Genomic DNA, 112,086 nt, shown 5'->3' on the forward strand with positions numbered 1-112,086 from the left:
TACGGGCTCCGCTACGCAGCCCATTGCTTCAACCGCGCTGATGCGCAAAACAACCGCCCGGCTCTAATACCAGCTGGGGGAAAGCTGGGGGTCACGTCAGGGGCTCTGTTGCAAACATGGGGCACGGCCGCGCGGCGTCACCCAGTTGGGGGATTAGGCAGCATTGGCGAAATGCTTATTGAGCATAATCATGGTTTCGGTCAGGGCCGAGGGTCCAATTCCGAATGCTCTTTCAACCAGGCGCACCTCCCCCATGATACCTGGCTGCAGGCACCATGCCTGGGCCTGTCCTTTGCGTAGGGCGCGCATGACCTCGAAGCCCTTGATCGTGGCGTAGGCCGTTGGCATCGACTTGAAGCCACGTACCGGCTTGATCAGCATCTTCAGCTTGCCGTGGTCGGCCTCGAGCACGTTGTTCAGATATTTCACCTGCCGGTGCTCGGTTTCCGCCGCCAGTTTGCCTTCGCGTTTCAGCTCAGCGATTGCTGCGCCGTAGCTGGGTGCCTTGTCGGTATTGAGTTTGGCCGGCTTTTCCCAGTCCTTCAGGCCACGAAGAGCTTTGCCCAGAAAGCGCTTCGCCGCTTTGGCGCTGCGTGTCGATGACAGATAGAAATCAATCGTGTCGCCCCGTTTGTCGACCGCCCGGTACAGGTAGGTCCATTTGCCCCGCACCTTTACGTAGGTCTCATCCAGACGCCAGCTCGGATCAAAGCCGCGCCGCCAGAACCAGCGGAGACGCTTCTCCATCTCCGGCGCGTAGCGCTGCACCCAGCGATAGATCGTCGTATGATCGACATCGATCCCACGCTCGGACAGCATTTCCTCGAGATCACGGTAGCTGATGCCGTATCGACAATACCAGCGCACCGCCCATAGGATGACCTCGCCGGTAAAATGCCGTCCTTTGAAATCGTTCATCGCAACTGACCTTGACAGTACATGAGCCCAATCTTGGAAACCGTGTCAGAGTTTGCAACAGAGCCCTTCATAGGACCCCCTGCCCGAATCGAACGGCTGTACAGGTAGGTGTATCGTGTGAATCTTCTATGACAGCCGGAGAAACGCTCGTGGGTATCCTGTGCGGATGCGCCGTCGGCGAAGCGATATGCGCGATGCCGTCCTGCTCAGGGAGCAAACTTGGCAACGGTGTGGTGAGGCTCTATCTAGATTGGGAAAGCCAGCCGAATTCGGGCGGAGCTTAATTCGAACGGCTGTACAGAAGGGTGTCAGGTTTGAGTCGCTTGCGATATATGTCCGATGAAGCCTCGCCCCAGGCAGAGCGGATGAGTGAGGCCGCGTATGACCTTGCCGAAGAGAGCGGTCTGGCAGCGCTCAGCGCACGAAGTCTGGCGCGAAAGACAGGAATGAGCCCGTCGGCAATCAATTACCACATCGGCAATCGCGAGCGGCTCATCGCGCAGATCGCGTTCAAGGCTATCGCGGTATCTAGCCGCTGGCGGCAGTCGCAGGCCGCTTTACAGGAAGAGGGTGCCCCGAGGTGGGCCGAGCTTGATCACGTGTTCACGTCGCTGTTGCAGGATCGGTTGAGCACCGGCCGTATGGTGATGGCACTTTTGCAGGAACTGGAGAACGAGGCCGTCGCCAGCGGTCAGACCGCTATCGAAGAGGCGCTGCGCGAGGAAATGTTCGCTGAAACGGCGTTCTGGCGCGATCTGGCAATCCGCCATGGCGAAAGCGTGGATGCGTGTAGCGCGACATCGTCGGTGACTGGTCAGCGACATTGATGGTGATGTGTCAGCGGTGACGTTGGGGATAGTGTCACACGAGGTTGGCCTGGATCAAGAGGCGTTGTCGCGCAGCGATGTCGCTGGCATGGTTTCGATGTCGCTGGGCGATGTCGCTGGATCAGGAGCACTGTCGCGGAGCGATGTCGCTGAGGCCAGGGCGGATCGCCTGCGATAGCTCTCGACGTTCATTTCCAGGATAGTGGCGTGGTGAACGAGCCTGTCGATGGCAGCGACAGTCATTGCCTTATCCAAAAAAATGGAATCCCAACCGCTGAATGGTTGGTTGGCGGTGATCATGATGGAGCGCCTTTCGTATCTGGCAGAGATGAGTTCGAACAGGACGCTGGTCTCTGCCTGGTCCTTGCGGACGTAGGACAGGTCATCGAGGATGAGCAGGTCGAAGCGGTCGAGCCTGGCGATCTCCTGGGTCAAGGTCAGGGACTGACGTGCGGCCTGCAAACGCTGGACGAGATCGGTGGTTCGGGTGAAGAAGACCCGGTATCCGCGCGCGACGAGCTCGTTGCCGATGGCGGCTGCGGCGTGGCTCTTGCCGGCACCGGGCGGACCAAATGCCAGAAGATTGTGGCCCGCCTTGAGCCAGGCATCTCCTTGGGTCAGAGCCATGACCTGGGCCTTGCTCAAGGTGGGAACGAGGCTGAAGTCGAAGGCATCCAGGGTCTTGCCGGGAGGCAGCCGTGCTTCTGTAAGATGGCGCTGGATCCGGCGTTGTTCGCGTTCGGCGAGTTCCAGTTCGGCCAAGGCTGCCAGCAGGCGCGAAGCCGGCCACCCCTCCTTGTCCGCTCGTGAACAGAAGTCCGGCCAGAGACGGGCAATGGTGGGCAGACGCAGCGTGCCAAGCAACATGGGCAGCTGGGCGGTGTCGACAGTGATGCTCATGCGGCCATCTCCCTGGCGGTGAGCAGATCGTCGTATGTGTCAGGCTGGGGAATATCGACGACCACATCGGCCGGCTCTTTGCCGGGGCGTTGGAAGCGCTCCTGCAGATCCCTCAGATCGGGTAAACCCTGGCCATCGAGTATGCCGGTCAGGGTCGCGGCGAGCTCAGCCTCGCAGGCCTGGTCATGCGCAAGCCACAGCAGCCCCACCATGCTGCGGCATGCGGCGGCTTTGGGAAGCGCACCCTCCAGAGCATCCCAGCAGCGGCGATATCCGCAAGATAACCCGACAGGTCGCCAAGGCAGTAGGAGAGCCCGCTCGCGGCGAGGAATTGATCGCAAAAATGGACCGCCAACTGGCCGACCTTGCGCGCGATCCGGGCCCGCCGCTACGAGTGGCTGCGTGGGATGGTGCTGGCTTCAATGCAAGCACGGGGTCTCTCTATGACACTGTGCTCAAGACAGCCGGTGCGACCAATGTTGCCAACACACTGCAGAAGAGCAGCTACGGCAAACCGGATATCGAAATCCTGCTCCTTTCTGCTCCGTCCCTGCTGGTGAAAGGCGCCGGGGTAGGTCGCCGCCCGGGGCTTCGCGAAAACGTCGAGCGACACCCTCTAATCCGTCGCTACTGGGACGGTGAACGGCACGATTTCGTGCCCGATACGGACACCGCCTTTTCACCTATGCTTGAACGCTTTGGCCTTGATCAGGATCGTGCCGTGGACGCACATATCCGCACCGCTGTGGCTGAAGGCGCAAACCCTGAATTCTTTGATTGGCCCGACACACGGCGGGGCCGAACGAAAGCCCGCATCGTCCTGCGCCGTCTTGCCGCTGCCGGTCACGAGCACGTGGGTCCCTGGCGCGTCTGGTTCGACCGCGCTCCCGTTGAAACCGATGAAACGGAACAGTGAGGTTGCGCCTGCAATTTCAGCGCGAACTTTGATTGGCATGATCGAAGTTTGGGTCTAGAGATATTCAATGATGATGCGGGTTTGCCCGTGCCATCGATGATCGCGCCGGTGCCCCCAACGGGGCTTAATCGGGAATGCGGTGCGGGAGCGTAGCTCCCAAATCCGCGGCTGTCCCTGCAACTGTAAGCGGATAGCGCGATGCACATTTTTCCTGCGCGTGCAGGAAAAGCCACTGGACCGCGCATGAACGCGCATCTGGGAAGGCGTGCATCAAGCTGTGACCCGCGAGCCAGGAGACCTGCCGGCGCTCTGGTCGCTCTTGCCCGGGTCCAGGGGATGGCCAAGGCACGGTACTCTTCCGTCTGAGCGACGAAGCTGTGCGGCTGGGGCTGCACGGCCGCGTGGTTTCGGGCGTCTGTCGCGCCAGCCCGTTGTCGCGCGCCGACCGGACCTGTCCGGCAAGCCCTGCCCGGTGTCGCTCTGGCGCGCGGAGGAACTGCCATGTCGGACCTGTCAAAGGTACCCGTCACGATCATCACCGGCTTTCTGGGTGCCGGTAAGACCACGCTGATCAGCCACCTGATCCGCAACGCTGGCGGACGCCGATTGGCTGTGGTCGTCAATGAATTCGGTACTCTGGGGGTGGATGGGGACATCCTACAATCCTGCGCCATTCCCGATTGCCCGGCGGAAAACATCGTCGAACTGGCCAACGGCTGCATCTGCTGCACCGTGGCGGACGATTTCATTCCCACCGTAGAGCGCCTGCTCGCGCTTGATCCGCGCCCTGACCATATCCTGATCGAGACATCAGGGCTGGCCCTGCCCAAGCCCTTGCTCAAGGCCTTCGACTGGCCGGCAATCCGCAGTCGCATCACGGTGGATGGCGTCCTTGCGCTGGCCGATGCCGAAGCGGTTGCTGCCGGACGGTTTGCCCCCGATCTTGCAGCGCTGGAGGCCCAGCGCGCCGCAGACCCGGGGATCGACCACGAAACCCCGCTGTCCGAAGTCTTCGAGGACCAGCTTGCCTGCGCCGATCTCGTTTTGCTGACCAAGGTTGATCTGGCCGGACCTGACGGAGTCGCTGCCGCAAGGGCAGCCATTGCGGCCGAAGCACCCCGCCCCGTGCCTGTGATCGAGATAGCCGAAGGGATTGTCGACCCTCGCGTGATCCTTGGACTTGGAGCTGCCGCCGAAGACGATATCGCTGCCCGGCCCTCGCATCACGACAATGAGGATGATCACGAGCACGACGATTTCGACAGCACCGTCATCGCGCTCGGCGAGATTGCCGATCCCGCCGATTTGGTGGCGCGTATCGAAACGCTCGCCCGCGACCATCGCATCCTGCGGGTAAAAGGCTACGCTGCCGTGACTGGCAAGCCCTTGCGCCTCTTGGTGCAGGCCGTCGGGTCGAGGGTTCGTCACCAGTACGACCGCCCATGGCGCCCCGATGAGCGGCGCCAGACCACCCTGGTCGCCATCGCCGAGCATGACGATATCGACGAGCCTGCCATTCGCGCGGTGCTGGCAGGCTAAGCTAGGCCGTGCACGTCATCTTTCGCGAAACGCATGGGATGGAGGAAACGGCCATCCCACAGGATCTGGGGCAGGAGCCTGCGGATCTTGTCGTCCTGTCCTTCTCGGACAGCGATCTTGGTGCGTTCGCGGAAGGCTGGCGCCAGGCGCAAGCGGCGGATCCGGCATTTCCTTCGTTGCGGCTCGCCAATCTTGCCGCGCTGATCCACCCTTTGTCGGTCGACACCTATATCGAAAAGACATTGGCCGGGGCAAAGGCCGTGCTGATCCGGCTGATCGGCGGCACGCCCTATTGGAGCTACGGCCTTCAACAGGTCGAGACCCTCGCCCGATCGCGCGGGATTGCGCTTGCTGTCCTGCCTGCCGATGGTCGGCCGGATTGGCACCTCGACAGTGTCTCCACGCTTCCTGCCGCCACGCTGGCCAAGCTTTGCCAGTTGTGTGACGAGGGCGGCGCGGCAGCGGCGCGCGCGGCCCTGGCCGCTCTCGCGCACGCCGCAGGGCTTGGCGTCAGCACTGTGACGCAATGCACGGCTTTGCCGGCAACTGGCGGATGGCACCCCTCCTGCGGGATCATCGATCCTGCCAGCTTCAGGCCCAATGCGGATCGGCCGCTGATCCTGATCGTCTTCTACCGTGCGTACCTCGCCGCACACGACCTGCACCCGATCGCCGCGCTTCATTCCGCGCTTGAACAACGCGGCTTTGACGCGCTCTCGATCTTCGTCCCCTCGCTCAAGCCCCCTGAGGTCAGGGCACAGGTGGATCGCTGGGTGCGTTCGCTGGCGCCTGCAGCCATCGTCAATGCCACGGCTTTTTCAGCGCGGGGCGAGGATGGCGGAACGCCGCTCGACGGGGGGGGCGTTCCGGTCTTCCAGATCGCGCTTGCCACCGCACCGCGCGCAGGATGGGCGCGCACATCGCGTGGCCTCTCGCCGGCTGACCTTGCCATGCATGTCGTACTCCCCGAGATTGACGGGCGCATCTTTGCAGGCGTGTCGAGCTTCAAGGAAGCGGGCGAACGCGATCCGGCACTCGGCTTCGCTCCCTATTCGCACCGCGGCGATGACAACCGGATCGCAGCGGTCGCCGACCGCGTGGCGCGCTGGATCGGGCTGGCCCGCAAGCCGGCATGCGAACGCCGCGTCGCCCTGATCCTGTCGACCTACCCCGGCAAGGCCTACCAGATGGCGCACGCCGTGGGTCTTGACGCGCTGGCCTCAGTCGATGCGATTGTCGCCGATCTGGCAGAGGCCGGGTACAAGGTCAGCCGCCCCACCGATCTTGCCAGGCAGCTGGCGACCGAGCATCTGGTCTGGCCTTTGAATGCCTATCGCACTGCCATGTCCGCCCTGCCCGAGACGCTGCGGCAGGACCTTGCCTCGGCATGGGGAGAGCCGGAAGACGATCCGCTGGCTGTCGATGGGGCATTTCGCTTCCCGGCGCTCACGCTCGGCCAGGTGCTGGTGGCGCTTCAGCCCGAGCGGGGCGAGCCTATCAGTCGCGATGCAGACTATCACGACCTCTCGCGCTGCCCGCGGCACGCCTATGTCGCCTTCTACCTGTGGCTGGGCCAGCAGGGTACGGATGCGCTGGTCCATGTTGGCGCGCATGGTACGCTGGAATGGCTGCCGGGGAAGGCTGTAGCGCTGTCTGACGCTTGCTGGCCCGAAGCGCTGACACAAGCGATGCCGGTCATCTATCCCTTCATCGTCAACGATCCGGGCGAGGCAGCGCAGGCCAAGCGCCGCATCGGTGCTGTCACCATCGGCCATGTGCCGCCGCCGCTCGTCCCGACCGGAAGCGGCGCCGGGCTGGGCCGGATCGAGGCTTTGCTGGACGAATTCTCCAATGCCGACGGGCTGGACCCTGCCCGCCGGGACCGTCTGCAGAAATCCATCCGCGAGGAAGCTGCCGCGCTGGGGCTGGAGGCAGAGCTCGGCCTTGATACCGCCACCACTCTGGTCGAAGCGATCACCCGGATCGATCGCTTCGTCTGCGATGTGAAAGCCAGCCAGTTCGGTGACGGTCTCCACGTTTTCGGCCGCGGTGAACAGGGCGCGGCAGAGCGGAACGGGCTTCTGGCTGGGCTGGACGGCCGATGGATCGCTCCCGGACCATCTGGCTCGCCCCATCGCGGACGAACCGATGTGCTGCCGACGGGACGCAACCTCTACACGATCGATCCGCGCGCAGTACCTTCGCGCGCAGCGCATGCACAGGGCGTCGTGCTCGCCGAGGAGCTGCTCCGCCGCCATCTGCAGGATCACGGCGACTACCCGCGTGGCCTTGTGGTGGATCTGTGGGGTTCGGCCACCATGCGCACGGCTGGTGAAGAGTTTGCGATGGCGCTGCACCTTCTGGGGGCAAAGCCGATGTGGGACATGGCTTCAGAGCGCGTGACGGGGGTTGAGATTCTCCCACTCGCCATGCTCGACCGCCCTCGCCTCGATGTAACGCTGCGCGTTTCGGGCCTGTTTCGTGATGCCTTTCCCACCCTGCCCGCCTTGTTCGGTCAGGCCGTCCGGGCGCTGTGCACCAGGGACGAACCCGCCGACTGGAACCCTTTCGTTGCCTTGGCCCCAGCGCCGCGCGTCTATGGTCCGCGTCCGGGCCGGTATGGACTCGGGATCGGAGACGCGGCCGAAACCTATACCGATGATGCCCGGCGTGCGGCGGGCGAAGCATGGCTGGCAGCCTCCGACCACGCGCTGGATAGCGTTTCCGATTCCAGCACGGGAAGCGAGGCTGACCCCGATGGCATCCGTCTGCGAGTGGCCAGCGCGGACGCCTTCGTCCACCTGCAGGACCTGCCTGAAACCGACCTCTTGCTGGCCGCGGACTATGCCGGGCACGAGGCAGGCTTTGCCGCAGCCCAGGCGATTGTCGGAGGCAAGGCCGCACTCTATCATCTCGACAATCGGGACCCGAACAACCCGGCGGCCCGCACGCTGACCGAAGAAATTGCCCGCGTGGTCCGTGCCCGAGCCGCCAATCCAGGCTGGATCGCAGGAATGATGCGCCACGGCTTTCGTGGGGGCGCGGAACTGGCCGCGACGCTGGACCATCTTGGCGCTTTCGCACATCTTTCCGGCAGCGTGCCGCCGCAGCTGATCGACCTTTATCACGAGGCAACGCTCGGCCAGTCCGAAGTTCGCGCCTTCCTCGAACGCGAAAATCCCGATGCACTGGCGGCGATGGAAGCGCGCTTTGCCGCGCTGCATGCCGCGGGCCTCTGGCGCACCCGGCGAAATTCCATCCTGGCCAGCCTGCGGGAGGCACCATGACCGGATTTGCCGTCAAGGGCTGGTGCCCGGACGCATGGCACCCGATGATATCCGGCGACGGCCTACTGGTGCGGGTCAAACCCCGGCTCGGGCGGCTGACACGGGAGCAGGCGCTGGCCCTTTGCGATGCGGCCGCCACCTGCGGCAGCGGGCTGATCGACCTGACGCGGCGCGCCAATCTGCAGATTCGCGGCGTTGCCCAAGATCGCTGGCCCTTGCTGATCCAAAGGCTGATTGCGCTGGAATTAGTGCAGCCCGAGCCTGCACTCGAAGCGCGGCGCAACGTCCTTGTCGCGCCCGACTGGCAGGAGAACGACGACACCCACCGCATCGCCAACGCCCTGCTGGCCCGGATAGGCGAATGGCCCGATCTTCCCGGCAAGGTCGGGTTCGTCATCGATGCCGGCCCTGCCGCTGTGCTGACCGGCGCATCCGGCGATTTCCGTGTCGAACGCGGCACGGACGGCAGCCTCATCCTTCGCGCCGATGGTTGCCTCACCGGATCAAGCCTGTCTCCAGGCACGGAAGCGGACGCCCTGATCGCTCTCGCTCACTGGTTCGCCGCGAGCGGCGCCGCCGCAGCCGGGCGCATGGCCCGTTGGGATGCGGAACTTCCCGCATGGGCAAAAGGTGCGATCGCGCCTGCAATGGCTGAACCGGGCCATGTGCTTGGCACCGGACATCATCCATCGATCGCGCTGGCGTTCGGGCTGATAGAGGCTTCGGAGCTCGCCATCCTGCTCGAATCCGGTTCTGCTTCTGGACTGCGAACAACACCGTGGCGGCGGCTGTTGATCGAGGGGGCGGCGGCTGCCCGGACCCACCCGTCCACCGGCGCTAAACCTGATCCGCTGCCCCATGTGGAAGCCTGCCCGGGCGCACCATTGTGCGCACAGGCGACGGTTGAAACCCGTGCGCTTGCGCGCCGACTTGCGCCCTATGTCTCGGGACGGCTGCACGTTTCGGGTTGTGCCAAAGGCTGCGCCTGCTCGCAGGTGGCCGATGTCACGCTGACCGGACGCAACGGCAGGTTCGATCTGGTCCTTGCTGGCAAAGCCGGATCGCCTCCGTCCCGCTCCGGCTTGAGCGCCAGCGAAATCCTCGCGCATTTTGGAGCCGTCTGATGCCCCATGTCTATGAAACCGACGGGGCAGCGATCTATCGCCAGTCGTTTGCCACGATCCGCGCCGAAGCCGATCTCTCCCCTTTCGCGCCAGGCGAAGAGCAGGTGGCAGTGCGGATGATCCATGCGGCCGGGATGGTCGGACTTGCAGCGCATATCCGGTTCTCGTCGGGATTTGCCGATGCGGCACGCGCTGCGCTGGCCGGCGGCGCGCCGATACTGTGCGATGCGCGGATGGTGTCTGAAGGGATCACCCGCGCCCGGCTTCCCGGGAGCAACGCAATCATCTGCACGCTGCAAGATCCTGCGGTGCCTGACCTTGCACGCAAGATCGGCAACACCCGATCCGCTGCCGCGCTGGAACTGTGGCGGCCCATTCTGGCGGGTGCGGTCGTGGCGATCGGCAATGCACCAACCGCGCTGTTTCATCTGCTGAACATGCTGGAAGACCCCGCCTGCCCACGCCCTGCGGCGATCATCGGCTGTCCGGTGGGCTTCGTGGGAGCAGCTGAATCCAAGGCTGCCCTCTGGGCCGCTCCTCCTGCACCCTGCTGCGTCGTCGAGGGCCGCCTTGGCGGCAGTGCCATCACCGTGGCGGCCATCAACGCGCTGGCGAGTACGGCCGAATGAACGCCGGCACGAACATCGGCACCATTCACGGTGTCGGGCTTGGTCCGGGTGCGGCAGACCTGCTGAGCGTGCGCGCCGACCGGCTTGTACGCACGGCGCACCACGTCGCCTATTTCCGCAAGGCTGGGCGGCCCGGCCAGGCAAGGCGCATCGTGGAAGGGATGCTCCGCGCTGACGTGATCGAGTTTCCGATGGAATATCCGGTAACCACCGAAATCCCGGTATCCGATCCTCGCTACAATGCCTGCCTGTCGGCGTTCTACACGCACTGTTCGGAGCGGCTTGCAGCGATTTCGCAGCAGGGTGAGGACGTCGTCGTGCTGTGTGAGGGCGACCCGTTCTTCTACGGCTCCTTCATGCACCTCCATGCCCGCCTTTCAGGCCGCATACCGGTGGAAGTCGTCCCTGGCATCACGGGCATGTCTGGCGCCTGGACCGCGACGGACCTGCCGATCACCTGGGGCGATGATGTGATGACCGTGGTCATGGCCACGCTGCCGGAAGCCGAGCTTGCCCGCCGGATCCGCGAGACTGACGCGCTGGTGGTGATGAAGATCGGTCGGAACCTGCCCAAGCTTCGCCGCGCCGTGGCAGCCGCCGGGCGCATGGATGCGGCATGGCTGGTCGAACACGCAGCGATGCCCGGACAGCGCGTCACCATGCTGGCCGAGGCTGAGGCGGTGACCCCCTATTTCTCGATCCTGCTGATCCATGGTCAGGGGAGGCGACCATGACCGGGGAAAAGGACAAGGGTTGGCTAGCAATCGCCGGTCTGGGACCAGGAGACGAGGCACTCGTCACACCCGAAGTCACCGCCGCGCTGGCCGGGGCTACGGACGTGATCGGGTACATTCCCTATGTCGCCCGGATAGCTGCACGCGAAGGCCTGACGCTTCACCCCTCGGACAACCGGGTGGAGCTCGACCGCGCCGCTCTGGCGCTCGATCTTGCGGCGCAGGGCCGCAGGGTCGTTGTCGTATCGTCAGGTGATCCGGGGGTGTTCGCGATGGCCTCGGCGGTATTCGAAGCGCTTGAGGCAGGTCCTTCCCGCTGGCGGACGCTGGATATCAGGGTGCTGCCGGGCATCACCGCCATGCTGGCCGCCAGTGCACGGGCCGGGGCACCGCTGGGTCACGATTTTTGCGCGATCAATCTTTCCGACAACCTGAAACCCTGGGCCATGATCGAAAAGCGGCTGCGGCTGGCCGTGGAGGCGGACTTTGCCTTGGCGCTTTACAACCCCCGCTCGAAGGCACGTCCCGAAGGCTTCGCCCGTGCGCTGGCCTTATTGAAGGAGCTGTGCGGCGATGATCGCCCGATGCTGTTTGCCCGCGCCGTCACAACGCCGCAGGAAGATCTGCGCATCGTGCCGCTGGGCAAGGCGCACGATGAAATGGCCGACATGCGCACCACGGTGATCGTGGGATCAAGCCGGACGCGGATCATCGAACGTGCGGCAGGCCCTATCCTCTATACGCCCCGGTCCGTTGCGGAAGTGGCCTCATGACCAAGCCATTCCAGCACATCTTCTGCGCGACAGACCTCGATCCGGTCACCGATCACCGGGCGGTCGATCATCACGACCGGAAGCTTGAGCTGGCGCGCAGCGACAAGCTTTGCCTCGGCGCCCGTGCCACCGGCGTTCTTGCACACAACAAGGTCGATCATGTGAGACTGCATCAGCAGCCGATCACCTTCAGCCGTAAACGGCCCGCGATCGATGACAAGGTCGTGGGAGGGCAGGCCTGGGGGCGCAGCCGGAGGGTCAACAAAGCGCAGCAGGTAGTGATGCTGCGGCTGTGCGGCAAAGGCTTCCACATGCATTCGGCCCAGCGCGAGCAGGATGCGGCGCGGCGTGCCCGCAAGTTTGGCCACCGCAGCGGCAGTGTCTCTCACGCATGTCCAGCGATCGCCCGACCCGGCCTCCCATGCGGGTCTGGTCAAGGCGATATGGGCAATCCCGGCAATCCGCGCGGCCTTTATGGCATGTGCGCTCATAGTCGCGGCAAAGGGATGCGTCGCATCGACCAGATGCGTGATGCGATGGTCTTGGAGATAGGCCACAAGCCCCGCCACCCCACCAAAGCCGCCGACGCGGATCGGCACCGGCTGTGGCCGCGGGTTGTCGGTCCTGCCCGCGTAGCTGAGTGTCGTCGCAACCTGCGCTGCCGCAAGCAGGCGCGCCAGTGCGCTCGCTTCGGTTGTTCCGCCAAGCAGGAGAACATTCGGCATGGCTGACATGGACCCTCGCGCATGGTTGACGATCATCGGCATCGGTGAAGACGGCGTGGACGGCCTGTGCTCAGCGGGCCGGGCCGCGCTGGCCAGGGCCGAACTGGTCATGGGATCGGCGCGCCATCTAGCGCTGCTTCCCGCGCTTACCTGCGCGGTCTTCAAATGGCCAGTTCCCTTTGCCGACGGCATAGCCGAACTGCTGGCGCATCGCGGGCGGCGGGTGGTCATGCTGTCATCGGGCGATCCGTTCTGGTTCGGCGCAGGCGCAAGCCTTGCGCGCCATCTCGGTCCGGCGGAATGGGTTGCGCACCCCGCGCCATCGACCTTCAGCCTTGCTGCCGCCCGGCTGGGCTGGCCGATCGAGGAAACGGCCTGCCTCGGCCTGCACGCAGCGCCGCTGGACCGCTTGTGCCCCCATATCGCACCCGCCCAGCGCGCCATTGTCCTGCTGCGCGATGGCGATGCCGTTGCCACGGCGGCGCAATATCTGACCAGCAAGGGCTTCGGCCCATCGACGCTTCATGTGATGGAAGCGCTGGGCGGCCCCCATGAACGCCTCCGCGTGACGACCGCGCAAGCCCTGCCGTTCGCAGACATTGCCCATCCCGTTGCCGTGGGCATCGCGTTCGCCGGTTCAGGCAATGTCCTGCCCGTCACATCCGGCAGACCGGATGCGTGGTTCGATCACGACGGACAGATCACCAAGGCCCCGGTGCGCGCCCTGACCCTCTCGGCCCTCGCCCCGCGTGCCGGTGAATGGCTCTGGGATATCGGCACGGGTTCTGGGTCAATCGCGATCGAATGGCTGCTGGCTCATCCCGCCAACCGGGCGACCGCGTTCGAAGCCGATCCGCTACGGGCCGGCCGCGCCCGCGCAAACGCCAAGGCTCTGGGTGTAGACCGGTTGGATGTGATCAATGCCCGGATGCCCGAAGGCCTGCCGGAAGGCCCCCATCCGCATGCTGTGTTCATCGGTGGCGGCTTGTCCGACCCGCTGCTCGATGCCCTCTGGGCCCGGCTGCCTGATGGAACGCGGCTGGTGGCGAACGCCGTGAGCCTTGAATCTGAAGCCGCTCTTACCCGTTGGCATGGCGCAAAGGGCGGCAGTCTGCTGCGGATCGAACTGGCCGATGCCGTGCCCCTTGGCCAGCGGCATGGCTGGAAGGGGCGCTATCCCGTGGTACAGTGGAGCGTCACGCTATGATCGTGGCTGGCTTCGGCTTTCGGCGCGGCGCAGGCCTCGCTTCGCTGCGGGCGGCGCTGGAACTGGCGCAGGACGGGCTGCCCCCTATAACCCATTTGGCGACCGCCATCGACAAGACGTCTGCGTTGGTACCGCTTGCAGAGGCACTGGGACTGCCGATGACCGGCATCCCATCGGCGTCCCTGTCCACCACGCCTACGCCCACCAGCTCTGCCGCCAGCCTGAAGGCACGCGCGACCGGCAGTGTCGCAGAAGCCTGCGCGCTGGTCGCCGCTGGTCCGGGCGCCCGCCTTTTGCGCACGCGCCACATCTCGCCCGATCGCATGGCCAGCTGCGCCATTGCCGAAGGATCACAGCCATGACCGTCCACTTCATCGGCGCCGGCCCCGGCGCACCCGATCTTTTGACCCTGCGAGGGCGCGACCTGATCGCCGCCAGCCCGGTCTGCCTCTATGCCGGTTCGCTGGTTCCCGTGGCTGTACTCGATCACTGTCCGCCCGGTGCCCGCATCGTCAACACCGCGCCCATGACGCTGGACGAGATCATCGCCGAGATAGCGGAGGCTGACGCCGCAGGGTGCGATGTTGCCCGCCTCCATTCGGGCGACCTGTCCGTCTGGTCGGCAATGGGCGAACAATTGCGCCGCCTGCGCGCACTGGACATTCCGTTTACGGTCACGCCGGGTGTTCCCGCCTTCTCGGCGGCAGCGGCGGCTCTGGAAGCCGAACTGACCTTGCCCGAGCTCGGCCAGTCGCTGGTACTCACGCGCACGCCAGGGCGGGCCAGCGCGATGCCGCAGAGCGAGAGCCTCGCCAATTTCGCTGTGACGGGCGCGACTCTGGCTATCCATCTATCGATCCACAACCTCGCGCGGGTCGTGGCCGATCTTGCTCCCGCCTATGGCGCGGATTGCCCCGTTGCGGTCGTCTGGCGCGCCAGCTGGCCCGACCAGCGGATCGTCCGGGCCACCCTCGACACCGTCGAAACAGCCATCGCCGGCAGCATGGAACGAACCGCGCTGATCCTTGTCGGACGGGTGCTGGGGGCGGAGGACTTCGCACAAAGCAGCCTCTACGCCCACGGCTACGACCGGCGCTTCCGCCCACAGGATGCGAGCTCGCGCTTTGCAGGAGCCGGGGAATGAGCGTTTCAGGCCTGATGATCGCCGCTCCGGCATCGGGAACGGGCAAGACTACGGTCATGCTGGGCCTGCTGCGAGCGCTGGTTGAAGACGGCGCGGTGGTCCAGCCCTTCAAGAGCGGTCCCGACTATATCGATCCCGCCTTTCACCGCGCCGCCTGCGGCCGTGCGTCGTTCAACCTCGATACTTGGGCCATGAATGGCGAGCTGATCGCTGCAATCGCGGGAGAGGCTGTTGGCGCGGACATGGTGCTTGCCGAGGCTTCGATGGGCCTTTTCGATGGTGTCGCGAGCCGGGGTGCCGTTGGCAATGGCGCCAGTGCGGACATTGCACGGACAATGGGCTGGCCGGTTGTGCTGGTGCTGGACGTGTCCGGACAAGCCCAATCCGCCGCTGCAACGGCGCTCGGTTTCAAGCATCTGGATGACACGCTGCCGTTTGCAGGCGTGATCCTGAACCGGGTGGCCAGTCCCCGCCATGAACGGCTGGTGCGCCGGGGGATGGAAGCGATAGGCATGCCTGTGCTGGGTGCCCTGCCCCGGCGCGGCGATCTCACCCTGCCAGAACGCCATCTCGGTCTGGTCCAGGCTGTCGAGCATCCCGATCTCGAGCGGGCGATATCGGACTATGCCGCATTTCTGCGTGCAAATGTCGATCTGAATGCCATCCGCCATGCCGCCAGCAGCAACAGCGCCCCGCCTCCGGCCCCCGGCCAACTGCCGCTTCCCCCTGCCCAGCGGATTGCCATCGCCCGCGATCCCGCCTTTTCCTTCGTCTATCCCCATGTGCTCGAAGGTTGGCGGCGGGCTGGCGCGGAGATCATGCCCTTCTCGCCATTGGCAAACGAGGCCCCTGCCCGCGATGCCGATCTTGTCTGGCTGCCGGGCGGCTATCCGGAATTGCACGCAGGGACCATCGCTGCAGCGACGAACTTCCTGACCGGCCTGCGCCATCACGCCAAGACCCGCCCGGTCCACGGCGAATGCGGCGGCTACATGGTTCTGGGCGAGGCCTTGGTGGACAAGTCGGGAGAACGGCATCGTATGGCCGGCCTGCTGGGGCTTGTTACCAGCTATGCACAGCGCAAGATGCATCTCGGCTATCGCCAGGCCGAACTGCTGGCACCGATAGCCGGACTGGCCAAAGGCAAAAGACTGCGCGGCCACGAGTTCCACTACTCGACGATCCTCGAGCAGACAGACGCAGCGCTGGCATGTGTAACCGATGCAGATGGCGTCGCGGTTGCCGAAACAGGCTCGTATCGCGGCCGCGTGACCGGAACCTTCTTCCACATGATCGCGAACGCATCGTGAAAGGGTTCGTATCATTTGTGGGTGCGGGCCCTGGCGATCCCGAGCTGCTGACCCTTAAAGCCGTTTCTCGTCTTGAGACAGCGCAGGTGGTCCTGTTTGATGATCTGGCTGCGGGACCGATCCTGGCCCGCGCGCGCGATGACGCTGAACTGGTAGCGGTAGGCAAGCGCGCCGGTCGGCCATCTCCAAGTCAGGCCGAAGTCAGCCGTCTTCTGGTGGACCATGCCCTGGCCGGGAAGCATGTCATCCGGCTCAAATCGGGAGATGCTGGCTTGTTCGGCCGACTCGAAGAAGAAATTGAGGCGCTTCGCCATGCGGGAATCTCGTTCGAGATCATTCCTGGCGTCAGCTCGGCGACCGCCGCAGCGGCAGCTGCCGCGATACCACTGACACGACGCGAGCACGCTAGACGCGTCCAGTTCGTAACCGGACATGGCAAGACTGGCACTTTACCCGAAGACCTCAATCTATCAGCGCTTGCCGACCCTTGTGCCACAACGGTCGTCTTCATGCCAAAGCGCACATTTCCGGCGCTTGCTGCGCAGCTTGTCGCGGCAGGACTTGCGGACGATACTGCAGCCTTGTTGGCAGAAAACATTAGCCGACCGGACCAAAGACTTACCAGAAGCACTATTGCCGGACTTGCTCGGTCACTTGCCGACGGCGGATCGGATGCAACCGCACTGGTGATCTACGGCCCCATGATGGAGGAGGCATGATCCACCTCCATCTGATCGGCATAGGCACCGGGAATCCCGACCACCTGACGCGTGCTGCAATACGCACAATCAACGCGGTCGATCTCATTCTGCTGCCCCGCAAAGGCGATGCCAAATCAGATCTCCTGGACCTGCGCCACTCCATCTGTGGCGCCGCATTGGCCTCACCGGTCCGCATGGCCGAGTTCGACATGCCCGTTCGCCGACAGGATGGCGACTACACGCAGGCCGTCGACGATTGGCACGATGCGATTGCAGCGATTTGGGCAGAGCAGATAGCAGTTCACCTTCCTGATGGTGGGCGGGTCGCGCTGCTCGTGTGGGGCGATCCGTCGCTTTACGACAGCACACTGCGTATTGCCGATCGGCTCCGGACGGCTGGGGTCGACCTAACTGTTCGCGTCGAACCCGGTATCACCAGCATTCAGGCTCTTACGGCTGCTCACGCCATCCCGCTGAACGCCTTGGCCGAACCTGTCACGATCACCACCGGCCGCAGGTTGCGCCGGGAAGGCTGGCCGCTGGGAGTGCACACGATCGTCGTCATGCTCGATTCCGGCTGCGCCTTCGAAGTCCTCGATCCTGCTGGCATCACGATCTGGTGGGGTGCCTATCTGGGCATGTCGCAAGAAGCACTGGTGCATGGGCCACTTGCCGATTCTGCGCCGCAGATTGCCGCGCGCCGCGCGGAACTGCGCGCTCGCCACGGCTGGATCATGGATGTCTACCTGATGCGAAAGGAACGAGCCGATGCCTGCTGACCGCGAAGAAGAAGCTGCAAGCGCAGATGCGCGCCATGCCGAGAAAATGCGCAAGATCCAGGCTGCGCGTAGCACCATGATGGCCACCAAGACCCGCGAGCAGGGGCTGCTGATCGTTCACACTGGCACGGGCAAGGGCAAGACAAGCGCTGCACTCGGTATGGTCGTGCGCGCAATAGGACATGGCATGAAGGTCGGGGTCGTCCAGTTCGTCAAGGGCGCGATGGCGACAGGCGAAAAGACGGTGTTCGACGCTTTCCCGGAAAATGTCGAGTTCAAGCCGATGGGTGAAGGTTTCACCTGGGATACGCAAGACCGGACACGCGATATCGCTTCGGCACGTACTGCCTGGGATGAAGTCTGCCGCATGATCGCCGATCCGGCTTACCAGATGGTGGTAGCCGACGAACTCAACATCGTCCTTCGGTATGACTACCTGCCCTTGGATGAGGTTCTTAAGGCGTTTGCCGCGAAACCCGAGATGAAACATGTCATCGTCACCGGACGCAATGCGCCCGATGCACTGATCGAGGCGGCCGATCTCGTCACCGAGATGACCATGATCAAGCACCCTTTCCGCTCGGGCGTGAAGGCGCAGGCAGGGATCGAGTTCTGAGCGATCTGCCGCCCCAGTTCGATGCCGAGTTCGCGGCTCGATTTGCGCAGCTGCTGCGCTGGCGACGCGATGTGCGGCACTTCGAAGCCCGTGCTGTCGCGGAAGAGGAGATGTGTGCGCTGCTGGAGTGTGCCTCCCTCGCGCCTTCGGTCGGGAATGCGCAGCCCTGGCGGTTCGTGCGCGTGCGTTCATCCACCCTTCGTCAGGCGCTGGCCGACCATGTCGATGCACAGAACGCACAAGCAGCGCAGCAATATGCCTGCCAAGCCCGGCAGGAACTGTATCGTTCGCTCAAGCTGCATGGCCTTCGCGAAGCCCCGGAACTGATCGTGGTGTTCTGTGATGAGCAGCCCAAAGCAGGCCATGGACTTGGCATTGTCAGTATGCCGGAGATGTTGCGCTATTCATGCGTGCTGGCGATCCACACACTCTGGCTGGCGGCAAGGCTCCGCGGCATTGGCGTCGGATGGGTATCGATCCTCGAGCCCGGTGTCATCCGCGCCTTGCTGGACGTACCCGCCGACTGGTCGCTGATTGCACTGCTGTGCTTCGGATACCCCCAGGACCCGTCCCAGACACCCGAATTGGAGCGGCGGGGCTGGCAAGCCCGGGAACCTGTGACCAACCGAGTGTTCGACCGATGACCCCCAATCTATGGAGCAAGAAATTATGTTGATCCCCGTCGAGGACGGCCCTGCCGTAGTAGCATGCAACACCTGCCGACACAGCAGCACCGCAAAGGAGGATGACGCCGGTGTGCGTGGTGGCGCGCGTATGGTCGAGGCCCTGCGCGCCGTGCAGGCACGCGATGAACGCTATTCCGGTATCGCGGTGCAGGAAATGCCCTGCTTGTTCGCCTGCAGCGAATTCTGCACGGTCCATCTTCGTGCGCCAGGCAAAGTCGGGTATGTTCTGGGCCGCTTCACTCCCGATGAAGATGCCGCCGCTGCCATCCTCGATTATGCCGTCCATTATGCGCAAAGCGAACATGGCCGGGTTCCGTTCAAGGACTGGCCGCAGGGCGTCAAAGGCCACTTCATCACCCGCACACCGCCGCCGGGCTTTGTCGCGCAATGAGCACGTTTTCTTCCGTCGATGCCTTTGATGCTGCCATTGCCGATATGCCTGCGCCAGATGAAACAGCAATGGCCAGCGCGCGCAACCGGCAGTCGCAACTGACCAAGCCGCCAGGATCCCTGGGACGGCTGGAAGAGATCGCGATCTTCATGGCCGGTTGGCAAGGCCACGAAAGACCCCGGCTGGAACGGGGGCGTGCAGTCGTGTTTGCGGGCAATCATGGCGTCACGGCACGGGGCGTGAGCGCCTTTCCTCCCGAAGTCACCCACCAGATGGTGGCCAATTTTGAAGCAGGTGGCGCTGCCATCAACGCGCTGTGTGCCGCTGCCGGGCTCGATCTTCAGGTGCTGGCGCTGGAGCTTGACCGGCCAACCGCCGATTTCACCTCAGCCCCGGCCATGACCGAAAGCGAATGCCTTGCCGCGCTGTCTTCCGGGGCCGCCATGGTCGAAGCCGGCCTTGATCTCCTTGTCCCTGGCGAGATGGGCATCGGCAACACCACGGCCGCTGCAGCCCTCTGTGCAAAGGCGCTGGGAGGCGGTGCAGGCGAATGGGTCGGCCCGGGAACGGGGCTCGATCCGGCGGGCGTGGCGCGCAAGATCGGTGTAATCGAAGCGGCACTCGTCTTCCATCAGGTTGCACCGTCAACGCCTTTCGAAACCCTGCGGCGTCTGGGCGGGAGGGAAATAGCCGCAATGGCAGGTGCAATTGTCCGTGCAAGGCAACTTCGGGTGCCGGTGCTCCTGGATGGCTTCATCTGCTGCGCTGCCATCGCGCCGATCTTTGCCGCCGAACCTGCAATTGTCGACCATTGCCTGGCAGGGCATTGTTCGGCCGAACCTGGTCACAAACGGTTGCTCGAGCGGTTCGGTCTCGCACCGCTCCTCACTCTGGGCATGCGCCTGGGCGAAGGGAGCGGCGCTGCGGTCGCGGCCCAGATCGTGCGTTCAGCTCTCGCCGCACACAACCAGATGGCCACTTTTGCCGAAGCTGGCGTGGCTGCTGGCGTATGAGCGAGTTTTTCCTGCACCTCATGCGGCATGGCGAGCCCATCCACCCCGGTCTGCTTCTCGGAAGGACCGATGCGCCTACGACGCCCGAGGGCGTCGCATCATGCGTGGCACAGGTCGAGGAACTGTCGTTCCAGTCGATTGTATGTTCCGATCTCCAGCGCTCGGCAGAGGCAGCAAGAGCTATCGCCGATCCAAGAGGGCTGCACCCGATCCTCGACTCACGGTGGCGCGAACTGGACTTCGGCGACTGGGACGGTCTGGCACCCGCTAAGGTCGACAGTGCCGCGATCAGCGCGTTCTGGGACGACCCGGACGCCAATCCGCCACCCGGTGGTGAGCGCTGGTCTGCTCTGGTTTCGCGCGTGGAAGCGGCCTTGGCCGCAATCCCGCCGCAAGACACGCTGGTCGTAACGCATGGCGGAGCAATCCGGGCTGCGCTGGCCAGCCTGTTCGGCTTCGGACAGCGGCAGGTCTGGGCGTTTGACCTTCCCTATGCCGCGCTGATCAGCCTGCGGGTCTGGCCGGGAACGCCGCGCTCAGCCCAGATCGCGGGCCTTTGGACATGAAGCGCCCGATCGCATGAAAGGCTTCCTCATCGCACTCCAGTTCCTCACCCGTTTGCCGACACCCCGGCTCACGGTTTCTGCCGAGGAATTCGCCCAGTCCATGCGCTGGTTTCCAGCTGCTGGGCTGGTGATTGGCCTTATCGTTGCCGGGGCCGCCTGGGTTGGAGCAAGGACCGATCCCTGGACCGGAGCCCTTGCCGCCTTGATCGCCTGGGTTCTCGTCACCGGAGCCCTTCACCTGGACGGTCTGGGAGATATGGCCGATGCCAGCGGCGCGGCCCACAAGGACCGCGAGCGGCTCCTGGCCGTCCTGGCAGATCCGCATGTCGGCAGCTTCGGCGTAACGGCCATCACCATGCAACTGCTGACCAAGCTCGTGCTGCTGCATGGCATGATCGAGCACAGCCAGTTTCTGGCACTGATCTGGGTGCCGGTCGCCGCGCGCATCGCGCCGCTGGCATGGACCTTGTTGCTATCGCCGTTGCACGATGGCCTTGGTGCGCGCTTTCGGGGCGCGATCAGGCCGATCGATCTGGCGCTGTGGGCCGCAGTACTTCTCGCCACCACGGTGGCGTTTCCTGCATTGCTCATTGCGGTTCCTGCTGCGGCACTATGGGGCCTGTGGATCAAGCGCGCTATTGGCGGCATCTCGGGCGATGGACACGGCGCCGGAATTGAACTGATCGAGGCGGCGCTGCTGCTGGCGCTTGTCGTGATGGCGGCCGCATGACCCGCGATCGCTGGACATGGCACGGCGGCGGCCTCTCTGCGGCCCGCGCGCATTTCGGCGACGATGCGCGTGGTTGGATCGATTTTTCCACCGGGATCAATCCGCATGTCTGGCACGGTGCAGGGGCGGTGGAGATCGATTGGCGTGCCCTGCCAGACGAAATGGCCCTGCGCGCGCTGGAGCAAGCGGCCGCCGCCAGCTTCGGGTGTCATGCCGATCATGTCTGCGCGGTGCCAGGCACCGAAGTTGGCCTTCGCCTCGCCGGCAGGGTGCTGGGCGATGACGTCTGCCACGCCGTTCCATCCTATCGCACCCACGGCGAGATGGCGGCCTCCAGCCATCCCGTAACGCTTGGCAATCTGGCGCTGGCCGATGGATCAAGCCTGATCCTTGCCAACCCCAACAACCCGGATGGCGTCCTGCTTTCTCGGGAAGCCTTGAGCGATCTTCTGGTGCGGCGTGGTCGGAAAGGGTGGCTGGTAATCGACGAAGCCTTTGCAGACTGCCACCCCGACCACAGTTTCGCCGACCAAGTTGATGATCGGCACAGACTCCTGATCTTTCGGTCCTTCGGGAAATTCTTTGGCCTCGCCGGATTGCGGCTCGGTTTTGTGCTGGGCCCTCGTCCGATCCTGGCGAGTCTGCGTAAGCAGCTAGGTGCCTGGCCGGTCTCGGCGGCTGCGATCGCCATCGGCACCCGCGCCTATCAGGATATCGCCTGGCAGGACGCGATGCGGGAGCGCCTCATCGCCGAGGCCACCAGCTTCGATCAGCGCTTGGCCTCGTTCGGTTTGTTGGCAAGCGGCGCATGCCCACTCTTCCGGCTGATAACGACGCCGGACGCGTCACACCTGTTTGAACGTCTTGCCCGGGCTGCGATCCTCAGCCGCCCCTTCGCCGATAAACCGGATTGGTTACGCTTTGGCCTGCCCGCCAACGACGAGGCGATGGAGCGTCTCTGTGCCGTGCTCGAAGACCATGGCTGAACCGTTCGCGCTCATGGCCCTGGTGCTGGATGCTGCCATTGGCTGGCCTGGCGCGCTGTATCGCCGTGTCGGACATCCGGTCGGCCTGTTTGCCCGGATCATCAATGCCTGCGAAGGCGCATGGAACCGGCCAACTCACTCAGACGGCATACGCAAGACGCTCGGCGTCATGACCGTTCTGATACTGCTGGTGCTGACAATCGGGGCTGGACTTGGCCTTACCGCGCTCGCCCGGCACCTGCTGGGCTCATGCTGGTGGCTTGGTGCCGCAGCACTGGCCTGGCCCGCTCTGGCCCAACGCAGCCTCTACGATCATGTTCTTCCCATCGCAGTCGCACTGGAGCAGAATGATCTCGAAAGTGCGCGCCATGCCGTCTCCATGATCGTCGGGCGTGATACCGACACCCTTGATCGCGCGGGTGTGGCACGAGCTGCAATCGAAAGTCTGGCCGAAAGCTTTTGCGACGGCATCGCCGCGCCGCTGTTCTGGCTGGTTATCGGCGGCCTGCCCGGCGTCTGGGCCTACAAGGCGATCAATACGGCAGACAGCCTGATCGGCCATAAGGAAGCGCGCTGGCGCGCCTTTGGGTGGGCTGCGGCGCGCACGGACGATGTGATGAACCTGCTGCCGGCTCGGCTTGGCGGCGTCGTGGTATGTCTTGCCGGCGGCGGAGGGTGGGCCACGCTGTGGCGCGATCACCGCCGCCACGCCTCACCCAATGCAGGCTGGACCGAGGCGGCCATGGCGGGCGCGCTAGATCTCGCGCTCGCGGGACCAGTGTCCTACGATGGTGTGACCCATGCCAAGGACTGGATCGGCAGCGGGCGGCGCGATGCTGGCGCTGCTGACGTCAGGCGCGCTTTGCGCATTTATGTCCGCGCCTGCCTGTTGCTCTGGGCCATCGTGGCCGCTCTCACCTGGAAGGATATCGTATGGGCGCTCTGATGTTGCAGGGCACGGGTTCCGATGTCGGGAAATCGGTGCTGGTTGCCGGGCTGTGCCGCGCCCTTGCCAATCGCGGGCTGAGCGTTCGCCCGTTCAAGCCCCAGAACATGTCGAACAATGCTGCGGTTACCGTCGATGGCGGCGAGATCGGCCGCGCCCAGGCTTTGCAGGCTCTAGCATGCCGGGTCGAACCGCACACCGACATGAACCCGGTACTGCTCAAGCCTCAGGCCGACCACACATCGCAATTGGTCGTTCACGGCAAGGTCCGCGGCACGCTGGGCGGTGGCAATTTCCGGCACAAGCGTGGCGAACTGCTGCCCGAGGTCATGGAAAGCTGGCACCGGCTGCAGGCGCAGTGCGATGTCGTCGTGGTTGAAGGCGCCGGCTCGCCGGCGGAGATCAACCTGCGGGCAGGCGACATCGCCAACATGGGCTTTGCCCGTGCTGCCGGTGTGCCAGTCGTGCTGGTCGGCGATATCGATCGCGGCGGCGTCATTGCTGCGCTCGTTGGCACGAGGGCGGTATTGGACCCGGACGACGCGGCGATGATCCGGGGTTTTCTCATCAACAAGTTTCGCGGCGATCCGGCGCTCTTTGCCGACGGTTATCGGCAGATCGAGGCGCTTTCGGGCTGGCGAGGCTATGGCGTGGTGCCCTGGCTGCGCGCCACTGCCCATTTGCCAAGCGAAGATGCGGTCGTGCTTGAACGAACCGCACGCGAAACCGCCGGTCGCCTGAAAATCGCCTGCCCGATCATCCCCCGGATCGCCAATTTTGACGATCTCGATCCGATCAAAGCGGAAAGCTCGGTCGAACTGGTCATGGTACCGCCAGGCCAGCCCATCCCCGGTGATTGTGCGCTGATCGTCCTGCCCGGATCAAAAGCCACGATCGCTGATATGAAGGCGATGCGCGAACAAGGCTGGGACATTGATATCCTTGCGCATCATCGGCGCGGTGGAAAGGTCCTGGGCATCTGCGGCGGCTATCAGATGCTCGGCCGCCGCATCGCCGATCCGGAAGGGATCGAGGGACCACCTGAAGATATCCCCGGTCTGGGTCTGCTGGATGTCGAAACGGTCCTGACCGGAGATAAGGCGCTGCGCCAGGTTGCAGGCACTGCGCTCGATCAAGCCTTCACCGGCTTTGAAATGCACATGGGCGTGACCAGCGGTCCCGATTGCCGTCACCCCTTTGCGCTGCTCGGCGAAGGGCGGCCCGACGGCGCAACCAGTGCAGACAGGCAAGTCACGGGCACTTACGTCCACGGAGCATTTGCCAGCACGGCGCTGCGTTCAGCTCTGCTCGGCATGCTCGGCGCGCAGTCGGACGGGATCGACCATGATGCGAAGGTGGATGACGCGCTCAATGCGATCGCGGCTGAGCTTGAACATCATCTCGATGTGGATGGTTTGTTGAAACTCGCAATGGGGAAAGACGATGCGTAGCCTGTTCGTGATTGGCGGAGCGCGCTCGGGCAAGAGCCGCTATGCACAGGCCAGAGCCGAGGCGACCGGCCTGTCGCCAGTCTTCATCGCTACGGCTCAAGCTTTCGACGAGGAAATGCGCAACCGTATCGTTCGGCACCAGGCGGATCGCGGCGTGGAATGGGAAACGGTCGAGGCCCCCCTTAAACTTGCGGAAGCGATCGAGTTGCATGCCTCACCCGACCGGGTCTTGCTGGTGGACTGCCTCACGCTATGGGTGACCAATCTCCTGATCGGCGATCACGATATCCCGGCGGCAGTCCGCACACTCATTGAGACCATCACGGTTGCGCAAGGGACCCTCATACTCGTCAGCAATGAGGTCGGATTGGGCATCGTCCCGGAAAACCAGTTGGCGCGCCGGTTTCGGGATGAGGCCGGGTTTCTTCATCAACGTGTCGCGGCTTGCGCGAACGAGGTGCAGTTGCTGTGCGCTGGCTTGAATTTGCAGTTCAAATGAAAATGTCCCATTGTATTAATGGCATATTTGGAATTCAAATTGCGCGAGAGCCGGCCAGAAAGACCGCCAGAAGCTGGATCATGGCGCTGCCCATGGCGATGGTTGGCTGCCCGGTTTGGAAGGCGTTCATAACGTTGATGCGGCTTGTCGGGACATCTTTTTCCGCGACGAGAGTGCCTATCTGGTGGCGGAAAACTCTAGACCCAAGCGGTTCAAAGTTGGGTAGCAGTGCAACTTGGCGTCGGACTCTGCTCAAAATCGGTTACATTTCAGACCACCGTCACGGTGTATGTGCGCGCGGTAAGTGTCGCGGTGGCTCCCTTGGTCCTTGGGGCACCGCGTTTCAGCCTGAACCTAGGCTAGAGAAAGCTCTTGCCAGCGTGGTTCTCAAACAAAGCCGCATCTCGGACATAGCCAAGCAGCACCTCCACCTTTTTCTGTCGCGAGACCTCCTGCATTTTTGGCAGTGAAGCACCAGCCTTCGCAGCTTCGGTCAGGAATCCCGATCGAAGCGAGTGCGCCCCGACCGCAGCCGGATCGAGACCGACCTTCTCGGCGTAGCGCTGGATCAGGCGAGCAACCGAGCGATCTGACATGGGCTCCTTCGTCATCAAGCCCTGAGCATCGGTTCGATAGAAAAGGGGCCCCGCCTCCCCTCCCCTGACGCTCAGCCATTCGTTGAGGCGGGGACCGGGCTTGAGCACCTTGCCCGACGGAACTGCGATGACCTGCCCCTCCCCCTCCTGGTCGGTCTTCGAGTGCCGGATCGTCAGCTTGAGCCCTTCGCGCACGAGCTCGAGATCGGCGAGCTGCAGAGCGACCAGCTCCGAGCGCCGAAGTGCTGCTGCAAGGCCCAGCGCCATGACCGCACGGTCACGGATTGCCCTCGGGCTCGATCCTTCTGCAGCCGCAATCATCCGCGCCAGATCGGCCGCCAGAATGGCGCTCTTCTTGCGTGTCGGCCGTGCGCGCTGCTCGCGCCGAATGCCGGCGAGCGTATCGGCGATGACATCGCGGGGATCACGGTGCTGCGGCGCCACGTGCCCCGCCTGCCTGTGGTGCCAGGCAATGGCAGCAAGGTGCCGCCCGATCGTACTGTCCGCCCTCCCCGCTTGAGCCAGTGACGCCAGCCAGGTTGCAACCACCTCGGGCATCGCGGGCATGGGCTCAAGGTCGCGCGTCCAGCACCATTCTTCGAACTGCCGCCAGTCGCTGTCATAGGCGCGGACGGTGTTCGCGGCCTTGGATCGCGCCCTGTAGGAACGGGCGGCCTCGATTTCGGCGGCGAGCTGCGGAGGGATTGCCTGTCCGAGCGAGACGAGGCCCTCATCGATCGGCACCTCAACGATCAGCCCGGTGCCGTCAGCCAAAGCGCCTCTCCTTCATGCTCGATCGCGCCGCTGGTTTCTTCGGCGTTCTGCCCTTGGGAGAGCGGCGGCGTCGCAGCGGATTTGAGGCACTCTATATAGATTGTCGTGTTGTCCGTGAAGGGCTCTTATCGGACAGCAAATCCACCGTACAAGCTGGGTATACTTTTTACGCCATTTATATACTATCTGGCCGATGGTATCCGCCCCAGCACCCTGGCAACTGACGCTTGCCCGCATCGAAGGCGCCCTCCCCTTCATCTCACCCGAGCTGTCCGAATGCCTTGCGCTGGCCTCACTCAGGCGCCTCTGGCGCGTGCATGTGCGCGATTATCCGTTTGATAATATTGGAATTGAACACAATCCGGGGCTCGAGGCAGACGAGCTTATGCGCTCGTGGTATTCCGAAGAACGCCGCCAGTTTTTATCGTGGATCAGCCGGCGAGGTCACCCTCCCCTCGCCCATGCCGCCAAGCTGGTCATGGCCGCCAAAAGTCACTCCGAAGGATTCAGCGAGACATACAGGCCCGCCGATCGCGCGCTCGAACGGCTCGATGCGCTGCTGCCGACCCGCGATCCGATGGGCGCCTTGCTTGAATGGTTGACGGAGCTGCGAACTGAAGAAATCGATTTCCTTGAGGGCGGCAGTGAGATGGTCCAGGTCGGTGGGATCGCTGTTACACGTTCGGCGCCGCGGGGTGCGGCATGGGCTGCGTCGATCGCGGCCGCCATGCGGCCACACTTGTTTGGGCTGGGGTCGGCTCCAATGGCGCTTGCTGGGGTCATGCCGCGGGCTGTGTTTCGTGAACTCCATGAAGAGCCCTTGCCCGTTGTGCTTCGCGCGGCGCTCCAGGTAGCCAGCGAAAAGGCTGAGGTCGACTTGCGCTTCCTGCGAAGGGCTGTCGTCCGGGCCGACGATGTACTTTCTGGGCTGTACGCCTCTTCGACTGCTCCGCAAACCTGGCGAATGATCGTCAGCTTGGGCCCACTTACTCGAGCTGAGCTCGCTCGAGGACTGGGTGTAACAAAGCGCACCGCTTCTCAATCGGTAGCTTCACTTCAGGCGGCAAGTATGGTGCTCCTTCGGCAGACCGACGGCGCTATATTGCCGGCCAGTGCTGATCTAGAACGGCGCGAATAGCCTCTTCCGCTTCCTGCCGTGTCGCGCCGCCCTTATTGAGCAACGTGACACGGACGCCCTTACGGTCAGCCCCATCGATCCGAAGCACTGGCTTCCCACTGGCACTGGCCACGGTTTCAAGCTTTCCTGACTTCTTGGGGGATCCTGACTTCTTGGGGGGGTCTGCGGCGAGAGCGAGCGCCTTGATCACCTCAATCACAGACATCGACTTGCCAGTCTGCTCGCGCTCTGCAGCAAGACGTTCCGCCTCACGGAAGGCGCGCTCCCGTCGATCCTCAGGCTTGAGGAGCGCTTTGAGCGCAATCGCATTGCGAATGCCAAGCTCCTGCGGATTGGCAAATGCCCTGGTCAGCCCATCTGGCAGCCGTGCCAGATCGAGATACCGCGTTAGCCAGCTTTCGGAAACTTTGAGCCTTTCTGCCATCGTCTTCTGCCGACCATCGTAATAGGCCGTCAGGGCGCGCAGATAGTCCTTTGCGCGTTCAAGATCGGTAAGATCATCCCTCGCCCGGTTTTCAATGTCAGCAAGCCTGAAGGCCTCTTCATCGCCCATCTCGCGTACATCGACGAGAAACTTGAAGTCTGGATAGTTGTGCGAGCGCAGCCAGCTGATCGACCAGTGTCGGCGCGCTCCGCAAATGACTTCAAACTCAAACCCGTCATCTCCGGATAGACGACGGACGATCGCGGGTATCTCCTGCCGCCCTTGAGCCTTGATACTCTCAATAAGGTCCGCGCAGCGTTCCTTGTTAAGCAGAGCATAGTCGCGGTTATGGCCTGCCCACATCCGACACTTTGCTGGGTCAACAAGCTCATGTGTGCGAGAAACAATCGCTCCCGACGCCAGGTCAGCAAGACGGTTTGAACGCCCCGTAAGCACGTTTGAGGCAATGCTCGATCTGCGAGGAGCAGCAGTATCCTCGGTCAGGTCAATACCTGCCGCCAGATCGGCCGCAAAACCACTATTCTTCCTACTCATGCAAGCCTCCCATTAGCAGAATTGCACGCGTGCAATTTTCCAGCGGCTCATACCAAAGCCTCCTGACGGAGGCGCTTCTGATGGCTGGGCCACATCGATCGAATATCAACTTCGATTTCCGAATTCACGCCATCAAGATAGTTTAGGCAACGGTTGCGAACCGCCGAACTAGTGGCAGGGCCGTCAAGCTCATAGACTGTCATCAGCCGCGCCGTAGCATTATCAATCTCTGCCGAGTCCTTGAGAGGCGTGCGAACCATCGCATGGCCGAATAGCGTCCGCATCAGCTGCAACAGCTCTTTCTGCATCGATTTGTTTTCATCGACCTTGGACGCGACAAAGCGGAGGAACTTCAACTCTGGAGCGAGGCCACGGTCTGCCAGCTGCTCAATCGTCTCATCTAGCATCGAGAGAAATGCAGCCGTCGAGGAGAAATCCATAACAGTCGGCGGAACCGGCACGACCAATGCGTTAGCAGCCCGCAGCACGGACAACGAGATCGCTCCGAGGGCAGGCGGCGGATCCATCACCACGACATCGAACCGATCCGATATACTCTCAATTCCCTCCTTCAGGCGGTCAAGAAGCGCGCCGTTCCCCTGTGCCATACGTGCGGCTAGTTCGTATTCGGAATTGAACAGACGAAGGTTGGCGGGAATGAGCTCCAGACCGTCGAAGTGAGTCTTGCGGAGAGCGTAGTCCAGAGACGATCGCTCCCCCTCACGAAGGAACGGATAGAGGGTATCATCTTCGGTGAGGTCGAGATCGGGCACATACCCGAAAAGGGTCGTCGCCGAGGCTTGGCTGTCGCAATCGACGAGTGCAACACGGTAGCCTCTGATGGCCAGATACTGAGCGAGGTGAACGGCCAAAGTCGACTTACCAACTCCTCCCTTGAAGTTCTGAACGGCCACGACACAGCAGGGATCGTTTGGAGCCCGATAGGGTCTCGTCCCGAAGACGCCGCGCATGTCATTCAGCTGGGCAAGCGTATATCTCTCGCGCCTGTTGTTGTCGGTCCTCGCAGGCTCTGGCAGGCGGCCGTCCTTTTCCGCATCACGGATAGCAGCCGGCGTGCGGCCCACAAGTTCAGCCGCTTTCCCGATTGTAAAGGTTGGCTCGCGCCGGTCATCTGCCCTAGCGCTTCGCGCGGAATCCCGGAGCTTTTCGAGTACCGAGGAGGTTCGACTGGCCAGCGTCGCGACCGAGACCAAACGCTCGGCTTCTTCAATCTGAAGTCCGTTTGACACATGCCTTCCTTTCGCAATTCCGCATGTGCTACACCGACTTGCGCTTTTCCGTCAAGAGAATCGGGAATTTCGAAAGTTGGAGCGCGTTATCGGTGAGAAATCTAGGTCGCCGCGCCCTATCCTGACTCGGTGGGGGCTTAGAAAATTGCACGCGTGCAATTTCTGCCGTTCAGGGTCGGCCCCGGCGATTGAACCACCCCTCACAGAACCCTTTCCAGGCGGCGATCAACTTCGCACCGCGAAGCTTCGCCAAACGCTCACCCATATGCTCGCGAAAGCCGTTGGCGATCAGATCTACGTCCCAACCACCGCCATGCGTACGGCCTATCTCAAGGAGGTCGTCATGACCAAAGCGCAGCGTTCCCACTGGAAATGTCGCCTCGGATGGCTTCTTGGCTGAGACTGCTCCTCGCGGTGCCGGAATAGCCCCCTGCCCCACTGTAACGCTCTCTACAGCCCCATCACGCCTCGCCTGGCGTCCAGCTGAATGACGATCAAGCTCGTCGACAGTCTCAAGCACCTCCGGCGCGCCTTTGGGCTCGAACCGGAACTCGATCTCCGTGACTGTTCGACCCTGCCTGATTTCCCGCCACTCAACACGGAAGTGAGCAAGCTGGTCAATTTCGGATTTCGCCTTCTCCAGAACTTTGCGCCGAAGTTGAGCGAAGTCTGTGTAAACATCCGGTGGAATACCCAATGCTGCGCGCAGCGCCTGCATGTCTCCCCGCCAAGTTGCTTGTCGACGATGAAGCCGAAGTGCCCCCAGCTCATACAGCTTCAAGGCGTAGTTCGAACGAAAGCCAAGCACCGCTTGGCGATTGAGCACAGCGTAGGTTTCGGATGCCTGGATGAGCTTGCGAGCATCAGGAGTGAATTCCCACTCGATCCATCCAGTCTCGCCGCCCTCCTCATCTGTCTCCTCCTTCGACCGCGAGATCAGAGAAAACAGGAGCGTCGCCTTCTTTCCCCGCCAGGATTTGTCGTCAACGGCAAACAGCGTTCGGTGCAGTTCCTGAAGCATGTCGGTAATCCGCTCATTGCCCTTGTGGCCTCGCCGAATGTCCGCCTTACGTATGCGGTGAGGGCGATCCTCCCAAGCGTCACCCCCAGCTGTGAGGATCATGAGAGCGAGTAGTCGCGAAGCTGTCAGACTGAGAGATTCGCCTTTGACAAACTTGATTTCGATGATGCTGCCTGGCTTGGCGAACTCGTCGCCGCCCTTTGCCTTCAACGCGGCAGCAACCCGCATCGCACGGCCAGGGGATCCTTCCTCAGGCTTCTCTTCAGGAGCCTCGGCTATTGGGCTAACATCCGTTTCCATGCAATATTGCGATCAAAGCTTGATTCTTGGGAGGGTGATTGCTGCCTGACCTGACCTCATCAGTCAAGTCAGGTCAGGATATAGAGATAGCCGCATCCCCCAAAAGGTCAGGATTGAGTTGGTCGGATCGCGGGTATGAATCGCCAAAGAAACCGCGAGTCGCTAGGCTCTCCAGCAGGGCTTAAAATCGCTCTTGATTTTGATGCCTGCGAGACCCAAAAATCCGACCAAGCGGGCGACGCATCAACATCTGGACGGCTGCCCCCAAAAGGTCAGGAAGGCCCCAGAAGGTCAGGTGAGTTCCCCCGGCAAGTCAGGGTTAAGCCCCCGGCAAGTCAGGTAAAATCCCCCAGCTGGTCAGGAAAATCAGCGTAGGCAACTGATTTCACTGCCAATTTACGCCCCGAATCTGAATCTTTAGAATCATGAATCCTTCCGCTGCAAGCAGCGGCGTTTTTTTATGATTGTTTTTGGAGATTACGAGACGTCGCGAGGAACGTTCTCGGCTCAGACCAACGAAACGGACATGCACCCGTTCTAAAACACGAGGCAGTGGTCAATCGCCTTAATGAATCACAGACGCTCCTGTGATTCAGATTTCCAGTTGGACCGAATGCTCAGCGTTCTGCCACCAGTTCCGCATGAAGACGCCAAAAAATCAGTCGTGGCATTGGCAAGCCATCGACCCTTCACGGAACGTCGCGCGTGACTATCATCTCTGGATCGAGACCGATCTGTTTGGCTGGACAACGGTCGAGCGTCGCTGGGGACGAATCGGTACAAGAGGGCAGGGGGTGACCACCAGCTTTCTGGACAGAGGAGAGGCCGACACAATCGCACGACAGATACGAGCGCGTCGCGAAAACGCCTTCAAGCGGATTGGTGTTCGTTACCAAACAGTAGAATAGCCTTCCTCGACCAGCGAGGGGCTCTTCGGAACTGGAGATTTCTCCATAGAACTCCTCAGTTTCGCCAAAGGGGGAGGGGGATGGCCTGATGCGGTTCAGCATCAGGAGCAGACCGTGACCGACCATTTTGAACAATCCAGCCAGAAGCTGGACGCAGCAATCACCGAAATCCAGAACGCCATCGCCACCGGAATGGCGAACAAACAACGCCTGTTTGAGACGATGAGCCAGCTCTACGGGGAGGGCTCCGCAAACGGCGCCTGGAGCCAGAGGGACGCCTTTGACCTGCTCGAGGCGGCATTGACGCGCCACATGGCCGGACTCCTGAGCAAACCTCAGATGCTGACCCAAATTTCGGAGATCAGCGCGCTTATCGAGGCGCTGCCGACACATACGGTCAGAAGTGAAAACCAGCTCAGGTACCAGCAATTCTCGACGCCCGCTGACCTCGCAGCGCTATCCGTGATTTTGGCGCAGCCGCTTGCAACCGATATCGTTCTTGAGCCGAGCGCCGGACATGGCGCTCTGGTGGCAACTTTGCCCGATGTCCGCGCATTGCATCTCAATGAGATCGATCCGCGCAGGCGGGAGAAGCTGGCTCTGCTGTTCCCCCAGGCCACCACCACGGGGATCGATGGAGCCATGCTGGCATCGCATCTCGACGCTGCTGTGCAGCCAAGCCTGATCCTGATGAACCCGCCATTCTCGCGGTCAATGGGACGAGGGGCAGACGAGTTCGCAGCGGTGCGTCATCTGCGCGCTGCCATCACGCGGCTAGGGAAGGGGGGGCGGATCGTCGCGATCATGCCGGACTGGTTCACGACGAGCGCAAAGCTTGCGAAAATCTACGAAGACACCTTTGCCTCTTGCACGGTCCGCACATCCATCCGGCTCGATAAATGCTATCACAAGCAGGGCACCAGCGTGGCCGTGCGCTTGTACGTGATCGACAAGATCCCAGGGCAGATCAGACCTGCAGTTTTGGCGCGGGAGACAGTTGCAGACGTCGCGTCTACGGTTCCAATCATCAAACGCGCGACAGCCCAACCCGACTGCGAGACGCGCGCGGCGCCGCCGAAGGCAAAGCCGGGCGTGCTCTTCAAAGCCATGCGGGCAACGCCCATCACAAAGCCGGTCAAAGCGAGGGTAGACCAAACCCCCAAGATCGAAGCACTGGCGTTCAATACCTTGGACCTGCCGCGAGTGCTCGGTGAGCAAAGCGGGGTCTACATCCCGTACCGGCCAAGTCGGGTCGACATTGTTGGCGCGCGCGAGCATCCGACGCCGCTCGTCGAAAGCGTGGCTATGGGCTCGATCCCGGCACCTATCCCGGATTATGTCCCGGCGCTGCAGGACCGGGTCTTGCAAGAAAGCCTGCTCTCCGAGGCCCAGATCGAAACTGTCATCTATGCCGGGAACGCGTGGCAGCAGTATCTGCCGGGCCTGTTCGTTCCAGCTGAGGAAGGCGTTGGCCTGCAACTCGACGAGCAAGGGCGTGCCTACCGCAAAGGCTATTTCCTTGGCGATGGCACGGGGGCAGGGAAGGGCAGGCAGATCGCCGCCTGCATCCTTGATGGCTGGCTTGCGGGACGCCGCAAGGCCATCTGGATCTCGAAGAACGAAAGCCTGCTCGAGGACGCGCGCCGCGACTGGAGCGCTATCGGAGGGCTAGCGGCCGACATTCAGCCGCTTTCCAACTGGAAGATCGATCAGGCGGTTCCGTTTCGCGAAGGGATCCTGTTCGTCACTTACCCGACCCTTCGCAGCCAGCGTCAGGACGCCACCCGCCTGAAGCAGCTGCTCGATTGGGCGGGCGAGGATTTCGAAGGTGTCATCGCCTTCGACGAGAGCCACGAGATGGGCGGTGTGGCAGGAGGCGAGGGCGCCCGCGGCACGAAAAGCGGATCCTTGCAGGGCATCGCCGGCGTGCTGCTGCAAAACAATCTGCCCGATGCCCGGGTTCTCTACGCCTCGGCGACCGGAGCCTCGGAGGTCAACAACCTTGCCTATGCCGTGCGGCTTGGTCTGTGGGGACCTGGCACCGCGTTTGCCAACAGGGAAGATTTCATCAGCCAGATCAGGGCAGGGGGCATCGCTGCGATGGAACTCGTGTCGCGCGATCTCAAGGCACTTGGCCTCTATCAGGCGCGCGCACTCAGCTTCGCAGGCGTCGAATACGACATCCTGAAACATGATCTGACCGCCGAACAGATCGCCGTCTACGACACTTATGCGGACGCCTGGGCGATCATTCATCAGAACCTTGAGGAGGCGCTGGAGCTGACCGGCGTCGTCGATGAAATCGACGGCACAACGCTCAACAGCGGTGCGAAAGTCGCAGCGCGAAGCCGGTTTGAAAGCACCAAGCAGCGGTTCTTCAACCAGTTGCTGCTGTCAATGAAGCTACCCACGCTGATTGCTGCCATCAATTTCCATCTGGATCGCGATGAGGTGGTTGTCGTTCAACTGGTTTCGACCGCCGAAAGCATCCTCGATCGCCGTCTCGACAGCCTCTCCCCAGAAGAGCGAGCCGATCTCGACCTCGATCTCAGCCCGCTCGACGCCGTGATCGAGTACCTCGAGCGGGCCTTCCCCACCCAACAGATGCAGGTATTCGTCGACGATACAGGCACGCAGCGCTCGGCACCGATGTTCGACGAGGAAGGACGTCCAGTACACAACCAGACTGCGATTGCCCGCCGCGGCGAGATGATCGAGCACCTGTGTGCCATGCCGCCGATAAAGCCAGCGCTGGACGGGATAATCGAGCACTACGGGCCGGACAGGGTCGCTGAGGTGACCGGGCGCAGCAAGCGGCTCATAACCCAGAGCGACGGCCAGCAGCGGCTCGAGACCCGCTCGCCGCGGACGAACCAGTCCGAAACAGACCAGTTCATGGACGGCAGGAAGCCAATCCTTGTCTTCAGCGATGCGGGTGGCACCGGGCGATCGTACCATGCCAGCCTTGACGCAGCTTGCCAGAAGCGGCGCATCCACTTCCTGCTTGAGCCGGGATGGCGCGCAGACAGAGCCATCCAGGGGCTGGGCCGAACGCACCGGACCCATCAAGCCAACACACCGCTGTTCCGGCCTGTGACCACGAACTGCAAGGGGGAACTGCGGTTCACCAGCACCATTGCACGCAGGCTCGACAGCCTGGGGGCGCTGACGCGGGGCCAACGCCAGACGGGCGGGCAGAACCTGTTTGACCCTGCCGACAATCTCGAAAGCGAATATGCCAAGGCGGCTCTCTCGACCTGGTTTGCCTTGCTGGCGGACGGCAAGCTCAAGAGCGCAACGCTGATCGATTTCCAGCGACGTAGCGGGCTCAAGATTGTCTCGGAAGACGGCATTCTCGAAGAGGACCTTCCGCCGATCCAGCGCTGGCTCAACCGCATCCTCGCGCTGCCGATCGGAATGCAGAATGCGATCTTCGAGGAATTTCTGGGGTTGGTCGAAGCGCGAGTGTCCGCAGCGCGCGAGGCCGGATCACTCGATGTCGGCGTCGAAACCCTTCGGGTTGAACAGGCCGAGGTTGTCGAAGACATCGTCCTGCGGACCGACGGGCGAACCGGCGCCACGTCACACTTGCTGCAGCTGGCTCTCAAGACGAGAGCACGGCCGATCTCCCTTGAGCGTGTCCTTGAGCGCCGCGACTACGCTGACGGCTGCATTCTGCTCCACAATACCAAGAGCGGGAAAGCAGCCCTGGCCGAACCTTCGCGGCACTTCATGACCGAACAGGGCGAACTCATCAGGCGGGTTATCCTCCACCGTCCGCTCCGGCGCGAATACCACCACTTCGATGACCTTGCGGAATCGGCCTGGGAGGAAGCACCCCGCCGGACCTTCGAGAAGCTGTGGCAAAGCGAGGTTGCGGAGCTTGCCGAACGGCTCACCACAGAGACCGTGTACCTTGCAACCGGACTTCTCCTGCCGATCTGGTCGAGCCTTCCCGTCGACTATCTGGAGGTCCGGCGCATCGTCGACGAAGAGGGCAGAAGCTGGCTCGGCCGCATGGTCCACGAGCTCGACGTGGCAAAGCTGCTCGAGAAATTCGATATTGCCTCCAACGTTGAACTGAGCCCGGATACGATCATCAGGGCGCTCAGCGAAAGCCGGACAATCCCAATCAAGAAGCCGTTCGAGGCGACAATCAAATGCTCGCGCGTGGCAGGCGAGCAGCGCTATGAAATCGTGGGCGCACCTGTCGATCAGCTGCCCTGGCTGAAGAGCATCGGATGCTTCACGGAAATCATCTCGTTTCGTACCCGGGTGTTTATTCCAACAGCGACCGCTTCATCGGTGATCAGCGATCTGCTTCACGTGTGAGTTGCGTGTTTTGCAAGCTGCCGCCCCAATGTCCGAGGTGTCGCCTCAGGGGTTACACTCCCGTTGACTCTTTGTGTAACTTATGGGATTACACCACTATGGAAATCGGCAGCATCCGCCACAAGGCGCTTCGCAGGTTTGCTGAGACCGGAAAGCCAGCAGGACTGATGGAGACTGACCGGCTCCGTCGCATGCTGGCGTTCATTGCCTCGGCAGAGAGCCTGGATGAGCTGGCGGTGCCGCCGAATTTCGGGTTTCATCCCCTCACTGGCGACAGGGAGGGATACTTTGCCATGACGGTAACCCGAAACTGGCGGCTGACATTCACAATGATCAACGAACTCACCGTCGCTGATCTCGATCTGGAGGACTATCACTGATGGCTATCAAGCTCCATGACAGCTTCGCGATCCACCCGGGCCCTTGGTTGCTCGAAGAGATCGTGAAGCCTTACAACATGAATGTGTCGAGCACCGCAGATCATCTCAAGGTTACTCGGCCTGCGTTGAGCCGCTTGCTGAATGGCAGGGCTGCGCTAACCCCGGAGATGGCGATCCGCTTCGAGAAGGCATTTGGTGTTTCTGCCGCCACCATGCTGCGGATGCAGTCCGCCTATGATCTTGCGCAAGCCAAAGGCGGATCGGAGACGATTTCTATCGAGCGCGTGCGCGAGCCTGCATAGCAGGACTCAATTGGGTCGCTGATGACCCAAGTTACGTTGGAACTCCCCCCATCGGATGTCCCGCCTGATTGATAATGCGCAAACAGGCAAAGAGGTTATGGTTACGGACCGAGATAGACCAATTCTGTCCCGCTAGATCGCAGGGCCCCAATCCTTCAGCCCGATCAAAGGCAAAGTCACCTTTGTCTCCCGTTCTTTCTACCTGGCCAATCAAGGCCATGGAGAAAGATGATGACCTATTCTCACTTCGACCCCGCCATGCAGAACCGCGTTGTGTGGAATGCCGGCAGAACCGTCGGCACAAAGCGGCCACTGACCCAGAAACAGATTTGGGCGATCCGGTTCTTCCTTGATCGCGAGGAGCGGCTCCGCGACCGTGCGCTGTTCGACCTGGCGATCGACAGCAAACTGCGGGGTTGCGATCTGGTGAAGCTCAAAAGCGGCGACCTCGTGGCCGGATCAAAGGTCCGCGACCGCGCCATGATTATTCAGCGGAAGACCGGGCGACCCGTGCAATTTGAAATCACCGCGGACGCCCGCTCGAGCCTGGCGACATGGCTGCTGCGGCGGGGAGGAAGCCTCGATGATTTCGTGTTCCCAAGCAGGATCCATTCCGGCCAACCAATGAGCACGCGGCAATACGCTCGGCTTGTCGATGAATGGGTAACCGCTGTCGGGTTGCGGCGGGAAGACTACGGCACACATTCCATGCGGCGCACCAAGGCGGCCATGATCTACCGGACAACGGGAAATCTACGTGCGGTCCAGATTCTTCTGGGGCATTCCAAGATCGAGAACACTGTCCGCTATCTCGGTGTCGACGTGGAGGATGCACTGGTCCTCGCTGAGCGTATCGAAATCTGACCATCATGGCGGCCGTCGGGCAAGCTCCGATGGCCGCTTGTGGTGAAAAGCTGAGATCGCCGAACCGGCAACAAGTGGGTGGGAAGCTGAACGTCCGGTGTCGGAACCGTCAGTGGAGACATCGAGAATCCAGCGCGTCTAATTGCGACCCAAATTGTCCTGCATCGCGGCCAACATCGCACTTAACCGGCCCAGCTCATCAATGTCCGTCCCGGCAAGCAGGTGCCCGTAGACCGCGTCGGCCTCGGTCCTAAGCTTCGGTAATAACTCAACCGCAGCAGGCATAAGGTGGATGTGCCAAACGCGCCTATCGTTCACTGCGCTACGTCGCTCAACGAGCGAAAGTTCTTCAAGCCTGTCAATGGCCTGGCCAACGCTTGCTCGTTCCAGCTCAAGCTCCCGGGCAAGTTCGGTCTGCGTCATGCCAGGCGTTCGATAAAGATATGCCAAAGCGCGCCACTGAGTTCGGGTGAGTCCGAATTGTTCGAAGGAGGTATCGAATGTGCGTCGCAGCCGCCGCGTCACCTCTTCCATCAGGAAGACGAGCCGATCGGTGTCGGTCAGAAAATTCGTCTCAGCTTCATCGGCAGCCTGATCCGAGTGCGTTACCATGATCCGGTCATAGCTTTCCCGATACGAAAATAAAGATATTTACTGTAAGGCACCTTACAGTATAGCAAAATGCTATGGACATCGTAACAGCCAGCATCAAGGGCGCCGACGGCTTCGACCTCGCAGCCGAGATCACCGGCGCGCCTGACGCAATGCCGGTCTTGCTTGCTCATGGAGGTGGGCAGACCCGGAGGGCATGGAAGCGGGTCACGACCGATCTTGCTGACGCCGGGTATTGCGCAATTGCTTTTGACATGCGCGGCCACGGTGACAGCGCGTGGTCCGATGCCGGGGCGTATGAAATACGTGACTTCGCGGCCGATCTTGTCGCGCTCGCATCCGGTATGGACCGCAAGCCCGCATTGGTCGGTGCATCGCTTGGTGGACTGGCGGGGTTGCTTGCTGAGGGAGAGCTCGCCCACGGCAGCTTTGAATCGCTGACACTGGTGGATATCGCGCCCCGCATGGAGCCTGACGGCGTGATGCGGGTCGTCGGGTTCATGGAGCAGCATGTCGAAACCGGCTTTGCCTCACCTGATGAAGCGGCGGGGGTCATCGCACGCTACATGCCACACCGCGGCAAGCGCGGCGCTGGCGCAGGCCTGCGCCATTATCTCCGGCAAAAGGATGATGGCCGCTTTTACTGGCATTGGGATCCAGCGTTCATCCGCAACATCATGGCTGCCAAACGGAGCAATCCCGATAATCAGGAGCTTCAGTTTCAGGAGCTCAGCAGGGCGGCGGCCAGCTTGACACTTCCGCTCCATCTCATTCGCGGCGCGGCGAGCGACCTTGTTTCCGAAGAAGCGGTTGCACACCTGCAGCAGGTCGCCCCCCATGCGGAGTATACCGACATCGCAGACGCCACGCATATGGTCGTGGGCGATTCCAATGATGCATTTTCGAATGCGATCCTCGGCTTTCTGAATCGCCACCATAATCCCACAGGATCGGGGCAATGAGCGAACAGCCAATGGTGCTTGACCGGGCGGGCTTGCAAGACATGCTCGACATTGCGCCCTTCCATCAATGGCTCGGCCTGAAAATCCAATCCTGCTCGGAAGACGGGCTTGAACTCACGATGCCCTGGCGCGATGAAATTGTCTCCAACCCCGGGGTTGGCGCGGCACATGGCGGCGTGCTGGCAGCGCTGATCGATCTAACCGGCCTTTACGCTTTGGTTATGCTAGGCACTCGGGCTACGGCCACGGTCGACCTCTGGGTCGATTATCATCGGCCCGCGACCGCTGGTCCGCTCATTGCGCGTGGACAGGTTGTCAAAACCGGACGCCAGATCAGTGTCGCCGAAGCCCGCATTTTTGGGCCTGACGACAAACTTCTGGCAAGCGGCAGGGGCGCCTATATATGCTAATTCGTCCCTCTGTGGCCGCTCTGATGGCTGCTTCGCTGGTGCTGTCTGCCTGTTCAGGCAGCGAAGCTGATGACCAGTCTGCAAAGGCGGCGCCGCAAGGCCCGCGTGAGGTTCGGACGTTGATCGTAAGGACCGAATTGCTGACCGAACCCGTGAAGGCGTTCGGAACTATCGCAGCCAAACAAAGCAGTGCAATCGGAGCGCTCACCGAAGGCCCGGTCGAGCGGATCTTTGTGAAAGTCGGTGACAGGGTGTCACGCGGACAGCCGCTCTTTCGCATCAGACAAGCCGACTATCAGCGGAACGTGGCTGAGGCACAAGCTGCGGTTGATCTTGCGACCGCTCAAGCGATTGAAGCCGAACGGCGCTATGAACGCGTGATAGCTCTTGCGCCGAAGGGTTTCGTTTCGAAAGCGCAGGTCGATGCGGTTGAGACTCAGCTTGCCGTTGCGCGCGCGCAAAAGGCGCAAGCTGTTGCTGCACTCGGCACCACGCAGCAGGCCCTGAGCGATACGATTACGCGCGCGCCTTATGACGGCGTCGTAACCGCGCGCCTCGTTGATGAGGGGGTCTATCTCAACAATCGCTTCGCGGGAGGCGGTCAGTCGGCCGCTCTTCAACTGCAGGAGCTCGGCACCGTCGCGGCGATTGTCAACGCGCCGCAGGAATATGTCGACATGCTGCGGCGAGACATGCCAGCGCGCGTTTTCATCGAAGGGTTCGACGCGCCGTTCGATAGCATCGTCTACATCATCAACGACCGGGTCGATCCTGAAAGCCGGATGATCGAATTGCGGCTGCCGATCGCCAATCCCAACTACCGGATAAGCTCCGGCCTTGCAGCGCGAGCCGAGATCCAGATCCCGCCCGAACCAGCCATCATTCTGCCCCGAACAGCCATTCTCGGCGACAGCTCCGCCGCCCATCTTTTCATTATCCGAGATGGCAAGGCCCAGCGCCGCGAGGTCAGGTTCGACAGCATCGACCTCGATAAGGTGCGGATCCGGTCAGGCTTGGCGGCAGGTGAGGAAGTGATCCTCGATCCTCCGGCAACCTTGCGCGACGGCGAGCCAGTCAAACCACTCCGCACGACCGGCGAGAAGTAAGATGTGGCTGGCCGATGTTTCGATCCGGCGTCCAGTCTTTGCGACGATGCTGATTGTCTCGCTCGTCGTGCTTGGCCTTGTTTCCTTCGGCCGTCTCGGGGTCGATCTGTTTCCCGAAGTCGAATTTCCCTACGTGTCGGTGACCACCACGCTGCCTGGGGCGTCGCCTGGGACGATCGAGACCGAAGTCACCGATATCGTCGAAGAGCAGCTCAACACCATCGCGGGCCTGCGACAGATGCGTTCTGTCAGCGCCGAAGGGGTGAGCATCGTCAATCTCGAATTCGAGCTCGAGCAAGACGCCGACCTCATGGCGCAGGAAGTCCGTGACAAGATGTCACGGCTTGGCGCTGATCTGCCCGCTGACGCCGAGCCGCCGGTGATCGAGAAAGTCGATCCAGATGCTGCGCCTATCCTGTCGGTGCTCTTGTCTGGCGATATGCCGATCCGCGATCTGACCACCTTTGCGGACGAGGAGTTGAAGGAGCGGTTGCAGCGCGTGCCCGGGGTCGGCTCGGTCGAGCTGGTTGGCGGGCGCGAGCGCGAAATGCGCATCTGGCTGGATGCGTCCGCGATGCGCGCGCGCAGCATCACGGCAGACGACGTCCTCTCGGCAATCCAGCGTGAAAACGCAGAGCTTCCGGGCGGAAGACTGGTGACGGAGGGGCGAACACGCCAATTCGGCATCCGCACGCTTGCCGAAGCAGCGAGCGCAGCTGAGTTCGCGAGGATTCCGATTGCCTATCGCCCGAATGGCCAGACCGTCCGTATCGGCGATGTCGGCCGTGTCGAAGATTCGGTCGAAGATGAAACCAGCTATGCGCAGCTTGATGGCAAGCCTGGTGTGGTGCTCGAAGTGCGCAAACAGAGCGGTGAAAACACCGTTGCAGTTGCCGAGCAGATCCGGGCGGCAATCGCGGACATAAGCGCAAGCGCACCGGATGGGGTCGACCTAGTTATCGCCCGCGATACATCGCGCTTCATCGAACAGGCAATCGGCGACGTGCTGTTCGATCTTTTCATCGCGGTGTTGCTGGTAGTCGCCGTGACCTTTCTGTTCCTGTTGAGCTGGCGCGCGACGATCATCGTTCTCCTCGCCATTCCAACCTCGATCGTTTCCACCTTCGTCGCTTTCGCCGCATTTGATTTCACCATCAACATGATCACCTTGCTGGCGCTGACTGTGGCGATTGGTCTGTTGGTGGATGATGCCATAGTCGTGGTCGAGGCAATCCAGAACGATGTCGATGCCGGTGTTGATTCAACCGAGGCGGCACATGCTGCGACCAAGCGCGTCGCACTGGCGGTGCTGGCAGGCACGTTCGCTACGCTGGCGGTCTTCGTTCCGATCGCCTTCATGGAGGGAATAGTCGGCCGTTTCTTCTTCCAATATGGACTGGCAATCGTGTTTTCTGTCAGCGTCTCGATGCTGGTTGCCTTTACGTTGACCCCGGCCCTGTCGGCCCGATTGCTGCGCCCGGAACATCCGGAAGATGGCTGGCTGGGACGTATAGAGCGATTTCATGTCGGGATGCGCCTTCGCTACGAACGACTCGTCAGCTGGGCCATTGGCAGGCGGTATGTGGTGCTTGCTGGCGCCTTGGCGAGCGTTCTTGTCGGCGGATTTTTTGCCGGGCTTGTGCCGAGCACCTTTATGTCCTCCACTGATCGGTCAGAATTTCTCGCGACGGTCAAGCTACCCCTTGGCACGGGAATCGCCGGAGCGCGCGACGCGGCACAGCAAGCGGATATTGTCTTGCGCGAAAATCCGGAAGTCGAATTGGTGTTCGCAAGCGCGGGCAGCGGCAACAATCCCAAGGTCAACGAAATCGATATCTATGTCGGGCTGACCCCTAAGCGGACCCGCGACCTGTCGCAAGATGACCTGATGACCTTCGCGCGCGACGCCCTGAGTGAAGGTGTCGCCGGAGCGCGCGAGGTATCTGTTGCGGAGGTTCCCTGGGTGTCGGGCGGAGGTGTCGGGCAAGCTGCGATCGAGCTGATCATCACCGGGAGTGATACTGCAGCGATCAACGATTATGCGCAATGGCTACAAGGTGAACTCGCTTCCCGGCCCGATTTCGTCGACGTCCGCTCGACCTATGAGGGCGGCCGACCCGAATTGCAGATTGTGCTTGATCGTGACCGCGCAGCGGACCTCGGCATATCGGCGCGAAGCCTTGCCGCAGCCTCTCGCACGCTGGTCGGAGGCAATGATGCGGGAACCTTCGAAGCCGACGGGCGGCGCTATGATGTCCGCGTGCGCCTCGACGAAATTAATCGGCAGACCCTCTCGGATGTTCAGGCACTGCCACTCAGAACCGGACAAGGCACGCTGGTCGATCTAGCAGCAATCGCCGATGTCGAAGTGGCATTAAGCGCCGCGGAGATCGACCGTATTGATCGATCGCGCCAGATTTCAGTGCAGGCGAATACAGCCCCCGGCGTAGCGCTGAGCGTCGCGGTTACGAAGGTCGAGAACCTCCTTGCGTCCAACCCGCCGCCGCCTGGACTTTCGATCCGGACCGAGGGCACAGCGCGAAGACTGGCCGAGACGGGGGAGGCAATTGTCTTCGCGTTCGCCCTTGCAATCGTGGCGCTGTACATCGTGCTGGCAAGCCAGTTTAACAGCTTCGGGCAGCCAATCATCATCATGCTCACTGCGCCGCTTTCATTTTCAGGCGCTTATTTTCTCATGTGGGCAGGGGGGCAGGAAATGAGCCTGTTTGCTCAGATCGGCATGATTGCACTGATGGGGATCGTGATGAAGAACGGCATCCTTCTGGTCGATCTTGCCAACCAGTATCGCGACGCAGGCATGGACCCGGCCTCGGCAATGCGCAAAGCAGCGCCCGAACGCCTGCGGCCCGTCCTGATGACAGCGTTGGCGGCGGTATTCGGGATGCTGCCAGTCGCGCTAGCTCAGTCGGATGCCGCTGAGTGGCGCAATTCGATGGGCTTTATCATCATCGGCGGCTTGACCACTTCCACATTCTTGACGTTGCTGGTGGTGCCCGCCGCCTATTCTGCCGCGGGTGATCTAAGAGGGCTTACTGGGCGTTTTCGCACCATGGCTCGAAACAGGCTGCATGGCTAAACCGCCTCTCGCCTTTTAGTGATCCCTCCCTATGACCGCTTTGGGTCGGTTCCTAAATGGCAGATTTTTTCAACGAAGGCAGCTTCCTGCCGTTCGGCTTATGGTGACGGAACCTGCCAGTCAGCTTCTGCGCGTTTCTCGCCAGCAGCCGACATTCAGGAAACGACCCCATTGCAGTCATTCTGCAAGTGTCAGAAACTACGTCTATGCCGTTCTACCGCTTCATGATTCATGGCCGTGACACCCGCCATCCGGACGACGTCCGAGGCTTCTTCACAACCCGACATGCGTATGCTGCCACGAAGGAGAAGGCGGCAGAGAAGGTCCTGTTACGACTGACCAAGGAGTTCACGACGGGCGTTTCTGCCGCGATCTGGAACAGCGATGCTCCGAAGATGACCGTCGAGGACGGCTGGCGGATCGGTATCCACCAACTCCGCTCGGCACCAAACAGGGGCAGCACCTTCTACGAGCCCTGACGACAGCTAACCACCCATTCCCGGTCATGAGCTGGGCCGATGCGCCATCCCGAAAGCGGCATGTCCGCTTCGGGCCGAACTATCAGGCTAGTCTGGCAGCCGCGAGCGGTTGAGCTGCGGTCGTCACCCGAATCGGTCTGCTCGGGCTGCGAATTGTGGCGATCCCAGGATCGCCTCCACATGAGCATCCAGCAATTGCGGCATTCTGACCTCTGACGAGCCGCGCGCTCCAAATCCGGAGCATGCCACGCTTTCCATTCGCGCGGCGACAACGAGTAACCCCGAGGCCTGCGTGAACCGCAGATCAGAAGGGGAGGGGGAGGGGATGTGTGCCCGGGTGATTGCCGGGTGCACATCAGGAGTGACCACGATGCTTATTCCCTTTTCCCGGCTCTATCTGAGCGATGCCAATGTGCGCAAAACGCGCAGCGAAGAAGACGATATCCAGCTATCCGCCGACATCGAAGCACGCGGCCTTTTGCAGAACCTGCTGGTCACCAAGAGCAAGAAGCGCGGCAAGTTTGCCGTGATCGCCGGTGGCCGCCGGTTGCGGGCCATCGAGATGATCGTCGCGCGCGGTGCGTGGGACCCCGATACCGAGATCGAATGCAAGCTGCTTGAGGGCAGCGAAGAGGAAGCTGGCGAGGCCTCGCTTGCCGAGAACTTCCAGCGTGTCGGGATGTCCCCCGCTGAGGAATGCCGCGCCTTCCAGCACTTCATCAAGGAGGGCAGCGATGTTGCCGCGGTCGCCAAACGCTTTGGTCTCACCCAGCGCTTTGTGGAAGGCCGCTTGCGGCTAGCAAACCTTGCCGAGCCGATTTTCGAAGCACTCGCCAAGGGCGATGTCACCCTCGAGATCGCCAAGGCTTATGCTGCGACCGATCAGCACGAGGTGCAGTTGCGGGTCTTTGAGCAGATGCGGTACGCCTACAATCCAAGCGCCGATGCCATCCGGCGCATGGTGGCGAGCGGTTCCATGCGCGGCAACGACCCAATCGCGCTGCTGATCGGCGAAGATGCCTATGTGGCCGCCGGCGGCAAGATCGAGCGCGACCTCTTCAGCGAAGCGGCAGATGATCGCTGGATCGACATCGAGATCGCCCACAAGCTTGCGGCCGAGAAGATGGAGACCGAAGCCCAGCGCATTGCTGCTGAAACGGGCCTTGCGTGGATCAGCCCGGTGGCGTCGACCAATTCATGGCAGGCGCGCAGCGAAATGGGCGTCAATGCGGTTCGCCTCCCGCCCGCGTCGCTCTCCGAAGAAGCACGTGCCCGAATTGACGCGATCGATGCCCGAATGGAAGAAATCAGCGAGATCATCGACGAAGGCAATGAAGGCGACCCTGAAGGCGACGGGGCCGATTTCGGGCAGCTCGAGGCCGAGTATGAGGATCTCGATGCTGAGCGCGCCGACCTCAATAACCCGGTGCGCGAACTGCCCGAAGAATGGCGCAGTGAGGCCGGACGGTTCCTGGTTCTCACCACCCGCGGCGAGATGGTCCTCGAGGCCGATTACTACAGCGAAAAGCGCCTGTCGTTCGAGACCGATGAGAATGGCAAGGTGACAGCGACGGCCGAAGAGCCGGTGCCAGGTTCCACCAAGCGAGGCAGCGCTGCACCTTCCAGGCCTGAGGCAGTTGCGCCGGGCACGGAAAAGCCGATCAGCGCCCGCCTGTTCGACGAGCTTTCGGTCCAGCGCCGCAATATCCTGTCGGCATCGCTGCTCACCGATGCGGGGCTCGCGCTCGACTTTGCCATCTTCGCTTTGGCTGACAGTCGCAGCTATGAAAGCCGGGGAACCTCGATCAAGGGCGGTAGACCCAGCGATCCTGCGACCGGAGAACTTTCGCAGTCCACAGCCGAAGGGATTCTCGCCGAGGCCGAAAACGCGCTCGACACGGCATGGCAGGAACATGGCTGTGCAGCCCAGCGCTTCATTGCCTTCCGCGAGCTTGCCGACGAAACCAAGGCGGCGTGGCTCGCCTATGCGGTGGCCATCTCGCTCGAAGCCAAGAAGGGCTATGGTTCGGAATACCATCCGATCCATGCTGTCATCGGCAGTATGCTCGACATCGACGTCGCTGCGATGTGGCGGCCGACGGCCGAGAATTTCTTCGACCGGGTCAGCAAGACCTCGTGTCTTGCCGCGCTGACCGAAGTCGGCGGCAGCGATCTTGCGGCGCGTTATGCCGCATCGAAGAAGGCTGACCTTGCCAAGACCTGCGAGACGATCTTCGCCGGCAAGGCGATCGTTGAACAGGACGTCAAGGAAGCGGCGCTGGCGTGGCTCCCCGAAGGCATGAAGTTCACGATTGCTGCCAATCCCGCTGATCCGGTCATCCCGGACACCGACGAAAGCGACCCTGTCGCCGACGTCTGCGATGGCGATGACGGTGAAGCCGAAAGCGAGGCCGACGAGCTCCTCAAAGACCATCAACATGAAGTCGCCTGTGAAGAAGCGGCGGTAGCCGCCTGAAGCGGCGACTCACCCCTCCTGATGACCTGGCCCGGCCACTCGCCTGAGTGAGCCGGGCCTCTTTTTTGTTGAGGAGCAGGCCAATGCGCCAACGACCCAAGCGTGATGTCGCGCAGGAAATCACCAATCTGATCATCAATACAATTGAGGCCGGAACGCTGCCCTGGCGCCGACCCTGGAAAAAGACCGGTATGGGTGGCGCGCCGCTGCGCGCTGCAGGCGTCCCCTATACAGGGATCAACCGCCTCTATCTTTGGGCGGTCGCCGACCACTATGGTTATGGCTCACGCTACTGGATGACCTGGCGCCAGGCCATTGAGCTTGGCGGACAGGTCCGCAAGGGCGAGACCGCCGAGCCGAGCATCTACTTCAACAGCACGAAGAAGACCGCGGTCGATCAGGCGACCGGTGAGGAGTCGTCGAAAACAATCCGCTTCATGCGCGCTTACAGCGTGTTCAACGCCTCGCAGATCGATGGCCTGCCGCCGCATTTCTATCCGAGTCCGGTGCCTGAAGCGCCGCCGACGCCCTCGCAGAAGACCGCTGCCATCGAGCGCTTCTTCGCACCCGTCCCGGCGGACATACGCCTCGGCGGAGACCGCGCGTTCTACTCGCCGGGCGCAGATTACATTCAGCTTCCGCACCCCAATGTCTTCAACACCGAAGACGGGTTCGTGGCCACGAAAGCGCACGAACTCGGCCATTGGTCGGGCCATGCCTCGCGGCTCGCCCGCGAATTTGGCAAGCGTTTCGGCGACAAGGCATACTCTTTCGAGGAGCTCGTCGCCGAGCAGGTGAGTGCCCGGATCTGCTACGAACTGGGCCTTCCGGCAGACCTCCATGAAAGCCACGCCAGCTACGTCTCGCACTGGCTGGAAATACTCAAGGCCGACAAGACGGCGATCATCACCGCGGCCGCGAAGGCCGATCAGGCGTTCAACCATCTTGCGGCCTATTCGGGCTACCAGAGCGAACCTGCAGAGGATGAAGGGGAGGAAGCCGATGAAACGGCGCCAGTTTCGGCTTGTGCTTGAGCCAGCCCCCGAGGAGGTCGTTCGCCTCACCCAGCTTCACCGTTATGCCGGCGATGTTGCAGGCCGGGGGAGGGCGCCCATTGGCGGTGTGCTGGCTGAGTATATCGCAGGCCTGTTTCCCCAAAGGGATCTACGCCAGGTGCTGGACGGTCTTCTCGGCAAGGGGGACGCCGGTTGGTCACTTGGCACAACTCCGGATCAAGGCCGATCGCTTGTCATTCAGACAACCGAGGCGGGCGTTGCGGTCTCGGCAGTTGCGCGAATCCTCGAACAGATTGCGCCAAACACGCTCCTGCGACCGATGATCTACGAGCCGTTGCCGCTGCAGAACCCGAGCGAGCACCGCGGCAGCCTGCATTGAGGGAAGGGGGATGGGGCCATTGCATCTTGCAATGGAAAGGAAGCCTCATGTCCTGCGACATCGATTACCGTTACCGCCGCGCACTCCAGCCTGATGGACTGACAACCTTCGAAAATGCGCTGCGAGCATTGAACGAGGCCGTGGATGATGTTCGCCTTGCAGGCCGGCAGGCTGCAACCTGTCCGGCTGTGCTGCTGCTGACGCGCCACCTTCAACGCATTGCTGACGGAAGGCCGACCGAATGTGAGGCAGACGACCAGGCTCTGCGGTCCCAGTGCATCGAACGCCTTGCCGAGCTCAAACACAGGCCTGCGATCATTGCGCTGGTCAAACGCGGGCTCGACTATCGTCCCGAAGAACTGCGCCACTACCGGCGCGAGGGCACGCGCGCCCTTCGGCAGATCGCAGCAGGGATCGGGCTCGAGCATGCCGATTACCGCATCAGCTATTACACCTCACAGGAACAGCTCGCGGGTGAGCATGTGCTGGAAGCCGAAGGTATCTATGTCCGAATTAGCCCGGAAAGGTTCGGCGAGCCGGGTCTCGCTTGGCGCAACCCGTTCTGGAAACCGCCTGGCGCGGTGATGCGCAAAGCGCCGATCACCGCCCTTGCAGACATTCCCGCACTCACGGCGCGGATCGCGCGCGAATTGAAGATCGCACCTCCGGCGCAGCCGGGGCTCATCTGAAGGAGAACACGCATGGGCTGGCTTTACATGCACCGTGCCGGAATGGGGGGCTTCGACACTCCCAAGGCCTATCTCGACAATCAGCTCACATGGGAGCGCGAGAACGAAGAAACCGGCAGCTTCGAAGGATGCCGGGTCATCAGAAGCGTGTCCACAACCGGGGCCTATTACGCGGCTGTCCAGCGCTATGGACCGAACAACCAGACCCACGCCATCTCCGCGGTAATCTGTCTGGTCCGCTGGAACCCCAAGGCCGCAGACGGCCTCCTGTTCGGCTACAAGGACAGTGCGCCGTTGCGGCGCTGAAATGGAGTATCAGTGATGATGAGGTAAGTTGAGAATGCCTCTGCTCGCCGGACTAACCTCGGGCCTCACAAGGTCTGAAATCCCGAAAGGGACGGGGAACAATAGCATGTTCGGAAAAGGCCGGATGCGTCTGAGTCGCAAATCGAGGCGATGACGGTCAGGGCAAGGTGCGTATGGTGAAGGCTACACTGCTTAAATCCCAGTCTGCAGCAATCTATATAGCGATACTGGCGAAAGCGACTGTCACGCCAGGTCCGGATGATGACAGCGGTCTCATGTCTTGGCCGCCTGTTTCTCAGCCCATCCGGTGCGCCTCTCGTCGAGGGGTTTAGTGGACGAACGGGACACCTAACCGCGCCGCATCTCCATTCAGCGTAACTACGGGATGCCCTAAACAGGCGGCTTAGGCCGGCCTGCATGGGTACGGAGCCGCCATATTACTCAAACGCCCGGGGTAATGCCTGGGACATCGACCTCTTCGGAGGCGGCGGTGCAACCGTATAAGGTCTCGAGCGATTGGGCCGAAAGCGGGGAAGACCGGGGGAAGGGCGGCAGCTGTGATTCTTCAACCACCAATCATGGGGTGTGCTGATGCTGCCAGAAACTGTGAAAGGCCGGTTGGAGGCCATTCCGGCGCTCGTTGCGTCGGGCAAACGGGTAAATGGGCTTTATCGTCTGATGGGGTCTCGCCTCCTCTGGGAGGAGGGGCTCCAGAAGATCGCATCCAACAAGGGTGCGATGACGCCGGGTATTGACGGCGAGACCTTCGCGGACTTCGGACCGGAAGACCTCGACCCGCTTATCGCCAGTGTGACGGCGGGGACCTATGAACCCAAACCAGTGCGTCGGGTGTTTATCCCGAAAGGCAAGGGCAAACGGCGTCCGCTGGGGATTCCCACGTGTGATGACCGCCTCGTTCAGGAAGTGGCGCGGCAATTGCTCGAACGGATCTATGAGCCGGTGTTCTCGAACGCCTCCCATGGATTCCGGCCGGGCCGGTCGTGTCATACGGCGCTTGAACACGTCAAAGCCGTATGGACGGGGGTGAAATGGCTCGTAGATGTGGATGTCGCAGGGTTCTTCGAGAACATCAACCATGACATTCTCCTGCGGCTGCTGCGGAAACGGATCGACGATGATAAATTCATCGGCCTGATCGGCAGCATGCTTAAGGCGGGCGTTATGGAAGACCGGGTTCACACCCGGACCTACAGCGGCACTCCGCAGGGCGGTATCGTCTCTCCAATCCTGGCCAACATCTATCTCCATGAACTCGATATGTTCATGGCGGAACGGATCGCGGCTTTCGAAAGGGGGAAGGTCCGTGCCACAAACCCGGAATATGGGCGACTGGCTGGGCGCATCCAGAAACAACGGAAGCGCGTCACCATGCTGCGGGCTAAAGACAATGTCGATGAGGTAAAGGTTGCGGCCGCCTTGGCCAAAATCCAAACCTTACTGCCGCAAAAGCGTTCCATCCCGTCGAGAGATGCGATGGATCCCGGTTATCGCCGACTTCGTTACTGTCGCTACGCGGACGACTTCATGATTGGGGTTATCGGTAACAAGGAGGATGCACGAAGCGTGTTCGCCGAAGTCAGGGCATTCCTGACCGACGCACTGGCGCTCACGGTGTCCGAGGAGAAAAGCGGTATCCGCAAGGCGAGCGATGGAGCCGCCTTCCTTGGATATGAGGTCCGCACATATACGACACGTCAACGGGTTGTCCGGAGTCGACAAGGCTCCGTCAGCTTCCTCCGTCGGCCGCCGTCGGAAGTTATGCAGCTTCATGTCCCTTGGGAGAAGGTCCACGCGTTCGCCTCGGCAAAAGGCTATGGTGATCTGTCGGTGTTGAAGCCGCGTCATCGGAGCCTGCTGCTAAGCTGCAGCGACGTTGAGATCGTCCTTGCTTACAACGCCGAATTGCGGGGGTTTGCGAACTACTATGCTCTCGCCAAGGATGTGAGCTACAAGCTGAACAGGCTTGAGTTTCTCCAGCGGTGGAGCTTGTTCAAGACCTTGGCTAGCAAGCACAAAACTAACGTGCGAGCGGTCGTGACCCGCATGAGGACGGGGCAGGAATTTACCATCGACTACGACGTCGATGGCCAGCCCCGCTCGGCCAAAGTCTGGAAATTGGCTCATCTGAAACGTGATCCGGCCACCTCGTCCAGGATTGATATCCAGCCTTGGACGCAGGTGTTCACACACTCACGTACGGACTGGGTTGATCGTCAAAATGCCAAGCAATGCGAGGCCTGCGGTCGATCCGATATTCCGTGTCAGGTGCACCATATCCGGGGAATGGCCGATGTTTCGCACCGCGGCTTTGTCGTGAGGATGAAGGCGGCCCGCGCGCGCAGGACAGTAGTCCTGTGCGAGCAATGCCACCGGGATACTCATGCTGGCCGATTGCCCGATCAGCGCGAAGGACTGGTAGGTCACAGTGGAGAGCCGCATGCAGTGAAAGCTGCACGTGCGGTTCGGCGGGGGGATCAGGGCTGACTCCATGAGCAGCACCAATCCTACCCGACTGGATGAAAATTCAGGACCGGTGGAGGCCGGGTGCCCCAGAAGTGTCCTGGAGGAGTTGGGGCCAACCAGTCATCCTTATGCCCTCGACTGGCGCAACCGGTGCTACCGCCAGCTCCGGCTCAAGGAACGCAAGATCGCCGATGGCGACATGATCCGGCTGCCTGAACCGATGAAGTTCACCGACGGCACCGAACACGCTGAATTCAGGGTGACAAAGCGCGGCGCGAAAATTGAACTCAGCACGCCCGATGGCCGAGGCCGGTTTCGCATCAGCAGATTGATGGAGCGCCGATTTGAAGTCGTGCCCCCAAAGCGCGCGGTGCGCACATTCTTCCCGGCGACGCCGTAACGCTCGGGAGGTGATCATGCTGCCTCAGAGCCTGGACCCCAGAAGGGCGATCCTGTGCGGGCGCGCCAATGCCGAGCGTGTCGCCATTCGGATGACCGCAAATTCCGGGCAGAGCCATGCCGTGGTGAGGACGGACAGCAAGCTCCAGCCCTTTTGCGTTCTGCCTGCAGAAGAGGGCCTTGCCGGCGCGATCGAATTGCAGGTCGTGGTTTTGTAAGAGCGGGTAACCTCTTCGGCAAAACGGGAACACCTGCTGGGTTTGACACCCAAACCTTGATTACCGCAGATATTGACGCTATATCGCGTCAGAATTCATGGGAAAGTGCAATGGCGATTCAAAACTACGCTGACAACGGCGCGTTTGCTCCGCGCAAGATCGTCGACGCGCTGCGGACGACCAGCGACGAACTCGCACGCTCGCTGGGCCTCGGCAAGGATGCGATCCAGCGCAAGGACCGGATCGCGTCCGACCGGACGCAGCGCCGCCTTCGCCAGATGGTCGAGGTGCTCAACAAGGTCGAGCCGCGCTTTGGTTCGGCGTTGTTGGCCTATGCCTGGTACCGCTCGGAACCACTGCCGGGTTTCTCGGGCCAGACTGCCATGCAGCTCGTGCAGAGCAACCGGGCCGATGACGTGCTGACCTATATCGACGCGGTCGACGCCGGCGTCCACGCCTAGTCCAATGCACTTTACCGGGCTGCTCTACCGCGCCCACAATCCGGTCTGGTCCCGTGAACCCCTCTCAGGGGAGGGGGCCGCCCGATTTGGCGGACGGTTCAATCGCATGGGGCGCACGGCGCTCTATACTTCCCTCGCCCCTGAGACCGCGCTGCGCGAGGCCAATCAGGCTGGCACGCTGCAGCCCACCACGCTGGTGGCCTATCAGGCCGACATCGGGCCGCTGCTCGATGGCCGGGACACGGCTGCATTGCATCCCTTCGGCATCACACCGGCTGAACTCGCCGACCCGTCATGGCGTGATCGGATGCTCTCCGGCAAGCCGGTCCCGACGCAGGACCTGGCGGAGGCCGCGATCGCGCAAGGCTATGCTGGCATCGTTGTCCCGAGCTACGCCCGCGGCGCCCCCGCAGACGCGCTCAATCTTGTCCTATGGGACTGGGACGGGCGCATCACGCTTGTTGATGACGACGACCGACTTGGCCTTCGCAATAACTGATGGCCTCTTATTCCTCGATCATCCCTCCGAGGCCGGGATCGAGATACCACGATGGGCCTTCGGTAAAGTCGGCATTGCGGGCAGGAACAGGGCCATCAGGCTCTGACGAGACGTAAGGGTTGACCATCGGCGCAGGGTGCTGGCCCGAGCGCAGAATGTGCCCCGACATCTGGCATCGTGGCCCGAGGATTTCGAAGAGCCATTCGAGATCGTCCAGCATCTGGACAACTCCGCGCCCTGCCAGCGCATAGTAGAGGCAGCGCTGATAGTCATCGCAATGGCAGGACAGGATCTGCGTCAGCCGAGCCTTGGCATTGGGCAGGCCCTGGAAGACGCCCTGCAAGGTCTCATAGAGCTCTCGCGCCGAGTAATAGGCATCGAACGGCTCCACTCCGATCGAGGCATTGGCGAGCATGCGCTTGGTTGGACGGCAATTCGGATCAAGCGCCGCGTCGCGCAGCGTGACATCGAGGTCGAAATTGCCGATATCAAAGACCTTGTTCATTATTCATGGGCTCCTGCAGATTATGAACATACCGTGAACAAATGATAGGGTCAAGGCGTCATCATGCATGTGGCTGGTAGGTAAGGACACCACAGGAAAGACCGGCAGGGTCGCCATCAGCGACGAGCTGAAGGCTGCGCTGGTGCGGTGGTATACAGGCCGGGGCAGCGAGGCCGACCACCGCGCTTGCGTCTCACTGGTCTCGACCGCGCGAGAGAACCACAAGTGGATCGCCTGCGATTGCCTTGGGGCAGAGCGGCCGCCGCCGCTGATGAGCGCGGCCTATCTCAGTTTTCAGGAAACCTATTACCTCCGGCGTCTTACTTCACGGCCAGGCCACGATTCAGGTTGCCCGTTTCATCTGCCGCAGGCGCCACCGCGCATCCGCGAGACCGTGAAGGATTCTCTCTATGCCATCGGCCTGCCAAAAGGCCTGTTCAGCGCACACCAGAAGGCCCCGGAGAAGCTTGCACAGAGGCCAGAGGACATAGAGCCTGACGACCGCTCACGCGGCGTCGCCATACCGCGCCTCGGCAAGCTGCTCTGGCTGCTGCTCGAGCGAGCAGGATCGAACATCCTGCGCGAATTACCGCCCAGTGGCAGGCGCGCAGGCTCGATCAGCGAAGAAATGCGCCACCTCAAGCGCGCCGCTCAGGGCCTCGACATCGCGCCGGGCATCCGGCTGTCGGATCATCTCCACACCAACGCGATCGATTACGAGAAACGGCGGGTCCATGCCCGATTGCGGGCTGCGGCCGAGACCTGGCCGCCCGAGTTTGCACCGCAGGCCTTTCTGCTTCTCGAAGCGAGCGAGGTCACATCAAGCGAGGTGGTGACGGGGCTAGGAACTGTCGAAATCCGCAATCGCATCCAGCACACCGGGATCATCCGGGCCGAGGTCGAGCCACCCTTTCTCGTGCTGGCCGTCGTCGGCGAGCATAGTCGGCGCGAAGGATACCTGGCGCTGCGCGCCTATGCCCAGCCTGTCTTCAGCGGGAACCAGTTCGTGCCCGCCGAGCGTGAACACGATCGCGACGTGCTGCGCGCGCTCCAACAGGCCCAGTATGAACTGCGCCGTCTCGGTGTCAGGATGGCGGTCAAGAAGGTCCTCTTTGACATAACGCTGGCTGCGGGCTCAGCGAGGCCGGATTTACTGGTGGCGCTGCTCGATGAGCATAGCGGGGTGGAATGCAAGTTCGCGCTCCAGATCCTGCAGTCGGATGATGCCGACTATCTTGAGCTGCGCAGCATCGAGCGCGAGCGTCTCGGTCAGGCCGGGCTTGTCGTATCCATGGCCGTCAGCAGCGTAACGCCTGAGGCAATTATCAGCCAAGCCCGCCGCCTTCTCGAGTGAAGGGGAGGGGGAGGATGTGAGCGAACCGGAAGAAGGAGAGTTCGCTCATGACATGCTTTGCTCCGTCGCCGCGCCCATCGACATCGATCTGGGGTGCTGTCCAGCAGGCCGATCAGCTGGCCCCGGGATTTGGTCGGTGATGACCGCCAGCCACGGCGGCATTATTTTGTCCGATCAGAGACAGGCCGCCATGCCGCCGGCGCTACAGATCGAGGGAGGGTCCTACGAAGAAGACTGCGATTGGTCGCTCCCGATCCTTGCCTTTTCCAGCGAGCTTGATGGGCAGGGGTCCTGCTCCGCGGGCTTCCTGCAGCTTGCCCGCGATACCGCCAAATGTTGGCATCCGGACCGCTTCAGCGCCTTTACCGGCGAGGCTGTCGAGGAGAATGCTTCCGCGATCCTGCGGACGCGCAAGGCCTATATGGCTGCGATCGGCGAATTCTGCGTCACCAGCGCGTGGGGCGAGTGGGCCGAATGGGTGCCGGAAGGCAAAGTCGGCGTGATTGCCCGGCAAGTCGAGCGCGTCGATCACCTTGGCCGGCCAACCTATGGCGAGGCTGAGGTCTGCGCGCTGGTCGCGAAGGACCTCTACGCCGCGCGCGGCGAGGTCACAGCGCTGCGGGATACGGCGCACGAGATCATTCCGATGCCCGAGGCCCTGCGGCCTAAGCGCGCGGGCTGAAGAGCAGGCCCAAGCCGTCCGGCTCCGACCAGGCGTCAATCCGCCGTTCTGAAGGGAAGGGGGAGAGGAAGGGCGAACCAGTGCGATGAAGGACCCCTTGCCATGAACCCGACAGTTATCCGACCCAGCGTCAGCCCGAAGACGATCACCAAAGTCACGCGCCTCTTTAACGGCACCATCGGCGATATCCTCGGCGAGCTCCTCCAGAACAGTCGCCGCGCTGGCGCGTCCCGGATTGATATCGCCTGCTGCGCGGATCAGGACGCAGCGCGATTGACCCTTGTCGATGATGGAACCGGGGTCGCCGATCCCCAGACCATGATTGCGCTGGGGGATTCGGGCTGGAGCCAGCACATCCATGAGGCCGAAGACCCGGCAGGCATGGGTGTCTTCAGCCTCGCGGGCAAGGATACCCGGATCAGCTCACGTCATGCCGATGCCGACACCGGATGGTCGGTCCATGTCCCAGCGGATGGCTGGACTGGCGCGCAGGACATTGCCGTGCGGCCCCTTGCTCGCCCGGTTGGCACGACCATCACCTTCCTGATGCCCGGGGTGAGCGAGCAGACGACCGAGCGGATTCTGCGCGAGGTCGCGAAGTTCTACCCGCTGCCAGTGTTCTTCAATGGCGCGCAAGTGCCGCGCGAGGACTTTCTCGCAAAGGCGATCTACATCGCCGAGTGGAACGGCAGCCAGATCGGCGTGTTCGAGGGGCGCGAATACCACCAGGACCCCACCACGAACTTCCATGGCATGGTGCTCACCCGCAAGCTTGCCAGCGTCTCGGAGAGCCTTGGCGGCAAGACCTACCATGCCCGGCTCGATATCGGGGCCACCCCGGGCCTTGCCCTTGTGCTCCCGGCGCGCAAGGAATTCGTCGAGAACGCCGCCTTTGCGGCGCTTCAGGCAGCGTGCAAGCGAACGATCTATGCCGCGCTGGCGCACAGAGGCCAGCACCGGCTTTCCTTCGAGAACTGGAAGGAAGCCCGCGATCTGGGGGTTGCCCTGCCGGAGGCGGACCCCTGCCTGCCCCGCTGGCATGCGGCCATCGCGGAGAGCGACAACGTCAATGTCGAGTATGAGGAAGTCACAGCAGGTGCGGACACGATCCTTGTCGCGGATCTTGAGCCCGATATTGCACAGGGACTGGAGCGCGCGCTGCGCGAGCACCCTTTGCGCCAACACCTCGTCGAGAACCATCCCGCATACGCTGGCTATGGCTGGTATGACGCGCTGCATCAGCTCGGGAACGTGCGCTTCTATGTTGCAGCCGGGGAGCAGGGCCACGTCATCGCCGAGAACGGCAGCTTTCCGCCGCTGGATGACCATGTGCGTGCCGAGACGATCGAGCTGAGGTTCTGTGTCTTCCACCGCGCCAGCGAAACGCAGCGCGAGGAACGGATCCCGGCAGATGTGGCCTTCGTCGTAAACGAAGATGGCTGGTACAGCGGTGTCGACCAGATCCGCATCGCTTATGTGCCGGGTCCGGCGCTGACCCCCGACACGCTGGTCGATCTGATCGAGAACGTCTGTTTCTGCGCGAGCGACGACAGCGAGGCCGACTCCTGGGACACCCAGCACGAGCACTTCTTGCGCGATGCGCGCGAACTCGCGGCCCGGGTGCTGCTCGGCGAGGACGAGGCCATCGCGGCGCGCATCCGCGACACGCTCGCCGGCATCCTGTGGGTCATTCCCAAGGATCGGCAGGTCGCCATTACCGTCGCCTCGGGGACCGCGATCGATGTTCAGCTATCCGCTTGTTGCCTCCTGGATCGGGACGAGACCTCCAATGCATGACACATCCGACATCTCTTGCGCACGGCAACGCACCGAGCACATCGCGCAGCTCAATGATGCAGCGCGTCAGGGCCGTGACCGCACGGCCCGCATCGTCATGACATCCGGGCTGCTTGCAGAACTCGGCGGCGACACCGCGGCAGACAGCATGATGGCCCAGGCTCGGTTGATGGCCGCTCTGCGCCATTGCACCTTCGCCCCGGATTCGCCCGAGCGAGACTTTGCAAGCATGGATGTCGATGGCATCAAGGTGCTGATGAAAGTCGATTTGTATGATCCGGGCCTTGTCAAGGTCGCATTGAACGGTTCCTTCTGTTGACAGGTTGGGGGGCCCCACACGCAATGCTCAAGGATTGGCTTCATTCGTTCCGAGGTCAGCTGATGCACTATCCGTGCATAGACTTGTATCCGGTCGCGGCCGTGCCCGCGCACCATAATCCGTATTCACATCCCCGGATCGAGCAAAGGCAGATGCGGACCAAACTACTACTGGGCGTTTTCAGGCGCCATCAACTTTCCCGGTCACACATCACACCAATCCGCGTCGCCTTATCGAGCCTGTTGCAACATAAGCATCAGGCGGCGCGGAGCTCGGCACCTTGAGGGACCAGACCGGTCTCCACAAAGCGCCAAAGCGCGATTAACAATTTTCGGGCGAGGGCAACGATACCCACCTTTGCCGCGCGAGCGCCGTTACCTTTGAACCGGCTGCGATACCAAACGGTTAGTTCGCTACTTGGCTGATATTTCAACCAACACCATGCAAGTTCCACCATCTGCACACGTGTGCTTCGGTTACCGGCTTTGCTTATGCCCTGATCACGCGACACGTCGCCGCTGGCGAAGGGTGCCGGAGCTAACCCAAGGAAGGCCGCGACGTGTCGCCGGCTTTCGAACTTTCGGCAAAAAACTTCTGCGACCAACATTGCCGCGCTGTTCGGGCCAATGCCTTTCAGTTGCTCGAGGCGAACCGCTTTGTCGCGGCATGGAAAGGTGGACTCCTCATGGAGCACGACTTCAGCGCGGTCCCGCTCGATGTCCTTGATCTGATCGTTGAGCAACGCGAGCCGCCCGAAGCAGCGCTCTATTTGTCGGCGAAGGTTTGGTGGCAAAGGCCGCCCGTCGCCGGTGCGCATGTCGTCGAGTTGGCTCGACCAGTCACCGCCCTTGATGGCTTTAACAGATCGTATGCCCTGCAGTGCAAGTAGCCCCCTGATCCGAGAGACAATCCGGGTGCGCTCATGCACGAGATCGCCGCGCTCCCGCATTACTCTGCGCGCGTCCTCCTCCTCGGGGGAGGGCACGTCCACGACACGGCACACGCTTTTGTCGCCAGCAAGATAGGCTTTGAGGATCCCGATCATTGCTTCGGCATCGATCCGGTCGGTTTTTGCGCGCCTGCCTCGCCGCGACACGAGGAAGCTGGCGGGATCCAGCACATAGGTATCGATGTCGTTCGACCGCAGTAGCCTTGCTAGCCAGAAGCCATCATATCCAATCTCGAAGCACAGGCGAATGGTGGCAGGTTCACTGATACGATCAGCGGCCTTGCACTCAAGATTGCGAAGGTGACTGATCAGTGCCGCGCTGCTCCCGGCAGGAATTGTCCGCAGCGAAGGCTTTGCCGCTCCTGGCGAGAGCGAGGCAACAAGCCAGTTGCGCTTGCTGAGCTCAACGCTGACAATGACAGAAGTCTTGGGGCAGTAATCTGACGACGAGTTCTCCATGTAGCGTTCTCCGTGAGGTTTGACGGAACAACGGCATAGCCGATCCGGCCTGCATAGGATCTATTACGACACCGAACTGGCGTTCGGGTCAGAGGATCCGGCCAATCCAGCGATGACACGGCGCGTCGTCACGCTGATGCGGCCTGCGGACTACTGATCATTGTGAGGGACAGGCATATCGCTGCGTCACCCGGCAGCCGCCCAAAACCTGATGGGGAGGTAAAAAGCGCATGAGCAGACACAAAGTACCGCTTCGTGACGGGGTTGCGGCGGCAAGTGCCTATGTTGGCTGGGACCGCCCCTTGCAGACATACTTTGCGCAGGTTCTGAGCGCGCCTGACGAGGACGGGGAGGAGACCGAACTCGTGTGGGTCGGCACTGCCTTCGGCGAGCTGCCCCGCGCGGTTGACGCAATCCGCGTACTCGAACCCTACTGCCAGATCGAGGCAAGTCTTGCCGCACAGCTAGAGATCGACAGGATGGCATGCCTCGCCACGCGCGACGGACCCAATCAGCTCGAAGCCAAGGCTTTCATGGCGCGTGTCAGCCAGATCAAGGACACCGAGCCGGAAGCTTAGGTCGGCACGGACCGCGCATGGCTCGAAGCAGGGCCGGTTCATCTCCAAACCACACATCGAGGCTCCTCAGCCCTCTGGGCTGGACAGGATGACGCGCGCCTGCGGTGGCTGGCGCACGGGCCGGGCCACGGGCCCGGAGGAGAGGGGGGATGGGAGAAGGTGTTCCGGACAAGGGGTTCGGACAGCATCAGGAGAATGTGACATGAACATCGGCACCCTCAAGGCCAACGCAGAAGGCGTTCACATCGGCCGCATCACCACCCTGACCTTCAGCGCAACGGTTGCTCTGCGGGCCTTCGAATCCAGCAATGAGCGCGCACCCAAGTTCGACCTTATGGCGCTCTCGGCGGACCGCCGCAGCTGGGTCAAGATCGGCGCGCTGTGGGAATACTCGTCGAACGAGACCGGTGAATGCTTCCTGTCGGGCCAGATCGACGATCCCAGCCTCTCGGCGCCGATCCCGGTCGCCATGTTCCAGCAGAACGACGGCAGCTTCAATGTCGCCTGGCGGCGTTCGAAGCCCAAGGCGTCGCTCGACGGCTTCGGCAGCGAGAGCGAAGGCGCCCTGCCGCCGCTCACCGCCACCGGCGACGAACCGGCCAGCGACCGCAGCGTTGACAGCGCCGCTGCCACCGGCGACGGTCTGGGCGAAAGCACCGCTCCGGCACCCAAGGGCAAGACGCGCGTGAGCGTCGACGCCTGACCGGGACAAGCCCCCCGTGACCGGTGCCGCGACCCGCGCCGGTCACATCGGGAAGGCCCGTCCGCGCATTTGTCGCGGGCGGGCCTTTTCTTTTGCCCGCTGCTGTCGGGCTTGGCAGAACTGCTGAAGGAACTCGGCCCACAAGAGGGAAGGGGGAGGTGCCGTTCGAGCAAAGGAGGCTTGAATGGCACAGACAAACTGGACTCTCGATCTTGGCGGGGCTCCGTGGAACGAAGACTGCGCGCAGATCGGCCACACCCTAAACTTCGACCTCGTGAATACTGCCGAAGCCATGCTCTACAGGGCTGCGCTGATCGCGGTAGCTGGCTTCCCGCCTGCCGGCATCACCTTGCGGATCAAGGCCAACGCCCATGACTTCGGAACCTACCGGACGGTCGAGGCGCGCATCGACGACGACCAGGACGATGGCAGCCATGCCAGCTATCTCGAGACCCTCGAGATCGGCATCGCCTTCTGGCATCAGGCCGGGTTCGCACCGCCTGAATTTAGCAAGCTGACGGCCAGCGATCAGCTTGTGAGTTTCGTCGTGGATGCCGTCGCAAGCGCGCTGCGGATCACACGGCCGAGCACCACCGGGGCATTCTTTCCAGAATCCTCCGGGCCGATCCATCGCAACCTCACCGCAGCCTTTCCGGAAGCGGCACAGCGCGCCTTTTCCGAAGGGGCCGTGCCATGCTGACCGACAGCGAGCGCTTCGCCTTCAGCGCCTGGCGAATCCATGCCTTCGCCTCGACGGGCAATGCCTACGACGCCGTGCAGACCGACGAGACTATTGCTGCTGGGGATACGCTGCTCATCCTCGATGAGAGGGTTGTCGGTGTCGCGATGACCTGGCCGTTTGCTATCACCGCAGAGCCGGGCAAGCTTCACGCGGTCTGTGAGCCATGCGCTGGTGAAACCCTTGGGCACATTGAAACGGCGCTAGATGTTCCAGACGGGTCAATCGCGCGAGCCTGCCGCCTCGCACGGACACTGGGCTTTGCGATTGATGCGGGCCTCGTCCCCTTGTTGCCTGAGCTGCTGGCGGCAGAGGTGGACGGCTAGCGCGGCAAGCGTCGCCACAGAAATCTTGCTATTTTGGCAATAATTGCTATTTTGGTGCCAAGAGGAGATACCACCATGCCAGCGACGGCGAATGAGCACCCCAGGATTCCCCTGACCCGGTTTCACAACAACACCGGCGAGTTCCTTGATCTCGCAACCAAACAGCCGGTCGTCCTCACCAGCCATGGGCGCGAGCGACATGTCATCGCAGATAGCGAATATTTCCGCCATCTTGAACAGGCAGCACGCGGTGTGATCGCCGGCCACATGAATATCGAAGCTGTCGCTTCGTCCGACATGACCGAAGCCGATCGCAAGGCTTTCGCTAATGCACGGCCTTCGGCCAGTGAACTCGCCAATGACCGCTGGGAAGACTGACCGCCCCGCCGCAGGCCATATCCTCCGATACGTCTATCTCTTCGAGGAAGAGCAGAGACGGGGCCGCGACGAAGGCGTCAAGGAACGCTTTGTCGTCGTCGTTGGTGTGGAAGGGTCACGCTACCTGGTCGCGGCGATCACGACCAAGGGCGAGGGGCGCAAGAACGCTGTCGCAATCCCCGATGAGATCGCACGCGCAGCCGGGCTCGCTCCGGGCAGCGCCATTGTCGTTTCGGAATTCAACCGGTTCACCTGGCCCGGGTTCGACATCAGACCCCTGATGAAGCAGCCCGGGTACATTGCCGGACGACTCCCACCGCGGTTCACGGCAAAGACCATCGATGCCATCGCAGCCTGGGGCGCCGCTGCCGTCGATCGCGATTGATTGCCGCAACGCAGAGACAGGCAGCCCCCTTGGAGCCATGTCTGACCCCGCATCAAGGCCAGTATGGCGGCAACTTCGGGGATCGGCACCCCAGGTAGCCAAAATCGGGTCTTCCGGACGACAGCCACAAAGAGTCTATTCGCTCCCTAAAATCGGTGAGGACGGGCGATCGATCCTGCGATCATCACCGTCGACAGCAAGCTCCTGCGAGCCGAGACGCGGCGAGGTCGATGTCCAGGCGTGCGATAAGCTCCTGTGCCAACAGCACGTCCGCCGCCCAGTGCCCCTGCCTCTCTGGTCGAGCTTAGGGCCAACCTGCAGAAATGCGAGCCGTGTTGCCCGGCAAGCCGGGCTGCCCGCACCATCTCGCTTTCTGAGGTTTCCCGCGCGCCGCAGCGCGCGGTGTCCCAGCTCTCTCGCCGAGGCTCGATAAGGGCACCGGCGGACGAGCCGTCGGCACCAAGGAGGCTCATGCAATGAACATCGTCAACCTCGTCGGCCGTCTCGCCAAGGATCCCGTTGCCCGCGACCGCAGCGACACCCGCATCACCGAACTGATCCTCGTGACCGAGCGTCCGGTCATCCGCGACGGCAAGGTCCAGAAGGATCCGGGAACCGGCTACCCGGTCAAGGATGCAGAATTCCACAAGGTCACCGTCTTCAATGGCCTCGGGCTCCCGCTGCGCCAGCACAAGGCCAAGGGTGACCAACTCGCCGTGACGGGCCGCATCCACTACTCGCGCTGGCAGGACGCCGAAGGCAATGACCGCTATGGCTGCGAGATCATCGCCGAGAACGTCGAGTTTCTCTGACCGGGAGGGGCGGCGCGCAGGCGTCGCCCGAGCCCTTTCAGGGGGGCGACAGCTGGACACCGGTGGCGTCCAGCTTGGTTCCCCGGTGACCGCAGCTGCAGCGCAAGTGCCGCGCGACGATCTCCAGCTTCATCGGGATGGATTTGGCAAAGCATCGGTCTCGCAGTTTGGCCGCCGGAACGATCACAACGCGGCGGCATGCGAGACATTCAACCTGTGCGTTGAGGCCATGGCGAACCAGATCGGCCACCGTATCGAGACGCTTGCTGCCCATAGCCACGGCAGAACATCATAAGAACATTAGTTGTCAAGCGTGCTGCGGGGTTGCGCAATCGGCCTGATCAGAAAGACCCGCAAACCGAATAACAAGACACTTTGCGCCGAAGCAAAAAAGCGCAATAATCCCGCACATTGCAGCTGAGGAGTATGACATCATGGCACTCTTTAGGGTAAATCTCGACGAACAGCTCGAGGAGCATCTGGATAACGCAGCCCAGTACCAGCGGCACGATCGATCCGAAATCGTCCGACAAGCGCTGACCGAGTATTTCAGTTCAGCTCAGAACCACGTCCACGACGACGAAGCCATCTGGGACGAATGGCGCGACTTCTCCCGAACCGTGCTCGACGCACAACAAAAGGCGATCATAGCCGCCATCCGAACCCTTCCCGATGAGGCATGGGCCTCGCGGAGCGAAACGCTCGATCGCCTAACCAAGGCCATCGAAGACGTCGAATGGGACCAGGGCATTGAGCCGATCTATGAAATCTTGAGAGAAAAGGTGATCGAAAAATCGCTCGCCTTCGCCACTAACCCCGAGATCGAACCCACCAACCGAAGCTACCCGTTCGCGCCCATCATCCGCTTCGACATTGGCTTTGCAACCGATGACCTCTACTCGGTCCGGCTGCCGCTGATCCAGGCATTCTTCCAATACTACTGGGAAGCAGGCGAAGCGGCTTTCGATGAAATACCAGCCATCTGGGAAGCTGCCAAAGCGCGCATAGATGCTGGCGAAAGGCGCCCCTCAAATGAGGAAGCTGCAGCGGCGCGACGGACCTCTGGCTAGGAAATGGTGCTCTGGCAAGCGGAGTGGTTGATGTATCATCTTCCGTACGCGCGCCTTGCATGAGGCTACCGTCATGCAAGCGGCCTTGCTTCAAACTTGGTTGCCCCCTCGCAGGATAAACAGTGGGTGGCGTCTCCCGACCTCTGGCCGGGATCGCGCTCTATTCCGCCCCGTGCGCTGCGGCCCCGTCTTCACGAAGGCTTCGCGCACCCAAGGCTTCACCGAGCCCCTGAAAGGTCTCGGTCCTTCAGGTGACGATCGCTGACGCATTTGGCCGCTGGCCACGCTTGCGCGCTGCCGCCTGATGAGCGGCGCTCTCAAGCGGCTCGGGCTGCGCCGGGGCATTGCGTTTCTGATGGCCCGCCGGCTCTCGGTTCCGCCGCTCGCGGCCGAGTTGCCGCGCGCGATTTCACGTTTCAAACTTCTTCGTTTATCAGACCTTTGAAAGGAGATGAGATATGGCCAACGTCAGTGGGTCGGAGCGCAAACGGCGCAAGAAAACGCGCGAAGAGAATTCCGTTTGCGCACGCTGCAGCATAACGCTTAGCGACGGATGTGCGGACACTCATCATGATTTTGAGCGTGGCGATAAGCGATACACGGATGAAGCTCATCGACATGCTGTGTGCAAGCCGTGCCATCGAGGCATTCATCAAGTCTTTCCGCAACAAGCCGTCCCTCTTTCCGAGGTGTTGGCCAAGGAGGCATCAGGTGAGATCAAGATTGCCAGAATCTGCTGTGCGAACTGTGCATAGACACCGCCGCCGCAGCCATCTCGGCTATTGTCGTTTCCGCGGCAAACTGCACGAAGCTGCCGGTCTGCTTCAAGTACGGCTCCTGCTCGTCACTTAATGTGGCCCGCCACTGGTATGGACCCTATCGGTCCTCCTGATCCAGACGGACCGCCTTTTCGATGAAGCCCTGTGGCTCTCTCACGAAATGCGCTGCGTCTGATTGCAGAACCGTCCTGACGACAGCTTCCCTGCTTGGCTGAATGATCGCACCCTCCGGCGTTGCAAAGACGCAGTCGAGTTGCCGCGCGACGTCGCAGACCCCGCCGACCAAAGGCAAAGAGAGATCTGCCGCGTCGAAGCGGACCTGGATTTCTTCGATGAATTCGTCATCGAAGCTCACCTGAATGTCGTCCGCAGGTTCGTCACCCCACACCCGGAGACCGGTGTACGATCGCGGCTTCTCGGGCAGCAGCATGTCGAGTTTTGCGAACAGCGCATCCGCCTTTGCGATGGGCAGTGCCAGAACAACTTCCTCGAGCTGCCCGCGGCTCATCCGTGCTGCGTGGACCCCTGCGATACGCGCCGCAGAGGCAGGGATGAGGTTGATGACGAACTGCCAGACGGCCATGGCCCGAACATAGCGTCAATGCGGGCTCCGACAATGGGCTCGTTCGCTAAGTGCCGCCCATGCGGGCAGGGCAGCGCCCCTTACCCGCGAACGCGCCTTTCCTTGCCAGGAAGGCGTTCGCGCTCGGAGCTTTCCGACCGTAATGCGTGCTGCTGCGAGCAGGCGGGTCATTCGGTATCCTCCGTCCGGTCAAGGATCGGCTCAGGCTGTCGCTGCGCTTGCCTTCACCGCCCGCGTGGCGGTGATGCCCGCTTTGCGGCATCATCCCTGACAGTCCGTCGTCTTGCGACCAGCCCCGCCAAACGGTCTCTCAAGATGGGGGGAGTTCCCGCTGTAACCCCTTCGCAGGGCCGAAGGGGCGGCCCGGTGTGGCGCTGAAGCGCCTGACCGGCCCTGCCTTCGTCTCACCTGCTCGAGGGCGGGAACGTCTCTTCCACACACACAGGAACACCTGCCGAAACCTATCGGCGGCCGACCCTTAGTCAAGGATCGCGGTCCCCCCAATTTTCAGCGGGGAGGCTGTGTCGCTGCGCGCCAGCCACCACGCGGAAAATCGGTTCCCCCACGCCCGCCAGGGCGGCGGCGAGACGAGCTCGCCGTCCCTGACACGGTTCGTCCGGCCCGATGGGTTTTTGGCTGTTCCCAATGTGGGGACGATTTCGAAACTCGGAGGCTTTTATGACTGTTTTCAATTCGTTCGCCGATCTGGCTCAGGCACGGATCAATCTCGCCGATGCACGTGAAGGGATCACGGAATCCTATGACGGAGCGTTTCTCGAACACAGCGATCTGGCCAAGCTCAACATCATCGAGGCCCCAATCGCCGCAGAGATGCCGGATCCCGACATGGCGCGCCGCGCCGTGGAGATGGCAATCGGAACGATCTTCGATGTCCTCAAGGACACGCGCATGGAAGAATTCGCGCAGCAGCTCGCCTGGGGCATGGTCAACTCCTTCCACATGACCGCACGCCTCGCAGAAGGTCGCGAGGACGATGCCGCAAAGAAGTTGGGCGAAATGGCACGCCACTTCGACCCTTCGGAAATCTACGCTGTCGAGCTCGAGGAAACACAGCAGCTCTGCCAGACACTGCAAGGGTGCCGCGAAGCGCTCGAGGCGATGCGTGACCATGCAGCGGACGTCTACCGCGTCGAAACCGGTCGCCCCTTCACGGCCGCACGGGGATCGCAAGTCAGCAAGAACGGGGTGACCGCAAGCCAGGTGCAGGCACGCGATTTCCTCGCAGCACGCGCCAAGGATCGCAGGGCGCAATTCCAGCCCGATGGCCCGCTGGTGATCGTGTCAGGTGGACAGAAGGATTGGCACGATTTCGCGATGATCTGGGCAATCCTCGACGACATCAAGTCCCGGATCCCCAACATGGTCCTGGGCACGACCGGCATGCGCAAGGGCGTCGACGCCATGGCGGGTGCATGGGCGCAGCAGAACGGGGTCAACACGATCCTGTTCGTTCCCGACCAGCGCCACGGCAACCGCGCTCCGTTCCTGCGCAACGAGAGCATCGTTAAGCTGAACCCTGTTGAAGCGATCATCGGTGAAGGGTCGGGCATCCAGTCCAACCTTGCACAGCGCCTCCGTCAGGCAGGCGTGCCGCTGCACATCCGCCGGATCAGTGATCAGGCGCAGGTTCGGTCGCGCAACTTTGCGTGAGCGCTCTTCGGAAGGCTCCGGCTTATCCCGGGGCCTTCCGCTCTTCTTTTGCGCAAGGGGCGGGCTCTGGGGGCATCGAACCCCCTTCGCCCGCTGACGCGAGCATCGCGATCCCCTGAGTTTATCAGGCGCGCTTGTGCCTTGGCTCGGCGCGCCTTGCCCATGCTCGATGCTTTGCATCTTGCGGGCATCGCTGCCGCACTAACTGCCACACCCGGACAATGGGTCGACCAGCCATCCTTGGGGTGAACCAGAACCACCTGGCGGCATTCTGCCACCAGCTCAGGTAGTGAGAAAGAAGAGGGGGATGGAGGAGACGAGCAGCGACAGGAGGCAAAGATGCTCGTCACATTCCGCGTCAAGGATATCGAGACAAGGCTCAATTCGAAACCGGCTCAGATATGCCCGCCAGAGCTCGCAGCACTGATGCGCAGACTGCACACCGCGAACAGTACAATCGATGCAGATCCAGGCGAATTCCTGGCCGCGCCCCTGAACTTCGAGATCAATGCCAACGCGCTTGCCATCGCCGCGTTCGCATCATGCTTCGACCATCGTGCGGAGATGATCGGACTCGTCGAGGAAGCGCAGTTTCTTGGACGAATGCTGCGGATCGAGCACCAGCAATGCGATGCGCCGATCACGATGCGCGTGAGTGAACACATCGCTCTGGTAGGTGACATCACGATGAGCAGCGACCTTGCGTCCAAGGTGCTCATCTCTCTTGGCCGCCATGCAAATGAATCTGGCCAATTGTCCCTGCAGAAGCTCGCGACAGCGCTCGAAGATCACCGGACTTACGCGGCTTTCGTCAAGGCAGGAATCACTCCGCTCTTCGAAAGCCTCGCGTTCATCGCCGCCACCGATTGTGGAGAGCAACATCCGCTGCTCGAATGGAGCTAATGACAATCCAGCCACCAGTTCACGAGCAGCCGGGAATCGGCTCAACTCGACGCCATGTTTAACGCTCGATCTGCAACCAGCCTCCTGCAGGATCGAGGTGGAAAAGGGTGCCCGGCACGTTGCCGCGGTGCCCTTTTTTCATGCCGCCTGGGTCACGCCGATCCCGAACAGCCACGTTCCAGGGCATAGCTTTCGCGACGTCGCTGGGAACGCATACCTCCTGCCGCAGGCACGTCCACCACCATCGCCATGAGCACCCCGCCAGCATACTGGTCAACCACTAATTTCCCGACCGAGAAGCCGTGCTACGCCGGCTTCCGCACCATCGAAAAATTAGCGGTCAAGCCTCCGCTTCGCTCCGGTGACCAGCACACTGACGAGGCGCTGTTTCATGGCATGGCGGACGAGCCGCCAAGCGCCAGGAGGCAAGGTCATGTGCTACAGAACGGAAAGCTACGAAGACGACGTTTCGGTGCTTCGTCAGATCAACACCAACATCATCGCCCTTGATGAAAAAACGCTGGAAGCTGAGCGGCGCTCCTACCACACATTCTTCGACGTCCACGTCGTTGAGACCCCGGACGGGTACATCCTCATCGAGGAGGGAGACTATGGCGAGCTGCCGATGCACCTGATCGACCAGATCGTCTACACCGCTACCGGCAAGATGGCCGATGAATTCTGACGAGGCAGGGCGGTGGTCATCGCTGCCCAACTCGACAAAAACCAGACCTCACCCGCCAAGCTTCTCGAGGGCAGAAATCGCCACCTTTGGCTTCACCTTGACGGCCAGTTGCAGAAGGGCAATCGCAGTATCCTGACCGACCTTCTTGATCAGCCGATTTAGCTCTCGTTCTGCTTCCTCGCGCTCAAGCTCTGCAAGCTTCTGCCTGCGCTCTTCCAGGTCCTTTTCCGCTGCTGCCAGCGCGGACCGTTCGCGTTCAAGTTTCGACACCATTGCGCATTCCTCCAAGCCTTGAAAGACCATGCGAAGATGCACCAATCGCAGGGTCTGTTCGAGGCATTTTTTTGCTTGATGCTCTCGCGCCACTTCATCGCGGAAGATGGCCTGCTTGAGCCATCGCCATGGCCAAACCCAGAGCCATTGTCGTCCCACAGCGCCCGCTGTAGGCGGACATAGCGCCTGCGGTGCGTTCGCGAGTCAGGCTCGCTCGCGCAATCCCGCTGGAGAACCACCTGCGCGAGTGATCCCCCTACAACAATGGACCTGGCACAGGGCACAAGTTCCTGATTTTTTGCACACCGTACACCGCTGCGCGGTAGGGTGATGCAGCGATATTCTGCATACGTCACAATTGGTTAGCCGAAGTCTTGCTCACAATTCGGGCGGTGCAGTCGGCTGCAGGATGTTCAAGGCTTCAATAAAGCATCGAAAAACCAATGCCATAGCGCTGCACCGGGCTGCATCGCCGACGCTCTTGGCAAGTGCGATGCAGCGCTATATACTGAAACCTGCGATAGACGAACCACGCCTGAAAAGGTGTGGTAGTGGAAAAGAAACAGTTCCAGAGCGTCGGTGTAACGCTCAGCCCAAGGATGATCGACGTCGTCGATCAACTTGCGGCAAGCCGCGGTGTATCGCGGTCAGAAGCCATCCGCATTGCCCTTGAAGTCGGTATTCCGCTCCTGAAGGCGGGACTGTCGCTCAATGCCGAGCGGGCTGTTACAATCCTCGAGCATACCCAGCTTGCGCTCTCGCTCATCGTCCAGGAGCAATATCCGGCTGATGCCGAACACCTGATCGCTCAGGCGCTCTCCAACGTGCGAGAGCATCATGGCTGAAGACATCAGGTTCAGCAAAAAAGCTGCCACTCTCACCCACGCTTCCGCGCGCGGAAAAGTGAAGCGGAACGCAGGCAATTTCACGCGCGGATCGCAGCTGTTCCACCATGAAATCCTGATGACCTGGGCGGGCATCAGAATGCCCCTCTACGTCTGGGTCGGAACCGCCATTCTTCTGCTGTGTGCCCTCGTCAGTTTGACCTTCAAGAACCACGAGGTGCAGCTCGTGCTTATGAAGCTCTACGCCGAGGCTTGGGGCTGGGTTCAGCTCAATCCGAACAAGCCTGTAAACCTGACGCTTCCGTCGGGTCAGATGGTGCAAGGCACCATGTCTATGGTGCCCTATCATCCTGCCGTGGAAAGGGCGTGGGACAAGGCTGTGCAGGTCAGCATTTCCGCAGGTCTCGGTGCAGCCTTTATCTGCGTCCCATTGACCGTCTGGTTCGTCGACTTTTCGAAACGGCGCGGCACCGACATTCTGACCGAGCGCCATGAGCGGGGGGCCGTGCTTGTGACACACAGCGAACTGGCCCAAGCCATCACCAGCCATAACTGGAAAGCGCATATCAGCGAGTGCCGCAAGCGCACGCCACCAGTGGACCCCGACAAGATCCTCGCAGAGCCCTTGAAGGACCGTGTTCGGGCGGGTCTGCATGCGCCTTACCGCCTGGCAGGTGTGCCGGTTCCTTGGCGTCTTGAGCAAAGCCATGCGATGTTCATCGGTACTACCGGTGCTGGCAAGACGACCGAGCTGAAGAAGATCGTCACGCAGGCGCGTGAACGCGGGCATCGCTGCGTCATTTTCGATCTGACCGGCACCTTCGTCGAAAGCTTCTATGATGCCGAAACGGACATCATCCTCAACCCGATGGATCGCCGCTGCGTGCCATGGTCGATCTTCAACGACTGCGACAATTACGCCGAATTCATGAGCGCTGCGACAGCGCTGGTTCCCAGCGGCCATAGCGCGGAAGATGACTTCTGGCAGAAGTCGGCACGCACCCTGTTCGTCGAGATGTGCGTCAAAATGATCAAGATGGGCGTGCGCTCAAATGGCGCGCTTTCCTACTTCCTGATGCAGTCGGATCTGAAGACGATCCATGCTCAACTTGAAGGCACGATCGCAGGTCCGATGATGTCACCCGCCGCTGCCAAAATGGCAGAGTCGATCCGGACCACCTTCATCGCCAATGCGAATGTTTTCCGCTTCCTGCCCGAACCTCCTCCGGGCGAAACCGGCTTCTCAATCAAGAACTGGATGACCACCGAGGTCAAGGAAGGGTCGATCCTTTTCATCACTTCCACGCACCCGGACCTGGTCCTCAATCGCCCGCTTTTGACGCTGTGGATGGACCTGGCCGTCAATGCGCTGTTCCACATGGGACGGACCCGAGATCTGCGCACCTGGTTTCTCATCGACGAAGTCCATGCGCTGCATCGTCTCCCGGCGATCGATCATGGCCTTCAGACCGCGCGCGCGTTTGGCGGCGCCTTCGTGCTTGGCATGCATTCCTTCGACAAGCTTGAAGAAACCTATGGCGAGAACGGGGCTACCAATCTGGCCTCGCTGGCGGGCACCAAACTGATCCTCAAGACGGCCGATCCCGAGACATCACGGCGATGCTCCGAGTTCATCGGCAACCGTCAGGTCCGGATCATGGATGAAGCCTATTCCTACGGCTATAATGACAACCGCGACGCCTCGACGATCACGCCCCGTACCAACGTCGAAGAACTCGTCATGCCGGTCGACATCAGCGACCTGCCCAGCATGCACGGGTTCGTGAAATTCCCGGACGGCTTCCCCGCTGCCCGGATCAGGCTGACGTGGAAAGATTACGAACCCCGCGCAAAAGGCTTCGAGCGTGTCACCGACATGCGCGCCGCCGAATACGCACCACCGTCCGGGGATGGCGCGGAAATGGGGGGTGGGGATAGGGAAGGCGCACAACCTGACATCGCGCCCAAGGAGCCGAAAGATCGCGAAGAGGTAGCGCTGTGTGAGGCTGAGCGGGCAGCGCAGCAGCTGAGGGAGGCGATCGAAGGGCCATTGAACACTGAGCGCGAGCTGACCGGGGAGGAGGTAACACGCAAGATCGAGGATGAAGAGGAGCGGGCAGACTTCGAGCGCAGGCCAGCGCAAGGGGAGCTCTACGGCTATCACCGCCCGGGCAAAAAAGACCAGCGCGAGCGGCAGAACCTGGCCATGCGCGACAGCGAAGAGCGCAGCGCGCAGGCGAAGATCGAAGGGCCAAAGGGGCGAGCGCAGAACAGCAGGGCAGACGCGCAGGAGAGCGAGCTCTCCAAAGAAAACATGCGCGGGATCGGCAACGAAAAGCAGAGCCGTCAGGATCCTTCGATCGACGATGATCAGGAGCTTGGCCGATGAGCGCGGCAGGACAGACCTGCCATGTGTGCCCCCTATCTTGCGCGCAATGTGCCGGGCCGATGCTCCGGCGCGAACAGGCAAGGGTAGCCTGAGATGCTGTCGGTCGCATCAGTCGCGTCAGCCGGCGGCGCGGCAAACTACTTCGCCAAGGACGACTACTATATCGGCGATGGCCCTGCGGAGCTCAGCGAATGGGGCGGGAAGGGCGCCGAAGCACTCGGTCTTGTTGGTCCCGTTGCCAAGGACGACTTCGAAAAAGTCCTCGATGGCAAACTGCCCGATGACACCGTCGTAAATGGCAACGCAAACCGCCGCTCGGGAATAGACCTCACATTCTCCATGCCGAAATCGGCCAGCTTGCTGGCGCAGTTGGGCGGCGACAAGCGGATCCTCGATGCACAGCTGGCCGCGGTCAAGGCGACCATGGCCTATCTCGAGAAACACTATGCGCAGGCCCGCGATCGATCACGCAATGCCAACGGCGAGGGCGTGGTCACAGGCAAGCTCCTCTATGCCTTGTTCCAGCACGACACGAGCCGGGCGCTCGACCCGCAGAACCATACCCATGCCGTCATTGCCGCGATGACCCAGGACAAGGATGGCAAGTGGAAGGCGCTGTGGAACGGAGAGATCTGGAAGAACAACACAGTCCTTGGCTCCATCTACAACGCCGCGCTGCGGACGAACCTCGAGAAGCTCGGCTACGAAACCCAGATCACGGGCAAGCACGGCCAGTTCGAGATCAAGGGCGTGGCGCGCGATGTGATCGAAGCCTTCAGCCAGCGTCGCCTGACCATTCTGGCAACGGCCGAGAAACTCGGGAAGAGCGCAAACGACACAGAAGCCTTGCGTGAAATCACCAAGCGCACCCGCGATCCCAAGCTGAATCCGGACGACAAGCTGGCGCTCCGGCGAGAATGGGCCAAGCGCGCTGCCGGGCTGGGGTTCGATGCCAAGGCGCTGGTCGAACAGGCGCGGGAGCGCGGCTCCGAGGGGCGCGAGAGCCCATTGGGATCGCCTCAGCGGGTGCAGGAGACGCTGAGCGCGCTCCGCGACAGCGTGAAGCTCTACACCCGGCCAGCGGACACGCTGACTACCAATGGCCTGCAACGGATCACCCTGACGCCAACGCAGCTGCGCACTGAGATGGCAACCGCTTCTGCCATCAGGATCATCGGCGAACGTGAAACCTCCTGGACCCGGGGCGACCTGGTCAAGACCGCGCTCGACCTCGGCGTAAAGGGCGTGACCGCTGACGGGGTGGAAGCACGGATCGGCGTGTTGGTGGCCGACGGGAGAGTGCTGGAGGGCAAGAGCGACAGGCTCGATGGCAGGCCCGAGAAATACACCACACCTGAACATGTCGAGATCGAGCGGGCAACGCTGGCCAATGTCGCTGCGGGAAAGGGTGCAGGCCACTCCATCATCGAAGCCGCCGAGGCCCCCGGGCGCTTGCGGCAAGTCGCGGGCACTCATGACCTCAGCGCCGAGCAGATTGCCGCCGGAACACTGGCGCTCGCCAGCAAGGACCGCACGGTCGTGATCCAGGGTGTCGCAGGTGCCGGAAAGACGACGATCATCTCGGCAATTGCGAGCGTGGCGCATCAGGAGGGAAGGGAGGTGATCGGCCTCGCCTTTGCCAACAAGATGGTCAGCGATCTTCGGACCGGGACGGAGATCCGTGGGCCAGACGGAGAGGTCGTCAGGCAGGAAATCGCAGCAAGAACCGTCTCATCCTTCGTGAATGAGCATCTGCGGCCCACGCTTGAGGGCTCAGGTCCGAAGTTCGAGGCATCACGAGAGACCTTGCGCGGCAAAGTGCTGGTCTTGGACGAGGCTTCGCTCGTTGCGAACAAGCCGATGAATGACCTGCTCACGATCGCCAACCGGCTTGGGGTTGAAAAGCTGGTCATGATCGGAGACCGGGCCCAGCTGCAGCCGATCGAGGCGGGCAAAAGCTTTTCGCTGATCCAGTCCGATAACCCCGCCATAGCCCGCATCGATACCAGCCTTCGGCAGCGCACCGAACATATGAAGGAAGCCGCTGGCCTCGCGCGCGCCGGAATGTTCAAGGAAAGCTTTGCCTCGCTTGGCGAGCGTGTGGTCGAAGCTGGCGCAGACCACCTCAAGGTCACCGCGCAGAAATGGCTGGAGCTATCGCCAGAAGACCGCGAGCGTACCGCGATCTACTCATCGGGTCGTGCAGCGCGCGGCGAACTCAACCGGATGGTCCAGCAGGGCCTAAAGGCAGAAGGGGCGATCCAGGGGGAAGGGCTGAGGCTGACCACGCTCCTCCCGGCCCATGCGACGCGCGAGGAGCTGCGCTACGCCTCGACCTACAGCAAGGGCCAGCTGCTCGAAGTGACGCGCCAGAACGCCCCCGGAGGGCTTGTTCGGGGGCGGTACGATGTCGAAAGCATAGACGTGAAGGGCCGGGTCATGCTGCGCGATGAAAGCGGCAAGCTGATCAAATTCGATCCGGCGGCGATCGACCCTTCGGACAAGCGCGATGCCTTGAGGCTCTCCGAAAAGCACAAGGAGACAATCTACGAGGGCGACAAGATCCGCTGGACCGAAAAGGATGATGCCAGGGGGCTGATGAAGTCCGAGGAGGCGAGGATCCTCGGGATCAGGGATGGGATCGTCACGCTCGAGAACAAGGCAGGCGAGATCGTAGAACTCAAGCAGAATGACCGCATGCTCGAGCGCATGGGGCTGGCCTATGCGATCAACATGCATCAGGCGCAGGGCGACACCCGCGACATGGCGATCGGTGAGATGCACTCATCAGCCCGGCACTTATCGAACCAGCGTCTGGCGCTCGTCATGATGACCCGAGTGCGTGACGACATCACAATCGTCACCAACGACCGCGATCGGCTCCTGGCGCAGATCGACCGAAACCCGGGCGACAAGACCAGCGCGCTCGAAACCCTTGGCGAAAAGCAGGTCGAGGCGAAGCGCAGCGCCCGCGAGGCTGGCGAGTTTCGGCCCACAATTCCCGATCATTTGAGGGCACCCGAGGATAGGCAAGCATCTGCCTCGCGGATCGATCCGGCGAGCCTTCGGGCAGCGCCGCAATTGGACGTTCCCGAACGCAACATCGAACGCAGCCGATAGGAGGAAGATCGTGACACAGATGGGCCATGCCGCAGCGGGTACGCCACCTTCAGACACTTTCGAGATTCACCTCACGCAGCAGCTGACCCTGACCAATCTGGTGAACGAGGCAGGACTCTCGGAGATTGCGCGTGCCGCTGGCGGGGACAGCTTTGTGGTCTGCGACCTCAATGCGCACGGGGTTCAGGGATGCGCCGACCTGCGAGCCGCCCTCGATAACCAGAAAATGGCCGCCGAGTTGGTGGCGATAGGTCTGATGATCCTTGTCGCCGTTTTGGTGGGCACGATAGCGGCCGCCTTTGTGAGGCTGGTGGCGCAGCGGGCGGCTCCTCCTTGGGAGCGGTGCGCCGTTGCCTTTATCCCGCTGCGCAGGGGTCGGGCAAAGCCCCGGAAAGATGCGGTCAACATCATAACCAGGAAGGAGAAGAGGCATGGCGCTTGAATACAAAGACGCAGGGACCGTCGGAAGCAAGCGTGGGGCGAAGGACGGGGCGCAGCACAAAAAGGTTGATCTGCGCGATCTCCACATCCGCAATGCCGGCGGTCAAAGTACCGTTCAGAAAACGAGCGAGTTCAAGCGCAGATCACCCAACAGCTACTTGAAGGGCGAAGCGGCAAACAATCTGGCACGCCGGGTCTTCAAAGAGCATAGGGCCGGAAAGTCGGTACGAGAAATCGCGGGCTGCTTTGAGCTTTCTCAGACCAAAATCCGCGTTCTCGTCAATCGCGGCCTCGATGCCGAATTTCGCGACGTGACAGCACCAAGGATGATCCAGCAATACTGCGATGAGGGACGACAGCTCGATATCCCCCTTAATGTACTTCTCGGTAAAAGAACGGGCGTCCATTGCTGGACCTCAAAAATGCTGAACGAGGGAGCGCTCCTGCGAGAGGTAAAGGCGCTCTATGAAGACTTCACGCTCGAGCACCTCCAGCACTGCATCTACAATTGTGACGCTCACCTAGCAAAGATCGAGGCCCTGATCGGGCCGCTGCAGTTGATGAGCGTCGAAGCATTTCATCACCGAGCCCGTCAACGGGTTGCGGCTTACCGGAGCCAAAATCGCTTCCACAAGATCCGCTATATCGACTGGGACACACGCCCTAACTCATACTTTGCTTGTACCAACCGATAGGTCACGTCCGTCAATGAGGTGTAATTTGGGGTGTGGTCACCGGGCTGCATGGTCAGGCGGCCTTGGGTGTAATCTGTAGCGGCTGAGCCTCCTCGATCATTGGTGTGGCAAGGGCTGCCATGCCCTCGATCTGCATGTAGCGGTGCTGGAGCTGCCACTCGTCATTCTGCTCGAGCAGGACGGCGCCGACGAGTCGGATGATGCTGTCCTCGTTGGGGAAGATACCGACGACGTCAGCACGGCGCTTCACCTCCTTGTTCAGGCGCTCCAGCGGATTGGTGCTGTGCAGCTTGACCCGGTGCTGCTCGGGGAAGGTCATGTAGGCCAGGACATCGTGCTCGGCGTCGTCCATGCAGGTTCCCAGCTTCGGCCAGCGGGTGCGCAGTTGGTCGGCGACCTGGCGCCAGACCTGGGTAGCGGCCGCATGATCGGGCTGGAGGAAGACCTGCCGGATGGCGGCGGCGACCACGGTGTTCTGCCCCTTGGGCACGTAGGCCAGTGCGTTGCGCATGAAGTGGACGCGGCAGCGCTGCCAGGTGGCGCCGAGCACGCGGGTGATCGCCGCCTTGAGCCCCTCGTGGGCATCGGAGATGACCAGCTTCACTCCCTTGAGGCCGCGGCGGGCCAGGTCCTTGAGGAAGCTCGACCAGAACGGCTCGGCCTCGCTGGGACCGATGTGCAGGCCGACGATCTCGCGCTTGCCCTCGGTGTTGACCGCGACCGCTATTATCGCCGCGACACTGACGATACGGCCGCCCTCGCGGACCTTGAGGTAGGTCGCGTCCAGCCAGAGGTAAGGCCAGTCGCCCGCCAGCGGCCGCTTGAGGAAGGCGTGCACGCGTTCGTCGATGTCCTTGCACAGCTTCGAGACCGAAGACTTGGAGATGCCGGTCATGCCCATGGCCTGAACCAGCTCGTCGACGCGCCGGGTGCTGACGCCGGCGATCCATGCTTCCTGGATCACCGAGACCAGCGCCTTCTCGACGGTCTTCCTGGGTTCCAGGAAGCCAGGGAAGTAGGCCCCGGTCCTGAGCTTGGGGATCTTCAGGTTGAGCGTGCCGAGCCGGGTGTCGAGGCTGCGCTCTCGGTAGCCGTTACGCCAGGTCGTGCGGTCGCCGGATCGCTCGTGTCGGCCGGCGCCGATCACGCCGTCGACATCGGCCTCCATGATCAGCTGCAGCACGCTCTCGGCAATGCTGCGCAGGAAATCGCTGTCTCCGGTCTTCGCCATCAGCTCGGCAAGCGGTAGTCTGTCTTCGGTCATCGGGATCAACTCCTCGGGTGGGTGTGACGTGTGGAAACTCCACCTTACCGATGAGCCCGGTGGCCACCGAGATCGAAACTGCTGGTGGTGGGGCATGCCCCACCACCAGCAGCACCTAAATCTCCACCGAAAATTACACCACGAGCGCGGACGCTAACCAACCGATACGAACAGTGGCACGACTGGGTACTGCACCCCCGAGTGAACGAATGTTTCAACCCTAACCAAACACTACACGATATCATTGCAAGAATGGAATCGGTCTTCAGTGCAGCAATCTATTATAGGAATCAGGAAGCCGCCGAGGCTGAGTATCGGCACCTTGAGCGGCTTATTGCCGAAAACAACGGACCCAGAGAGTTTACCCAGTTCGTTGCCCAGGGGCGCGCCATATGGCGCAAGCGAAAGGCCGATAGAGCCGAAGCAGCGTACAATTCGACGCCAGACCCTATCGTCGAGGCTCGCCAGCGCGAATCCATTGCGAGAAGCCGGCTGATTACACACGCCGGCACGATAGCGATCCGGATGGCCCTGATGTTTGGCAGCATCATACTCCTCGCCCACGAGATGAGTGTGATCAACGACCCACAATATCTGGCTCGGATGAATGTTCCCGCAATGAGCTTCTACATCACCGCATTCATTGCCGGTGCTGCCGCCGTTGCGCTGGCGTTATTCACGTTCCAGTCGGCTCGAGGCTTCAGCCAGCAAATAAAGGAGCACCGGTCGGCCAAAGCCAGCCTCGACCACCAGATGGACCGAGGATCAGCGCTTACATGACGAACTGCACTTCAACTCCAATTTCAAGCGGCAGCCCTTCCCAAGCCCGATCCGCCAATGCCCAGAAGCAGTCGGCATGAGCCTGCGCCTGCGCATCCAATCTTCCAGACCGTCAATCACCACATGAAGGAGAGCATGAAATGGCATTCGATTACGAAGATGCAGGCACTTTCGGCAGCGAGCGCGAGGCAAAAGACTGGGCGCAGCGCAACAAGGTCGATCTGCGCGATCTCCACATTCGCAACGTCGGCGGCCAGCGGGTCGAGGTGGGTATCCGCAAGAGCGCCTACGATCAGCGCGAGAATTACGACAACCGGCACGGCCAGAGACAGGACGGCTTCTGGCGATGATGAAGTCCACCGCAGCGTGCCTGATTTGGACCACTGGCTTGTTGCACGACGCGAACGGAGCTCAGAATTTCGGCCTGATGGAGTTGTGGCGTATTGAAGCCGCTGGTTCCGCGGCTTCCAATATCTTCTTATGCAGCCAAAGCAGATTGCACGTTGCCAGGAAAAAGCAGGAGAGCGAAGGCATTTGCAATCTGCCGGGCGCTTGATTCAGACAAGCCAGTCACATCCCCCACCAAGGCCCCGCCATCGAAAAAGCTTTTAGGCTCAAGGCCAGAAGCGATCAGTTGATAGGTTCGGAACAGAACCCTTGCCATTTTCCCATCGGCAGACTGTCTGATCATCTGGTCATAATCAGAATCCAAGCTGATATGGTCCCAATGGACCGAGAAGTGTTTTCTTGCTTTTGCCACGTGCAGGAACGGTATCTTGCGGCGTTGGCACTCATAGAACCAAGCATCGCGAGCGGCCGAATCTCGCTTGTCGATCATTTTCCAAGCGGGGTTAGGCCATGGGATCCCTTTGAGGGGTCAGGACATAGAACGGGCACAGATATACGCTAAGCGTCTCTGCGCGCACTTATGGGTCGACTCTATGCGTCGACGACTCCAGCATTCCAAAGGCATCCATCGGACAGTTGTAGCATCGCCTCTCGTCGCAGAGCCGGCATATCGTCAGCGCCGAGACAGCGTCGTCAGACATCTGCGCAAGTATTGTCTCGGCAATACGTTCCAGCACGAGGCGGTCAGCATTCGAGACATGGCTAAGGATTTCGGATAAAGTCTCGTTTCTTCGTTGCAGGATCGCAGATAGGCGAGTCTCGCCTGCCTCAGTGAGCATCAGCGCTACTGCACGACGGTCCCGTAGCGCTTTGGATCGAACGGCGAACCCGGCTGCAACCAATCGATCGACAAGCCGCACCGTCCCCGCGTGGGACAAGCCTAGCACCCGTCCTAATTCGTCGATCGAAAGACCGGTCGCGTGACCGATGACGACGATCGCCGCGGTGGTTTCGCCACCGCCGGGTATCGTCGGGTCGAATGCCGCCTTCTTAATTCGATCGGTGATGCCCACTGCGAGGGCGCCGAACAGATTGACGAGCCGGTCCGAGAGTACGTTCAAAGGGTTGCCTCATTCATTGACGGCGTATAGTGTATGCGCAGCGCATATATCACGCCTGTCTAAGCATGAAGGCAGGTCATGCGCCATGATGAAAGCGAGGCACCATGTTTTCGACATTACACATAGCTGAAAAGACGACCGGCTCTCGCGGGTCTCTCGCGTTGCTGCGCTGGGCGCTGGTGGTCATCTTTCTCTGGTTCGGTTGCATGAAATTCACGAGCTATGAAGCGATGGGCATCGCGCCATTGATGAAGAACAGTCCGATCATGAGCTGGATTCCGGCCGTTTTTGGGGTGCAGGGTGGAAGCTATTTTATAGGCACCGTCGAGCTCGCGACGGCCGCTGCGCTGATTATCGGTGCTTTCAACAAGACGGCCTCCGCTCTCGGCGCGGCGATGTCATGCCTGACTTATGCCGTGACACTGACGTTTTTCCTGAGCACGCCTGGCGTCGCCGAGCCGACCGCTGGCGGGTTCCCGGCGATTTCGGCCGGAACCGGACAGTTCCTGTTGAAGGACCTGGTGCTTCTTGCGGCATCAGCGTGCCTTCTACTTGCGTCCATACGGACAGCAGACGCGTGACGGCAAACAGGTGATAGGCGACGCTCCGGACCTGCGCTTTTGCCGAACCATACCCGCCTCAGCCCATAACGATCGACAAACCCTGTCGCTTTGATAGGGTGTTCGAAAACATGCTTTCGAGGGTTTGTCGTACATGCTGGTCGGATATATGCGGGTGTCAACGACCGATGACCGCCAAACGGTCGATCTCCAGCGGGACGCGCTCGTCGCAACCGGGGTCGATCATCGGCATCTCCATACCGACAAGGCATCCGGCGCGCGCGACGACCGACCAGGCCTGAAAGCCTGCCTCGACTATCTGAACGCGGGCGACACACTGATCGTGTGGAAGCTCGACCGGCTCGGACGCTCGCTGCCGCACCTGCTGACGATCGTCACCGATCTGAAGGCGCGCGGCATCGCGTTCCGGTCGCTGACCGAGCAGATGGATACGACCACGCCGCACGGCGAATTGCTGTTCTCGCTGTTCGGTGCATTGGCACAATATGAGCGTGCGCTCACGCGCGAACGGGTGATGGCGGGACTGGCTGCTGCCAAACGCCGGGGACGCCAAGGTGGCCGCCCGCCGATGATCGACGCCGAAACGCTCGAGCGGATCACCGCCGCGCTGGATGGCGGGGCCAGCAAGGCGTCCGTCTGCCGGACCTTCAAGGTGCCGCGTTCGACCCTTCTCGGCACGCTTGCCCGGATCGGCTGGACCGCACCGGCCAAGGTCTAAGCCGATGCCGCGTCGCGCCGTCCTGTCGGACGAGCAACGCGCGGCGTTGCTCGCGCTTCCCGACGACGAAACCCTGCTCGTCCAGCACTGGACATTGAGCCGGGACGACTTGGCCATCATCGTCCGCCGGAGGCGACCGCATAACCGGCTGGGTTTCGCGATCCAGCTTTGCGCGCTGCGCTATCCTGGCCGTTTCCTGCGACCCGGTGAACTGATCCCTGATACGCCGCTCGCGTTCGTCGCAGAGCAATTGCAGGTCGGACCCGAGGTGCTGGCCGACTACGCGACGCGCGGCCCGACCCGGTACGAACAGCTCGATGCACTGCGCGATGCATTCGGCTTCATGCCGCTCAGTCGGCCGCTGCGAACGACGTTGCAGGAATGGCTCCTGCCGATCGCGCTGACGACGACCAGCGGGGCTAGGCTGGCGCGCGTGATGCTGGATGAGTGCCGGCGACGGCGCATCATTGTGCCGGGCATCAGTTCGGTCGAGCGGATGGTCGCACAGGCGTTGCTCGATGCCGAACGCCATGTCGCCGAGCATCTGACCCGAGGACTCGATGCTCGACAGCGCCGGCTGCTCGATGCGCTTCTCCTGCCCCACACAGGCACGAACTTGAGCGATCTGGCCTGGGTGCGGCAGTCACCCGGCAAGCCCGGCCGAAAGACATTCGCCGCCATCATCGAGCGACTGACACTGCTTCGGGCCATCGGGATCGATCCGGATATCGCCGTAGGCGTCCATCCCGAGCGCCTCCGACGCCTGTGCCAGGAAGGCGTGCGGCTGACCGCGCAACATGTTCGGACGCTGCAAGCGACGCGGCGTCGCGCCACATTGGTGGCGACCATCCTCGAAACCATCGTTACCCTCACCGACGATGCGGTGCTGATGTTCGATCGCCTGCTTGGGCAGATGTTCCGGCGCGAACAGAACAGCGCGGACACGACACTCAAGCGCAACCGGCGCACCATCAACGGCAAAATCCGGCTGCTTGCCCAACTCGGCGCTGCCTTGCTCGCCGCCAAGATATCAGGTGGCGATATCGGCGCTGCGGTCGAGGCAGCGATCGGATGGAATGATCTCGGCCGCGAGGTCGATGAAGCCCGCAAGCTGATCCGCCCCGATTCGGTCGATCCCGTCGCGGTCGCCGCGACCAATTACCCCGTCCTCCGACAGGTCGGTCCCTCGTTCATCGCCTCGTTCACATTCGGGGCGGTGCCAGCCTGCCATGCGCTCGCGCGAGCGGTCGCGATCATGCGCGACCTTCATTTTGGTCATCTGCGCAAATTGCCTGCAGGCACGCCAGTCGGCTTCATCCGGCAAGCTTGGCGTCGGGCGATCGGCACCGGCATTCCCGATCGCAGGATCTATGAATTGTGCGTGCTGGTCGAGCTTCGCGACCGGCTTCGCGCCGGCGACATGTGGGTCGAGGGAAGCCGACGCTATCGTGCTGTCGAGCAGCAACTCATTCCTGCCCCCGTATTCGCCAACATGCGCGCGGCCGGCCCCTTGCCGATACCGGCACCGGATACGGCCGATATCTGGCTGGCCGAACGACGCGCCCGCCTCGCCCGTCGATTGGCCGAGGTCGAGCGAAAGGCGGAGACGGACGCGCTGGAAGACGTGCAGCTCAGCTTGGGCAGGCTGCGGATTTCGCCCTTGAAGGCGATTACTCCCGAGGAATCCGATACCGCCCTTGCGCCGCTCTATGCGCATCTGCCCGCGATCCGCATCACCGACCTTCTTGCCGAAGTCGATCGATGGACCGGGTTCAGCCAGTGCTTCACGCATCTGCAAAGTGGCCGTGCCGCGGATGAACCACGTGCGATCCTCACGGCGGTGCTCGCCGATGCCACCAATCTGGGCCATACGCGCATGGCGGAAGCCTGCAATCTCGTGACCCAGCGCCAACTCGGTTGGCTCGCCTCGTGGCATCTGCGCGAGGAAACCTACGGTCGCGCGCTCGCCCGGCTTGTCGACGCCCAACACACCGCGCCGCTGGCCGCGCTGTTCGGGTCCGGCACCTCGTCCAGCTCAGACGGTCAGAACTTTCCGCTCGACCGCCGCGCCCAGGCAACCGGCGCAGTCAATCCGCACAAGGGGACAGAGCCGGCTGTCTCCTTTTACAGCCACGTCTCGGATCGCTACGCGCCGTTCCATTCCACAGTTATCTCCGCTTCGGCGAGCGAGGCGGCACAGGTGCTCGACGGGCTGCTCCACCACGGCGCCGATCTGCACATCGAAGAGCATCACGTCGATGGCGGGGGCGTCTCCGACCATGTGTTCGCGCTATGTCATCTGCTTGGGTTCCGGTTCGCGCCGCGTATCCCGAATATCGCCGCACGCCGTTTGCACCTGTTTAACGGCATCGAACCCGGCCCCGATATTGCGCCGCTGGTCGCGGGCCGCATCGACGAAGGTCTGATCGAGGCACACTGGGACGACGTGCTGCGACTGGGAACCTCGATCCGCACAGGCGTCGTCAGCGCCTCGATCATGCTGGAACGGCTCGGCTCCTATCCACGCGCCAACGGCCTGGCACTGGCGTTGCGCGAGATCGGTCGCGTCGAGCGTACCCTGTTCACGCTCGACTGGATCGAGCAGCCCGAACAGCGTCGCCGCGCCACCCGCGAACTCAACAAGGGAGAAGCGGAAAATGCCCTGAAACGCGCCATCTTCTTCCATCGCATCGGCCGTATCCGCGATCATGCGCTGCAAGCCCAAAGCCATCGGGCGAGCGCGCTGAACCTCGTCGCCGGTGCCATCGTCCTGTGGAACACGACCTACCTGCAAGCCGCCCGGATGCATCTCGCCAACCTCGGCCGGCCGGTCCCGCCGGACCTGCTGCAACACCTATCACCGCTCGGTTGGCAGCATATCAATCTCACCGGCGATTACCTCTGGACCGATCCCGATGCGCCATCCACCGCGCTCAGACCGCTTCGCCAGATGCGCGCCGTCGAAGGCACGGCAAAACCTTAGCGTATATCTGGGTCCGTTCTGTGTACCGACCCCAAGTCGCAAACGCATCGAGGCCGGGGTCGCGGTTTGCGCGATCCTGGCCGGGGCCGGACTGGTGTTTGCCCCCACCGCCGCGCCGGCGCAAGCGGTGGGCAATCTCGCAAATGGCCAGGCGCTTTATCGAGCAAAATGTGGCGGATGCCATTCCATCGAGGCAAACCGTATCGGCCCGGCGCACCGCGGTCTCATTGGACGTCGGATCGCAACGGCACCAGGCTATGCTTATTCTCCGGCACTCAAGAAATTGACCGGCGTTTGGACGCCGGCGCGGATCGATTTATGGCTGCAGGGACCCCAAAAAATGGCGCCAGGCTCGAAAATGTTTTCGACTGTCTCCGACGCCGCGCAACGGCGCGACATTATTGCTTATCTTGCCGCAAACTCGTCCGTGGACCGGAGGTAGCGGGACGCCTGTTATGAGATCGTCAGACTGCTTGCTGGAAGACATTCGAGCGTGCACCCTGTGCGCTGAGCATCTGCCAGCCGGACCGCGCCCGATCGTTCAGTTCAGCGCAACCTCAACAATTGTCATCATCGGTCAGGCGCCCGGCGCGCGGGTCCATGAGAGCGGCACTGCCTGGGATGACGCAAGCGGCGAGCGGCTGCGCGAGTGGACGGGGCTGACGCCCGATATTTTTTACGATCCGGCGCAGGTCGCACTTGTGCCGATGGGCTTTTGCTATCCCGGCACCGGGAGCAGTGGCGATTTGCCGCCGCGCCTCGAATGTGCACGAATGTGGCATGATCGCGTCATGGCCGTGCTTCCACCCGCGCGATTGACGCTGCTCGTTGGAAGCTATGCACACCAGCGCTACTTGGTCGAGGACAAAAAACAATCGCTGACTGAACGTGTTGGTAAATTTCACGAGTACCTGCCGCACTACTTTCCGCTTCCGCATCCATCATGGCGCAGTATGGGCTGGATGAAACGTAACCCATGGTTCGAGCACAACGTCCTGCCAATGTTGCGCGATGCAATTGGAATGCGAATAGGCACTGCCCCACACGAGTAGGCTTGTCAGTGTTTTAGGCGACCGCCAGGCCATTGGTAGGCGCTTGGATCCCCTCGTGGGGCAATTTGGCGAACGAGGGCTTCTCGGTTCGGTGCTGGGCTACCCATGCGGAAGGGCTGGGCTGGCGGGTCGTTCCAATTAGTGGCGATGACTGGGATCGGTGTTATTGGCGCTGGGTTGACCAAGACGGCTGCATCATTCCGGTGTGTCGGCGGTGATAGCAGGCGATCAAACAGGTTTGCTGTCGGGCGACGGGTTCATTTCCAGCAGGGTGCCGCGTCCGCGAGGCTATCGAACAGGTCATACCAATGCAGTCGTGTCTACCGTCCATAGTTGCCGTGGCTTTCAAAGTGAGGCGACCGCCAATGGGCAAGTGACAAGCGGTCGGAAAAGGGCCCATTTAATGTGGTGGAGGGGTCTCCACTTTACGGGATCTTCTGCGAATAAGTCAGACAGGAAGGCGACGATGGAGCAGGTACCGGCTGTTGAGTTGGATTTGGCAAAGCCGGTTGGCTAGGTTCACGGCGTCAACGCACAGTGCAATGTGCCCTGATTGGGACGCACAGCAATGTTTTCGAGCCCAGCGATGCACCATTCGGGGTCATAACGCGCCTCCGTCCCGTCTGAGCGCCATATCCAATGATCCCCATTTATGTCCTAGTTCGATCCGTCTTTCCGGCATGCGGTCCTATCAGCGATACTGATCGGCCAAGGCGGAAGGTGCTCGCTCAATCGAACGCGCGCGCAATGCTGGTGTTGGGTACCGCAGCTTGCATCCTAGCCCAGCATTCAGCCATGCCGCCGCGCGATCCATGTCCAGGCGGTCTCGCGTTCACTGCCGCATCCATGTCTACCAACTGATCATGTTACCTTAATCTCTGCTTCACTTGGCGCGGTGCTTCTCCCGTGACGCGAGCGAACACCCGTGAGAAGGCTGCGGCACTATCATATCCGACGCTGTCGGCCACGGTCTTGACCGGCTTGCCTGCGGCAAGAAGGTCACGCGCAATCGTCATTCGCCACCGGGTCAGATAGTCGATCGGCGTCCGCCCAACGCAGGCGCGAAAATGCGTGGCAAAACGGGTGCGCGACATGCCGGCCACCTCTGCCAGATCATCAAGAGTCCACGAATGCCTTGGCTGTTCGTGCATCGCCGTCAGCGCCTTGGCCAATCGCGGATCGGCAAGGCCGCCCAGCACACCATCATTCACCAGGCCACTGGCGACAACATGACGCACTACCAGGATCAAGAGATAGTCGAACAAATGGTCGATGGCGGCCTGACGCCCATTATTGTCGCCAAATCCTTCGACAAGCAGAAGATCGCAGGCGGGCCCCAGCGTCGGGTTCTCGGCCAGCGGCAGGATGACAAGGTCGGGCAGTCCTTCGCCAATCGGGTTGCCATTATCGCCGCCCAGATCGACCTTCGCGCAGACCAGATCAGCCCCGCCTTCCGCAGCGCCAGTGAACCGATGCGCCTGTCCGCGCGGGAAGAAGAGCAGCGTTGGTTCGTTCAGAATGAGATCGGCCTCGCCAGATCGGCTCAGCGTCAACGCGCCGCTCTTGAGAAGGTGGAGGTAGCCGCAATCGGCAAATTGCGCGGTCGTACACAAGTTGCCGGTAAAGAATGTCCGGGCGCTCGGGGCAGTGTGGGCAAAGAGAGCGGCAAAGATGTCCATGTGAACGATCTGCAATGAAGTTGGCACCAATCTGCACCGATAACAGCCGATAGAGGCGTTGTGCAAGCCCGCACTGACCAACAGAGGAAACGCAAATGCCCCGCATCAACCCCGTAGAACTCGCCACTGCCGACACCGGCGTCCAGGCCACCCTCGGCGCTGTTAAGGCGAAGATTGGCATGGTCCCGAACCTTTTTGCGACCTTCGCTCATGCTCCTGCCGTGTTGAATGGCAACCTCGCCTTCGCAGATGCACTGGGAAGTGGTGTGCTGACCGCTGCACAGCGCGAAATCGTTGCGCTTGCCGTCGCCCAGTACAACAGCTGCCACTATTGTCTGTCGGCGCACACGCTGCTCGGGAAAGGTGCCGGCCTTTCGCCAGAGGCTATCCGCGCCGCCCGTCTGGGCAAGGGCCAAGATCCCCTCGACGATGCGATCGCGACGCTTGCCTTGCGCATCGTTGAAACACGCGGTCAGGTGAGCGACAGCGATCTGTCAGCAGCCCGCCTTGCCGGCCTCGACGACGCCCGCATCGTCGAAATCGTCGGTAACGTCGCGCACAATGTTCTGACCAACTTCATGAACAACGTCGCCCAGACCAAGATCGATTTCCCGGTCGTCGATGTGGCGGTTGCGGCCTGATCATAATGCGTGCGGGCCGGTGCAGGACATCGGCCCGCTCCTCAATCACTTCCATAGGGAACCCTTGCCATGAAACTGCAATTCCTTACCCCTGCGCTGCATGGCGTGCTTGACTATGTCGCCGCTGCCGCCCTTATTGCGCTGCCATTCCTGCTCGGCTTTCAGGGTATTGAGCTTTGGCTCTCTGTTGCCGGTGGGGCGGGCTTGATTGCCTACAGCCTGCTCACTGACTATGCATTCGGTGCGGTCAAGCTGGTGTCGTTCGATGCACACTTGTTGCTCGATCTTGCCGCAGGAGTAGCCTTCATTGCCGCGCCATTCTTGCTTGGCTTCACCGCTCTGGCTTCGATCTACTACCCGGTTATGGCAGCTGGCGTGATCGCGGTGGTTACCTGTACCTCGCGAGCCAACCAATCAGGCCGAAAGAACGCCGCTGCCTGAGCACGTCTATCAAGGACACAAGAGTTGTTATCAACAATGCCACCCTGCATGCCCCGATCACGGCATGCAGGGTTTGCCACGTCTGGAGTTTGGCGCTCCACGACCTGAGCCATAGCCCAACGCCCTCAGCGCCATGATCCAGTCGGCAGAAAAATTACGCGTACGGAACTCAATTCCTCACTATTCTGACCTTTGCAGAATCAGCCAACAGCGTTGAGCCCGTGAAAGCGGGCCCGCTTGTCGCAAGGCGAGGCGGTGTGCGGATCCCAACAGAGGCACCGCTCCGCTTATTTCTTGAGCACCGGATAGCCATCGACATAAATCGAGTCAGTCGCATTGGCTGGCAAGTGGCAAGTCAGACAATCGGTCTTGTAATCGGTCGATTTCGTCTTGGTCGGGGCGCCCTGATCAAACCATGCCCAGCCCCAGCCGTCGCCCCACAACTTGTTGTCGGGATGGCTGTTCTTGCTGTCCTTCACCATAACGAACCAGCCTTTCAAGGCTTTCGTATGGCTGACAGTGCCCGTTGTCATTGGTTCCGTCGTCGCCTCGAACACCTCTTTTACTAGCGTCGTGCCGTCCGCGAACGTGCCGGTAGCGCGATGCCCGGCTGCAGCACCGGGCGAGGCATAGACGATATGCATCTCCTTTGATCCGGGTGTGCCATCGGCCGCCACAGCCCAAGTGCCGAGATATTGATAGGTATCACGATAATCGGCAGGTACGCGCAAGGTGCCTGCGGCGTCAGCGCCGCTATTGACAGCAACACCCGTATTCGATTGCGGCGCACAGGCCGACACAATCAGTACACCGACCAACGATAACGCGCACAACCCAGCGACAGCCGCACTGCGGTATTGCATGTCTATTGGTCCAACCGGGGATAGAATTGCGTCCACACCATATCTTTCTTGGCACCATCGATATGACATTGCGCGCACTCAGCGGCAGACCTCAACGTCGCGGTCGCAAATTTGGGTTCGCCATGATTGAAGTTATAGTATCCCCAATTTTGGGTGTCTGCATAACGCTTGCTGTCCTTAACTGAAACATCCGCGCCGTTGAGCTTCAGGCTACCGAGTAGCTTGCGGTCCTGGGCCACCATCGCAAGCGCCACGAAGTTTCCGATGAGACTGGGTTCCGCCGGGTCGAAAAAGGCATCGGGTAATTCGTTGGGATCGATCTTGCGCGTAAGGCGCTCAAGACGATCACGCATCGCGTCAACGCTGCTGACCAGCTTCTTCCGCGCCGGGGTTGTCAGCCCCTCGGCCTCGGTGGCGGCAAGCAGCGCCTCGATCTCGGCGAGGATCTTGCTCGCCTTCGTTACTGAAGGATCCCGCGACATGCCTATTGCTTGGTGCTTTCCGCGCTTCGCAGCGCAAGGGCGACACTGCGCGCCACGCGTTCGGCGAGCGTGACTGGCACGGCGTTGCCAAGCTGCCGCATGGCCTCGGACCAGACGCCCTCGATTCGATAGGAGTCGGGAAAAGTCTGAAGGCGGGCGCTCTCCCTGACCGTGAAATAGCGAACCGATCCATCGGGCCGAGCGAGCATGTTTTCTCCTCCGGGAACGCCATGAACGCCGGCCTTCAATGCCTTCGCGGCGTCATCCAATGGGCTGCCGGTATGGCCGGGATAGCTGCGAGCTCCCGGCTGGAACCTGTGGCCGGAAAGGCCCGAGGCTTCCGCGGGGTTGCGCTCGGGGTCGGGCAAGGTCGCGAGAGCATCGCGTACGGTGAGCCATGGCAACTCAGCTGGCTTTTCCGTAAGCCGCTCTGCTCGGGACCTGGTGCGCTCGGCGTTCGACCATCGCTCCGCCTTGGAAACGTTGTGCCGTTCGAAATAGTCCCCGTGGGCCTGATCCCACAATAGGGCTTCCTGCGAATGAGACGCTTCGGGGAAGGACCATTCAATACCCTGATCCTTTCGGAACCCAACAAAGAATACCCGGTGCCGCTTCTGGGGCACGCCATAATCGGCCGCGTTCAATACCTCCGCAACAAGTCGGTACTCCAACCCGCGCTCCGCCCTCGAACTCGTATGATGCCTTTCGAGCCTGCGCAGATGCGTGGACCAGTCCTCGTCGTCCATTGCGACGAGCTCGGGGTATTGCATCTGTAGCTTGATGTATTCGTAGTAGGAACTGAACCGAGCCCGCGTCAGTCCTCGCACATTCTCGAAAATGAAGGCTCGAGGCTTGACCTCGCGCACCGCGCGAACCGCCTCCGGGAACATGTCGCGCCGGTCCGCTTGGGCGCGATGTCGGCCACCAACCGAGAAGGGCTGGCAAGGGGGGCCACCGGATACCAGCTCGATCTTGCCCTCGTGCGCGGTGAAGTCGGCGTCGCGAACGTCACGCTCGATTTCGAGCGGCCAACGTTTCGCGTCCGCCTGACTGGCATGCCGATTGGCGAGAAGGGTGCGCTGGCAATTCGGCTCCCATTCGACAATGCGCTCAGGCTTGAAGCCCGCTCGCCCAATCCCAATGCTGAGACCGCCAGCCCCTGCGAACAGTTCGATCGCCTTCATTGCGCATCATCCATAAATATCGACAAAGTCTGCCTCATTTCACCCTCTTTCCTAGTCCGGCACGCCCATCTGACCAAGGCCTTTCAGTCCTGTTTCCGCAGTTCAATCGCTGCGAGGTCTTCACGAGCCTTGTTGTGCTGAAGTGTGGATAGCTAGCAGGTAGGAAAGGGGCCCATGACGCGCCCCATATTGTGCTGTAGCGGCATCGTGCCGAGCGCACGCTGAGATGGCCATTCCATCATGTGTGTGTCGAATTTACATCTCGTTGGTGAATGCCGCCTCTTCTACTTTCCGCCTCTTCTACTTTAAAGAATCGCCCAGTCGCGATCGTCCCTCCAATCGCCGCGCAAGTGCCTCGACAAATCCCTCATACCGCTCCCTGCCCTGCGCTTGCGCTGCGGCAAGGCCACTATCCGGCAGTGGCGGATTGGCAGTAAGCCAGAACCGCACGAACAAGGCCAAAGCCTCTGTGGTGATCTCAGTCTGCTGATCGAGCTGTCCAAGCCGCCGGTCGATGCGATCAAGGCGGCGGCTGAGCGCTGCCTCGAGCTGCTCAGGGTTCACGCAGCAATGCAAGTGCCTGTGGTGGCGATAACACTGGCGCGTCTGGCCTGGCTGTCGCGCGCGCTGCCCATGTTGCGGACACCCGGCGACCGACAATGCGGGTGCCATCGTCGGTCTGGAGCCGGTAGACACGGGTGGATTCTTCGGGAAGCTGTTTCCAGATCGGCAGCAGCAGGCCGGTGACGATGTGCAGTTCGCTTGTCGTGAAATCATCGACATGCGCCACCTCGTCTTGCCAGATTGTCGCGAATGTCCGCTCGTCCACCTCATCCCAGTGGGTCTCGGGAAGGTGGGTCAGGGCGAAGTTCAGCCGCTCCATCGGCCGGATCAACCGGACGCGGCGTTCAACTTCGCCATCGTCAAGCATGACGCTGCGAGCCGGCAGCTGGACTGCAGCGCGTTTCGAGCGAGTGTTGACCAACAGCCGTGCGCCAGGCTCACGCCGAAGGTCGAGCGCCCGCTCGAGCGAGACCGGCTGGTTGCGCTCCTTCATTGCAATGCTGAGCAACCGGGTCTCTGCGCCCGTGGCCGGATGGACGTAGATCGGCTCACTGGCTGTGACGGTGAAGCTGTCGGCGGTCAGCGTCTCCAGCCCGAGATCGTAACTGCCCGCCGCGATTGCGCTCTCGACCTTGGCGCTAAGCAACTGCTCGAACACCGTGAACAGCACGTTCTGCATGTCGATGGTGAGTGCCAGCAGCCTGTTCAGGAAGGTCGTGATCGGCGGCAACTCGTCCTTGAGGCACCCGCTGCTGTCGGTCAGCGACAGGCCGGTCATGCTTTCAAAGGTCGCGAGCGAGCATCGCTCGACCTTGCCCGCATAGATCAACACATAGAGCTGGCGCAGCGCATCGCGGGCATAGGGGCTTTCGAGATTGTCTTCGGGGCGGAACAGCCCCTGACCACCGGTCTGCCGCTGTCCGCGCGTGATCGCACCCAGAGTGTCGAGCCTTCGCGCGATGGTTGAGAGGAAGCGTTTCTCGGCCTGGACATTGGTGGCCACCGGCCGGAACAGCGGCGGCTGCGCCTGATTGGTGCGATTGGTGCGGCCCAGGCCCTGGATCGCGGCATCGGCCTTCCAGCCTGCTTCCAGCAGATAGTGATGGCGGAGCCGCTGGTTCCTCGCGCCCAGATCGGCATGGTAGCTGCGTCCCGTGCCCCCGGCATCGGAGAATACGAGGATTTGCTTGCGATCCTCCATGAATGCCTGCGCGTCGGCGAGGTTGGCATGGGCTGGCCGGTTTTCAACAGCGAGCCGGTCGCCGTTCGCATCGACCTTGTGGACGATCCGGCGCGATCGCCCGGTCACCTCAGCCACCATGTCGGTCCCGAACCGCTGCACGATCTGGTCGAGTGCGCCTTGGACCGGTTCCATCGATGCCAATTGCTCGATCAGCCCGTTACGTCGTTCGAGCGCCTCGCGGCACTGCACGACATTGCCATCCTCGTCATAGGCTGGCCTCGACGCGAGATTGCCGTTGCCGTCGGTGAAGCTCTCATGAAGCTGGGTCGGGAAGCTGTGGAGGAGGTAATCCAGAACATATTCGCGGGGCGTGATATCGACCTGAATGTCGTTCCACTCGCCCGGATCGATATCGGCGAGGCGGCGCGACAGCAGTGCCTCCCCCGTCGAGACGATCTGCACCACAGCGGCTTGGCCATCGGCGAGGCCCTGCTCGATCGCGGCGATCAGCGTTGGCGTTTTCATTGCCGTGATGAGGTGATTGAAGAAGCGCTGTTTGGCGGATTCAAACGCCGAGCGGGCCGCCGACTTGGCCTGCGCGTTGAGCGTGCCCTCGCTGCTCGTGACGTTGGCGGCCTCCAGCGCTGCGTCCAAGTTGTTGTGGATGACCTGAAACGCCCCGGCATAGGCATCATAGATGCGGACCTGGTCCGGTGTCAGCTGATGCTCGACCAGCTCATATTCGACGCCTTCGTAGGAAAGCGAACGGGCGGCATAGAGGCCGAGCGATTTCAGATCGCGGGCCAGCACTTCCATCGCTGCGACCCCGCCCGCTTCGATGGCCGCAACGAAATCGGTGCGTTTGTCGAAGGGAAAGTCTGCGCCGCCCCACAGGCCGAGCCGCTGAGCATAGGCAAGGTTCTCGACCGTGGTGGCCCCGGTTGCAGAGACATAGACGACCCGGGCATCGGGCAGTGCATGCTGCAGACGCAGTCCGGCACGTCCCTGCTGCGAGGGGGCGCAATCGCCCCGTTCGGATTTGCCGCCGCCGGCATTCTGCATGGCATGGCTCTCGTCGAAGACAATGACCCCGTCGAAGTCGGTCCCCAGCCAATCGACGATCTGCTGGACCCGGGAAACCCGGTTTTCGCGCGCGTCGGAGCGTAGCGTGGCATAGGTCGTGAAAAGGATGCCTTGCTCGAGCCGGATGGGTGTGCCCAGACGGAACCGGGCGAGCGGGGTGACCAGCAAGGGCTCTTGCCCCAGAGCCTTCCAGTCGCGCTGCGCATCTTCTAGCAGCTTGTCGGATTTCGAAATCCAGACTGCGCGCGTTCGGCCCTTGAGCCAATTGTCGAGCACAATCCCTGCAACCTGACGCCCTTTGCCAGCTCCGGTGCCATCACCGAGGAACCAGCCCTTGCGGAACCGGACGGCCGTGTCGCAATCATCGGGCGCGGCTTCCACCTTGTCCCAGGTCGCATTAACGGACCAGCTGCCGGCGAGATGGTCGGCATGGGCTTCGCCCGCATAGATTACCGATTCGAGCTGGGCATCCGACAGCAGCCCCTGTTCGACGAGGCCAGCGGGCAGATGGGGACGATAGCTCGGCTTGGGCGGCGCGACCGAGGACATCGCCGCGGATTGCACCAGTCGTGTCGGATGCGGCTGAGCGCCCGCGATGCGGATCGATTGGAGCGTGTAGGGCTCATAGAGCGTTTCGGAGAGCTTGCCGTCAGTCGGAGGACACCAGTCGATCACATCATAGTCGAGCGGCACGCGGGATGTCGCAGGGACCGGGGCTGCAGCCAGTCTCGGCTTTGGGCTGGCTTTGATCGCTTGTGAATTGCGGGCAGCGACCAGTGGCTGAAGAGCTGATGCGGCGATGGGCTGACGTGGCGGGAGGCTGTCGGCCAACCAGCGCAGCAAGGTCGCAAGATCGGAAGCCATGCCCGGCGATGCCGGAAATTGCGCTGGATCGTCTGCGGGCACCTTGTCGATCACGGTCAGCCGGGTTTCGACCGAAGTGCCGTGCGGTGCGAACACGCTGCCCGCTATCACCGCGCTGAACACTACCCGTGCCTTGTCCTGCATCCGGATGAAGCCATCCCGCCATGCCTTGTGATCCGGCGCGCAGTTGGCTCCTGTGATCGCCACGAGCCGTCCACCGTCGGCAAGCCGCGCGACGGCCGATGACAGATGCCGGATGGCTGCGTTGGCCACACGGGCTTCGACATTCAGCGCTGCCGAGAACGGCGGGTTCATGATGATGCAGCTCGGCACCACGGCTGCATCGAGCCGGTCGTGGATCTGTGCGGCGTCATGCATGGACAGGGGCGAGCCTGCAAACAGGCTGCCAAGCAGGGCGGCACGCACGTCGGCGACTTCGTTCATTGCCAAGCTGCATCCTGCCAGTTCAGCCTGGATGGCCAGCAGCCCAGTGCCCGCAGAGGGCTCGAGCACCAACTCGCCCGGGACGAAGCCTGCAGCAAATCCGGCCACCCATGCCAGTCCCAGCGGCGTCGAGAATTGCTGGTAAGCCTGCATTTCCTCGCTGCGCCGGGTTTGCGTCGGTGCGAGCCGGGCAATCCGTTCGACCAGTTTCAGGCGTTCGAACGGCCCGGCGATCCTGGCATGGATCGCCGGGCCGTAGCGACGCATAAACAGCAATTGCGCGACCTCGACGGCTTCATAAGCGGTCTTCCAGCTCCAGGCTCCGGTCGCATCGCTTGCGCCAAAGGCGGACTGCATCGCGGTGCGAATGGCGGGCGTGTCGATCCGGCGACCGGCGGCAAGGTGGCCGAGCAGGTCATCGGCTGCGGTGATGATCGCGGTAGCGGTTTGCTGCGGGGAAGCAGCGGAAAGCGGGCGCGCGGAGGCACCCGCCAAAGGCGAGTTGGTCATGTCGGATTTCCTTCAATGAAGTTGGGGTGGTGCCGACCCGATCAGGCGGGCGGAATATAGGCCTCGTAAGGATTGCCCGGCGCGAGGTGCCCGAACGGTGTCATCACATATTCGCCGTCGTCGCGGCCAACGGCGCAAAGAACGTAGCGGGTTTCGCCGCTGGCAACCTCAGTGCACTCCATCAGCGCGAGATCGCCGGCTTGTGCTGCTTGCAGCAGTGTCTCGAAATTGGCGCGGGCATGGTCAGGAATTGCCATGGCAAGGCTCCTTCATCGGTGAGGGGGGAACAAGACACGCGGGGCGACCGGGGCCGCCCCGCGCGAGCAAAGTTCATTCGGCAGCGATTGCGAAGGCATCGTCGGCGTCCGCCTGTTCGGCATCATCCGCAAGGAAATCGGGCAGGTCGGCGATTTCAGCTTCATCTGCTTCGATGACCGGCAACCGCAGGGGTTCCGGCAACCAACCGGTGCCGCCCAGCAGCCGTTCGGCCTCGCGCGCCATGTCACCCTTCTTGAGATGTTCGATCAGGGCGGCGGTCGCATCGCCCTTGGCTTCGCGGACCGCTTCAATGATCCGGGGTTTGGTCACCCGCCCGAGGTAGTTGTCGACCGTTGGGGTCCAGCCAGCCTCGGCCATGTCGAGCCCGACGACTGCTGCCAGAGCATCTGCGGCGGCAATGCGCTGCGCCATGCCATGCGCCGAAATGCGCCCGTCATAGCCCTTGCTCGGCTCAAACAGCGCATTGACGCCGTGGCTGACACAGTGGGCGAGCAGTGCCATCTGCTCATCCTGCGGCATTGCGGCGAGGGCGTCCCACAGCGGCTGTGGTTCATCCGGCAGCCTTTCACCCCAATGTTCGTGCCGCGCCTGGATCGACTGGCTCCAGACACTCTCGCGCAAGTTCGGTGCGACATTGCCGAGCCAGGCCTGGGTGACGCCGATCTGCACACAACCATGAGTCCCGTGGGGACGGAACACCGACAGGACGAGCGCATGGAGAAGGGCGAGGAAAGCCGCCTGCGGAGCGTTGGCCAGTGCATCGCGCAGAGCGAGCGTGCGTTCAGCAGTGAGTTCGGAAACGAGCCTGTCAGGTAGCGGTTTGATCGCCTCGTCTTCGTCGTCGTCACCGCCGGTCTGCGCCGCTTGCCCTGCCACGGTGACAGTCGGGCCATCGGACACGTCTGCGTTGGCATCGTGCGCACTGTCATTCTGGCCATCAGCGAGGGGTTCATCTTCAGGACGGACATAGCCGCGGTCGATCCGCAGGCGACCATCATGGGTCAGCGAAATGAACACGCCGGCGCGCGCCATGTCGTCCGGATCGTAGACGGTGGGACGAGTGTTCAGGGCGGTCAGTTCGGCATCGATCTCGGTCAGCCGCGCATCGACTTCGTCGGGAAGGTCGCTGCCATCGCCGTAGTCGTCGCCAATGCGGTCATATTCCTCGACCAGCACATCACGCCGTGCCTGCTCGTCGTCGGTCAACGGAACGGTCGTGCCGACGATCCGGCGTTTGCCGCGCTCGCAGCCATAGGGCAGGTCAACCGCAGCCTCGACCCATTTCCAGCCATCTGCACCGATTTCCTGGGCGAGTTCGGCGAGCTTCTCGCTCACCAGCAATTCGACCAGTCCGGGATCCTGCAACCATCCATCCTCGTCCGACGAAAACAGATCGCGCATCACATAGCCGCCAGCCTCGGTGTAGGCGTCAATGCCGATGAACCGGACGCGGCGGTCACTTGCGGAGATCGCATCTTCGGTCAGCAAGCGGCGGATGTGGTAAGCCGGCACATGGTGCCCCTGATTGACCTGTTCCCAGACCTGCTCTTGGCGCGCGTGGTTGTCGGTGACCGAGAAGGCCATGAGCTGTTCGAGCGTGATGCCGTCCTCACCATAGATCTCGAGCAGGGTGGGCGAGACCGAGGCGAGCCGCAAGCGCTGGCGTACGGTCGAGACAGACACGAAGAACCGCGCGGCAATGTCTTCCTCCGACAGACCGGCTTCGATCAGCGCGCTGAAGGCACGGAACTGGTCGAGCGGATGCAGGGCAACGCGCATGACGTTTTCAGCGAGCGAATCCTCTTCGGCGATCCCGGCTTCGCGCACGACGCAAGGGACCGGTTGATCCTTGGCCATCCGCTTGGTCTTCACCAGCAGTTCGAGGGCCCGGAAACGGCGGCCACCGGCCGGCACTTCGAACATTCCGGTTTCCTTGCCGTCGGCGTCAAGCACGGGGCGGACGTTGATGCTCTGGAGCAGGGTCCGGCGATAAATGTCCTCGGCCAGATCCTCGATTGAAAGGCCGGCTTTCACGCGCCGCACATTCTTCTGGCTCAGCACCAGCTGCGAAAACGGGATGTCGCGCGAGGAACTGAGCACGAGCTTGGGCAGTGTCTTGGTCATCGGGTTTCTCCATGACGGGCCGCCCGAAAGACTCTCTCTCAGGCCCGGACCCGTCACGAAGCGAAGCGCCGCCCTCTCACTCTGAGAAGGCAGCGCAACGTTCAAGTAACACGCTGGGCCCGGGGAGGCTTAGTGCACCCGGTCGAGCAACTTCTTGGCCTTGCCCTCCATGTCGAGCCGGGCGTCCTGATGGGGCTTGGACCGCGCAAGGGCAGTGATGCCCTGCACGAAATCGAAGATCGATTCCGGCGGGCGGCCTTCCTCGGCGAGGACGGTCTCGATGATCCGGCCGGTTTCAGCCTTGGAGAATCCGCGCGCCCGGAGGAAATCCTGCCGGTCTTCGTCGCTACTGGCGACAATTCGCTCCCGCGCGGTCTTGATGCCGTTGATGAACGGCTGCGGCGAGGAATTGGCAAAGTTCAGCAGCGCCGGTTCGGCTTCATGGGCAAAGCGGTTCGCGGCATATTTGCTGTGGCGAATGCTGATCTCCTCGAAGTCCTCCACCCCCCACAGGTTCCGGTTCTGGCAGACCGCGCGCAGGTAGAAGCTCGCCATGCCGAGCGTCTTTGCGCCGACCTCGGAGTTCCAGCAATAGAACCCGCGGAAGTACAGATCGGGCGATCCGTCGGGCAAGCGCCCGGCTTCGATCGGGTTGAGATCATCGACCAGAAACAGGAAGACATCGCGATCCGATGCATAGAGCGTGGTCGTATCCTTCGAGATGTCGACGTTAGGATTGTAGACCCCGGTCGACCAGTCGAGCACGCCCGGAACCTTCCAGCGTGTGTCGCCGGTGCCGTTGCCAGCGATCTTCTGCACGGCTTCGACGAGTTCGTGGTCGTAGATCCGGCCGTAGTCGGGGCCTGTCACTGCGCGCAGTTCGAGGCGGCCATTGTCGGTTTCGAGCGTTTTGATCTGCTCGGCTCGGTTGGAGGTCAGCCCGTATTGCAGATTGATCGCGGCCAGCGGCGCCGGAAGTTGGCGCAGATAGGCAGCAGGAGCGCCTACCTGGCTGGCCAGTTGCCCAAAGCTCCAGTGGGTTGGCGTCACCGGTGCCTCGGCACCCGGCAACATGAGAGCCAGGCGTTCCGGATCATTGCGGTTCGCCTCGACATGGATCAGCGCCGTCTCGACCACGCGCGTCCGGCTCCGGTCAGACCGACCGCGCACCGACCGGGCAAGATCGCCCAATGACAGAAACCTCTCATCATCGGGGCGCGAGAACCATTCCGACGACACCCGACCCACGCGCGAGCCGCGCGAGACATCCACCTTGTAACCGCCGCTTGAGTCGCGGCGCGTATCGAGAACCTGCATATCCATGGGGAATCTCCATGACGGCTGGCCGGGAGCCTCTCTCTCGACCCTCATTCCGTCACGGCGAAGCCCGCCAGACTTTCACTTTCAAATCCCAAGGCTTGTAGTTGCACGAGCGACCAGCGAGATCGCCATGGCAGAAAATCTGCACCCTGACAGAGGCGGAGCGTCGCGTCATCGCTTGCGCAGGCGGAAAGGCGGGGCCTGTCGGCTTTCCCGGCCTGCGCTTTGGGCCATGTCCGCCGGATCAGAGTGCGTGCGGGGCCCCATGCGTCAGACACCGCGCCCTCAGGAGCAGGGCCGACAGCCCTGCGGGACAGAGCGCGTCAGCAGCCCCGCTCCTCGTTTCGGGGCGTTGCGGGGTGTCCCCGCTGAGGTGGGTGTGAAGAAGACGCGCAGCGGGTTCGACCAGGGAGGAAGCGTCCTCCCGCACATCGAAAATCAAGCCTCTACGCCAGCCTACGAAACACGTTGATTACGTGGCGATTACGTGGCTCTCGACAGCCCCTTGGAAGGGGTGTATATTTGCACTTAAGCCATTGAGAAGTTTGGTGGACGCACTTGGGCTCGAACCAAGGACCCGCTGATTAAGAGTCAGCTGCTCTACCAACTGAGCTATGCGTCCACATGCCGGTTTCGGCATTCTTCTGCGGGGCCGGGAAACTCCCTGCCTCGCGAAGAGAGCGCGCCGCTATCATGGTGTTTCGGGCTTGGCAATGCCCAATTGCAGATTTTCTTCAATGAAAGCGGCGTGTCCCGGTTTTGCTGTCGTTTTCGATCGCCAGGATGATGCCGACGCACGTCATGATCGTCAGCATCGACGAACCGCCGTAGGAAAAGAGCGGCAGCGGGATGCCGACGACGGGCGCCATGCCCATCACCATCGACAGGTTGATCGCGATGTAGAAAAAGATCGTCATCGTGAGCCCCGCCGCGGTGAGCTGGCCGAAGCGCGTCCGGGCACGGAGCGCGACGCGCGTGCCCCAGCGCAGCAGCAGGAAGAAGGCGAAGAGCAGCGCCAGGCCACCGATCAGTCCCCATTCTTCCGCCATCGTTGCGAAGATGAAGTCGGTGTGGCCTTCGGGGAGATAGTCGAGATGGCTCTGCGACCCGTTGAGGAAACCCTTGCCGCCGATCCCGCCCGAACCGATCGCGATCTTCGACTGGCTGATATGATAGCCCGCGCCCAGGGGGTCGCTTTCGGGGTCGAGGAAGATCAGGACGCGCTTCTGCTGATAGTCATGCAGCATCGAGAAGAGGATGGGCAGCGCCGCGACGCCGGCACCCGCTGCGCTGCCGAACCACCAGAAGGGAAGGCCCGCGACGAACATCACCACGACGCCGCCGATCGAGATCGCGAGCGCCGTGCCGAGGTCGGGCTGGAGCATGACGAGTGCCGCCGGAAAGCCGATCGCGAGGAGGGCGGGCCAGAGCGCGGTGAAGGTACGCGTGTTGCCCGGGGGCAGCTGCGTATAGAAGCGTGCAAGCGCGATCACGATCGCGACTTTCATCAGCTCGGATGGCTGGAGGTTGATGAAGCCGAGGTTGAGCCATCGCTGGCTGCCGCCGCCGACGAAACCGAGCAGTTCGACCGCCATCAGCAGCGCGAGCACCCCGATATAGCCGATATAGGCGAAATCCTCGAAGAGACGGAGCGGGAGGCGTCCGATCACGAGCGCGGCGCCCAGAAAGACGAGGAAGCGGACACCCTGCTGCCACGCCCAAGGCGACCAGTTGCCGCCCGCCGCCGAATAGAGGACGAGCAGGCCGAAGCCGCAGATAGCCGCCAAAAGCGCCATGAGCTTCCAGGGGAAGCGCTGGATCGCGGGTGGAACCGGGATCATTGGGCGAGGCCCGGATCGGGCGCCGCAATGCCGGCCTTCCAGGCGGCGTAGTTGCGGTCCATGCGTTCCTTGATCGTGCCGCCCCAGCCGGCCTCGAAGGTCTCGAGCGCCTCCATCCCCTTTTCGCGATCGTAGATGAAGGTTAAGACGTCCTTGGCGACGGGCGCCGCGGCGCGACTGCCGCCCATGCCATGCTCGATAATGACCGAAATCGCGTAGCGGGGATTGTCGACCGGTGCGAAGCCGATGAACAGGCCGTGGTCGCGAAAGCGCCACGTCCCCCCCTTGCCGTTACCGGTGTTGAGGCCTCGCACCTGCGCGGTGCCGGTCTTGCCCGCCATCGCGATGCCATCGAGCGGCAGGCGGCTGCGCCCGGCGGTGCCGCCCGGCCCATTGACGACGAGGTTCATGCCTTCGCGTGCTGTGGCCAGCGCCTCGGCAGAGAAGGGGAGGGCCTCGTTCTTGAACTGCCGGTTGACGAGGCGCGGATAGAGGCGGCGGCCCGACGCGATGCGCGATGCCATGACGGCGAGCTGGAGCGGGTTCACGCTGACATAGCCCTGGCCGATGACCGCGTTCAGCGAGTCCGATGCCGACCATGGCTGGTCATATTTCTTCATTTTCCAGGCGCTGTCGGGAATCGTTCCGAAACGCTGGTTGCTGCCCGCGAGCTGGAATTCCTCGCCTAGCCCCATCAGGCGCGCGGTCGGCGCGATCGCATCATAGCCCAGCCGGTGGGCAACCCAGTAGAAATAGCTGTTACAGCTTTTCATGATCGCGTGCGGCATGTCGAGGCTGCCATGCGTGCCGAGGCAGCGGAAGAAGCGGCTGCCGAGGCGGTAGCCGCCGATACAGGTGTGGCGCTCGCTGGGGTCGATGCCATGCTCGATCGCGGCGATCGCGGCCATCGGCTTCAGCGTCGATCCCGGCGGATAGAGGCCGCGCGTCGCCTTGTTGATCAGCGGCTGGTGATCGTCGGCGCGCAGCCAGCTATATTCCGAATTGCTGATCCCGTCCGAGAAGCTGTTCGGATCGAAGCTCGGCATCGAGACGAAGGCGAGGATGTCGCCGGTATGCGTGTCGATGACGACCGCCGCGCCGGACTCGGGGCCCATGCGCCGCGCGACATAGTCCTGCAGGTCGGCGTCGATGGTCAGGTGAACGGTCTTGCCCTGCACGTCGGGCTGGGTCGACAGTTCGCGCACGACCTTGCCACGCGCGGTGACCTCGACGCGTTTGGCGCCGGGCTTGCCGCGCAGCATCTGCTGGAAATATTTCTCGAGCCCGTCCTTGCCGGTCTTGTAGCCGGGGGTGATGTAGAGCGGGTCCTTGACCTTCTCATATTCCTCGGCGGTCGGCGCGCCGACATAGCCGATGAGGTGCCCGACGGCGGCGCCGGTCGGATAGTTGCGCGCGAAGCCGCGCTGCGGCGCGACACCGGGCAGTTCCGGCAGGTGGACGAGGATCGACGAATATTCCTGCTCGGTCATATCCTCGGCGATGGCGACCGGCTGGAAGCCCGATGCGGCCTTCAGGTCGCGCTCGATACGTTCCATCGCGTCATTGTCGAGGCGGAGCAGCGTGCGGAGCTGCCCGAGGACATTCTCCTTATTGTGCAGCCGGTCGGGGATGATGTCGACGCGCAAGGACACGCGGTTGTTCGCAAGCGCCTTGCCGTTCCGGTCGACGATCCAGCCGCGGCGCGGCGGGACGAGCGTCAGATTGACGCGGTTGCTTTCCGCTTCGAGCACATAGCGTTCGTTGTCGATCACCGAAATATAGGCCATGCGCGCGGCGAGCGCCACGCCGACCGCCGCCTGCGCGCCGCCGACGACGAGCGCGCGGCGGGTAAAGGTGAAGCCGCGCCAGGCTTCGGTGATCGGGGGACTCTTTTTGCCAAACATGAAGGGGTTTTATCGACGTTTCAGGCGGAAATTGTCAAACTTGCCGGTGAGGCGAAGGAAGAGCGGGAGGAGCAGGATCGAAACGATGATTTGCGGCGCGACCAGGCCCAAAACGCGTCCGGTCTCGGCGTGCGGATGGGTGAGCAGCGCGGCGATCGACTGGACGATAGCCACGAGCAGCGCGCCGATCGCCCAGTCGTGGAAAAAGCCGCGCCAATAGATGCGCTGCGACAGATAGGCGATCGCGATGCTCGCCGCGGTCCACAGGAAGACGGCCGTGCCGATCGGCGCGCCGCTGAACAGGTCGTCCCACAGGCCGAGGGGCAGACCGATCCACACCGGCCACATCTCCGTCCGCAGCAGCTGCCAGCAGAGGAAGAACAGCAGGCCGAGCGGCGGCAGCACCGGCGAACTCGCGACCAGCGGCAGCATCAGCGGCAGCGCCGATGCGATCAGCACCGTGGCGACCGGCACCGCGCGCATCCGCCACAGCGATGCCGGTTCGCCGAGACGCGGCCCTTTCTGGTTCATGGCGCCTTCGGAACCTCCGGCACCGCGTCGGCGTCGGGCTTCAGCAGCGCCTCGGCATTGTCGGGCGTATAGGGGCGAAGCACCGACACCGCGTCGACCTTCGCGGGGTCGGCGAGCGGACGGGCGAGGGCGCCGTCGTCCTGGCGGCGGATGACGATCGCGACCGGGATGTTCGGCGGATAGAGGCCGCCGGTTCCTGAGGTGACGAGGATATCGCCGGGTTTGAACGGATTGTTCGCGATATTGAGCGTGCGGATGTCGAGATCGCCGTTGCCGCGGCCATAGGCAAGCGCGGGCAGACCGTCGCGCGCGCGGCGGACGGGAACGATATTGTCGATATCGGTGATCAGCAGCACCTGCGATACCGACGGACCCGAGCCGAGGATGCGGCCGATCAGACCGTCGGCACCGCGCACCGGTTGACCCGCCGCGACACCCAGATTGCGTCCGATGCTGAGCAGCGCGATGCGCTTGCTGCTCGTCGAGGTCGAGGTGAGCAGATACCCGTTGGCGATCGCGGTCTTGTCGGCCTCCTGCAGTTTGAGCAGCGTCTTGAGCTGCCGGTTCTCTTCCTGCAGCGAGCTGGTTGCGACCAGCTGGCGGCGGGTCGCGGCGAGTTCCTTGCGGAGCCGGCGGTTCTGCGATCCTGCACCAACATAGGCGGACACGGCGTCATCGATGCCCGAGATCGAACCGATGACCGACCGGCTGGCGCGCGCGATCGGCGCCGTGACCTCGTGGCTCGCGACGCGCAGCGCAGCGAAGCCGACGGGATCGACGACCGAAAGCACAGCCAGCAGCAAGCCCGCCACTGCCCCTGTCACCGCAATGACATAGGCAACGAACAGGCTGTACTGGGCCTTTCGGGATTGCCCCGGACGCCGATGTGCCGGGCGGACCATGGTGCGACGTTACCCGATCAGGCTTGCTGCAGCACGCCGCGGAAGGCCGGATCCTCCATCGCGCGGCCGGTGCCGATCGCGACGCAGGTCAGCGGGTCTTCGGCGACCGTGACGGGCAGGCCGGTCGCGTCGCGGAGCAGTTCGTCGAGCTCGGCGATCAGCGCACCGCCGCCGGTCAGCACGATTCCCTGGTCGACGATGTCGGCCGCGAGTTCGGGCGCGGTGTTCTCCAGCGCGATGCGGACGCCCTCGACGATCGTGCCGATCGGTTCGGACAGCGCCTCGGCGATCTGCGCCTGGTTGATCGAGATTTCCTTGGGCACGCCGTTGACGAGGTCGCGGCCCTTGATGTGGATCGTCATGCCGACGCCGTCGGCGGGGATGCGCGCGATGCCGAAATCCTTCTTGATCCGCTCCGCGGTCGCTTCGCCGATCAGCAGGTTATGGTGTCGGCGGACATAGGAGACGATCGCTTCGTCCATCTTGTCGCCGCCGGCGCGGACCGAGGTGGTGTAGGCGAGGCCGCGGAGCGAGAGCACCGCGACTTCGGTGGTGCCGCCGCCGATATCGACCACCATCGACCCGATCGGTTCGGTGACTGGCATGTCGGCGCCGATCGCGGCGGCCATCGGCTCCTCGATCAGCCACACTTCGCTGGCGCCCGCGTTCGACGCGGCGTCGCGGATCGCGCGGCGTTCGACGCTGGTCGAGCCCGAGGGGACGCAGATCACGATTTCGGGGCTGCGGAACGCATTGGGCTTGCCGCCATGCACCTTGGTGATGAAGTGCTTGATCATCTGTTCGGCGACGTCGATGTCGGCGATGACGCCGTCACGCAGCGGACGGATCGCCTCGATGCTGTCGGGGGTCTTGCCCATCATCAGCTTCGCATCGTCGCCGACCGCCTTCACGCGCTTGATACCGTTCAGCGTCTCGACCGCCACCACCGACGGCTCGTTGAGCACGATGCCCTTGCCGCGCACATAGACCACGGTGTTCGCGGTGCCGAGGTCGATAGCCATGTCTTGGGAATTGAATTTAAGCCAGCGAGAAAAGAAGGACATCTATACTGCTTCCTGTCATCGGCGCCGCCGGTCCAGGATGGACCGTGCCCCCGTAGAATTTTGACTCCGCATGTCCCGCCGTCAACAGCAGCAATCAGGGGGAGAGTCCGGCCTGTCCGAACGGATGGCTGGATAAAATGATCAGGCTGTGCGGATGGGTCGCGATTTGCGTCCGACTGCGCTAGGAGAGCTTCCATGTCAATACGCCGCCTGCCGGAAAAGCTCGTAAATCGGATCGCGGCCGGTGAAGTGGTTGAAAGACCGGCCGCGGCGCTCAAGGAGCTGGTTGAAAACGCCATCGACGCCGGCGCGACTCGCATTTCGGTGCGAATCGCCGAGGGCGGGATGGCGCGGCTGGAGGTCGAGGATGACGGTTGCGGAATGACCGCCGCCGACATGGCGCTGGCCCTCGAACGCCATGCGACCTCGAAGCTGCCGACCGATGCGATCGAGGACGTCACGACGATGGGTTTCCGCGGCGAGGCGTTGCCCTCGATCGCGAGCGTCGCGCGGCTGACGCTCGAAAGCCGGGTTGCCGGTGGCGAGGGGTGGCGACGCGTGGTCGACAACGGCGCCGTGATCGCCGAAGGGCCGGCGGCGCTGGCGAAAGGGACGCGCCTTCTCGTCGAGGATCTGTTCGCGCGCGTTCCGGCACGGCGCAAGTTCCTGCGCAGCCCTCGCAGCGAATATGCCGCCTGCCTCGACGTCGTGAAGCGACTTGCGATGGCGCGCCCCGACATCGCCTTCGTCGTCGAACATGACGGGCGCCGCGTCCTTGACGTGCAGGGCGGACAGGATCAGCTGTCGCGGGTCGCCGCGCTCACCCAGCGCGAGCTGGCGGCGAACAGCATCGGGGTCGATGTGGAACGCGGCGAGGCGCGGCTTGGCGGCGTCATCAGCCTGCCGACCTACAACCGCGGCATCGCCGACCATCAATATCTGTTCGTCAACGGGCGCCCGGTGAAGGACCGGCTGCTCGTCGGCGCGCTGCGCGGCGCCTACGCCGACCTGCTCGCGCGCGATCGCCATCCGGTCGTCGCGCTGTTCCTCGATATTCCGACCAGCGAGGTCGACGTGAACGTCCATCCCGCGAAGACCGAAGTGCGGTTCCGCGATCCGCAACTCGTTCGCGGGATGATCGTCGGCGGGCTTCGCCGCGCGCTCGACGAGCATGGGTTCCGCAGCGTGCAGCGTCCCGCCGAGGCGGCGCTGTCGGCGTGGCAGCAAGAGCCGGTGCCGCCGCCCGAGCCCGCGACGGGTTTCCTCTTCGGTCGCCGTACCGAGCCCGCCGTCCACCTGTTCGGTGCCGACATCACGCCGGCGGGCGAGGATGTCGCGCGCGTCTATGACCGGCTCGTGCCCTTTGCGTCGGCGGCGCCCGCGCCGCCCTCGGGGCGCGCCGAGGTCGCCGTCGCGCCGCCGCCGATGGCCGACGAGCACCCGCTCGGCATCGCGCGCGGCCAGATCGCCAAAACCTACATCGTCGCCGAGGCCGAGGACGGGCTTGTGATCGTCGATCAGCATGCGGCCCACGAACGGCTCGTGCTCGAACAGCTCCGCCACGGCATGGCGGGGCGCGCCGTGCCATCGCAGGGGCTGCTGCTGCCCGAAGTCATCGAACTCGACGAACCCGCGTGCGACCGGCTCGAAGCCGCCGCGCCGCAGCTCGCCGCGCTCGGCGTCGAGCTCGAACGCTTTGGTCCTGCGGCGGTCATGGTGCGCGCGACGCCCGCGATGCTCGGGGCGATCGACACGCAAAAACTCGTCAACGACATCGCCGACGATCTCGCGGGCTATGACGCCGCGCTCGGCCTCTCCGAAAAACTCGAACTCGTTGCCGCGACGATGGCGTGTCACGGCTCGGTGCGGGCCGGACGAACCCTCAGCGTACCCGAAATGAACGCGCTGCTCCGCCAGATGGAGGTGACGCCGCATTCGGGCCAGTGCAACCACGGCCGCCCGACCTGGGTGAAACTCGCAATGGACGATGTGGAGAAACTGTTCGGAAGGAAATAGGATGAGGTCTTTCGCAATCGCACTGCTATTGGCGGCATCTTCCGTACCGGTGCCTTTCGTGATGGCTGCCCCGGCCAAAAAGCCCGACGCCTGCCCCGCCAAACCCGTCCTGCCGCCCGAGCTGTCAGACTGGGCGCGGAACAGTTCGAACAAGACCATCTACGGCTATGGCGACGCCCGTGCTGCCGACTGGCCGCCGCTGGCGGCCGCGCGCACCGGGCTCGCGCTCCACCGGTACGAAAGCCTCAGCTACTGGATCGCGCCCGCGCGCGAGCCCGATCCGTTCAAGTTCGGCGGCATGGTGCCGATCATCGTCAAGAAACCCGGCCGCCTCACCGTCGCGCTCGACGAGGGCGCGTGGATCGATCTCGTGCATGACGGAAAGACGGTAGCGTCGGTCAGCCACGGGCACGGCCCCGCTTGCTCGGGAATCCGCAAGACGGTCGACTTCAACGTGACCGAAGGCCGCTACCTGCTCCAGATCGTCAACGCGCCGAACGCCTCCATCCGCGCGATGGCGGTGGTGCGCTGATCAGCGCGGCAGGCGTTTGACGAGCGCGCCGCTGGCGTCGCCCGGGATCGGTGCGACGCCGATCAGTCGCATGAGCAGCGGATAGACTTCGATATTGTCGACGATGCCGACGTCACCCTTCAGCGGCGTGCCGCTTGCCACGAAAAGCGCGAGCATCTGCAGATCCTGATTGTCATAGCCGTGGGCGCCGCCCTTGACCGGCCATTGCGGCGGGCCGGCGAGGATCGACCAGCCGGGCTCGGCGATGCAGATGATCGCCGCGACGCGCGGATTCTTGCCATAGTGCAACCGCTCGGGCAGCTCCTCGCGCCGGTTGCACGTCATATGGTCGTGCGGCTTGAGCAGTGCGTCATAGACGCGGTTGTCGGTCCCCGCGGCGGGTTCGATCGCGGCATAGGGGCCCGTCTCGACCGCGATGATGCTGGGCAGGTCGATCAGGTCGGCCAGCTGGATCACGCGGCTTTCGTCGATCGCGCGCATCCCGTGATCGGCGACGACGAGCAACTGCGCCGGCTGGCCCATCGCAGCGAGCCCTGCGACGAGGTCGCCGATCCGTGCATCCACCTCCGCGATCGCGGCGTTCACTTCGGCGCTGTCGGGACCAAACTCATGCCCCGCGCTATCGACCGCCTCGAAATAGAGCGTCACGAAGGCCGGGCGGATGTCGGCGGGACGGCGCATCCAGTCGAGGATCGTGTTGACGCGCTGCGCATAGCCGACATTCTCGTCGTAGCGGAGCCAGTCGGGCGGACGTATCTCGTGGATCGCGACCTCGCTGCCCGGCCAGAACATCGTCGCGGTGCGGACGCCGGCCTTGTTCGCGGTCACCCAGGCCGGCTCCGCCTCGTCCCACCAGAAGGGATCGAGCGACTGCTTGGGGTCGCTAAGGCTGAACTTCACCGCGGGTCGCCGCGGGTCGATCATGTTGTTGCCGGTGATTCCGTTGTTGTCGGGGCGCTTCCCGGTGACGATCGCATAATGATTGGGGAAGGTCTTGGTCGGAAACGACGGGCGCAGCGCGCCGTGCGCGCCCTCGGCCGCCAGCTTCGACAGGGTCGGCGTGATGCCGCGCTCCCGATAGTCGGCGCGAAAGCCGTCGATCGAGATCAGGATGGTGACGGGCTTGCGAGTTTCCTGCGCCACGACGGGCGCGGCGACGAACAGCAGCAGAAGCAGCGAGAGAAAGCGTGTCATGCGCGCTCCGCTATGCCCGATATATGACGCTCCGGCGACAGGATCAGGCCATCTTGATCCCGGCGATATCGCGCTCGACCACCGCGGTCGCGCGCTTCGACAGCGTGTTGGTCGGGGTTGTGACCTTGTCGACGACCATGAAGTGCGATTGCCACGCCTCCTTGCCGACCTCGCACACGACATAGCCGCGCTGGTCGTTCGCGAATTTGAGCTCGGGGTTCAGCTTCAGGAACACGTCGGTGCCCTTGCGCTGGTCGCTGCCGTCGCCGCCGCTCGAGATCGAGGTTGCAACGACTTCGGCGCCGACGACCTTGTCCCTGTGGACCAGATCGCCGCAGAAATTCTGATGCTCGTCGCCGGTCAGCACGACGGTATTCTTGAGCCCCGCGAAACGCGAGAGGATGCGCTCGCGCGGGGCGTCGTAACCCGGCCAGCTGTCGAGATTGACGATCTTCTTCGGCTCGTCCTCGCGGCGGCGGCGGTCGAGTGCCATCATCGTCACCTGCTGCGCGATGCCGTTCCAAGTCGCGCCGCCTTCGCCGAGATTCTTCGCGAGCCAGTCCTCCTGCGCCTTGCCGAGCACCTGCGCATCCTTGGCAAATACTTCGGGGCACGCCGGCTTGAAGCCGTCGCCGCAAGGCTGATTGCTGCGATACTGCCGCGTATCGAGTATCTGCATCGCCATCAGATTGCCGTAGCGCAGCTCGCGGTTCGCCGCGATGAAGCCGCCGCGCGGGAGCAGCGCCTTGCGCACCGGCATATGCTCGTACCACGCCTGGAACGCCGCCTGGCGGCGCAGCATGAAGACTTCGGGCGGCGGCGCGTCGGGGTCATTGCCGTCGAGGTCCATCTTCCAGTCGTCATAGACCGAGACCCAGTCGTTGCGGATCTCGTGATCGTCGAAGCTGGAGACGAACGCGTGCTGCGACCGCGCCGCCTGCATGTCGATGTCGAACAATGTCTGCGAATAGGCGGTGCGGAAGTCGCCGAGATCCTGCAGTCCGCGCAACGCATATTGGCGCACGGGCCGGACGGGGAGGCCGTCGGGAAACAGGTAATCCTGCTGATACTCATAGATGAAGTCGCCGTAGTGATAGACGAAGGCGAGGTCCTCGCGGGCGAGATGACGGTACGCGCCATAGAAGCCCGATTCATAGTGCTGGCAGCCGCAGACGCCGAACGTCAGCGCATCGACGTTGGCGCCGACCGGGGGCAGCGTCTTCGCCCGCCCGCGTAGGCTGCGCTCGCCGCCTGCGGTGAAGCGGTAATAATAGGGGCGGTTCGGCTGGAGCCCGGCAACCTCGACATGAACGCTGTGGCCGAGTTCCGGACGGGCGAGTTCGGTTCCCTTGGCGACGACCTCGCGAAAGCCGCTGTCGGGAGAGACCTCCCAATCGACAGGCACGTTGACCGGCGGCATCCCGCCGTGCGGCGCCATCGGCTCGGGCGCGAGGCGCGTCCAGATGACGAAGCCATCGCTCGCCGGATCGCCCGCGGCGACGCCAAGCCCGAACGGAAAGTCGCGGAAGATGCCGGCCTCCGCGCGCAGAATCGCGGGCGCCGACAGCCCGGCAAGCGTCGCGGTAGCAAGAAAATGGCGGCGGTTCAGCATGGCGGCTCCGAAAGCGAAAAATGCGACTCAGCGCGAACGGCATAGCCGAGCCATCCACGCATGCCCATGCGCCGCTTTGGCCCTTTTGCCGCTTGTCAGCATCGCCCAAGTTTGAGACAGACCGGTGATCAACCGGGGGGATGATCATGAGCAGAATATCGAACAAGCGCAGCGCATTGGCTTTGGCAGGGGCGCTCGCGATCGCGGCAGCGCCAACTACCATTCTTCATGCGGCCGCACCGACGACCACCGCCAGCTCGGCCGAGAGCGAGATGATCGCGCGGCAGCGCGCCGCGACCGAGAAGCTGCTGAAGGAGCTCGACCGCCAGACGGGGACGATCCCGATTCAGGCGGCGAAGGCCGACCTCAATCTGGGCGACCAATATTATTTCGTCGGGCCCGAACAGTCGCGCACGATCCTGGTCGACATCTGGCGCAACCCGCCCGCGTCGGCGAACGGTGTGCTCGGCATGGTGTTTCCGAAGGGCAAGAGCTTCATCGACGACACCTGGTCGGCGGTGATCACCTATGAGGGCACCGGCTATGTGTCGGACGATGATGCCAAGACGATCGACTATGAAGAGATGCTCGCGAACATGAAGGCGAGCGACGAGGCGCAGGCGGCCGACATCCGTGCGCAGGGCTATCCCGCGGGCATTCTCCAGCGCTGGGCGCAGGCACCGACCTACGATGCGGGTCGGCATTCGC

At 62.3% G+C, this 112,086-nt stretch carries 111 protein-coding genes, 1 tRNA gene and 1 riboswitch (1 of these 113 only partly in view); of the genes, 78 read left to right on the forward strand and 34 right to left on the reverse strand.

What is annotated here, in order from left to right; genetic code table 11:
* Positions 1-153 precede the first annotated feature (153 nt).
* Complete coding sequence (locus ATE64_RS10515; RefSeq protein WP_006949122.1) at positions 154-918, reverse strand: IS6 family transposase; 765 nt, start codon at positions 916-918, stop codon at positions 154-156.
* Positions 919-1,283: 365 nt separating this feature from the next.
* Between ATE64_RS10515 and ATE64_RS10520 the strand changes: the two genes are divergently transcribed.
* Positions 1,284-1,745, forward strand: coding sequence for a TetR family transcriptional regulator (locus tag ATE64_RS10520; protein ID WP_058456839.1), 462 nt, complete (start codon positions 1,284-1,286; stop codon positions 1,743-1,745).
* Between the two features lie 54 nt (positions 1,746-1,799).
* Here the strand turns inward: ATE64_RS10520 and istB are convergent, their stop codons facing one another.
* Positions 1,800-2,645 carry an IS21-like element helper ATPase IstB gene (gene istB / locus ATE64_RS10525; RefSeq protein ID WP_006949666.1) on the reverse strand — a complete coding sequence of 282 codons (846 nt, stop codon included), beginning with the start codon at positions 2,643-2,645 and terminating at the stop codon, positions 1,800-1,802.
* Positions 2,642-2,857: a hypothetical protein gene (locus tag ATE64_RS10530; protein WP_058456840.1), complete on the reverse strand. Its 216-nt coding sequence runs from the start codon at positions 2,855-2,857 to the stop codon at positions 2,642-2,644. Before ATE64_RS10530 ends, istB begins: the two co-directional genes overlap by 4 nt.
* 131 nt (positions 2,858-2,988) lie before the next feature.
* On the opposite strand from ATE64_RS10530, the gene ATE64_RS21620 reads away from it, so the two are divergent.
* The 7 genes from ATE64_RS21620 to cobJ all read left to right on the forward strand — a co-directional run bounded on the left by ATE64_RS21620 (position 2,989) and on the right by cobJ (position 11,647).
* Positions 2,989-3,561, forward strand: a complete 573-nt coding sequence (locus tag ATE64_RS21620) for a hypothetical protein (protein WP_058456841.1) — start codon at positions 2,989-2,991, stop codon at positions 3,559-3,561.
* 89 nt (positions 3,562-3,650) lie between these two features.
* Positions 3,651-3,882, forward strand: a riboswitch (cobalamin riboswitch).
* A 180-nt stretch (positions 3,883-4,062) separates the two neighbouring features.
* Entirely contained in the window at positions 4,063-5,100 is a 1,038-nt protein-coding gene (gene cobW, locus ATE64_RS10540; protein WP_039330625.1) for a cobalamin biosynthesis protein CobW, read from the forward strand.
* Between the two features lie 8 nt (positions 5,101-5,108).
* Complete coding sequence (cobN, locus tag ATE64_RS10545; RefSeq protein ID WP_039330627.1) at positions 5,109-8,387, forward strand: cobaltochelatase subunit CobN; 3,279 nt, start codon at positions 5,109-5,111, stop codon at positions 8,385-8,387.
* Complete coding sequence (locus ATE64_RS10550) at positions 8,384-9,511, forward strand: cobalamin biosynthesis protein CobG (protein WP_039330629.1); 1,128 nt, start codon at positions 8,384-8,386, stop codon at positions 9,509-9,511. Before cobN ends, ATE64_RS10550 begins: the two co-directional genes overlap by 4 nt.
* The gene (locus tag ATE64_RS10555; protein ID WP_039330631.1) at positions 9,511-10,140 is read left to right on the forward strand and encodes a precorrin-8X methylmutase; all 630 of its coding nucleotides are present in this window, start codon (positions 9,511-9,513) and stop codon (positions 10,138-10,140) included. The genes ATE64_RS10550 and ATE64_RS10555 overlap by 1 nt, the downstream gene beginning before the upstream one ends.
* Positions 10,137-10,874, forward strand: a complete 738-nt coding sequence (gene cobI, locus ATE64_RS10560) for a precorrin-2 C(20)-methyltransferase (protein ID WP_039330633.1) — start codon at positions 10,137-10,139, stop codon at positions 10,872-10,874. The genes ATE64_RS10555 and cobI overlap by 4 nt, the downstream gene beginning before the upstream one ends.
* A complete protein-coding gene (gene cobJ, locus ATE64_RS10565) occupies positions 10,871-11,647 on the forward strand; it encodes a precorrin-3B C(17)-methyltransferase (RefSeq protein WP_039330635.1) in 777 nt (258 codons plus the stop codon). Before cobI ends, cobJ begins: the two co-directional genes overlap by 4 nt.
* Here cobJ and ATE64_RS10570 read toward each other — a convergent pair.
* The gene (locus tag ATE64_RS10570; RefSeq protein ID WP_039330637.1) at positions 11,611-12,372 is read right to left on the reverse strand and encodes a cobalt-precorrin-6A reductase; all 762 of its coding nucleotides are present in this window, start codon (positions 12,370-12,372) and stop codon (positions 11,611-11,613) included. The two genes, cobJ and ATE64_RS10570, sit on opposite strands and share 37 nt — an antisense overlap.
* Here ATE64_RS10570 and ATE64_RS10575 point away from each other — a divergent pair.
* Genes ATE64_RS10575 through cobU form a run of 16 tightly spaced genes read left to right on the forward strand, consistent with a single transcriptional unit; the run spans position 12,371 to position 25,397 of the window.
* Positions 12,371-13,579: a bifunctional cobalt-precorrin-7 (C(5))-methyltransferase/cobalt-precorrin-6B (C(15))-methyltransferase gene (locus tag ATE64_RS10575; protein WP_039330640.1), complete on the forward strand. Its 1,209-nt coding sequence runs from the start codon at positions 12,371-12,373 to the stop codon at positions 13,577-13,579. The genes ATE64_RS10570 and ATE64_RS10575 overlap by 2 nt on opposite strands.
* Positions 13,576-13,941, forward strand: coding sequence for a cobalamin biosynthesis protein (locus tag ATE64_RS10580; RefSeq protein ID WP_039330641.1), 366 nt, complete (start codon positions 13,576-13,578; stop codon positions 13,939-13,941). The genes ATE64_RS10575 and ATE64_RS10580 overlap by 4 nt, the downstream gene beginning before the upstream one ends.
* Positions 13,938-14,723, forward strand: a complete 786-nt coding sequence (cobM, locus tag ATE64_RS10585) for a precorrin-4 C(11)-methyltransferase (protein WP_039330643.1) — start codon at positions 13,938-13,940, stop codon at positions 14,721-14,723. The genes ATE64_RS10580 and cobM overlap by 4 nt, the downstream gene beginning before the upstream one ends.
* Positions 14,720-16,033: a cobyrinate a,c-diamide synthase gene (locus tag ATE64_RS10590; RefSeq protein WP_039330645.1), complete on the forward strand. Its 1,314-nt coding sequence runs from the start codon at positions 14,720-14,722 to the stop codon at positions 16,031-16,033. The genes cobM and ATE64_RS10590 overlap by 4 nt, the downstream gene beginning before the upstream one ends.
* The gene (cobA, locus tag ATE64_RS21160) at positions 16,030-16,752 is read left to right on the forward strand and encodes a uroporphyrinogen-III C-methyltransferase (RefSeq protein ID WP_039330647.1); all 723 of its coding nucleotides are present in this window, start codon (positions 16,030-16,032) and stop codon (positions 16,750-16,752) included. The genes ATE64_RS10590 and cobA overlap by 4 nt, the downstream gene beginning before the upstream one ends.
* Positions 16,749-17,513, forward strand: a complete 765-nt coding sequence (gene cobF, locus ATE64_RS10600) for a precorrin-6A synthase (deacetylating) (protein ID WP_039330650.1) — start codon at positions 16,749-16,751, stop codon at positions 17,511-17,513. The genes cobA and cobF overlap by 4 nt, the downstream gene beginning before the upstream one ends.
* Positions 17,503-18,129 (forward strand): cob(I)yrinic acid a,c-diamide adenosyltransferase, encoded by a 627-nt coding sequence (gene cobO, locus ATE64_RS10605; protein WP_039330652.1) that lies wholly within the window; start codon positions 17,503-17,505, stop codon positions 18,127-18,129. Before cobF ends, cobO begins: the two co-directional genes overlap by 11 nt.
* Positions 18,126-18,773 (forward strand): 5,6-dimethylbenzimidazole synthase, encoded by a 648-nt coding sequence (gene bluB, locus ATE64_RS10610; RefSeq protein WP_081095568.1) that lies wholly within the window; start codon positions 18,126-18,128, stop codon positions 18,771-18,773. The genes cobO and bluB overlap by 4 nt, the downstream gene beginning before the upstream one ends.
* Positions 18,774-18,798: 25 nt before the next feature.
* A complete protein-coding gene (locus tag ATE64_RS10615; protein ID WP_039330657.1) occupies positions 18,799-19,206 on the forward strand; it encodes a DUF1636 domain-containing protein in 408 nt (135 codons plus the stop codon).
* On the forward strand, positions 19,203-20,219 hold the full coding sequence (gene cobT, locus ATE64_RS10620; protein WP_039330659.1) for a nicotinate-nucleotide--dimethylbenzimidazole phosphoribosyltransferase: 1,017 nt from the start codon (positions 19,203-19,205) through the stop codon (positions 20,217-20,219). Before ATE64_RS10615 ends, cobT begins: the two co-directional genes overlap by 4 nt.
* A complete protein-coding gene (locus tag ATE64_RS10625; protein ID WP_039330661.1) occupies positions 20,216-20,785 on the forward strand; it encodes a histidine phosphatase family protein in 570 nt (189 codons plus the stop codon). The genes cobT and ATE64_RS10625 overlap by 4 nt, the downstream gene beginning before the upstream one ends.
* 13 nt (positions 20,786-20,798) lie before the next feature.
* Positions 20,799-21,515: an adenosylcobinamide-GDP ribazoletransferase gene (gene cobS, locus ATE64_RS10630; protein ID WP_039330663.1), complete on the forward strand. Its 717-nt coding sequence runs from the start codon at positions 20,799-20,801 to the stop codon at positions 21,513-21,515.
* A complete protein-coding gene (locus ATE64_RS10635; protein ID WP_039330665.1) occupies positions 21,512-22,501 on the forward strand; it encodes a threonine-phosphate decarboxylase in 990 nt (329 codons plus the stop codon). The genes cobS and ATE64_RS10635 overlap by 4 nt, the downstream gene beginning before the upstream one ends.
* Positions 22,494-23,447 carry an adenosylcobinamide-phosphate synthase CbiB gene (cbiB, locus tag ATE64_RS10640; protein WP_039330667.1) on the forward strand — a complete coding sequence of 318 codons (954 nt, stop codon included), beginning with the start codon at positions 22,494-22,496 and terminating at the stop codon, positions 23,445-23,447. Before ATE64_RS10635 ends, cbiB begins: the two co-directional genes overlap by 8 nt.
* Positions 23,435-24,898 carry a cobyric acid synthase gene (locus ATE64_RS10645; RefSeq protein WP_039330669.1) on the forward strand — a complete coding sequence of 488 codons (1,464 nt, stop codon included), beginning with the start codon at positions 23,435-23,437 and terminating at the stop codon, positions 24,896-24,898. The genes cbiB and ATE64_RS10645 overlap by 13 nt, the downstream gene beginning before the upstream one ends.
* The gene (gene cobU, locus ATE64_RS10650) at positions 24,891-25,397 is read left to right on the forward strand and encodes a bifunctional adenosylcobinamide kinase/adenosylcobinamide-phosphate guanylyltransferase (RefSeq protein ID WP_039330671.1); all 507 of its coding nucleotides are present in this window, start codon (positions 24,891-24,893) and stop codon (positions 25,395-25,397) included. Before ATE64_RS10645 ends, cobU begins: the two co-directional genes overlap by 8 nt.
* Positions 25,398-25,756: 359 nt before the next feature.
* Here cobU and ATE64_RS10655 read toward each other — a convergent pair whose 3' ends face one another.
* A complete protein-coding gene (locus tag ATE64_RS10655; protein WP_230960947.1) occupies positions 25,757-26,767 on the reverse strand; it encodes a site-specific integrase in 1,011 nt (336 codons plus the stop codon).
* A 193-nt stretch (positions 26,768-26,960) separates the two neighbouring features.
* Here ATE64_RS10655 and ATE64_RS10660 point away from each other — a divergent pair, with 193 nt between their 5' ends.
* Positions 26,961-27,905 (forward strand): hypothetical protein, encoded by a 945-nt coding sequence (locus ATE64_RS10660; protein WP_058800339.1) that lies wholly within the window; start codon positions 26,961-26,963, stop codon positions 27,903-27,905.
* Here ATE64_RS10660 and ATE64_RS10665 read toward each other — a convergent pair.
* From ATE64_RS10665 to ATE64_RS10675, 3 genes are all read right to left on the reverse strand, one after another.
* On the reverse strand, positions 27,865-28,884 hold the full coding sequence (locus ATE64_RS10665) for a ParB/RepB/Spo0J family partition protein (RefSeq protein WP_058456844.1): 1,020 nt from the start codon (positions 28,882-28,884) through the stop codon (positions 27,865-27,867). The two genes, ATE64_RS10660 and ATE64_RS10665, sit on opposite strands and share 41 nt — an antisense overlap.
* Before the next feature lie 47 nt (positions 28,885-28,931).
* Positions 28,932-30,134 (reverse strand): AAA family ATPase, encoded by a 1,203-nt coding sequence (locus ATE64_RS10670; RefSeq protein WP_058456845.1) that lies wholly within the window; start codon positions 30,132-30,134, stop codon positions 28,932-28,934.
* A 169-nt stretch (positions 30,135-30,303) separates the two neighbouring features.
* Positions 30,304-31,383, reverse strand: a complete 1,080-nt coding sequence (locus ATE64_RS10675; protein ID WP_058456846.1) for a replication initiation protein — start codon at positions 31,381-31,383, stop codon at positions 30,304-30,306.
* Between the two features lie 659 nt (positions 31,384-32,042).
* Between ATE64_RS10675 and ATE64_RS21165 the strand changes: the two genes are divergently transcribed.
* The 5 genes from ATE64_RS21165 to ATE64_RS10695 all read left to right on the forward strand — a co-directional run bounded on the left by ATE64_RS21165 (position 32,043) and on the right by ATE64_RS10695 (position 38,241).
* On the forward strand, positions 32,043-32,363 hold the full coding sequence (locus ATE64_RS21165; RefSeq protein ID WP_231729193.1) for a WGR domain-containing protein: 321 nt from the start codon (positions 32,043-32,045) through the stop codon (positions 32,361-32,363).
* 192 nt (positions 32,364-32,555) lie between these two features.
* The gene (locus tag ATE64_RS10680; RefSeq protein ID WP_082657775.1) at positions 32,556-36,695 is read left to right on the forward strand and encodes a strawberry notch family protein; all 4,140 of its coding nucleotides are present in this window, start codon (positions 32,556-32,558) and stop codon (positions 36,693-36,695) included.
* Positions 36,696-36,793: 98 nt separating this feature from the next.
* On the forward strand, positions 36,794-37,075 hold the full coding sequence (locus ATE64_RS10685; RefSeq protein ID WP_058456847.1) for a type II toxin-antitoxin system RelE/ParE family toxin: 282 nt from the start codon (positions 36,794-36,796) through the stop codon (positions 37,073-37,075).
* The gene (locus tag ATE64_RS10690; RefSeq protein ID WP_058456848.1) at positions 37,075-37,377 is read left to right on the forward strand and encodes a HigA family addiction module antitoxin; all 303 of its coding nucleotides are present in this window, start codon (positions 37,075-37,077) and stop codon (positions 37,375-37,377) included. Before ATE64_RS10685 ends, ATE64_RS10690 begins: the two co-directional genes overlap by 1 nt.
* 231 nt (positions 37,378-37,608) lie before the next feature.
* A complete protein-coding gene (locus ATE64_RS10695) occupies positions 37,609-38,241 on the forward strand; it encodes a tyrosine-type recombinase/integrase (protein ID WP_058456892.1) in 633 nt (210 codons plus the stop codon).
* 138 nt (positions 38,242-38,379) lie between these two features.
* Here the strand turns inward: ATE64_RS10695 and ATE64_RS10700 are convergent, their stop codons facing one another.
* Entirely contained in the window at positions 38,380-38,853 is a 474-nt protein-coding gene (locus tag ATE64_RS10700) for a MarR family transcriptional regulator (protein ID WP_058456849.1), read from the reverse strand.
* A 74-nt stretch (positions 38,854-38,927) separates the two neighbouring features.
* On the opposite strand from ATE64_RS10700, the gene ATE64_RS10705 reads away from it, so the two are divergent.
* The 15 genes from ATE64_RS10705 to ATE64_RS10775 all read left to right on the forward strand — a co-directional run bounded on the left by ATE64_RS10705 (position 38,928) and on the right by ATE64_RS10775 (position 53,834).
* Complete coding sequence (locus ATE64_RS10705; RefSeq protein ID WP_058456850.1) at positions 38,928-39,815, forward strand: alpha/beta hydrolase; 888 nt, start codon at positions 38,928-38,930, stop codon at positions 39,813-39,815.
* Positions 39,812-40,225 carry a hotdog fold thioesterase gene (locus ATE64_RS10710; RefSeq protein ID WP_058456851.1) on the forward strand — a complete coding sequence of 138 codons (414 nt, stop codon included), beginning with the start codon at positions 39,812-39,814 and terminating at the stop codon, positions 40,223-40,225. The genes ATE64_RS10705 and ATE64_RS10710 overlap by 4 nt, the downstream gene beginning before the upstream one ends.
* Positions 40,226-40,248: 23 nt before the next feature.
* Positions 40,249-41,331, forward strand: a complete 1,083-nt coding sequence (locus ATE64_RS10715; protein ID WP_058800340.1) for an efflux RND transporter periplasmic adaptor subunit — start codon at positions 40,249-40,251, stop codon at positions 41,329-41,331.
* A 1-nt stretch (position 41,332) separates the two neighbouring features.
* On the forward strand, positions 41,333-44,428 hold the full coding sequence (locus tag ATE64_RS10720) for an efflux RND transporter permease subunit (protein WP_058456853.1): 3,096 nt from the start codon (positions 41,333-41,335) through the stop codon (positions 44,426-44,428).
* A gap of 206 nt (positions 44,429-44,634) precedes the next feature.
* Positions 44,635-44,907, forward strand: coding sequence for a hypothetical protein (locus tag ATE64_RS10725; RefSeq protein ID WP_058456854.1), 273 nt, complete (start codon positions 44,635-44,637; stop codon positions 44,905-44,907).
* Between the two features lie 292 nt (positions 44,908-45,199).
* Positions 45,200-47,383, forward strand: coding sequence for a ParB/RepB/Spo0J family partition protein (locus ATE64_RS10730; protein WP_156416648.1), 2,184 nt, complete (start codon positions 45,200-45,202; stop codon positions 47,381-47,383).
* Positions 47,384-47,430: 47 nt separating this feature from the next.
* On the forward strand, positions 47,431-48,417 hold the full coding sequence (locus ATE64_RS10735) for a zincin-like metallopeptidase domain-containing protein (protein WP_231729192.1): 987 nt from the start codon (positions 47,431-47,433) through the stop codon (positions 48,415-48,417).
* Complete coding sequence (locus ATE64_RS10740; RefSeq protein WP_150126424.1) at positions 48,386-48,778, forward strand: hypothetical protein; 393 nt, start codon at positions 48,386-48,388, stop codon at positions 48,776-48,778. Before ATE64_RS10735 ends, ATE64_RS10740 begins: the two co-directional genes overlap by 32 nt.
* A 47-nt stretch (positions 48,779-48,825) precedes the next feature.
* Positions 48,826-49,467: a hypothetical protein gene (locus tag ATE64_RS10745; RefSeq protein ID WP_058456858.1), complete on the forward strand. Its 642-nt coding sequence runs from the start codon at positions 48,826-48,828 to the stop codon at positions 49,465-49,467.
* 12 nt (positions 49,468-49,479) lie between these two features.
* Entirely contained in the window at positions 49,480-49,773 is a 294-nt protein-coding gene (locus ATE64_RS10750; protein WP_058456859.1) for a hypothetical protein, read from the forward strand.
* A 591-nt stretch (positions 49,774-50,364) separates the two neighbouring features.
* The gene (locus ATE64_RS10755; protein ID WP_058456860.1) at positions 50,365-52,278 is read left to right on the forward strand and encodes a reverse transcriptase domain-containing protein; all 1,914 of its coding nucleotides are present in this window, start codon (positions 50,365-50,367) and stop codon (positions 52,276-52,278) included.
* Positions 52,279-52,282: 4 nt separating this feature from the next.
* Complete coding sequence (locus ATE64_RS10760) at positions 52,283-52,657, forward strand: hypothetical protein (protein WP_156416647.1); 375 nt, start codon at positions 52,283-52,285, stop codon at positions 52,655-52,657.
* A 16-nt stretch (positions 52,658-52,673) separates the two neighbouring features.
* The gene (locus ATE64_RS10765) at positions 52,674-52,874 is read left to right on the forward strand and encodes a hypothetical protein (RefSeq protein ID WP_058456862.1); all 201 of its coding nucleotides are present in this window, start codon (positions 52,674-52,676) and stop codon (positions 52,872-52,874) included.
* A 110-nt stretch (positions 52,875-52,984) separates the two neighbouring features.
* On the forward strand, positions 52,985-53,335 hold the full coding sequence (locus tag ATE64_RS10770) for an antitoxin Xre/MbcA/ParS toxin-binding domain-containing protein (RefSeq protein ID WP_054590611.1): 351 nt from the start codon (positions 52,985-52,987) through the stop codon (positions 53,333-53,335).
* A gap of 4 nt (positions 53,336-53,339) precedes the next feature.
* Positions 53,340-53,834, forward strand: coding sequence for an RES family NAD+ phosphorylase (locus ATE64_RS10775; protein ID WP_058456863.1), 495 nt, complete (start codon positions 53,340-53,342; stop codon positions 53,832-53,834).
* Positions 53,835-53,841: 7 nt separating this feature from the next.
* Here ATE64_RS10775 and ATE64_RS10780 read toward each other — a convergent pair whose 3' ends face one another.
* Entirely contained in the window at positions 53,842-54,339 is a 498-nt protein-coding gene (locus tag ATE64_RS10780; protein WP_058456864.1) for a hypothetical protein, read from the reverse strand.
* A gap of 67 nt (positions 54,340-54,406) precedes the next feature.
* On the opposite strand from ATE64_RS10780, the gene ATE64_RS10785 reads away from it, so the two are divergent.
* The 4 genes from ATE64_RS10785 to ATE64_RS10800 all read left to right on the forward strand — a co-directional run bounded on the left by ATE64_RS10785 (position 54,407) and on the right by ATE64_RS10800 (position 58,491).
* Positions 54,407-55,693 (forward strand): hypothetical protein, encoded by a 1,287-nt coding sequence (locus tag ATE64_RS10785; protein WP_058456865.1) that lies wholly within the window; start codon positions 54,407-54,409, stop codon positions 55,691-55,693.
* A gap of 16 nt (positions 55,694-55,709) precedes the next feature.
* Positions 55,710-56,375: a hypothetical protein gene (locus tag ATE64_RS10790; protein WP_156416646.1), complete on the forward strand. Its 666-nt coding sequence runs from the start codon at positions 55,710-55,712 to the stop codon at positions 56,373-56,375.
* Between the two features lie 102 nt (positions 56,376-56,477).
* Positions 56,478-58,172 (forward strand): ATP-binding protein, encoded by a 1,695-nt coding sequence (locus ATE64_RS10795; RefSeq protein WP_058456867.1) that lies wholly within the window; start codon positions 56,478-56,480, stop codon positions 58,170-58,172.
* Positions 58,165-58,491: a hypothetical protein gene (locus ATE64_RS10800; protein WP_058456868.1), complete on the forward strand. Its 327-nt coding sequence runs from the start codon at positions 58,165-58,167 to the stop codon at positions 58,489-58,491. Before ATE64_RS10795 ends, ATE64_RS10800 begins: the two co-directional genes overlap by 8 nt.
* Before the next feature lie 256 nt (positions 58,492-58,747).
* On the opposite strand, the gene ATE64_RS10805 is transcribed toward ATE64_RS10800, so the two are convergent.
* Entirely contained in the window at positions 58,748-59,899 is a 1,152-nt protein-coding gene (locus ATE64_RS10805; RefSeq protein ID WP_058456869.1) for an IS110 family transposase, read from the reverse strand.
* Between the two features lie 19 nt (positions 59,900-59,918).
* Between ATE64_RS10805 and ATE64_RS21625 the strand changes: the two genes are divergently transcribed.
* From ATE64_RS21625 to ATE64_RS10840, 8 genes are all read left to right on the forward strand, one after another.
* Positions 59,919-60,056, forward strand: coding sequence for a DUF3768 domain-containing protein (locus tag ATE64_RS21625; protein ID WP_155645944.1), 138 nt, complete (start codon positions 59,919-59,921; stop codon positions 60,054-60,056).
* 73 nt (positions 60,057-60,129) lie between these two features.
* Positions 60,130-60,477: a hypothetical protein gene (locus ATE64_RS10810; protein WP_058456870.1), complete on the forward strand. Its 348-nt coding sequence runs from the start codon at positions 60,130-60,132 to the stop codon at positions 60,475-60,477.
* Between the two features lie 202 nt (positions 60,478-60,679).
* A complete protein-coding gene (locus ATE64_RS10815) occupies positions 60,680-61,180 on the forward strand; it encodes a DUF736 domain-containing protein (protein WP_058456871.1) in 501 nt (166 codons plus the stop codon).
* Between the two features lie 184 nt (positions 61,181-61,364).
* Entirely contained in the window at positions 61,365-61,880 is a 516-nt protein-coding gene (locus ATE64_RS10820) for a hypothetical protein (protein ID WP_058456872.1), read from the forward strand.
* Positions 61,874-62,245, forward strand: coding sequence for a hypothetical protein (locus ATE64_RS10825; RefSeq protein ID WP_058456873.1), 372 nt, complete (start codon positions 61,874-61,876; stop codon positions 62,243-62,245). Before ATE64_RS10820 ends, ATE64_RS10825 begins: the two co-directional genes overlap by 7 nt.
* A 75-nt stretch (positions 62,246-62,320) precedes the next feature.
* The gene (locus ATE64_RS10830; RefSeq protein WP_058456874.1) at positions 62,321-62,623 is read left to right on the forward strand and encodes a hypothetical protein; all 303 of its coding nucleotides are present in this window, start codon (positions 62,321-62,323) and stop codon (positions 62,621-62,623) included.
* Positions 62,604-63,008 carry a hypothetical protein gene (locus ATE64_RS10835; protein ID WP_058456875.1) on the forward strand — a complete coding sequence of 135 codons (405 nt, stop codon included), beginning with the start codon at positions 62,604-62,606 and terminating at the stop codon, positions 63,006-63,008. The genes ATE64_RS10830 and ATE64_RS10835 overlap by 20 nt, the downstream gene beginning before the upstream one ends.
* Positions 63,009-63,484: 476 nt before the next feature.
* A complete protein-coding gene (locus tag ATE64_RS10840; RefSeq protein ID WP_058456876.1) occupies positions 63,485-63,820 on the forward strand; it encodes a single-stranded DNA-binding protein in 336 nt (111 codons plus the stop codon).
* 37 nt (positions 63,821-63,857) lie between these two features.
* Here the strand turns inward: ATE64_RS10840 and ATE64_RS10845 are convergent, their stop codons facing one another.
* Positions 63,858-64,094 carry a hypothetical protein gene (locus ATE64_RS10845; RefSeq protein WP_058456877.1) on the reverse strand — a complete coding sequence of 79 codons (237 nt, stop codon included), beginning with the start codon at positions 64,092-64,094 and terminating at the stop codon, positions 63,858-63,860.
* 160 nt (positions 64,095-64,254) lie between these two features.
* On the opposite strand from ATE64_RS10845, the gene ATE64_RS10850 reads away from it, so the two are divergent.
* Positions 64,255-64,890 (forward strand): hypothetical protein, encoded by a 636-nt coding sequence (locus tag ATE64_RS10850; protein WP_058456878.1) that lies wholly within the window; start codon positions 64,255-64,257, stop codon positions 64,888-64,890.
* Positions 64,891-65,306: 416 nt separating this feature from the next.
* Here the strand turns inward: ATE64_RS10850 and ATE64_RS22005 are convergent, their stop codons facing one another.
* Complete coding sequence (locus ATE64_RS22005; protein WP_156418177.1) at positions 65,307-65,561, reverse strand: hypothetical protein; 255 nt, start codon at positions 65,559-65,561, stop codon at positions 65,307-65,309.
* A gap of 205 nt (positions 65,562-65,766) precedes the next feature.
* Positions 65,767-66,252 carry a hypothetical protein gene (locus ATE64_RS10855; RefSeq protein ID WP_058456879.1) on the reverse strand — a complete coding sequence of 162 codons (486 nt, stop codon included), beginning with the start codon at positions 66,250-66,252 and terminating at the stop codon, positions 65,767-65,769.
* Positions 66,253-66,930: 678 nt separating this feature from the next.
* Here ATE64_RS10855 and ATE64_RS10860 point away from each other — a divergent pair.
* The 3 genes from ATE64_RS10860 to ATE64_RS10870 all read left to right on the forward strand — a co-directional run bounded on the left by ATE64_RS10860 (position 66,931) and on the right by ATE64_RS10870 (position 69,511).
* A complete protein-coding gene (locus ATE64_RS10860; protein WP_058456880.1) occupies positions 66,931-67,923 on the forward strand; it encodes a DUF2493 domain-containing protein in 993 nt (330 codons plus the stop codon).
* Between the two features lie 339 nt (positions 67,924-68,262).
* On the forward strand, positions 68,263-68,826 hold the full coding sequence (locus tag ATE64_RS10865; RefSeq protein ID WP_058456881.1) for a hypothetical protein: 564 nt from the start codon (positions 68,263-68,265) through the stop codon (positions 68,824-68,826).
* A 433-nt stretch (positions 68,827-69,259) separates the two neighbouring features.
* Entirely contained in the window at positions 69,260-69,511 is a 252-nt protein-coding gene (locus ATE64_RS10870) for a hypothetical protein (protein ID WP_230960867.1), read from the forward strand.
* 48 nt (positions 69,512-69,559) lie between these two features.
* On the opposite strand, the gene ATE64_RS22010 is transcribed toward ATE64_RS10870, so the two are convergent.
* Complete coding sequence (locus tag ATE64_RS22010; protein WP_156416644.1) at positions 69,560-69,943, reverse strand: hypothetical protein; 384 nt, start codon at positions 69,941-69,943, stop codon at positions 69,560-69,562.
* 392 nt (positions 69,944-70,335) lie between these two features.
* On the opposite strand from ATE64_RS22010, the gene ATE64_RS10880 reads away from it, so the two are divergent.
* The 5 genes from ATE64_RS10880 to ATE64_RS10900 all read left to right on the forward strand — a co-directional run bounded on the left by ATE64_RS10880 (position 70,336) and on the right by ATE64_RS10900 (position 77,274).
* Entirely contained in the window at positions 70,336-70,629 is a 294-nt protein-coding gene (locus tag ATE64_RS10880; RefSeq protein WP_058818294.1) for a ribbon-helix-helix domain-containing protein, read from the forward strand.
* Positions 70,622-73,018 carry a type IV secretion system DNA-binding domain-containing protein gene (locus ATE64_RS10885; RefSeq protein WP_058456884.1) on the forward strand — a complete coding sequence of 799 codons (2,397 nt, stop codon included), beginning with the start codon at positions 70,622-70,624 and terminating at the stop codon, positions 73,016-73,018. The genes ATE64_RS10880 and ATE64_RS10885 overlap by 8 nt, the downstream gene beginning before the upstream one ends.
* 93 nt (positions 73,019-73,111) lie before the next feature.
* Positions 73,112-76,138, forward strand: a complete 3,027-nt coding sequence (mobF, locus tag ATE64_RS10890; protein WP_058456885.1) for a MobF family relaxase — start codon at positions 73,112-73,114, stop codon at positions 76,136-76,138.
* A 10-nt stretch (positions 76,139-76,148) separates the two neighbouring features.
* A complete protein-coding gene (locus tag ATE64_RS10895) occupies positions 76,149-76,580 on the forward strand; it encodes a hypothetical protein (protein ID WP_156416643.1) in 432 nt (143 codons plus the stop codon).
* Positions 76,570-77,274, forward strand: coding sequence for a hypothetical protein (locus tag ATE64_RS10900; RefSeq protein ID WP_058456887.1), 705 nt, complete (start codon positions 76,570-76,572; stop codon positions 77,272-77,274). The genes ATE64_RS10895 and ATE64_RS10900 overlap by 11 nt, the downstream gene beginning before the upstream one ends.
* Before the next feature lie 52 nt (positions 77,275-77,326).
* Here ATE64_RS10900 and ATE64_RS10905 read toward each other — a convergent pair whose 3' ends face one another.
* Positions 77,327-78,538: an IS256 family transposase gene (locus tag ATE64_RS10905; RefSeq protein ID WP_058456888.1), complete on the reverse strand. Its 1,212-nt coding sequence runs from the start codon at positions 78,536-78,538 to the stop codon at positions 77,327-77,329.
* Between the two features lie 252 nt (positions 78,539-78,790).
* Here ATE64_RS10905 and ATE64_RS10910 point away from each other — a divergent pair, with 252 nt between their 5' ends.
* Together ATE64_RS10910 and ATE64_RS10915 are read left to right on the forward strand one after the other, a co-directional pair.
* Positions 78,791-79,318, forward strand: a complete 528-nt coding sequence (locus tag ATE64_RS10910; protein WP_058456889.1) for a hypothetical protein — start codon at positions 78,791-78,793, stop codon at positions 79,316-79,318.
* A gap of 140 nt (positions 79,319-79,458) precedes the next feature.
* Positions 79,459-79,668, forward strand: coding sequence for a hypothetical protein (locus ATE64_RS10915; protein ID WP_054136348.1), 210 nt, complete (start codon positions 79,459-79,461; stop codon positions 79,666-79,668).
* Between the two features lie 128 nt (positions 79,669-79,796).
* On the opposite strand, the gene ATE64_RS10920 is transcribed toward ATE64_RS10915, so the two are convergent.
* Positions 79,797-80,156 carry a hypothetical protein gene (locus tag ATE64_RS10920; RefSeq protein ID WP_058456890.1) on the reverse strand — a complete coding sequence of 120 codons (360 nt, stop codon included), beginning with the start codon at positions 80,154-80,156 and terminating at the stop codon, positions 79,797-79,799.
* A gap of 88 nt (positions 80,157-80,244) precedes the next feature.
* Positions 80,245-80,787: a MarR family transcriptional regulator gene (locus ATE64_RS10925; protein WP_010339851.1), complete on the reverse strand. Its 543-nt coding sequence runs from the start codon at positions 80,785-80,787 to the stop codon at positions 80,245-80,247.
* A 104-nt stretch (positions 80,788-80,891) separates the two neighbouring features.
* On the opposite strand from ATE64_RS10925, the gene ATE64_RS10930 reads away from it, so the two are divergent.
* The 5 genes from ATE64_RS10930 (at position 80,892) to ATE64_RS21175 (ending at position 86,121) form a co-directional block, all read left to right on the forward strand.
* Complete coding sequence (locus tag ATE64_RS10930; protein WP_010339850.1) at positions 80,892-81,368, forward strand: DUF417 family protein; 477 nt, start codon at positions 80,892-80,894, stop codon at positions 81,366-81,368.
* Between the two features lie 133 nt (positions 81,369-81,501).
* Positions 81,502-82,086 carry a recombinase family protein gene (locus ATE64_RS10935; RefSeq protein ID WP_010339849.1) on the forward strand — a complete coding sequence of 195 codons (585 nt, stop codon included), beginning with the start codon at positions 81,502-81,504 and terminating at the stop codon, positions 82,084-82,086.
* A gap of 4 nt (positions 82,087-82,090) precedes the next feature.
* Positions 82,091-85,069 carry a Tn3-like element ISMpo10 family transposase gene (locus tag ATE64_RS10940; protein WP_012449407.1) on the forward strand — a complete coding sequence of 993 codons (2,979 nt, stop codon included), beginning with the start codon at positions 82,091-82,093 and terminating at the stop codon, positions 85,067-85,069.
* A gap of 94 nt (positions 85,070-85,163) precedes the next feature.
* Positions 85,164-85,511 carry a c-type cytochrome gene (locus tag ATE64_RS21170; RefSeq protein WP_231729168.1) on the forward strand — a complete coding sequence of 116 codons (348 nt, stop codon included), beginning with the start codon at positions 85,164-85,166 and terminating at the stop codon, positions 85,509-85,511.
* Between the two features lie 31 nt (positions 85,512-85,542).
* A complete protein-coding gene (locus ATE64_RS21175) occupies positions 85,543-86,121 on the forward strand; it encodes a uracil-DNA glycosylase family protein (protein ID WP_331458610.1) in 579 nt (192 codons plus the stop codon).
* A gap of 866 nt (positions 86,122-86,987) precedes the next feature.
* Here ATE64_RS21175 and ATE64_RS10945 read toward each other — a convergent pair.
* Entirely contained in the window at positions 86,988-87,800 is an 813-nt protein-coding gene (locus ATE64_RS10945) for an AraC family transcriptional regulator (protein WP_058456591.1), read from the reverse strand.
* A 95-nt stretch (positions 87,801-87,895) separates the two neighbouring features.
* Between ATE64_RS10945 and ATE64_RS10950 the strand changes: the two genes are divergently transcribed.
* Both ATE64_RS10950 and ATE64_RS10955 read left to right on the forward strand, forming a co-directional pair.
* On the forward strand, positions 87,896-88,441 hold the full coding sequence (locus ATE64_RS10950) for a carboxymuconolactone decarboxylase family protein (RefSeq protein WP_058456592.1): 546 nt from the start codon (positions 87,896-87,898) through the stop codon (positions 88,439-88,441).
* Between the two features lie 69 nt (positions 88,442-88,510).
* Positions 88,511-88,882 (forward strand): hypothetical protein, encoded by a 372-nt coding sequence (locus ATE64_RS10955; RefSeq protein ID WP_058456593.1) that lies wholly within the window; start codon positions 88,511-88,513, stop codon positions 88,880-88,882.
* Between the two features lie 287 nt (positions 88,883-89,169).
* Here the strand turns inward: ATE64_RS10955 and ATE64_RS10960 are convergent, their stop codons facing one another.
* The 13 genes from ATE64_RS10960 to ATE64_RS11025 all read right to left on the reverse strand — a co-directional run bounded on the left by ATE64_RS10960 (position 89,170) and on the right by ATE64_RS11025 (position 106,024).
* A complete protein-coding gene (locus ATE64_RS10960; RefSeq protein WP_058456594.1) occupies positions 89,170-89,745 on the reverse strand; it encodes a cytochrome P460 family protein in 576 nt (191 codons plus the stop codon).
* 2 nt (positions 89,746-89,747) lie between these two features.
* Complete coding sequence (locus tag ATE64_RS10965) at positions 89,748-90,227, reverse strand: cytochrome P460 family protein (RefSeq protein WP_058456595.1); 480 nt, start codon at positions 90,225-90,227, stop codon at positions 89,748-89,750.
* A gap of 2 nt (positions 90,228-90,229) precedes the next feature.
* Positions 90,230-91,411, reverse strand: a complete 1,182-nt coding sequence (locus ATE64_RS10970; RefSeq protein ID WP_058456596.1) for a DNA cytosine methyltransferase — start codon at positions 91,409-91,411, stop codon at positions 90,230-90,232.
* Between the two features lie 553 nt (positions 91,412-91,964).
* The gene (locus ATE64_RS10980; RefSeq protein WP_197410156.1) at positions 91,965-96,059 is read right to left on the reverse strand and encodes a strawberry notch family protein; all 4,095 of its coding nucleotides are present in this window, start codon (positions 96,057-96,059) and stop codon (positions 91,965-91,967) included.
* Between the two features lie 41 nt (positions 96,060-96,100).
* Positions 96,101-96,316, reverse strand: a complete 216-nt coding sequence (locus ATE64_RS10985; protein WP_058456597.1) for a DUF6117 family protein — start codon at positions 96,314-96,316, stop codon at positions 96,101-96,103.
* Positions 96,317-96,389: 73 nt separating this feature from the next.
* A complete protein-coding gene (locus ATE64_RS10990) occupies positions 96,390-98,462 on the reverse strand; it encodes a ParB/RepB/Spo0J family partition protein (RefSeq protein ID WP_058456598.1) in 2,073 nt (690 codons plus the stop codon).
* A 129-nt stretch (positions 98,463-98,591) separates the two neighbouring features.
* Positions 98,592-99,785: a hypothetical protein gene (locus tag ATE64_RS10995; protein WP_058456599.1), complete on the reverse strand. Its 1,194-nt coding sequence runs from the start codon at positions 99,783-99,785 to the stop codon at positions 98,592-98,594.
* A 543-nt stretch (positions 99,786-100,328) separates the two neighbouring features.
* A tRNA-Lys gene (locus tag ATE64_RS11000) sits at positions 100,329-100,404 on the reverse strand.
* Between the two features lie 112 nt (positions 100,405-100,516).
* Positions 100,517-101,623: a rod shape-determining protein RodA gene (gene rodA, locus ATE64_RS11005; protein WP_058456600.1), complete on the reverse strand. Its 1,107-nt coding sequence runs from the start codon at positions 101,621-101,623 to the stop codon at positions 100,517-100,519.
* Positions 101,620-103,527, reverse strand: coding sequence for a penicillin-binding protein 2 (gene mrdA, locus ATE64_RS11010; protein WP_058456601.1), 1,908 nt, complete (start codon positions 103,525-103,527; stop codon positions 101,620-101,622). The genes rodA and mrdA overlap by 4 nt, the downstream gene beginning before the upstream one ends.
* Before the next feature lie 9 nt (positions 103,528-103,536).
* Positions 103,537-104,058 (reverse strand): rod shape-determining protein MreD, encoded by a 522-nt coding sequence (gene mreD / locus ATE64_RS11015; protein ID WP_058456602.1) that lies wholly within the window; start codon positions 104,056-104,058, stop codon positions 103,537-103,539.
* Positions 104,055-104,960: a rod shape-determining protein MreC gene (gene mreC / locus ATE64_RS11020; RefSeq protein ID WP_058456603.1), complete on the reverse strand. Its 906-nt coding sequence runs from the start codon at positions 104,958-104,960 to the stop codon at positions 104,055-104,057. Before mreC ends, mreD begins: the two co-directional genes overlap by 4 nt.
* Before the next feature lie 17 nt (positions 104,961-104,977).
* Entirely contained in the window at positions 104,978-106,024 is a 1,047-nt protein-coding gene (locus ATE64_RS11025) for a rod shape-determining protein (protein ID WP_058456604.1), read from the reverse strand.
* Positions 106,025-106,219: 195 nt separating this feature from the next.
* Here ATE64_RS11025 and mutL point away from each other — a divergent pair, with 195 nt between their 5' ends.
* Complete coding sequence (gene mutL, locus ATE64_RS11030; RefSeq protein WP_058456605.1) at positions 106,220-108,040, forward strand: DNA mismatch repair endonuclease MutL; 1,821 nt, start codon at positions 106,220-106,222, stop codon at positions 108,038-108,040.
* Between the two features lies 1 nt (position 108,041).
* The gene (locus ATE64_RS11035) at positions 108,042-108,572 is read left to right on the forward strand and encodes a hypothetical protein (RefSeq protein ID WP_058456606.1); all 531 of its coding nucleotides are present in this window, start codon (positions 108,042-108,044) and stop codon (positions 108,570-108,572) included.
* Here the strand turns inward: ATE64_RS11035 and ATE64_RS11040 are convergent, their stop codons facing one another.
* Positions 108,573-109,766: a nucleotide pyrophosphatase/phosphodiesterase family protein gene (locus ATE64_RS11040; RefSeq protein ID WP_058456607.1), complete on the reverse strand. Its 1,194-nt coding sequence runs from the start codon at positions 109,764-109,766 to the stop codon at positions 108,573-108,575.
* Positions 109,767-109,809: 43 nt separating this feature from the next.
* A complete protein-coding gene (locus ATE64_RS11045) occupies positions 109,810-111,378 on the reverse strand; it encodes an alkaline phosphatase D family protein (RefSeq protein ID WP_058456608.1) in 1,569 nt (522 codons plus the stop codon).
* A 146-nt stretch (positions 111,379-111,524) separates the two neighbouring features.
* Between ATE64_RS11045 and ATE64_RS11050 the strand changes: the two genes are divergently transcribed.
* Positions 111,525-112,086: the 5' portion of a DUF2167 domain-containing protein gene (locus tag ATE64_RS11050; protein ID WP_082657776.1), read on the forward strand. It continues 443 nt past the right edge of the window; 562 of the gene's 1,005 nt are visible here — the first part of the coding sequence; its start codon is at positions 111,525-111,527; its stop codon lies beyond the right edge, outside the window.

This window comes from Sphingopyxis sp. H073 (assembly GCF_001468395.1).
Classification (GTDB): domain Bacteria; phylum Pseudomonadota; class Alphaproteobacteria; order Sphingomonadales; family Sphingomonadaceae; genus Sphingopyxis.

Excerpts from the sequence above, each read along its gene's own strand:
- ATE64_RS10515 (WP_006949122.1), bottom strand. The coding sequence starts at position 918 with ATGAACGATTTCAAAGGACGGCATTTTACCGGCGAGGTCATCCTATGG.
- ATE64_RS10520 (WP_058456839.1), top strand. The coding sequence starts at position 1,284 with ATGAGTGAGGCCGCGTATGACCTTGCCGAAGAGAGCGGTCTGGCAGCG.
- istB (WP_006949666.1), bottom strand. The coding sequence starts at position 2,645 with ATGAGCATCACTGTCGACACCGCCCAGCTGCCCATGTTGCTTGGCACG.
- ATE64_RS10530 (WP_058456840.1), bottom strand. The coding sequence starts at position 2,857 with ATGGTGGGGCTGCTGTGGCTTGCGCATGACCAGGCCTGCGAGGCTGAG.
- ATE64_RS21620 (WP_058456841.1), top strand. The coding sequence starts at position 2,989 with ATGGACCGCCAACTGGCCGACCTTGCGCGCGATCCGGGCCCGCCGCTA.
- cobW (WP_039330625.1), top strand. The coding sequence starts at position 4,063 with ATGTCGGACCTGTCAAAGGTACCCGTCACGATCATCACCGGCTTTCTG.
- ATE64_RS10550 (WP_039330629.1), top strand. The coding sequence starts at position 8,384 with ATGACCGGATTTGCCGTCAAGGGCTGGTGCCCGGACGCATGGCACCCG.
- ATE64_RS10555 (WP_039330631.1), top strand. The coding sequence starts at position 9,511 with ATGCCCCATGTCTATGAAACCGACGGGGCAGCGATCTATCGCCAGTCG.
- cobI (WP_039330633.1), top strand. The coding sequence starts at position 10,137 with ATGAACGCCGGCACGAACATCGGCACCATTCACGGTGTCGGGCTTGGT.
- cobJ (WP_039330635.1), top strand. The coding sequence starts at position 10,871 with ATGACCGGGGAAAAGGACAAGGGTTGGCTAGCAATCGCCGGTCTGGGA.
- ATE64_RS10575 (WP_039330640.1), top strand. The coding sequence starts at position 12,371 with ATGGCTGACATGGACCCTCGCGCATGGTTGACGATCATCGGCATCGGT.
- ATE64_RS10570 (WP_039330637.1), bottom strand. The coding sequence starts at position 12,372 with ATGCCGAATGTTCTCCTGCTTGGCGGAACAACCGAAGCGAGCGCACTG.
- ATE64_RS10580 (WP_039330641.1), top strand. The coding sequence starts at position 13,576 with ATGATCGTGGCTGGCTTCGGCTTTCGGCGCGGCGCAGGCCTCGCTTCG.
- cobM (WP_039330643.1), top strand. The coding sequence starts at position 13,938 with ATGACCGTCCACTTCATCGGCGCCGGCCCCGGCGCACCCGATCTTTTG.
- ATE64_RS10590 (WP_039330645.1), top strand. The coding sequence starts at position 14,720 with ATGAGCGTTTCAGGCCTGATGATCGCCGCTCCGGCATCGGGAACGGGC.
- cobF (WP_039330650.1), top strand. The coding sequence starts at position 16,749 with ATGATCCACCTCCATCTGATCGGCATAGGCACCGGGAATCCCGACCAC.
- cobO (WP_039330652.1), top strand. The coding sequence starts at position 17,503 with ATGCCTGCTGACCGCGAAGAAGAAGCTGCAAGCGCAGATGCGCGCCAT.
- ATE64_RS10615 (WP_039330657.1), top strand. The coding sequence starts at position 18,799 with ATGTTGATCCCCGTCGAGGACGGCCCTGCCGTAGTAGCATGCAACACC.
- cobT (WP_039330659.1), top strand. The coding sequence starts at position 19,203 with ATGAGCACGTTTTCTTCCGTCGATGCCTTTGATGCTGCCATTGCCGAT.
- ATE64_RS10625 (WP_039330661.1), top strand. The coding sequence starts at position 20,216 with ATGAGCGAGTTTTTCCTGCACCTCATGCGGCATGGCGAGCCCATCCAC.
- cobS (WP_039330663.1), top strand. The coding sequence starts at position 20,799 with ATGAAAGGCTTCCTCATCGCACTCCAGTTCCTCACCCGTTTGCCGACA.
- ATE64_RS10635 (WP_039330665.1), top strand. The coding sequence starts at position 21,512 with ATGACCCGCGATCGCTGGACATGGCACGGCGGCGGCCTCTCTGCGGCC.
- cbiB (WP_039330667.1), top strand. The coding sequence starts at position 22,494 with ATGGCTGAACCGTTCGCGCTCATGGCCCTGGTGCTGGATGCTGCCATT.
- ATE64_RS10645 (WP_039330669.1), top strand. The coding sequence starts at position 23,435 with ATGGGCGCTCTGATGTTGCAGGGCACGGGTTCCGATGTCGGGAAATCG.
- cobU (WP_039330671.1), top strand. The coding sequence starts at position 24,891 with ATGCGTAGCCTGTTCGTGATTGGCGGAGCGCGCTCGGGCAAGAGCCGC.
- ATE64_RS10660 (WP_058800339.1), top strand. The coding sequence starts at position 26,961 with ATGGTATCCGCCCCAGCACCCTGGCAACTGACGCTTGCCCGCATCGAA.
- ATE64_RS10665 (WP_058456844.1), bottom strand. The coding sequence starts at position 28,884 with ATGAGTAGGAAGAATAGTGGTTTTGCGGCCGATCTGGCGGCAGGTATT.
- ATE64_RS10675 (WP_058456846.1), bottom strand. The coding sequence starts at position 31,383 with ATGCGGGTTGCTGCCGCGTTGAAGGCAAAGGGCGGCGACGAGTTCGCC.
- ATE64_RS10680 (WP_082657775.1), top strand. The coding sequence starts at position 32,556 with ATGGCGAACAAACAACGCCTGTTTGAGACGATGAGCCAGCTCTACGGG.
- ATE64_RS10685 (WP_058456847.1), top strand. The coding sequence starts at position 36,794 with ATGGAAATCGGCAGCATCCGCCACAAGGCGCTTCGCAGGTTTGCTGAG.
- ATE64_RS10690 (WP_058456848.1), top strand. The coding sequence starts at position 37,075 with ATGGCTATCAAGCTCCATGACAGCTTCGCGATCCACCCGGGCCCTTGG.
- ATE64_RS10695 (WP_058456892.1), top strand. The coding sequence starts at position 37,609 with ATGACCTATTCTCACTTCGACCCCGCCATGCAGAACCGCGTTGTGTGG.
- ATE64_RS10700 (WP_058456849.1), bottom strand. The coding sequence starts at position 38,853 with ATGGTAACGCACTCGGATCAGGCTGCCGATGAAGCTGAGACGAATTTT.
- ATE64_RS10705 (WP_058456850.1), top strand. The coding sequence starts at position 38,928 with ATGGACATCGTAACAGCCAGCATCAAGGGCGCCGACGGCTTCGACCTC.
- ATE64_RS10710 (WP_058456851.1), top strand. The coding sequence starts at position 39,812 with ATGAGCGAACAGCCAATGGTGCTTGACCGGGCGGGCTTGCAAGACATG.
- ATE64_RS10715 (WP_058800340.1), top strand. The coding sequence starts at position 40,249 with ATGGCTGCTTCGCTGGTGCTGTCTGCCTGTTCAGGCAGCGAAGCTGAT.
- ATE64_RS10720 (WP_058456853.1), top strand. The coding sequence starts at position 41,333 with ATGTGGCTGGCCGATGTTTCGATCCGGCGTCCAGTCTTTGCGACGATG.
- ATE64_RS10725 (WP_058456854.1), top strand. The coding sequence starts at position 44,635 with ATGCCGTTCTACCGCTTCATGATTCATGGCCGTGACACCCGCCATCCG.
- ATE64_RS10740 (WP_150126424.1), top strand. The coding sequence starts at position 48,386 with ATGAAACGGCGCCAGTTTCGGCTTGTGCTTGAGCCAGCCCCCGAGGAG.
- ATE64_RS10745 (WP_058456858.1), top strand. The coding sequence starts at position 48,826 with ATGTCCTGCGACATCGATTACCGTTACCGCCGCGCACTCCAGCCTGAT.
- ATE64_RS10750 (WP_058456859.1), top strand. The coding sequence starts at position 49,480 with ATGGGCTGGCTTTACATGCACCGTGCCGGAATGGGGGGCTTCGACACT.
- ATE64_RS10755 (WP_058456860.1), top strand. The coding sequence starts at position 50,365 with ATGCTGCCAGAAACTGTGAAAGGCCGGTTGGAGGCCATTCCGGCGCTC.
- ATE64_RS10760 (WP_156416647.1), top strand. The coding sequence starts at position 52,283 with ATGAGCAGCACCAATCCTACCCGACTGGATGAAAATTCAGGACCGGTG.
- ATE64_RS10765 (WP_058456862.1), top strand. The coding sequence starts at position 52,674 with ATGCTGCCTCAGAGCCTGGACCCCAGAAGGGCGATCCTGTGCGGGCGC.
- ATE64_RS10770 (WP_054590611.1), top strand. The coding sequence starts at position 52,985 with ATGGCGATTCAAAACTACGCTGACAACGGCGCGTTTGCTCCGCGCAAG.
- ATE64_RS10775 (WP_058456863.1), top strand. The coding sequence starts at position 53,340 with ATGCACTTTACCGGGCTGCTCTACCGCGCCCACAATCCGGTCTGGTCC.
- ATE64_RS10780 (WP_058456864.1), bottom strand. The coding sequence starts at position 54,339 with ATGAACAAGGTCTTTGATATCGGCAATTTCGACCTCGATGTCACGCTG.
- ATE64_RS10785 (WP_058456865.1), top strand. The coding sequence starts at position 54,407 with ATGTGGCTGGTAGGTAAGGACACCACAGGAAAGACCGGCAGGGTCGCC.
- ATE64_RS10795 (WP_058456867.1), top strand. The coding sequence starts at position 56,478 with ATGAACCCGACAGTTATCCGACCCAGCGTCAGCCCGAAGACGATCACC.
- ATE64_RS10800 (WP_058456868.1), top strand. The coding sequence starts at position 58,165 with ATGCATGACACATCCGACATCTCTTGCGCACGGCAACGCACCGAGCAC.
- ATE64_RS10805 (WP_058456869.1), bottom strand. The coding sequence starts at position 59,899 with ATGGAGAACTCGTCGTCAGATTACTGCCCCAAGACTTCTGTCATTGTC.
- ATE64_RS10810 (WP_058456870.1), top strand. The coding sequence starts at position 60,130 with ATGAGCAGACACAAAGTACCGCTTCGTGACGGGGTTGCGGCGGCAAGT.
- ATE64_RS10815 (WP_058456871.1), top strand. The coding sequence starts at position 60,680 with ATGAACATCGGCACCCTCAAGGCCAACGCAGAAGGCGTTCACATCGGC.
- ATE64_RS10820 (WP_058456872.1), top strand. The coding sequence starts at position 61,365 with ATGGCACAGACAAACTGGACTCTCGATCTTGGCGGGGCTCCGTGGAAC.
- ATE64_RS10825 (WP_058456873.1), top strand. The coding sequence starts at position 61,874 with ATGCTGACCGACAGCGAGCGCTTCGCCTTCAGCGCCTGGCGAATCCAT.
- ATE64_RS10830 (WP_058456874.1), top strand. The coding sequence starts at position 62,321 with ATGCCAGCGACGGCGAATGAGCACCCCAGGATTCCCCTGACCCGGTTT.
- ATE64_RS10835 (WP_058456875.1), top strand. The coding sequence starts at position 62,604 with ATGACCGCTGGGAAGACTGACCGCCCCGCCGCAGGCCATATCCTCCGA.
- ATE64_RS10840 (WP_058456876.1), top strand. The coding sequence starts at position 63,485 with ATGAACATCGTCAACCTCGTCGGCCGTCTCGCCAAGGATCCCGTTGCC.
- ATE64_RS10845 (WP_058456877.1), bottom strand. The coding sequence starts at position 64,094 with ATGGGCAGCAAGCGTCTCGATACGGTGGCCGATCTGGTTCGCCATGGC.
- ATE64_RS10850 (WP_058456878.1), top strand. The coding sequence starts at position 64,255 with ATGGCACTCTTTAGGGTAAATCTCGACGAACAGCTCGAGGAGCATCTG.
- ATE64_RS10855 (WP_058456879.1), bottom strand. The coding sequence starts at position 66,252 with ATGGCCGTCTGGCAGTTCGTCATCAACCTCATCCCTGCCTCTGCGGCG.
- ATE64_RS10860 (WP_058456880.1), top strand. The coding sequence starts at position 66,931 with ATGACTGTTTTCAATTCGTTCGCCGATCTGGCTCAGGCACGGATCAAT.
- ATE64_RS10865 (WP_058456881.1), top strand. The coding sequence starts at position 68,263 with ATGCTCGTCACATTCCGCGTCAAGGATATCGAGACAAGGCTCAATTCG.
- ATE64_RS10870 (WP_230960867.1), top strand. The coding sequence starts at position 69,260 with ATGTGCTACAGAACGGAAAGCTACGAAGACGACGTTTCGGTGCTTCGT.
- ATE64_RS10885 (WP_058456884.1), top strand. The coding sequence starts at position 70,622 with ATGGCTGAAGACATCAGGTTCAGCAAAAAAGCTGCCACTCTCACCCAC.
- mobF (WP_058456885.1), top strand. The coding sequence starts at position 73,112 with ATGCTGTCGGTCGCATCAGTCGCGTCAGCCGGCGGCGCGGCAAACTAC.
- ATE64_RS10900 (WP_058456887.1), top strand. The coding sequence starts at position 76,570 with ATGGCGCTTGAATACAAAGACGCAGGGACCGTCGGAAGCAAGCGTGGG.
- ATE64_RS10905 (WP_058456888.1), bottom strand. The coding sequence starts at position 78,538 with ATGACCGAAGACAGACTACCGCTTGCCGAGCTGATGGCGAAGACCGGA.
- ATE64_RS10910 (WP_058456889.1), top strand. The coding sequence starts at position 78,791 with ATGGAATCGGTCTTCAGTGCAGCAATCTATTATAGGAATCAGGAAGCC.
- ATE64_RS10915 (WP_054136348.1), top strand. The coding sequence starts at position 79,459 with ATGGCATTCGATTACGAAGATGCAGGCACTTTCGGCAGCGAGCGCGAG.
- ATE64_RS10920 (WP_058456890.1), bottom strand. The coding sequence starts at position 80,156 with ATGATCGACAAGCGAGATTCGGCCGCTCGCGATGCTTGGTTCTATGAG.
- ATE64_RS10930 (WP_010339850.1), top strand. The coding sequence starts at position 80,892 with ATGTTTTCGACATTACACATAGCTGAAAAGACGACCGGCTCTCGCGGG.
- ATE64_RS10935 (WP_010339849.1), top strand. The coding sequence starts at position 81,502 with ATGCTGGTCGGATATATGCGGGTGTCAACGACCGATGACCGCCAAACG.
- ATE64_RS10940 (WP_012449407.1), top strand. The coding sequence starts at position 82,091 with ATGCCGCGTCGCGCCGTCCTGTCGGACGAGCAACGCGCGGCGTTGCTC.
- ATE64_RS10945 (WP_058456591.1), bottom strand. The coding sequence starts at position 87,800 with ATGGACATCTTTGCCGCTCTCTTTGCCCACACTGCCCCGAGCGCCCGG.
- ATE64_RS10950 (WP_058456592.1), top strand. The coding sequence starts at position 87,896 with ATGCCCCGCATCAACCCCGTAGAACTCGCCACTGCCGACACCGGCGTC.
- ATE64_RS10955 (WP_058456593.1), top strand. The coding sequence starts at position 88,511 with ATGAAACTGCAATTCCTTACCCCTGCGCTGCATGGCGTGCTTGACTAT.
- ATE64_RS10960 (WP_058456594.1), bottom strand. The coding sequence starts at position 89,745 with ATGCAATACCGCAGTGCGGCTGTCGCTGGGTTGTGCGCGTTATCGTTG.
- ATE64_RS10965 (WP_058456595.1), bottom strand. The coding sequence starts at position 90,227 with ATGTCGCGGGATCCTTCAGTAACGAAGGCGAGCAAGATCCTCGCCGAG.
- ATE64_RS10970 (WP_058456596.1), bottom strand. The coding sequence starts at position 91,411 with ATGAAGGCGATCGAACTGTTCGCAGGGGCTGGCGGTCTCAGCATTGGG.
- ATE64_RS10980 (WP_197410156.1), bottom strand. The coding sequence starts at position 96,059 with ATGACCAACTCGCCTTTGGCGGGTGCCTCCGCGCGCCCGCTTTCCGCT.
- ATE64_RS10985 (WP_058456597.1), bottom strand. The coding sequence starts at position 96,316 with ATGGCAATTCCTGACCATGCCCGCGCCAATTTCGAGACACTGCTGCAA.
- ATE64_RS10990 (WP_058456598.1), bottom strand. The coding sequence starts at position 98,462 with ATGACCAAGACACTGCCCAAGCTCGTGCTCAGTTCCTCGCGCGACATC.
- ATE64_RS10995 (WP_058456599.1), bottom strand. The coding sequence starts at position 99,785 with ATGGATATGCAGGTTCTCGATACGCGCCGCGACTCAAGCGGCGGTTAC.
- rodA (WP_058456600.1), bottom strand. The coding sequence starts at position 101,623 with ATGATCCCGGTTCCACCCGCGATCCAGCGCTTCCCCTGGAAGCTCATG.
- mrdA (WP_058456601.1), bottom strand. The coding sequence starts at position 103,527 with ATGTTTGGCAAAAAGAGTCCCCCGATCACCGAAGCCTGGCGCGGCTTC.
- mreD (WP_058456602.1), bottom strand. The coding sequence starts at position 104,058 with ATGAACCAGAAAGGGCCGCGTCTCGGCGAACCGGCATCGCTGTGGCGG.
- mreC (WP_058456603.1), bottom strand. The coding sequence starts at position 104,960 with ATGGTCCGCCCGGCACATCGGCGTCCGGGGCAATCCCGAAAGGCCCAG.
- ATE64_RS11025 (WP_058456604.1), bottom strand. The coding sequence starts at position 106,024 with ATGTCCTTCTTTTCTCGCTGGCTTAAATTCAATTCCCAAGACATGGCT.
- mutL (WP_058456605.1), top strand. The coding sequence starts at position 106,220 with ATGTCAATACGCCGCCTGCCGGAAAAGCTCGTAAATCGGATCGCGGCC.
- ATE64_RS11035 (WP_058456606.1), top strand. The coding sequence starts at position 108,042 with ATGAGGTCTTTCGCAATCGCACTGCTATTGGCGGCATCTTCCGTACCG.
- ATE64_RS11040 (WP_058456607.1), bottom strand. The coding sequence starts at position 109,766 with ATGACACGCTTTCTCTCGCTGCTTCTGCTGCTGTTCGTCGCCGCGCCC.
- ATE64_RS11045 (WP_058456608.1), bottom strand. The coding sequence starts at position 111,378 with ATGCTGAACCGCCGCCATTTTCTTGCTACCGCGACGCTTGCCGGGCTG.